Origin of the sequence: Janthinobacterium sp. LPB2021202312-11-4 (assembly GCF_037049705.1) — a bacterium.
Classification (GTDB): domain Bacteria; phylum Pseudomonadota; class Gammaproteobacteria; order Pseudomonadales; family Pseudomonadaceae; genus Aquipseudomonas.
The window spans coordinates 112,929-226,803 of sequence record NZ_JBAGKV010000004.1 but is presented as its reverse complement, the minus strand read 5'-3'; the positions used below and the strand labels follow the sequence as shown (position 1 = coordinate 226,803).

Annotated in this window: 108 protein-coding genes, 4 tRNA genes and 1 riboswitch (2 of these 113 only partly in view); of the genes, 47 read left to right on the top strand and 65 right to left on the bottom strand. The window is 59.6% G+C overall.

Translation table 11 applies throughout. From position 1 onward, the window contains the following. Nucleotides 1-153, bottom strand: partial view of a hydroxyisourate hydrolase gene (gene uraH, locus V5E99_RS06550; protein WP_010456673.1) — the start only. It extends 201 nt beyond the left edge of the window; the window shows 153 of its 354 coding nt (coding positions 1-153); the start codon lies at nt 151-153; its stop codon lies beyond the left edge, outside the window. A 420-nt stretch (nt 154-573) separates the two neighbouring features. Between uraH and puuE the strand changes: the two genes are divergently transcribed. The 7 genes from puuE (at nt 574) to V5E99_RS06515 (ending at nt 8,025) form a co-directional block, all read left to right on the top strand. Then, nucleotides 574-1,500 (top strand): allantoinase PuuE, encoded by a 927-nt coding sequence (gene puuE, locus V5E99_RS06545; protein ID WP_499801699.1) that lies wholly within the window; start codon nt 574-576, stop codon nt 1,498-1,500. Then, nucleotides 1,497-2,012, top strand: coding sequence for a 2-oxo-4-hydroxy-4-carboxy-5-ureidoimidazoline decarboxylase (gene uraD, locus V5E99_RS06540; RefSeq protein ID WP_499801698.1), 516 nt, complete (start codon nt 1,497-1,499; stop codon nt 2,010-2,012). Before puuE ends, uraD begins: the two co-directional genes overlap by 4 nt. An 88-nt stretch (nt 2,013-2,100) precedes the next feature. Continuing rightward, nucleotides 2,101-3,096 carry an allantoicase gene (alc, locus tag V5E99_RS06535; RefSeq protein ID WP_499801697.1) on the top strand — a complete coding sequence of 332 codons (996 nt, stop codon included), beginning with the start codon at nt 2,101-2,103 and terminating at the stop codon, nt 3,094-3,096. Between the two features lie 160 nt (nt 3,097-3,256). Beyond that, complete coding sequence (locus V5E99_RS06530) at nt 3,257-3,760, top strand: ureidoglycolate lyase (protein WP_010456681.1); 504 nt, start codon at nt 3,257-3,259, stop codon at nt 3,758-3,760. Nucleotides 3,761-3,810: 50 nt separating this feature from the next. After that, nucleotides 3,811-5,112 (top strand): urate hydroxylase PuuD, encoded by a 1,302-nt coding sequence (locus tag V5E99_RS06525; RefSeq protein ID WP_499801696.1) that lies wholly within the window; start codon nt 3,811-3,813, stop codon nt 5,110-5,112. A 194-nt stretch (nt 5,113-5,306) separates the two neighbouring features. Continuing rightward, entirely contained in the window at nt 5,307-6,659 is a 1,353-nt protein-coding gene (locus V5E99_RS06520) for a nucleobase:cation symporter-2 family protein (protein WP_499801695.1), read from the top strand. Between the two features lie 580 nt (nt 6,660-7,239). After that, nucleotides 7,240-8,025, top strand: coding sequence for an outer membrane protein OmpK (locus V5E99_RS06515; protein ID WP_499801694.1), 786 nt, complete (start codon nt 7,240-7,242; stop codon nt 8,023-8,025). A gap of 166 nt (nt 8,026-8,191) precedes the next feature. Here V5E99_RS06515 and V5E99_RS06510 read toward each other — a convergent pair whose 3' ends face one another. Both V5E99_RS06510 and V5E99_RS06505 read right to left on the bottom strand, forming a co-directional pair. Continuing rightward, a complete protein-coding gene (locus V5E99_RS06510; protein WP_499801693.1) occupies nt 8,192-9,346 on the bottom strand; it encodes a patatin-like phospholipase family protein in 1,155 nt (384 codons plus the stop codon). 35 nt (nt 9,347-9,381) lie between these two features. After that, a complete protein-coding gene (locus tag V5E99_RS06505; RefSeq protein ID WP_499801692.1) occupies nt 9,382-10,314 on the bottom strand; it encodes a lipid A biosynthesis lauroyl acyltransferase in 933 nt (310 codons plus the stop codon). Nucleotides 10,315-10,423: 109 nt separating this feature from the next. On the opposite strand from V5E99_RS06505, the gene minC reads away from it, so the two are divergent. The 7 genes from minC to V5E99_RS06470 all read left to right on the top strand — a co-directional run bounded on the left by minC (nt 10,424) and on the right by V5E99_RS06470 (nt 17,356). After that, nucleotides 10,424-11,170, top strand: a complete 747-nt coding sequence (gene minC, locus V5E99_RS06500) for a septum site-determining protein MinC (RefSeq protein WP_499801691.1) — start codon at nt 10,424-10,426, stop codon at nt 11,168-11,170. Between the two features lie 201 nt (nt 11,171-11,371). After that, nucleotides 11,372-12,184 (top strand): septum site-determining protein MinD, encoded by an 813-nt coding sequence (gene minD / locus V5E99_RS06495; RefSeq protein ID WP_461992405.1) that lies wholly within the window; start codon nt 11,372-11,374, stop codon nt 12,182-12,184. Then, nucleotides 12,184-12,438, top strand: coding sequence for a cell division topological specificity factor MinE (gene minE, locus V5E99_RS06490; RefSeq protein WP_007944431.1), 255 nt, complete (start codon nt 12,184-12,186; stop codon nt 12,436-12,438). The genes minD and minE overlap by 1 nt, the downstream gene beginning before the upstream one ends. Before the next feature lie 181 nt (nt 12,439-12,619). After that, entirely contained in the window at nt 12,620-13,255 is a 636-nt protein-coding gene (locus V5E99_RS06485) for an RluA family pseudouridine synthase (protein ID WP_499801690.1), read from the top strand. A 215-nt stretch (nt 13,256-13,470) separates the two neighbouring features. Beyond that, nucleotides 13,471-14,760, top strand: a complete 1,290-nt coding sequence (locus V5E99_RS06480) for a M18 family aminopeptidase (RefSeq protein WP_499801689.1) — start codon at nt 13,471-13,473, stop codon at nt 14,758-14,760. A 175-nt stretch (nt 14,761-14,935) separates the two neighbouring features. After that, nucleotides 14,936-15,112: a hypothetical protein gene (locus tag V5E99_RS06475; protein ID WP_499801688.1), complete on the top strand. Its 177-nt coding sequence runs from the start codon at nt 14,936-14,938 to the stop codon at nt 15,110-15,112. A 126-nt stretch (nt 15,113-15,238) separates the two neighbouring features. Beyond that, on the top strand, nt 15,239-17,356 hold the full coding sequence (locus V5E99_RS06470; protein ID WP_499801687.1) for a mechanosensitive ion channel family protein: 2,118 nt from the start codon (nt 15,239-15,241) through the stop codon (nt 17,354-17,356). Nucleotides 17,357-17,466: 110 nt separating this feature from the next. Here V5E99_RS06470 and V5E99_RS06465 read toward each other — a convergent pair whose 3' ends face one another. After that, nucleotides 17,467-18,180 (bottom strand): UTRA domain-containing protein, encoded by a 714-nt coding sequence (locus tag V5E99_RS06465; RefSeq protein WP_499801686.1) that lies wholly within the window; start codon nt 18,178-18,180, stop codon nt 17,467-17,469. A 361-nt stretch (nt 18,181-18,541) separates the two neighbouring features. On the opposite strand from V5E99_RS06465, the gene V5E99_RS06460 reads away from it, so the two are divergent. From V5E99_RS06460 to V5E99_RS06435, 6 genes are all read left to right on the top strand, one after another. Then, nucleotides 18,542-19,609 (top strand): ABC transporter substrate-binding protein, encoded by a 1,068-nt coding sequence (locus V5E99_RS06460; protein ID WP_499801685.1) that lies wholly within the window; start codon nt 18,542-18,544, stop codon nt 19,607-19,609. Nucleotides 19,610-19,735: 126 nt separating this feature from the next. Beyond that, nucleotides 19,736-20,542 (top strand): alkaline phosphatase family protein, encoded by an 807-nt coding sequence (locus V5E99_RS06455; protein ID WP_499801684.1) that lies wholly within the window; start codon nt 19,736-19,738, stop codon nt 20,540-20,542. A gap of 5 nt (nt 20,543-20,547) precedes the next feature. Continuing rightward, on the top strand, nt 20,548-21,384 hold the full coding sequence (locus tag V5E99_RS06450) for an ABC transporter permease (RefSeq protein WP_499801683.1): 837 nt from the start codon (nt 20,548-20,550) through the stop codon (nt 21,382-21,384). Next, the gene (locus tag V5E99_RS06445; protein ID WP_499801682.1) at nt 21,371-22,171 is read left to right on the top strand and encodes an ABC transporter permease; all 801 of its coding nucleotides are present in this window, start codon (nt 21,371-21,373) and stop codon (nt 22,169-22,171) included. The genes V5E99_RS06450 and V5E99_RS06445 overlap by 14 nt, the downstream gene beginning before the upstream one ends. After that, on the top strand, nt 22,168-23,157 hold the full coding sequence (locus tag V5E99_RS06440) for an ABC transporter ATP-binding protein (RefSeq protein ID WP_499801681.1): 990 nt from the start codon (nt 22,168-22,170) through the stop codon (nt 23,155-23,157). Before V5E99_RS06445 ends, V5E99_RS06440 begins: the two co-directional genes overlap by 4 nt. A 34-nt stretch (nt 23,158-23,191) precedes the next feature. Then, a complete protein-coding gene (locus V5E99_RS06435) occupies nt 23,192-23,845 on the top strand; it encodes an HAD family hydrolase (RefSeq protein WP_499801680.1) in 654 nt (217 codons plus the stop codon). Between the two features lie 212 nt (nt 23,846-24,057). Here V5E99_RS06435 and V5E99_RS06430 read toward each other — a convergent pair whose 3' ends face one another. Continuing rightward, nucleotides 24,058-25,020 carry an NAD(P)H-quinone oxidoreductase gene (locus V5E99_RS06430; protein WP_499801679.1) on the bottom strand — a complete coding sequence of 321 codons (963 nt, stop codon included), beginning with the start codon at nt 25,018-25,020 and terminating at the stop codon, nt 24,058-24,060. Nucleotides 25,021-25,160: 140 nt separating this feature from the next. Between V5E99_RS06430 and V5E99_RS06425 the strand changes: the two genes are divergently transcribed. Next, nucleotides 25,161-27,242, top strand: coding sequence for a carboxy terminal-processing peptidase (locus tag V5E99_RS06425; RefSeq protein ID WP_499801678.1), 2,082 nt, complete (start codon nt 25,161-25,163; stop codon nt 27,240-27,242). Nucleotides 27,243-27,377: 135 nt separating this feature from the next. Then, the gene (locus tag V5E99_RS06420) at nt 27,378-29,168 is read left to right on the top strand and encodes a bifunctional diguanylate cyclase/phosphodiesterase (RefSeq protein ID WP_499801677.1); all 1,791 of its coding nucleotides are present in this window, start codon (nt 27,378-27,380) and stop codon (nt 29,166-29,168) included. Nucleotides 29,169-29,304: 136 nt separating this feature from the next. Here the strand turns inward: V5E99_RS06420 and V5E99_RS06415 are convergent, their stop codons facing one another. From V5E99_RS06415 to bamJ, 8 genes are all read right to left on the bottom strand, one after another. Continuing rightward, entirely contained in the window at nt 29,305-29,631 is a 327-nt protein-coding gene (locus V5E99_RS06415) for a hypothetical protein (protein WP_499801676.1), read from the bottom strand. A 1,041-nt stretch (nt 29,632-30,672) separates the two neighbouring features. Next, on the bottom strand, nt 30,673-31,707 hold the full coding sequence (locus V5E99_RS06410) for an alpha/beta hydrolase family protein (RefSeq protein WP_499801675.1): 1,035 nt from the start codon (nt 31,705-31,707) through the stop codon (nt 30,673-30,675). Nucleotides 31,708-31,784: 77 nt separating this feature from the next. Beyond that, nucleotides 31,785-33,329, bottom strand: a complete 1,545-nt coding sequence (locus V5E99_RS06405) for a methyltransferase regulatory domain-containing protein (RefSeq protein WP_499801674.1) — start codon at nt 33,327-33,329, stop codon at nt 31,785-31,787. A 140-nt stretch (nt 33,330-33,469) separates the two neighbouring features. Further along, the gene (locus tag V5E99_RS06400) at nt 33,470-33,877 is read right to left on the bottom strand and encodes an SEL1-like repeat protein (RefSeq protein WP_499801673.1); all 408 of its coding nucleotides are present in this window, start codon (nt 33,875-33,877) and stop codon (nt 33,470-33,472) included. Then, nucleotides 33,878-34,249 (bottom strand): hypothetical protein, encoded by a 372-nt coding sequence (locus V5E99_RS06395; protein ID WP_003223109.1) that lies wholly within the window; start codon nt 34,247-34,249, stop codon nt 33,878-33,880. Next, nucleotides 34,246-34,587 carry a helix-turn-helix domain-containing protein gene (locus tag V5E99_RS06390; protein ID WP_499801672.1) on the bottom strand — a complete coding sequence of 114 codons (342 nt, stop codon included), beginning with the start codon at nt 34,585-34,587 and terminating at the stop codon, nt 34,246-34,248. The genes V5E99_RS06395 and V5E99_RS06390 overlap by 4 nt, the downstream gene beginning before the upstream one ends. A gap of 114 nt (nt 34,588-34,701) precedes the next feature. After that, nucleotides 34,702-35,157 carry a YkvA family protein gene (locus tag V5E99_RS06385; RefSeq protein WP_499801671.1) on the bottom strand — a complete coding sequence of 152 codons (456 nt, stop codon included), beginning with the start codon at nt 35,155-35,157 and terminating at the stop codon, nt 34,702-34,704. A gap of 295 nt (nt 35,158-35,452) precedes the next feature. Continuing rightward, the gene (bamJ, locus tag V5E99_RS06380) at nt 35,453-36,166 is read right to left on the bottom strand and encodes a BamJ family beta-barrel-assembly machinery protein (protein ID WP_499801670.1); all 714 of its coding nucleotides are present in this window, start codon (nt 36,164-36,166) and stop codon (nt 35,453-35,455) included. A gap of 271 nt (nt 36,167-36,437) precedes the next feature. On the opposite strand from bamJ, the gene V5E99_RS06375 reads away from it, so the two are divergent. Together V5E99_RS06375 and V5E99_RS06370 are read left to right on the top strand one after the other, a co-directional pair. Next, nucleotides 36,438-38,246, top strand: a complete 1,809-nt coding sequence (locus tag V5E99_RS06375) for a di-heme-cytochrome C peroxidase (protein WP_499801669.1) — start codon at nt 36,438-36,440, stop codon at nt 38,244-38,246. A gap of 28 nt (nt 38,247-38,274) precedes the next feature. Next, a complete protein-coding gene (locus V5E99_RS06370; protein WP_499801668.1) occupies nt 38,275-39,411 on the top strand; it encodes a catalase family protein in 1,137 nt (378 codons plus the stop codon). A 198-nt stretch (nt 39,412-39,609) separates the two neighbouring features. Here V5E99_RS06370 and V5E99_RS06365 read toward each other — a convergent pair. The 4 genes from V5E99_RS06365 to V5E99_RS06350 form a co-directional block, all read right to left on the bottom strand. Further along, a tRNA-Asp gene (locus V5E99_RS06365) sits at nt 39,610-39,686 on the bottom strand. 18 nt (nt 39,687-39,704) lie between these two features. After that, nucleotides 39,705-39,780, bottom strand: a tRNA-Val gene (locus V5E99_RS06360). Nucleotides 39,781-39,968: 188 nt separating this feature from the next. Next, nucleotides 39,969-40,045, bottom strand: a tRNA-Asp gene (locus V5E99_RS06355). Nucleotides 40,046-40,064: 19 nt separating this feature from the next. Then, nucleotides 40,065-40,140, bottom strand: a tRNA-Val gene (locus V5E99_RS06350). A 159-nt stretch (nt 40,141-40,299) separates the two neighbouring features. Between V5E99_RS06350 and rdgC the strand changes: the two genes are divergently transcribed. The 3 genes from rdgC to sugE all read left to right on the top strand — a co-directional run bounded on the left by rdgC (nt 40,300) and on the right by sugE (nt 42,771). Continuing rightward, complete coding sequence (gene rdgC / locus V5E99_RS06345; protein WP_499801667.1) at nt 40,300-41,220, top strand: recombination-associated protein RdgC; 921 nt, start codon at nt 40,300-40,302, stop codon at nt 41,218-41,220. Between the two features lie 151 nt (nt 41,221-41,371). Continuing rightward, a complete protein-coding gene (locus V5E99_RS06340) occupies nt 41,372-42,337 on the top strand; it encodes a bile acid:sodium symporter family protein (RefSeq protein WP_499801666.1) in 966 nt (321 codons plus the stop codon). Between the two features lie 119 nt (nt 42,338-42,456). Then, entirely contained in the window at nt 42,457-42,771 is a 315-nt protein-coding gene (gene sugE / locus V5E99_RS06335) for a quaternary ammonium compound efflux SMR transporter SugE (RefSeq protein ID WP_027922462.1), read from the top strand. Between the two features lie 126 nt (nt 42,772-42,897). Here sugE and V5E99_RS06330 read toward each other — a convergent pair whose 3' ends face one another. From V5E99_RS06330 to V5E99_RS06315, 4 genes are all read right to left on the bottom strand, one after another. Next, nucleotides 42,898-44,772 carry an MFS transporter gene (locus V5E99_RS06330; protein WP_499801665.1) on the bottom strand — a complete coding sequence of 625 codons (1,875 nt, stop codon included), beginning with the start codon at nt 44,770-44,772 and terminating at the stop codon, nt 42,898-42,900. Between the two features lie 98 nt (nt 44,773-44,870). Continuing rightward, nucleotides 44,871-46,022 (bottom strand): TDT family transporter, encoded by a 1,152-nt coding sequence (locus V5E99_RS06325; RefSeq protein WP_499801664.1) that lies wholly within the window; start codon nt 46,020-46,022, stop codon nt 44,871-44,873. Nucleotides 46,023-46,127: 105 nt separating this feature from the next. Then, entirely contained in the window at nt 46,128-46,439 is a 312-nt protein-coding gene (locus tag V5E99_RS06320; RefSeq protein WP_499801663.1) for a cupin domain-containing protein, read from the bottom strand. Between the two features lie 49 nt (nt 46,440-46,488). After that, complete coding sequence (locus V5E99_RS06315; protein WP_499801662.1) at nt 46,489-47,682, bottom strand: MFS transporter; 1,194 nt, start codon at nt 47,680-47,682, stop codon at nt 46,489-46,491. Nucleotides 47,683-47,773: 91 nt separating this feature from the next. Here V5E99_RS06315 and V5E99_RS06310 point away from each other — a divergent pair, with 91 nt between their 5' ends. Together V5E99_RS06310 and V5E99_RS06305 are read left to right on the top strand one after the other, a co-directional pair. Then, nucleotides 47,774-48,313 carry a TetR/AcrR family transcriptional regulator gene (locus tag V5E99_RS06310; protein ID WP_499801661.1) on the top strand — a complete coding sequence of 180 codons (540 nt, stop codon included), beginning with the start codon at nt 47,774-47,776 and terminating at the stop codon, nt 48,311-48,313. 229 nt (nt 48,314-48,542) lie between these two features. Beyond that, nucleotides 48,543-52,016, top strand: coding sequence for a hybrid sensor histidine kinase/response regulator (locus V5E99_RS06305; RefSeq protein WP_499801660.1), 3,474 nt, complete (start codon nt 48,543-48,545; stop codon nt 52,014-52,016). Between the two features lie 97 nt (nt 52,017-52,113). Here V5E99_RS06305 and V5E99_RS06300 read toward each other — a convergent pair whose 3' ends face one another. Together V5E99_RS06300 and V5E99_RS06295 are read right to left on the bottom strand one after the other, a co-directional pair. After that, on the bottom strand, nt 52,114-53,592 hold the full coding sequence (locus V5E99_RS06300) for a DNA recombination protein RmuC (protein WP_499801659.1): 1,479 nt from the start codon (nt 53,590-53,592) through the stop codon (nt 52,114-52,116). A gap of 61 nt (nt 53,593-53,653) precedes the next feature. Next, nucleotides 53,654-53,905, bottom strand: coding sequence for a hypothetical protein (locus V5E99_RS06295; RefSeq protein ID WP_499801658.1), 252 nt, complete (start codon nt 53,903-53,905; stop codon nt 53,654-53,656). A 1,066-nt stretch (nt 53,906-54,971) separates the two neighbouring features. On the opposite strand from V5E99_RS06295, the gene V5E99_RS06290 reads away from it, so the two are divergent. The 3 genes from V5E99_RS06290 (at nt 54,972) to V5E99_RS06280 (ending at nt 57,373) form a co-directional block, all read left to right on the top strand. Continuing rightward, complete coding sequence (locus V5E99_RS06290; RefSeq protein WP_162436092.1) at nt 54,972-55,196, top strand: hypothetical protein; 225 nt, start codon at nt 54,972-54,974, stop codon at nt 55,194-55,196. Nucleotides 55,197-55,472: 276 nt separating this feature from the next. Further along, nucleotides 55,473-55,955: a hypothetical protein gene (locus V5E99_RS06285; RefSeq protein WP_499801657.1), complete on the top strand. Its 483-nt coding sequence runs from the start codon at nt 55,473-55,475 to the stop codon at nt 55,953-55,955. A gap of 146 nt (nt 55,956-56,101) precedes the next feature. After that, nucleotides 56,102-57,373 (top strand): OmpP1/FadL family transporter, encoded by a 1,272-nt coding sequence (locus V5E99_RS06280; RefSeq protein ID WP_499801656.1) that lies wholly within the window; start codon nt 56,102-56,104, stop codon nt 57,371-57,373. A gap of 89 nt (nt 57,374-57,462) precedes the next feature. Here the strand turns inward: V5E99_RS06280 and V5E99_RS06275 are convergent, their stop codons facing one another. The 14 genes from V5E99_RS06275 to cobO form a co-directional block, all read right to left on the bottom strand. Then, on the bottom strand, nt 57,463-58,014 hold the full coding sequence (locus V5E99_RS06275; RefSeq protein ID WP_499801655.1) for a glutathione peroxidase: 552 nt from the start codon (nt 58,012-58,014) through the stop codon (nt 57,463-57,465). A 56-nt stretch (nt 58,015-58,070) separates the two neighbouring features. After that, nucleotides 58,071-58,193, bottom strand: coding sequence for a hypothetical protein (locus V5E99_RS06270; protein WP_499801654.1), 123 nt, complete (start codon nt 58,191-58,193; stop codon nt 58,071-58,073). After that, nucleotides 58,190-59,398: an MFS transporter gene (locus tag V5E99_RS06265; RefSeq protein ID WP_499801653.1), complete on the bottom strand. Its 1,209-nt coding sequence runs from the start codon at nt 59,396-59,398 to the stop codon at nt 58,190-58,192. The genes V5E99_RS06270 and V5E99_RS06265 overlap by 4 nt, the downstream gene beginning before the upstream one ends. Nucleotides 59,399-59,450: 52 nt before the next feature. Beyond that, complete coding sequence (locus V5E99_RS06260; RefSeq protein WP_499801652.1) at nt 59,451-59,855, bottom strand: MarR family winged helix-turn-helix transcriptional regulator; 405 nt, start codon at nt 59,853-59,855, stop codon at nt 59,451-59,453. 170 nt (nt 59,856-60,025) lie between these two features. Then, nucleotides 60,026-60,760, bottom strand: a complete 735-nt coding sequence (locus V5E99_RS06255) for an adenosylcobinamide-GDP ribazoletransferase (RefSeq protein ID WP_499801651.1) — start codon at nt 60,758-60,760, stop codon at nt 60,026-60,028. 2 nt (nt 60,761-60,762) lie between these two features. Continuing rightward, nucleotides 60,763-61,338 (bottom strand): alpha-ribazole phosphatase family protein, encoded by a 576-nt coding sequence (cobC, locus tag V5E99_RS06250; RefSeq protein WP_499801650.1) that lies wholly within the window; start codon nt 61,336-61,338, stop codon nt 60,763-60,765. Continuing rightward, nucleotides 61,335-62,390 carry a nicotinate-nucleotide--dimethylbenzimidazole phosphoribosyltransferase gene (cobT, locus tag V5E99_RS06245; RefSeq protein ID WP_499801649.1) on the bottom strand — a complete coding sequence of 352 codons (1,056 nt, stop codon included), beginning with the start codon at nt 62,388-62,390 and terminating at the stop codon, nt 61,335-61,337. Before cobT ends, cobC begins: the two co-directional genes overlap by 4 nt. After that, nucleotides 62,387-62,908 (bottom strand): bifunctional adenosylcobinamide kinase/adenosylcobinamide-phosphate guanylyltransferase, encoded by a 522-nt coding sequence (cobU, locus tag V5E99_RS06240; protein WP_499801648.1) that lies wholly within the window; start codon nt 62,906-62,908, stop codon nt 62,387-62,389. Before cobU ends, cobT begins: the two co-directional genes overlap by 4 nt. A 132-nt stretch (nt 62,909-63,040) precedes the next feature. After that, entirely contained in the window at nt 63,041-64,492 is a 1,452-nt protein-coding gene (locus V5E99_RS06235; protein WP_499801647.1) for a cobyric acid synthase, read from the bottom strand. After that, nucleotides 64,489-65,481: a threonine-phosphate decarboxylase CobD gene (gene cobD / locus V5E99_RS06230; protein WP_499801646.1), complete on the bottom strand. Its 993-nt coding sequence runs from the start codon at nt 65,479-65,481 to the stop codon at nt 64,489-64,491. Before cobD ends, V5E99_RS06235 begins: the two co-directional genes overlap by 4 nt. Continuing rightward, nucleotides 65,474-66,382, bottom strand: coding sequence for an adenosylcobinamide-phosphate synthase CbiB (cbiB, locus tag V5E99_RS06225; RefSeq protein WP_499801645.1), 909 nt, complete (start codon nt 66,380-66,382; stop codon nt 65,474-65,476). The genes cobD and cbiB overlap by 8 nt, the downstream gene beginning before the upstream one ends. Continuing rightward, on the bottom strand, nt 66,379-67,029 hold the full coding sequence (gene bluB, locus V5E99_RS06220; protein ID WP_499801644.1) for a 5,6-dimethylbenzimidazole synthase: 651 nt from the start codon (nt 67,027-67,029) through the stop codon (nt 66,379-66,381). The genes cbiB and bluB overlap by 4 nt, the downstream gene beginning before the upstream one ends. Beyond that, a complete protein-coding gene (locus V5E99_RS06215; protein WP_499801643.1) occupies nt 67,026-68,408 on the bottom strand; it encodes a cobyrinic acid a,c-diamide synthase CobB in 1,383 nt (460 codons plus the stop codon). Before V5E99_RS06215 ends, bluB begins: the two co-directional genes overlap by 4 nt. After that, nucleotides 68,405-69,016, bottom strand: coding sequence for a cob(I)yrinic acid a,c-diamide adenosyltransferase (cobO, locus tag V5E99_RS06210; RefSeq protein WP_499801642.1), 612 nt, complete (start codon nt 69,014-69,016; stop codon nt 68,405-68,407). Before cobO ends, V5E99_RS06215 begins: the two co-directional genes overlap by 4 nt. A gap of 80 nt (nt 69,017-69,096) precedes the next feature. Continuing rightward, a riboswitch (cobalamin riboswitch) is annotated at nt 69,097-69,327 on the bottom strand. 152 nt (nt 69,328-69,479) lie between these two features. Between cobO and V5E99_RS06205 the strand changes: the two genes are divergently transcribed. Together V5E99_RS06205 and V5E99_RS06200 are read left to right on the top strand one after the other, a co-directional pair. After that, on the top strand, nt 69,480-70,064 hold the full coding sequence (locus tag V5E99_RS06205; protein ID WP_499801641.1) for a hypothetical protein: 585 nt from the start codon (nt 69,480-69,482) through the stop codon (nt 70,062-70,064). A 68-nt stretch (nt 70,065-70,132) separates the two neighbouring features. Further along, nucleotides 70,133-71,446 (top strand): PQQ-dependent sugar dehydrogenase, encoded by a 1,314-nt coding sequence (locus tag V5E99_RS06200; protein WP_499801640.1) that lies wholly within the window; start codon nt 70,133-70,135, stop codon nt 71,444-71,446. A 54-nt stretch (nt 71,447-71,500) separates the two neighbouring features. Here V5E99_RS06200 and V5E99_RS06195 read toward each other — a convergent pair whose 3' ends face one another. After that, the gene (locus tag V5E99_RS06195; protein ID WP_499801639.1) at nt 71,501-71,959 is read right to left on the bottom strand and encodes a metallophosphoesterase family protein; all 459 of its coding nucleotides are present in this window, start codon (nt 71,957-71,959) and stop codon (nt 71,501-71,503) included. Between the two features lie 162 nt (nt 71,960-72,121). On the opposite strand from V5E99_RS06195, the gene V5E99_RS06190 reads away from it, so the two are divergent. From V5E99_RS06190 to V5E99_RS06170, 5 genes are all read left to right on the top strand, one after another. Further along, a complete protein-coding gene (locus V5E99_RS06190; protein ID WP_499801638.1) occupies nt 72,122-72,568 on the top strand; it encodes a thiol-disulfide oxidoreductase DCC family protein in 447 nt (148 codons plus the stop codon). A gap of 170 nt (nt 72,569-72,738) precedes the next feature. Further along, a complete protein-coding gene (gene folE, locus V5E99_RS06185) occupies nt 72,739-73,299 on the top strand; it encodes a GTP cyclohydrolase I FolE (RefSeq protein WP_499801637.1) in 561 nt (186 codons plus the stop codon). 36 nt (nt 73,300-73,335) lie between these two features. Next, nucleotides 73,336-74,046, top strand: a complete 711-nt coding sequence (locus tag V5E99_RS06180; RefSeq protein WP_499801636.1) for an SDR family NAD(P)-dependent oxidoreductase — start codon at nt 73,336-73,338, stop codon at nt 74,044-74,046. A gap of 43 nt (nt 74,047-74,089) precedes the next feature. After that, nucleotides 74,090-75,628: a cryptochrome/photolyase family protein gene (locus V5E99_RS06175; protein ID WP_499801635.1), complete on the top strand. Its 1,539-nt coding sequence runs from the start codon at nt 74,090-74,092 to the stop codon at nt 75,626-75,628. Continuing rightward, the gene (locus V5E99_RS06170; protein ID WP_499801634.1) at nt 75,625-75,765 is read left to right on the top strand and encodes a DUF2256 domain-containing protein; all 141 of its coding nucleotides are present in this window, start codon (nt 75,625-75,627) and stop codon (nt 75,763-75,765) included. The genes V5E99_RS06175 and V5E99_RS06170 overlap by 4 nt, the downstream gene beginning before the upstream one ends. Nucleotides 75,766-75,772: 7 nt before the next feature. Here the strand turns inward: V5E99_RS06170 and V5E99_RS06165 are convergent, their stop codons facing one another. The 6 genes from V5E99_RS06165 to V5E99_RS06140 form a co-directional block, all read right to left on the bottom strand. After that, nucleotides 75,773-76,420 (bottom strand): O-methyltransferase, encoded by a 648-nt coding sequence (locus tag V5E99_RS06165; RefSeq protein ID WP_499801633.1) that lies wholly within the window; start codon nt 76,418-76,420, stop codon nt 75,773-75,775. 21 nt (nt 76,421-76,441) lie between these two features. Beyond that, nucleotides 76,442-76,981: a C40 family peptidase gene (locus tag V5E99_RS06160; protein WP_499801632.1), complete on the bottom strand. Its 540-nt coding sequence runs from the start codon at nt 76,979-76,981 to the stop codon at nt 76,442-76,444. Between the two features lie 167 nt (nt 76,982-77,148). Next, the gene (locus V5E99_RS06155; RefSeq protein ID WP_499801631.1) at nt 77,149-77,622 is read right to left on the bottom strand and encodes a C40 family peptidase; all 474 of its coding nucleotides are present in this window, start codon (nt 77,620-77,622) and stop codon (nt 77,149-77,151) included. A 364-nt stretch (nt 77,623-77,986) separates the two neighbouring features. After that, nucleotides 77,987-78,691, bottom strand: a complete 705-nt coding sequence (gene hda, locus V5E99_RS06150; RefSeq protein ID WP_054049492.1) for a DnaA regulatory inactivator Hda — start codon at nt 78,689-78,691, stop codon at nt 77,987-77,989. A gap of 230 nt (nt 78,692-78,921) precedes the next feature. Then, complete coding sequence (locus V5E99_RS06145; protein WP_499801630.1) at nt 78,922-79,995, bottom strand: AI-2E family transporter; 1,074 nt, start codon at nt 79,993-79,995, stop codon at nt 78,922-78,924. A 38-nt stretch (nt 79,996-80,033) separates the two neighbouring features. Continuing rightward, nucleotides 80,034-81,095, bottom strand: coding sequence for a DUF8605 domain-containing protein (locus V5E99_RS06140; protein ID WP_499801629.1), 1,062 nt, complete (start codon nt 81,093-81,095; stop codon nt 80,034-80,036). A gap of 383 nt (nt 81,096-81,478) precedes the next feature. Between V5E99_RS06140 and purM the strand changes: the two genes are divergently transcribed. Genes purM through V5E99_RS06125 form a run of 3 tightly spaced genes read left to right on the top strand, consistent with a single transcriptional unit; the run spans nt 81,479 to nt 83,909 of the window. Continuing rightward, nucleotides 81,479-82,537 (top strand): phosphoribosylformylglycinamidine cyclo-ligase, encoded by a 1,059-nt coding sequence (gene purM, locus V5E99_RS06135; protein ID WP_133836547.1) that lies wholly within the window; start codon nt 81,479-81,481, stop codon nt 82,535-82,537. Further along, on the top strand, nt 82,537-83,187 hold the full coding sequence (gene purN, locus V5E99_RS06130) for a phosphoribosylglycinamide formyltransferase (protein ID WP_499801628.1): 651 nt from the start codon (nt 82,537-82,539) through the stop codon (nt 83,185-83,187). The genes purM and purN overlap by 1 nt, the downstream gene beginning before the upstream one ends. Before the next feature lie 8 nt (nt 83,188-83,195). Next, complete coding sequence (locus V5E99_RS06125; protein WP_499801627.1) at nt 83,196-83,909, top strand: DUF3108 domain-containing protein; 714 nt, start codon at nt 83,196-83,198, stop codon at nt 83,907-83,909. A gap of 141 nt (nt 83,910-84,050) precedes the next feature. Here the strand turns inward: V5E99_RS06125 and V5E99_RS06120 are convergent, their stop codons facing one another. Further along, on the bottom strand, nt 84,051-85,676 hold the full coding sequence (locus V5E99_RS06120) for a methyl-accepting chemotaxis protein (protein ID WP_499801626.1): 1,626 nt from the start codon (nt 85,674-85,676) through the stop codon (nt 84,051-84,053). A 304-nt stretch (nt 85,677-85,980) separates the two neighbouring features. On the opposite strand from V5E99_RS06120, the gene V5E99_RS06115 reads away from it, so the two are divergent. Then, a complete protein-coding gene (locus V5E99_RS06115) occupies nt 85,981-86,397 on the top strand; it encodes an OsmC family protein (RefSeq protein WP_499801625.1) in 417 nt (138 codons plus the stop codon). Nucleotides 86,398-86,458: 61 nt separating this feature from the next. Then, on the top strand, nt 86,459-87,319 hold the full coding sequence (locus V5E99_RS06110; RefSeq protein ID WP_499801624.1) for a pirin family protein: 861 nt from the start codon (nt 86,459-86,461) through the stop codon (nt 87,317-87,319). Nucleotides 87,320-87,428: 109 nt separating this feature from the next. Here V5E99_RS06110 and V5E99_RS06105 read toward each other — a convergent pair whose 3' ends face one another. From V5E99_RS06105 to V5E99_RS06090, 4 genes are all read right to left on the bottom strand, one after another. Further along, a complete protein-coding gene (locus tag V5E99_RS06105) occupies nt 87,429-88,157 on the bottom strand; it encodes a dienelactone hydrolase family protein (RefSeq protein ID WP_499801623.1) in 729 nt (242 codons plus the stop codon). Nucleotides 88,158-88,218: 61 nt separating this feature from the next. Continuing rightward, the gene (htpG, locus tag V5E99_RS06100; RefSeq protein WP_499801622.1) at nt 88,219-90,123 is read right to left on the bottom strand and encodes a molecular chaperone HtpG; all 1,905 of its coding nucleotides are present in this window, start codon (nt 90,121-90,123) and stop codon (nt 88,219-88,221) included. 81 nt (nt 90,124-90,204) lie between these two features. Then, entirely contained in the window at nt 90,205-90,657 is a 453-nt protein-coding gene (locus V5E99_RS06095) for a PaaI family thioesterase (RefSeq protein WP_499801621.1), read from the bottom strand. Continuing rightward, nucleotides 90,654-91,130 carry a PaaI family thioesterase gene (locus V5E99_RS06090; protein ID WP_499801620.1) on the bottom strand — a complete coding sequence of 159 codons (477 nt, stop codon included), beginning with the start codon at nt 91,128-91,130 and terminating at the stop codon, nt 90,654-90,656. The genes V5E99_RS06095 and V5E99_RS06090 overlap by 4 nt, the downstream gene beginning before the upstream one ends. Before the next feature lie 158 nt (nt 91,131-91,288). Here V5E99_RS06090 and V5E99_RS06085 point away from each other — a divergent pair, with 158 nt between their 5' ends. Then, complete coding sequence (locus V5E99_RS06085) at nt 91,289-91,546, top strand: hypothetical protein (RefSeq protein ID WP_499801619.1); 258 nt, start codon at nt 91,289-91,291, stop codon at nt 91,544-91,546. Nucleotides 91,547-91,614: 68 nt separating this feature from the next. On the opposite strand, the gene V5E99_RS06080 is transcribed toward V5E99_RS06085, so the two are convergent. The 12 genes from V5E99_RS06080 to sdhC all read right to left on the bottom strand — a co-directional run bounded on the left by V5E99_RS06080 (nt 91,615) and on the right by sdhC (nt 106,350). Next, nucleotides 91,615-92,016 carry an MAPEG family protein gene (locus V5E99_RS06080; RefSeq protein ID WP_499801618.1) on the bottom strand — a complete coding sequence of 134 codons (402 nt, stop codon included), beginning with the start codon at nt 92,014-92,016 and terminating at the stop codon, nt 91,615-91,617. Then, nucleotides 92,016-92,753 carry a DUF599 domain-containing protein gene (locus V5E99_RS06075; RefSeq protein WP_499801617.1) on the bottom strand — a complete coding sequence of 246 codons (738 nt, stop codon included), beginning with the start codon at nt 92,751-92,753 and terminating at the stop codon, nt 92,016-92,018. Before V5E99_RS06075 ends, V5E99_RS06080 begins: the two co-directional genes overlap by 1 nt. Nucleotides 92,754-93,000: 247 nt before the next feature. Then, on the bottom strand, nt 93,001-94,314 hold the full coding sequence (gene brnQ, locus V5E99_RS06070; protein ID WP_499801616.1) for a branched-chain amino acid transport system II carrier protein: 1,314 nt from the start codon (nt 94,312-94,314) through the stop codon (nt 93,001-93,003). 651 nt (nt 94,315-94,965) lie between these two features. After that, on the bottom strand, nt 94,966-95,847 hold the full coding sequence (gene sucD / locus V5E99_RS06065; protein ID WP_008148605.1) for a succinate--CoA ligase subunit alpha: 882 nt from the start codon (nt 95,845-95,847) through the stop codon (nt 94,966-94,968). After that, the gene (sucC, locus tag V5E99_RS06060) at nt 95,847-97,013 is read right to left on the bottom strand and encodes an ADP-forming succinate--CoA ligase subunit beta (protein WP_008148602.1); all 1,167 of its coding nucleotides are present in this window, start codon (nt 97,011-97,013) and stop codon (nt 95,847-95,849) included. The genes sucD and sucC overlap by 1 nt, the downstream gene beginning before the upstream one ends. Before the next feature lie 200 nt (nt 97,014-97,213). Then, entirely contained in the window at nt 97,214-98,650 is a 1,437-nt protein-coding gene (lpdA, locus tag V5E99_RS06055; RefSeq protein WP_499801615.1) for a dihydrolipoyl dehydrogenase, read from the bottom strand. Nucleotides 98,651-98,748: 98 nt separating this feature from the next. Beyond that, nucleotides 98,749-99,972, bottom strand: coding sequence for a 2-oxoglutarate dehydrogenase complex dihydrolipoyllysine-residue succinyltransferase (gene odhB, locus V5E99_RS06050; RefSeq protein ID WP_499801784.1), 1,224 nt, complete (start codon nt 99,970-99,972; stop codon nt 98,749-98,751). A gap of 39 nt (nt 99,973-100,011) precedes the next feature. After that, nucleotides 100,012-102,843: a 2-oxoglutarate dehydrogenase E1 component gene (locus tag V5E99_RS06045; RefSeq protein WP_499801614.1), complete on the bottom strand. Its 2,832-nt coding sequence runs from the start codon at nt 102,841-102,843 to the stop codon at nt 100,012-100,014. A gap of 275 nt (nt 102,844-103,118) precedes the next feature. Next, a complete protein-coding gene (locus V5E99_RS06040; RefSeq protein ID WP_499801613.1) occupies nt 103,119-103,823 on the bottom strand; it encodes a succinate dehydrogenase iron-sulfur subunit in 705 nt (234 codons plus the stop codon). An 11-nt stretch (nt 103,824-103,834) separates the two neighbouring features. After that, the gene (gene sdhA, locus V5E99_RS06035) at nt 103,835-105,610 is read right to left on the bottom strand and encodes a succinate dehydrogenase flavoprotein subunit (RefSeq protein WP_499801612.1); all 1,776 of its coding nucleotides are present in this window, start codon (nt 105,608-105,610) and stop codon (nt 103,835-103,837) included. 3 nt (nt 105,611-105,613) lie between these two features. Then, nucleotides 105,614-105,982: a succinate dehydrogenase, hydrophobic membrane anchor protein gene (sdhD, locus tag V5E99_RS06030; RefSeq protein ID WP_027922414.1), complete on the bottom strand. Its 369-nt coding sequence runs from the start codon at nt 105,980-105,982 to the stop codon at nt 105,614-105,616. Continuing rightward, complete coding sequence (gene sdhC / locus V5E99_RS06025) at nt 105,976-106,350, bottom strand: succinate dehydrogenase, cytochrome b556 subunit (RefSeq protein WP_499801611.1); 375 nt, start codon at nt 106,348-106,350, stop codon at nt 105,976-105,978. The genes sdhD and sdhC overlap by 7 nt, the downstream gene beginning before the upstream one ends. A gap of 363 nt (nt 106,351-106,713) precedes the next feature. Between sdhC and gltA the strand changes: the two genes are divergently transcribed. Further along, nucleotides 106,714-108,003, top strand: a complete 1,290-nt coding sequence (gene gltA, locus V5E99_RS06020) for a citrate synthase (protein WP_499801610.1) — start codon at nt 106,714-106,716, stop codon at nt 108,001-108,003. 427 nt (nt 108,004-108,430) lie between these two features. Here gltA and V5E99_RS06015 read toward each other — a convergent pair whose 3' ends face one another. The 3 genes from V5E99_RS06015 to V5E99_RS06005 form a co-directional block, all read right to left on the bottom strand. Then, nucleotides 108,431-110,089 carry a cation acetate symporter gene (locus V5E99_RS06015; protein ID WP_499801609.1) on the bottom strand — a complete coding sequence of 553 codons (1,659 nt, stop codon included), beginning with the start codon at nt 110,087-110,089 and terminating at the stop codon, nt 108,431-108,433. Continuing rightward, nucleotides 110,086-110,397: a DUF485 domain-containing protein gene (locus V5E99_RS06010; RefSeq protein WP_008148580.1), complete on the bottom strand. Its 312-nt coding sequence runs from the start codon at nt 110,395-110,397 to the stop codon at nt 110,086-110,088. Before V5E99_RS06010 ends, V5E99_RS06015 begins: the two co-directional genes overlap by 4 nt. A 283-nt stretch (nt 110,398-110,680) precedes the next feature. Next, nucleotides 110,681-111,532, bottom strand: coding sequence for a glycine betaine ABC transporter substrate-binding protein (locus V5E99_RS06005; protein WP_499801608.1), 852 nt, complete (start codon nt 111,530-111,532; stop codon nt 110,681-110,683). Nucleotides 111,533-111,889: 357 nt separating this feature from the next. Here V5E99_RS06005 and V5E99_RS06000 point away from each other — a divergent pair, with 357 nt between their 5' ends. Next, complete coding sequence (locus V5E99_RS06000; protein ID WP_499801607.1) at nt 111,890-113,416, top strand: glycoside hydrolase family 17 protein; 1,527 nt, start codon at nt 111,890-111,892, stop codon at nt 113,414-113,416. A gap of 120 nt (nt 113,417-113,536) precedes the next feature. Here V5E99_RS06000 and V5E99_RS05995 read toward each other — a convergent pair whose 3' ends face one another. Beyond that, a protein-coding gene (locus tag V5E99_RS05995; RefSeq protein WP_499801606.1) for a hypothetical protein crosses the window boundary here: on the bottom strand, nt 113,537-113,875 show its 3' portion. The gene runs 30 nt beyond the window's last position; 339 of the gene's 369 nt are visible here — the last part of the coding sequence; its start codon lies off the right edge, out of view — the gene reads right to left on this strand; it ends in the stop codon at nt 113,537-113,539.

The window sequence follows — 113,875 nt, the reverse complement described above, 5'->3', positions numbered from 1 at the left end:
CAGCAACGGTGCATCGACACGGCCGTCGCTGTTGGTGATCGCGCTGGCGACCAGTTCCAGCTGCGAGCCTTCAACGCGGTACAACTCGACCTTGATCGAGCTGCCCGGGCAACCGTGTGCAGCGTCCAAAACGTGTGTAGTCAAACGTCCCATTGATTCTGCGCGCCTGGCCGCAAAGAGCAGACAGGCCTCGCGCCTCCCGAAGTCAGTTGAAAAGGAGACCGCACCGATTCGGAGCACGAAACGCTGCGGCGAGCGACTGATTAAGACACTTTTCAAAAAAATTGTACACAATAAAAACGACATTTTTACAGCAACCACCGTCACCCGGTACTTCAACGCCGATTTACAGCCGAACCATGCAGTCAGCGGACCTCCTATCTATTAGCTGACCAGTCAGGCAGGTTTCTTGCAGTAGCATCAATTCATGACAGTCAGTGAAAAATGCAAAAAATCAGGCTTACAAATTGAATATAAAGTTGTATACAATCAGCCCATCGCTGTGACGCCAGACTGTCATCCATCAACAGGCCGCCACACAACTTGCTACCACGAACAAGAAGGAAGACTGCAGTGAGCGCTGACTACCCACGCGACCTGGTCGGTTACGGCAGTAACCCTCCGCACCCACACTGGCCGGGCAATGCCCGCATCGCCCTGTCCTTCGTCCTCAATTACGAGGAAGGTGGCGAGCGCAATATCCTGCACGGCGATAAAGAGTCCGAAGCCTTCCTCTCCGAAATGGTTTCGGCGCAGCCGCTGCAAGGCGCGCGCAACATGAGCATGGAATCCCTTTACGAGTATGGCAGCCGCGCCGGCGTGTGGCGGGTGCTGAAGCTGTTCAAGGAATTCGACATCCCGCTGACGATCTTCGCCGTGGCCATGGCCGCCCAGCGTCACCCGGACGTGATCCGCGCCATGGTCGAGGCCGGCCACGAGATTTGCAGCCACGGCTATCGCTGGATCGACTACCAGTACATGGACGAAGCCCAGGAACGCGAGCACATGCTCGAAGCGATCCGTATCCTCACCGAACTCACCGGCGAACGCCCACTGGGCTGGTACACCGGCCGCACCGGCCCGAACACCCGTCGGCTGGTGATGGAAGAAGGCGGTTTCCTCTATGACTGCGACACCTACGACGACGACCTGCCTTACTGGGAACCGAACAACCCGACCGGCAAGCCGCACCTGGTGATCCCGTACACCCTGGACACCAACGACATGCGCTTCACCCAGGTCCAGGGTTTCAACAAGGGCGACGATTTCTTCGAATACCTCAAAGACGCGTTCGACGTGCTGTACGCCGAAGGCGCCGAAGCGCCGAAGATGTTGTCGATCGGCCTGCACTGCCGCCTGATCGGCCGTCCGGCGCGTCTGGCCTCGCTCAAACGCTTTATCGAATACGCTAAAAGTCATGAACAGGTGTGGTTCAGCCGACGCGTCGACATCGCTCGCCACTGGCACCAAACCCACCCGTACCAAGGGGCTGCCAAATGAGCACCTTCCAAACCCTGAAACCGTCGAACCTGAGCCGCGATGCCTTCGTCGCCGCGTTCGCCGACATCTACGAACATTCGCCATGGGTGGCCGAAAAGGCTTTCGACCTGGGCCAGGATGCTTCGATCGACCAGATCGAAACCCTGCACCAGCGCATGAGCGACATCCTGTTGAGCGCCGATCATGCAAGCCAACTGGCCCTGATCAACGCTCACCCGGACCTGGCCGGCAAAGCCGCCGTCCAGGGCCAGTTGACCGAAGCCAGCACGAATGAACAGGCTGGCGCCGGTATTCACCAATGCACGGCCGAAGAGTTTCAACGCTTCACCGAGCTGAACGACGCCTACAAAGCCAAGTTCAAGTTTCCCTTCATCATGGCGGTAAAAGGCAGCAACCGGCATCAGATCCTCGCGGCGTTCGAAACGCGCATTCACAACTCGGCAGACACCGAATTCAAATGCGCGCTGGCAGAGATCAACAAGATCGCCCTGTTCCGTTTACTGACCCTATAGCGAGCCTGGCCCGAGTGCTTTAAAACGCGAAGAGTACCCAGGGCCCTGCAAGCATCCCAAGCCAACTTATTAAAGGCAGACAAGAAGAATGAAAGCTTACGCCGTACCTTTCGAGAAGTTCGTCAACCTGGCCGACGCCCGCCTGGGCACCAAAATCATCTCGGTCACCGATGACTGGTTCGCTGATGCCAACCGCCTGTTCCAGCCGACCCCGGCTGTGTGGAAAGAAGGCGTGTTCGATGACAACGGCAAGTGGATGGACGGCTGGGAATCGCGCCGCAAGCGCTTCGAAGGCTATGACAGCGCAGTGATCCGCCTGGGTGTAGCGGGCTCGATCAAAGGCGTGGACATCGACACTTCATTCTTCACCGGCAACTTCCCGCCGTCGGCCTCCCTGGAAGCGTGCTTCCTGGCTGAAGGCGAGCCGACCGAAAACACCCAGTGGACCGAAGTGCTGTCGGCCGTCGAGTTGCAAGGCAACAGCCACCACTACCACGAAATCAATAACGACCAGGCTTTCAGCCACCTACGCTTCAACATCTACCCGGATGGCGGCGTCGCCCGTCTGCGTGTGTACGGCGTGCCGCACCGCGACTGGTCGGCTGTTGGCGACAACGAGCAGATCGACCTGGCTGCCGCCCTGAACGGTGGCCGCGCCCTCGCCTGCTCCGACGAACACTTCGGTCGCATGAGCAACATCCTCAACCCGGGCCGAGGCATCAACATGGGCGACGGTTGGGAAACCGCCCGTCGTCGCACGCCGGGCAATGACTGGGTGATCGTGGCGCTGGGGCATGCCGGCGAAGTCGAGAAAGTCATCGTCGACACCCTGCACTTCAAGGGCAACTACCCGGACACCTGCTCCATTCAAGGCGCTTTCGTGAAGGGCGGCACTGACAGCCAGATCGAAACCCAATCGCTGTTCTGGCGCGAACTGCTGCCAGCGCAAAAACTGGAAATGCACGCCGAACACACTTTCGCCGAGCAGATCAAGGCCCTGGGCCCGATCACCCACATCCGTCTGAACGTGTTCCCGGATGGTGGTGTGAGTCGCCTGCGCGTATTGGGCAAAGTGGCGAAATAACCACGTAAACCCCGTAGGAGCTGGCGAAGCCTGCGATCTTTTGATCTTGGGTTTTTAAAAGGCAAGATCAGAAGATCGCAGCCTGCGGCAGCTCCTACAGAGGCCGTGCAAGACACGCAAATGATGTGAACCGAAAACGAATTTAGAAAAGAAGACCCGCATGCGCACACTGACGATTGAACCGCTGACCAAAGAAGCCTTCGCCCCTTTCGGTGACGTGATCGAAACCGACGGCAGCGATCACTTCATGATCAACAACGGTTCGACCATGCGCTTTCACAAACTGGCGACGGTGCAAACCGCCACGCCAGAGGACAACGCGATCATCAGCATCTTCCGCGCCGATGCGCAGGACATGCCGCTGACCGTCAGCATGCTGGAGCGTCACCCGCTGGGCAGCCAGGCGTTCATTCCGCTGCTCGGCAACCCCTTTCTGATCGTGGTCGCGCCACTTGGCGATGAACCTGTATCAGGCTTGGTCCGCGCCTTCGTCACCAACGGCAGGCAGGGCATTAATTACCATCGCGGCGTTTGGCACCATCCGGTGCTGACGATCGAAAAGCGGGATGACTTCCTGGTGGTTGATCGCAGTGGCACAGGCAATAACTGCGATGAGCATTTTTTCAAAGAGGATGAGCGGTTGATCCTTGCCCCCCACCAATAAGAGAAGGTCCGAACACGCGACAACAGCGTGACGGGCGAGAGGTAAAGACTGTGGAAGCACATCTGTTGGAATGGCTGAACCTGAGCGTGCGCTGGGTTCACATGATTACTGGCGTGGCCTGGATCGGTGCGTCGTTCTATTTCGTCTGGCTGGAAAACAACCTCAATCGGGTCAACCCGAAAAGTGGGCTGGCGGGCGATCTGTGGGCGATCCACGGCGGCGGTATCTATCACCTGGAAAAATACAAACTGGCTCCACCGACCATGCCGGACAACCTGCACTGGTTCAAATGGGAAGCCTATTTCACCTGGATGTCGGGGATCGCGCTGCTGTGCGTGGTGTTCTATTCCAACCCGACGCTGTACCTGCTGGCACCGGGCAGCATATTGAGCGGTCCTGAAGGCGTAGCCATCGGTATCGGCTCGCTGTTCATCGGCTGGTTCGTCTACTCCTTCCTCTGCGACTCAGCCCTGGGCAAACGCCCTGCCCTGCTTGGCGGCATCCTGTTCGTACTGATCATTGCGGCGGCCTACGGCTTCAGCAAAGTGTTCAGCGGTCGTGGTGCGTACCTGCACGTTGGCGCGATCATCGGCACCATCATGGTCGGTAACGTGTTCCGCATCATCATGCCGGCGCAACGTGCACTGGTGGCGGCGATTGCCGAGAACCGCACGCCCGACCCGGCGCTGCCGGCCAAAGGTTTGCTGCGTTCGCGGCACAACAACTACTTCACCTTGCCGGTGCTGTTCATCATGATCAGCAACCACTTCCCGAGCACCTACGGCAGCCAGTACAACTGGCTGATCCTGGCCGGGATCGCGGTGCTGGCGGTGCTGGTGCGTCACTACTTCAACACCCGTCACAACAGCCACAAGTTTGCCTGGACCCTGCCAGTGGCAGCCGTCGGCATGATCTGCCTGGCTTACGTGACCGGCCCGGCGCCGATGTCCACTGCTCCAGAAGTGGCCAAGGCACCTGCCGCCATCGAGTACCAGCCGCTGCCGGAAACCGCCCTCGGCGGTGGCGCCAAACCTGCCGAAGCCAAGCCTGCCGCACCTGCCGCTGCACCGGCCCAAGCGTCGAATCAGGGCCCGGCGTTCGACAAGGTGCACAGCGTGATTCAGGAACGCTGCGCCGTGTGCCATTCGGCCAAACCCACCAGCCCGCTGTTCAGCGCAGCCCCGGCCGGCGTGATGTTCGACACTCCGCAACAAATCCAGCAATTGGCCCCGCGGATTCAGGCGCAAGCCGTCGCCAGCCAGATCATGCCACTGGGCAACATCACACAGATGACCCAGCAGGAACGTGACCTGATTGGTGCCTGGATCAATCAGGGTGCTCAAGTCAATTAAGTAACAAAAGCTTCGCGGGCAAGCCTTGCTCCTACAGGTAACACACAAAACCCTGTGGGAGCGGGCTTGCTCGCGAATGCGTCAGGTCAGTCAATGCTGATGTCGAATTGAATGGCCTCTTCGCGAGCAAGCCCGCTCCCACAGGTTTGCCTGTTGCACAAAATCACAAGAATAAAAAAGATCCGAGGTGTTGCATGTCCGAGCTATCCGAAGCGCGCATCCCCGACGCACCCGCGATTCAGCGTTTGCCCCTTTTGCAACTGATCCTGGTCGGTCTGCAACACGTTCTGCTGATGTACGGTGGCGCCATCGCGGTACCGCTGATCATCGGACAAGCCGCCGGCCTGAGTCGTGAAGAAATCGCCTTTTTGATCAACGCCGACCTGCTGGTCGCCGGCATCGCCACCATCGTTCAGTCCATGGGGATCGGCCCCATGGGCATCCGCATGCCCGTGATGATGGGCGCCAGTTTCGCCGCCGTCGGCAGCATGGTTGCCATGGCCGGCATGCCCGGGATCGGTTTGCAGGGGATTTTCGGCGCAACCATCGCCGCCGGATTCTTCGGCATGCTGATCGCGCCGTTCATGTCCAAAGTCGTGCGCTTCTTCCCGCCGCTGGTGACCGGCACGGTCATCACCTCGATCGGTTTGTCGCTGTTCCCCGTGGCCGTGAACTGGGCCGGCGGCGGGGCGGGCGCCACGCAATTCGGTTCGCCGATTTACCTGGCCATCGCCGCGTTGGTACTGGCGACCATTCTGCTGATCCACCGCTTTATGCGCGGGTTCTGGGTCAACATTTCCGTACTGATCGGCATGTGCCTGGGTTACGCGCTGTGCGGCGTGATCGGCATGGTCGACCTCAGCGGCATGGCCCAGGCGCCGTGGGTGCAAATCGTCACGCCGCTGCATTTCGGCATGCCGAAGTTTGAACTCGCGCCGATCCTGTCGATGTGCCTGGTGGTGGTGATCATCTTCGTCGAGTCCACCGGGATGTTCCTCGCCCTGGGCAAGATCACCGGCCAGGACGTCTGCCCACGAATGCTGCGTCGCGGTTTGCTCTGCGATGCTGGCGCCTCGTTTGTTGCCGGCTTCTTCAACACCTTCACCCACTCCTCCTTCGCCCAGAACATCGGCCTGGTGCAGATGACCGGCGTGCGTTGCCGTTCGGTAACCATCGTCGCCGGTGGCTTGCTGGTGGTGCTGAGCCTGCTGCCGAAAGCGGCGTTCCTGGTGGCGTCGATTCCGCCGGCAGTCCTGGGCGGCGCGGCGATTGCGATGTTCGGCATGGTCGCGGCCACCGGGATCAAGATCCTGCAAGAAGCCGACATCGGTGACCGGCGCAACCAGTTGCTGGTGGCGGTAAGCATCGGCATGGGCCTGATCCCGGTGGTGCGTCCGGAGTTCTTCGCGCACCTGCCACTGTGGATGAGCCCGATTACCCACAGCGGTATCGCCATGGCCACGCTGAGCGCGCTGTCGCTGAACCTGCTGTTCAACATCCTCGGCGGTCGAGATCGCGCCGCCATCAACGACTGCCACGCCCACTAGCCCAAAAAACATGCCCCCCCCTGTGGGAGCGGGCTTGCTCGCGAAAGCGGTGTATCAGAAACACCAATGTCGACTGATACGACGCCTTCGCGAGCAAGCCCGCTCCCACAAGGGTCAGCACTGCCTGCGCCTCAACAATAAAAACAAGAGGAAGCACCCGATGGTTTTTACCCCCTCAAGCCCATCGTTGCACGACGACAGGCCACCCGCCGTCAACCGTGCCCCAAACCTGTCGTCGGTGCGCCGTTGCGGGGCACTTGAGACCTGGCCAAGGAGTCAGTATTCTCCGCGGCCGTCCGAATCCGGTCTAAAAAAAAGCCCGGATTTAATTCCTGACCAGAAAGCCAGCTTACCCCGGCGCTGGACGGTATCAAGGCATCCAAAAATCTCTCGTAATCGACTGTTTTCGAACAGCCGAGCGGGAGTTTTTTTGCTTTTTGAATGCCTTGGCTCAGCTCTTGCTAACAGCACTAAAGCTGACCGATTGGATGAGTTTTTACCGCTGCAAGAAAAGGCGCCACACCAGAGCGCCGACCTTAGAAAAACAACGTGGAACCACCTACTTTTTGGGAGCAACCGAATGAAACGTACGTGCACCAGCCTGATGCTCGCGGGATCTTTGCTGGCCGGGGGCCAGGCAATGGCCGGCGACCTGCTGCAATGGCAGAACAACAGCCTGACCTACCTGTATGGCAAGGACTTCAAAGTCAACCCGCACATTCAGCAGACGGTCACCTTCGAGCACGCCGATGCCTGGAAATATGGGGATAACTTCCTGTTCATCGACAAGATTTTTTACAACGGCGGCAAAGACTTCAACAACGGCCCGAACACCTATTACGGTGAGTTCAGCCCGCGTATTTCGCTGGGTAAAGTCCTCGACCAGAAAATAGAGTTCGGCCCGATCAAAGACGTCTTGCTGGCGATGACTTACGAATTCGGTGAAGGTGATTCCGAGTCCTACCTGATCGGCCCGGGCTTCGACCTGGCGATTCCGGGGTTCGACTACTTCCAGTTGAACTTCTACCAGCGCCATCCTGATGGCGATCGTCCGGGCAACAATGTCTGGCAGATCACCCCGGTCTGGTCCTACACCGTTCCGGTGGGCGACTCGAACATCCTGATCGATGGCTACATGGACTGGGTGGTCGACAACGACAAAAACGCCCGTGGCGAATACCACGCCAACCTGCACTTCAACCCACAGGTCAAATACGACCTGGGCAAGGCGTTGAATTTCGGTGAGAAGCAGTTGTACGTCGGTGTCGAGTACGACTACTGGAAAGACAAGTACGGGATTGATGACACCCGTGCGTTTACCACCAATCAGAACACCACGAGCTTTCTGGTGAAGTTCCACTTCTGATGCGCTGAAGACAAGAGATCGCAAACGCCATCTGCCACGTGCGCATCCGGGGTGGGTGGTGTGTGCGGTTTTTTTCAGGATCAAGGTCAAAAGATCGCAGCCTTCGGCAGCTCCTACAGAGGAATACGGTCCCTGTAGGAGCTGCCGAAGGCTGCGATCTTTTGCTTTAAACCAACCCCAAAAACCGGCACAACTCCTCGCGCTTGGCCAACGCATCCCGCCGCCCCAGATCAATCAATTCGCTGCAATACCCCGCCTCGAACAACAGATAACTCAACACCCCCGCCCCACTGGTCTTGGTCGCCCCCGGCCCGCGCAAGAACAAGCGCAACGCGGCCGGCAACTCCTGGCGATGCCGCGCGGCAATCTCGTCGATGGGCTGGCTCGGGGAAATCACCAGCACCTCCACCGGCGCCACGCCCAGCGTGCGGATCGGTGCGCCATCGGGCATCAGGTGACTGAACTGGTTCAGACGCTCCAACAACTCGATGTCGCTTTCCAGGCTGTCAATAAACGTGCTGTTGAGCATGTGCCCGCCGATCTGCGCCAACGTGGGCTGCTGACCGGTGTAGGCGCGTTCCAGCGGCTGCTCCGGGTCGATCCCGCGCGGGTTGCCGCTGACGCCCACCACCAGCACTCGGGTGGCGCCCAGGTGCAGGGCCGGGCTGATCGGTGCCGATTGACGCACCGCGCCATCGCCGAAGAATTCCTCGCCGATTTTCACCGGAGCAAACAACAGTGGAATCGCCGAACTGGCCAGCAAATGATCGACGGTCAATTGCGTTGGCACGCCGATCCGCCGATGGCGCAGCCACGCATTGATAGTGCCGCCGCCCTCATAGAACGTGACGGCCTGACCAGATTCATAACCGAACGCCGTCACCGCAACCGCCTGCAATTGCTTTTGCGCAATGGCCTCGGCGATGCCGTTCATTTGCAGTTTGTCGTTGAGCAAGCCGCGCAGGGGCGAACTGTTGAGCAGCGCCACCGGCACTTGGGCGCCGATGCCGAGCAAGCTGTGACTGACAAACCGGCTGGCCTGATGGATCACCCCCGGCCAGTCGCTGCGCAACACCAGATGACTGCGAAAGCCCTGCCAGAATGCGGTCAGACGCTCGATGGCGCTGCGAAAATCCATCGCCCCGCTGGCCAGGCTGACCGCGTTGATCGCCCCGGCCGACGTGCCGACGATCACCGGAAACGGATTGTCCGCGCCGGGCGGCAGCAACTCGGCAATCGCTGCCAGAACCCCTACCTGATAGGCCGCTCGAGCCCCGCCGCCGGAAAGAATCAACCCTGTAACCGGTTCAGCTGGGCTCATCGCAACACTCCATGGTGCCTAAAGGGAACGGTGGTTCAACCGCGTTTTGCGTACAGTTTCGGCTCGCCCGGTGGGCGGCTCTTGAAGCGGCGATGGGCCCAGAGGTATTGCTCGGGGCAATCGCGCAGGGCGCCTTCGACCCATTGGTTGATGCGGATGCAGTCCGCCTCTTCGGTTTCGCCGGGGAAACCTTCCAGCGGCGCATGGATCACCAATCGATAACCGCTGCCGTCCGCCAGACGCTCTTGAGTGAACGGCACCACCAACGCCTTGCCCAACCGGGCAAATTTGCTGGTCGCGGTCACGGTTGCAGCCTGAATCCCGAACAGAGGTACGAAGATACTTTGCTTGGCGCCGTAGTCCTGATCCGGTGCGTACCAGATCGCCCGGCCGGCCCGCAGCAACTTGAGCATGCCGCGCACGTCGTCGCGCTCCACCGCCAGCGAGTCGAGGTTATGCCGCTCGCGACCGCGACGCTGGATGAAGTCGAACAACGGGTTTTTGTGTTCGCGGTACATGCCGTCAATCGTGTGCTGCTGCCCGAGCAGCGCCGCGCCGATTTCCAGGGTGGTGAAATGCAGGGCCATCAGAATCACGCCCTTGCCGTCGCGCTGGGCTTTTTTCAAATGCTCCAGACCTTCGACGTGAGCCAGTTTGGCCAGGCGCTTGCGCGACCACCACCAGCTCATGGCCATTTCGAAGAAGGCGATGCCGGTGGAGGCGAAGTTTTCCTTGAGCAGGCGTTTGCGTTCGGCGGCGGTCTTTTCAGGAAAACACAGCTCAAGATTGCGCTTGGCGATGCGCCGTCGGTCGCCGGCCACTCGATACATCAGCGAGCCCAGGAGGCGACCGATAAACAGCAGCGCCGGATACGGCAACTGGACAATCAGCCACAACAGCCCCAGCCCGCACCACAACGGCCAGAAACGTGGAGAAAGAAATGCTGTACGAAAACGCGGGCGATCCATTAAAGGTTCCGGAAAGACGATGGCCGCGCATTCTACATCGTTCGACCCGGCTTGCGGCTCGCGGGCGTTCTCGTTATAAGTCTCGGCACTTTTAGTGACAAGCCGTTGTATGCCGACCATGAGCCAAACCGAACCGCTAGACCAAGATCCCGTGTTCCAGTTGAAGGGCAGCATGCTTGCCATTACGGTGCTGGAACTGGCCCGCAACGACCTCGAGAACCTTGATCGGCAACTGGCCGCCAAGGTCGCCCAGGCACCGAATTTCTTCAGCAATGCGCCGCTGGTGCTGGCCCTGGACAAGCTCCCGGCCAGTGAAGGCGCCGTGGATTTGCCGGGCCTGATGCGGGTGTGCCGCCAGCACGGCCTGCGCACCCTGGCGATCCGCGCCAGCCGCATCGAAGACATCGCCGCCGCCATCGCCGTCGATCTGCCCGTGCTGCCGCCGTCCGGCGCCCGTGAGCGCCCACTGGACCCGAACGAAGGCGTGGTGGTGAAAAAACCGGAGAAACCGCCGGAGCCGACCATCAAACCGACGAAAATCATCACGTCGCCAGTCCGGGGTGGCCAGCAGATTTATGCCCAGGGTGGCGATCTGGTGGTGATTTCCTCGGTCAGCCCGGGGGCGGAACTTCTCGCCGATGGGAACATCCATGTATACGGCCCGATGCGTGGTCGTGCACTGGCCGGGGTCAAAGGTGACTGGAAAGCGCGGATTTTCTGCCAGCAGATGAGCGCTGAATTGCTGTCTATTGCCGGTCACTACAAGGTTTCCGAAGATCTGCGTCGCGATCCGTTGTGGGGCTCGGGCGTACAAGTCAGCCTGTCGGGCGACGTGTTGAACATCATTCGGCTTTAACGGATACTGCCGCATTTTCCAAGCATCTCTAAAACGTAGCGAAAACGGCTCAAACGAAGTAGGAAAAAGGCCAAAAGCAGTGTTTACCACAGGTACGCGCCGCCCAGGACCGGATTCCAGCCAAGGCTGTCCGACTGCAGTAGTTTTTCAAGAGATGTTTTTCAGGGGCTAAAAGTCCTTTTTCCTTAGGGGTGAAACACCTTGGCCAAGATTCTCGTGGTTACATCCGGCAAGGGTGGTGTGGGTAAGACCACCACCAGCGCCGCTATCGGTACCGGCCTCGCTCTGCGCGGTCACAAAACAGTTATCGTCGACTTCGACGTCGGCTTGCGTAACCTCGACCTGATCATGGGTTGCGAGCGCCGCGTGGTGTATGACTTCGTCAACGTGGTCAACGGCGAAGCCAACCTGCAACAAGCCCTGATCAAAGACAAACGCCTGGAAAACCTCTACGTACTGGCCGCCAGTCAGACCCGCGACAAAGACGCGCTGACCGTCGAAGGCGTGGAAAAAGTCCTGATGGCGTTGAAAGAAGACTTCGAATTCGTGGTCTGCGACTCCCCGGCCGGCATCGAGAAAGGTGCTCACCTGGCCATGTACTTCGCCGATGAAGCGATTGTCGTGACCAACCCGGAAGTGTCCTCGGTACGTGACTCGGACCGCATGCTGGGCCTGCTGGCCAGCAAGTCGCGCCGCGCCGAAAACGGCGAAGAGCCGATCAAGGAACACCTGCTGCTGACCCGCTACAACCCGCAACGCGTCAGCGACGGCGAAATGCTCGGCGTCGAAGACGTCAAAGAGATTCTGGCCGTGACCCTGCTGGGCGTCATTCCGGAATCCCAGGCGGTACTCAAGGCTTCCAACTCCGGTGTACCAGTGATTCTCGACGACCAGAGCGACGCCGGTCAGGCGTACAGCGATGCCGTCGATCGTCTGCTGGGTAAAACCGTAGAGCATCGGTTCCTCGATGTGCAGAAGAAAGGATTCTTTGCGAGTTTGTTTGGAGGTCGGTAATGAACATTTTTGACTTCTTTCGCGCCAACAAGAAGCCAAGTACCGCGTCGGTAGCGAAAGAGCGTCTACAGATCATCGTGGCGCACGAACGCGGCCAACGCAGTACCCCGGACTACTTGCCAGCCTTGCAGAAGGAACTGGTGGAAGTGATCCGCAAGTACGTCAATATCGGGTCCGATGACGTGCACGTCGCCCTGGAAAACCAGGGTAGCTGCTCGATTCTGGAACTCAATATCACCCTGCCAGATCGCTAGTCGATCCGGCGGGAGCCACGGCGGCTCAGATCCCTCGGGACCGGTGCAGGAGCTGCCGAAGGCTGCGATCTTTTGATCTTGTTTTCAAAAGCAAAATCAAAAGATCGCAGCCTTCGGCAGCTCCTACATTGGACATTGGGGGTTCTGAGTCGCCGTTGGCGCTTGTTACGAGGCTGTTTTAATGCCGCTGTCCAACGTTCACATCATCCATCAAGACGACGCCGTTCTGGTGGTGAACAAACCGACCCTGTTGCTCTCCGTCCCTGGCAGGGCCGATGACAACAAGGACTGCCTGATTACCCGCCTGCAAGAAAACGGCTACCCGGAAGCGCGAATCGTCCATCGGCTGGACTGGGAAACCTCGGGCATCATCCTGCTGGCCCGCGACCCGGACACCCATCGCGAACTGTCCCGGCAATTTCACGACCGCGAAACCGAAAAGGCCTACACCGCCCTGGCCTGGGGCCAACCGGAACTGGACAGCGGCAGCATCGACTTGCCCCTGCGCTACGACCCGCCGACCAAGCCTCGGCATGTGGTGGACCACGAATTCGGCAAGAACGCCCTGACCTTCTGGCGCGTGCTGGAACGTTGCGGCGACTGGTGCCGCGTCGAGCTGACGCCGATCACCGGTCGCTCCCATCAGTTGCGCGTGCACATGTTGTCCATCGGCCATCCGCTGCTGGGTGACGGGCTCTACGCCCACGAACAGGCCCTGGCTGCCTGGCCGCGCCTGTGTCTGCACGCCAGCATGCTCAGCTTCACCCACCCGCAAAGCGGCGAGCGCCTGCGCTTTGAGTGCCCGGCGCCGTTCTAACGGCCACTGCGGTAAAAACTGTGGGAGCGGGCTTGCTCGCGAAGAGGCCGTGTCAGTCGACATCCATGTTGCCTGATGCACCGCCTTCGCGAGCAAGCCCGCTCCCACAGGGGATTCCCTCCTGGCACACATTCGTGCGGTAACCCGACATCAGCCCACCGCCAATTCTGCGTCCAATACGTTAAACTCCCGCCCATTGCTGTCTGGAGTTTCTTATGCGCGAAGAGTTGAACCAAGGCCTGATCGACTTCCTCAAGGCCTCCCCTACCCCGTTTCATGCCACTGCCAGCCTCGTTCAGCGCCTGGAAGCGGCGGGTTTTTCGCGTCTTGACGAGCGCGAGACCTGGACCGTCGAAACCAATGGTCGCTACTACGTCACCCGTAACGACTCCTCGATTGTCGCCTTCAAAATGGGCCGCCATTCGCCGCTGCACGGCGGCATTCGCCTGGTCGGCGCCCACACCGACAGCCCGTGCCTGCGCGTCAAGCCGCAGCCGGAACTGCAACGCCAGGGTTTCTGGCAACTGGGTGTCGAAGTGTATGGCGGCGCGCTGCTGGCACCGTGGTTCGACCGCGACTTGTCCCTCGCCGGCCGCGTGACCTTCCGCCGTGACGGCAAGGTCGAGAGCCAGTTGATCGACTTCAAGGCCCCCATCGCCACCATCCCCAACCTGGCCATTCACCTCAACCGTGAAGCCAACATGGGTTGGGCGATCAACGCTCAGACCGAATTGCCGCCGATCCTCGCGCAGTTTGCCGGTGACGAGCGCGTGGACTTCCGCGCCGTGCTCACCGACCAACTCGCCCGCGAACACGGCCTCAACGCCGACGTGGTGCTCGACTACGAGCTGAGTTTCTACGACACCCAAAGCGCCGCAGTTATCGGCTTGCACGGCGACTTCATTGCCGGCGCTCGCCTGGATAACCTGCTGTCGTGCTACGCCGGCCTGCAAGCCTTGCTGACCGCCGAAACCGACGAAACCTGCGTGCTGGTAGCCAACGATCACGAGGAAGTCGGTTCCTGCTCGGCCTGCGGCGCTGATGGCCCGATGCTGGAGCAAACCTTGCGGCGCCTGCTGCCCGAAGGTGATGAATTCATACGCACCATTCAGAAATCCCTGCTGGTCTCGGCGGATAACGCCCACGGTGTGCACCCGAACTACGCGGAAAAGCACGACGCCAACCACGGCCCGAAACTCAACGCCGGCCCGGTAATCAAGGTCAACAGCAACCAGCGCTACGCCACCAACAGCGAAACCGCCGGGTTCTTCCGTCATCTGTGCATGGCCGAAGAAGTCCCGGTGCAGAGCTTCGTGGTGCGCAGCGACATGGGCTGTGGCTCGACCATCGGCCCGATCACCGCCAGCCACCTGGGCGTGCGCACCGTGGACATCGGCCTGCCGACGTTTGCCATGCACTCGATCCGCGAACTGTGCGGCAGCCACGACCTGGCTCACCTGGTCAAAGTGCTGAGCGCGTTCTACGCCTGCCGCGAACTGCCGTAACCTTGTAGGAGCTGGTAGGAGCTGGTAGGAGCTGTCGAGTGAAACGAGGCTGCGATCTTTTAATGCTGTTTATAAAACACAAGATCAAAAGATCAAAAGATCGCAGCCTTCGGCAGCTCCTACGGTTTGAAATCGACCTAAACTTTAAACATCACCTACGACAAGGCAGTCACCCATGATCTCGATGTCTTCGTTCCACGCCATGCTGATCCCGATTCTCGCCGGGATGATCCTGCTGGCCATCGGCTTCAATTTCCGAGATAAAAATGCCGGCGTCTTCGCCATGTGGGTCGGTATGCTGTTGATCCTTGCCACAGTGGTTTACAAAATCCTGGCCAAGCTCAACGAATAAATCCGTGCGCCTGGCTCGCATTGATTTTGACGGGCTCGTACACTCGGTCGATCCGCTCATCCCGAGGTTGACCGCCTAGTGTTCGCTCGTCTTTTCGCCCTGCCGTGTTTCCTCCTGATCTGCCTCATGACGCTGCTGCCGATGGCGCCTGCCCAGGCGGTCAGCTTGCCGGGGCTGCTCAACAACTCGGCGAAAACCCAGCCCGAAGCGCAGGAGCCCTTGGGGCAATCTCTGGATGAAGTCATCAAGTCCCTGGAAAACGACCAGCAACGCAGCAAACTGCTGGCGGACCTGAAGAAGCTGCGCGACGTCACCAAAAAAGCCCAACCCCCTTCCGAAGTCGGTGTACTCGGCCTGATCGGCGGCACCCTGGCCAGTTTCGAAAAGCAGTTTTCCGGCGCTGACAGCCCTATCACCCTCTGGTCAGAAGAGTTCGATCTGGCCAAGGAAGAACTGTCCGCCCTGATGCTGCCGGCCAATGAATGGCTGCCGATCATCTTTGCCTTCTCGATGATCCTGATGGTCTGGAGCCTGCTGGCCGCCGCGCTGATCTGGCTCGGCCATCGGGTGCGCCTGCGTTTCGGCCTGACCGAAGAACTGCCGCAACACCCCAAGGCCCTCGACATGTTGCGCTTTGCCCTGCGCAAACTCGGGCCGTGGCTGATTGCCCTGGTGATGACCGTTTACATGACCTACGCGCTGCCTTCGTCACTGGGCAAAAGCCTGGCGATGGTGCTGGCCTATGCGCTGGTGGTCGGCACCTGTTTCTCGGCGATTTGCGTGATTGCGTTTTCGGTGCTCGACGGCCCGCACCGCCATCGCGCGTTGTACATCCTGCGCCATCAGGCCTTCCGGCCGTTGTGGCTGATCGGCAGTTTCGCCGCGTTCGGCGAGGCCCTGAACGATCCGCGCCTGGTCGCCAGCCTCGGCAGCCATCTCGCGCACACCGCTGCCACCGTGGCGAACGTGCTAGCCGCGTTGTCCACCGGGTTGTTCATCCTGCGTTTCCGCCGGCCGATCGCCCACTTGATCCGCAACCAGCCATTGTCCCGACGCCTGACCCGCCGCGCCCTGAGCGACACCATCGATATCCTCGGCACCTTCTGGTACGTCCCGGCGCTGGTGCTGGTGTGCATTTCCCTGTTCGCCACGTTCATTTCGGCGGGCGATACCAGCACGGCGTTGCGCCAGTCGCTAATCTGCACCGTGCTGCTGGTGTTGTGCATGGTCATCAACGGTTTGGTGCGCCGGCACTCACTCAAACCGCAACGCGGGATCAAACGCCACGCGCTGTATTCCGAACGCCTGAAAAGCTTCTGCTACACCCTCGCCCACCTGGTGGTGTGGCTGGTGTTCATCGAACTGGGCCTGCGGGTCTGGGGCATGTCACTGATTGCCTTCACCGAAGGCGAAGGCCATGAGGTCAGCGTCAAGTTATTCAGCCTGATCGGCACACTGATTTTCGCCTGGCTGATCTGGATTCTCAGCGACACCGCCGTGCACCACGCCCTCACCCGCTCGCGCAAAGGCCTGGCCAATGCCCGTGCGCAAACGATGATGCCGCTGATCCGCAACGTGCTGTTCGTGGCGATCTTCATCATTGCGCTGATCGTTGCGCTGGCGAACATGGGCATGAACGTCACGCCCCTGCTGGCCGGTGCCGGTGTGATCGGCCTGGCCATCGGTTTCGGTGCGCAGTCGCTGGTCGCGGATTTGATCACCGGGCTGTTCATCATCATCGAAGACTCCCTGGCCATCGACGACTACGTGGACGTCGGCGGCCACCTCGGCACCGTCGAAGGCCTGACCATCCGCACCGTGCGTCTGCGGGACATCGACGGCATCGTTCACACCATCCCGTTCAGCGAAATCAAAAGCATCAAGAACTACTCCCGGGAATTCGGCTACGCGATCTTCCGGGTGGCGGTGCCCTACAACATGGAAATCGATGACGCGATCAAACTGATGCGCGAAGTCGGCCAGAAGATGCGCACCGACCCGCTGCAACGCCGCAACATTTGGTCGCCGCTGGAGATTCAGGGAGTGGAAAGTTTCGAGTCCGGCAGCGCGATTCTGCGCGCCAGATTCAAGACCGCGCCGATCAAGCAGTGGGAGGTTTCCCGGGCATTCAACTTGTCGCTCAAGCGCCATCTGGATGAGGCCGGGCTGGATCTGGCGACACCGCGCATGAGCATTCAAGTCGTCACCGCCGGCGGCGGCCCACAAAAGGACCAGCCTCTGTAGGAGCTGCCGCAGGCTGCGATCTTTTGATCTTGATCTTTCCGGGGGCGCAGAAAAGCAAGATCAAAAGATCGCAGCCTGCGGCAGCTCCTACGGGGTAATCGGGCTGCTTGCTAGACCACATCCACCCCGACATGAATCGCATCATGCCGCCAAAACTCCAGATCACAGTCGATCAACCGTTCATGCTGATCGTAATTGACCCGGGCAATCCGTAACCCCGGACTGCCCACCGACACCCGCAAGGCCGCCGCCGCATCCACCGACAACGACGTCGGCACAATCTCGAAGCGTACCCGCCCGTAATGCAAATCGTAGTGCCGGGCATACAGCTCGGTGATCGACTGATTCAGATCGAAGTCCAGAATCCCCGGAAAATACTGCGGATTCAGATAATGCTCCACGTACAACACCAGCCGCCCATCGATGCGCCGGGCCCGGCAAATCTGAATCACGCTCGACAGCGCCGGCAGTTGCAACCAGTCACACACCGCCGCCGACGCCGGCTGCAAGCGCGCCGAAATCACTTCGGTGGAGGGCACTCGCCCTTGGGCGCTGACCATCGCGTGAAAGTGGCTGCGCTGCATCAGGTTGTAGGCCAGTCGCGGTGGCGAGACAAACCAGCCACGGCGCTCCTCGCGATAAATCTGGCCTTGCGCTTCCAACTGTAACAACGCTTCACGCACGGTAATCCGCGTGGTCCCGAACAACTCACTGAGCTTGCGCTCGGCCGGCAACTTGCTGCCCGCCGCCAACAAGCCGTGGTCGAGCTGTTCTTGCAGGACCTGGCCAATGGCTGTCACCGCTTTTGTAGCCTCATCGCGCATTAACGTTACCTATCTGGACTAGACCAGCACTGTTTCGGGGCAGAACCGCACGGCAAAACCGGCTCATTAACGTTCTGCAAGCCTAGGCAGTGCAGATGACTGTGAGATGACAATATTGCCCAACGGTCGTCAAAATTCTCCCTGCAAACCCTGCAATACATCGGCCAAGTCCCTTGTGTAGCGGGCCTTTGCCCATGGTCTACGCTTACCGGGCAGCCACCAATACCGGACAAATAAAAGTCCTGCCAGGCGACGAGCGACATGAAAGTGTCATGCAGTCCCCTTAAATTGGCTCAGGTATTGCTGACCTAGACCAACACAACCGCAATCGCAGCGTTGAAAACGCCCAAAGGAGCTTCGGATGAAACAGCTTTTCCTGGCATCACTGTTAGGCTCGACCATTGCCATGTGCACCGCCGCCATGGCTGCTGATACGGATTTGAAAACCCTCGAAGCCGCTGCGAAAGCGGAAGGCGCCGTCAACAGCGTCGGCATGCCCGATGACTGGGCCAACTGGAAGGGCACCTGGGACGACCTGGCCAAGACTTACGGCCTGAAACACATTGACACCGACATGAGCTCGGCCCAGGAAATCGCCAAGTTCGCCGCTGAAAAAGACAACGCCAGTGCCGACATCGGCGACGTTGGCGCAGCCTTCGGCCCGATCGCGGTCAAGCAAGGCGTGGTGCAACCGTACAAGCCAAGCACCTGGGCGCAAGTCCCGGACTGGGCCAAGGATAAGGACGGTAACTGGGCCCTGGCCTACACCGGCACCATCGCGTTCATCGTCAACAAAAAGCTGCTGCACGGCTCCGAAGCCCCGACCAAATGGGCTGACCTGAAGAACGGCAAGTACAAAGTCTCCATCGGTGACGTAAGTACCGCCGCTCAAGCTGCCAACGGTGTACTGGCCGCTGCCCTGGCCAATGGTGGTGACGAGAAAAACATTCAACCCGCCCTGCTGCTGTTCGCAGACATCGCCAAACAAGGTCGTCTGTCGATGGCCAACCCGACAATCGCCACCATGGAAAAGGGTGAAATCGAAGTCGGCGTGGTCTGGGACTTCAACGGCCTGAGCTACAAAGCGAAGATGGCCAACCCGGATGACTACGTTGTGCTGATCCCGTCCGATGGTTCGGTGATTTCCGGTTACACCACCATCATCAACAAATACGCGAAGAACCCGAACGCCGCCAAACTGACCCGCGAATACATCTTCAGCGACGCCGGCCAGATCAACCTGGCGCGCGGCAACGCCCGTCCGATCCGCGCCGAACACCTGCAACTGCCAGCTGAAGTCCAGGCCAAGCTGCTGCCGAACGAGCAGTACAAAAAGGTCACCCCGATCAAAGACGCAGATGCGTGGGAGAAGACGTCCAAGGCCCTGCCGCAGAAGTGGAACGAAGAAGTTATCGTCGAAATGAAGTAATGCTTCATCTGTAGGAGCTGCCGCAGGCTGCGATCTTTTGACTTTGATTTTTAAAATCAAGATCAAAAGATCGCAGCCTGCGGCAGCTCCTACACCGTTCAGTTTTGATTCGGAGTCATCGCCCCTATGAAGCACAACGTCATCCTTGTCGTGCTCGACGGTCTCAATTACGAGGTCGCGCGCCACGCCATGGGGCACCTGCAGGCTTACGTCGGCGCAGGACGCGCAGCGCTCTACAAACTGGAGTGCGAACTGCCGGCCCTGTCCCGTCCGTTGTATGAATGCATCCTGACCGGCGTCACGCCGATCGACAGCGGCATCGTCCACAACAACGTCTCGCGCCTGTCCAACCAGCGCAGCATTTATCACTACGCCCGCGACGCCGGCCTTGTCACTGCGGCAGCGGCCTATCACTGGGTCAGCGAGCTGTACAACCGTTCGCCGTTCGTGGCCGCACGGGACCGTCACACCGACAACCCGCAATTGCCGATCCAGCACGGGCATTTCTACTGGAGCGATCACTACCCCGACTCGCACCTGTTCGCCGACGCCGAGAACCTGCGCCTGCGCCATGCACCGAACTTTCTGTTGATCCACCCCATGAATATCGACGACGCCGGGCACAAGCACGGCCTCGACACCCCGCAATACCGCAACAGCGCCCGTTCGGCCGACATCATCCTGGCCGATTACCTGCAAGGCTGGCTCGACGCCGGTTACCAGGTGCTGGTGACCGCCGACCACGGCATGAACAACGACCGCTCCCACAACGGCCTGTTACCGGAAGAACGCGAAGTACCGCTGTTCGTCCTCGGCGACGCCTTCAGTTTCAATGCCGGCGCCGTGCCGAAACAGACTGAAATCTGCGGCACCGTGTGCGAACTGCTGGGCGTGGCCCACGACAAACCTGTGTGCCGGGAGCTGCTCAAGTGAATCTCATGACTCGCAGTAAATGGCTGGCGGCCTTATGCCTGGTGCCCTTCGCGCTGTTCTTTATCGTGTTCGAGATCGCCCCGCTGGTCTGGGTGATGATCAACAGCCTGCAATCGGAAGAGTTCGGTTGGGGCATCGAAAACTTCACCAAGATTTTCAGTTCGAAGTTCTACTTGCAGGCGATCCAGTACAGCCTTGAGATCAGTTTCTGGTCCAGCGTGTTCGGGATCATCATCGCGGTGCTCGGCGCCTATTCCCTGCGCCGGGTCGACTCGAAACTGCGCAACTTCGTCAACGCCTTCGCCAACATGACTAGCAACTTTGCCGGCGTGCCCCTGGCCTTCGCGTTCATCATTCTGCTGGGCTTCAACGGCAGTTTCACGATCATGTTGAAGCAGGCCGGGATCATTCAGGACTTCAACCTGTACTCGAAAACCGGGCTGATCATTCTCTACACCTACTTCCAGATTCCCCTCGGTGTGCTGCTGCTCTACCCGGCGTTCGATGCCCTGCGCGAAGACTGGCGCGAGTCCGCCGAACTGCTCGGCGCCAATGGCTGGCAATACTGGCGCCACATCGGTCTGCCGGTGCTGACCCCGGCGCTGCTCGGCACTTTCGTGATCCTGCTGGCCAACGCCCTCGGCGCCTACGCCACGGTCTACGCCCTGACCACCGGCAACTTCAACGTGCTGCCGATCCGCATCGCGGCGATGGTCTCCGGCGATATTTCCCTCGACCCGAACCTCGCCAGTGCGCTGGCCGTGGTGCTGGTGGCGTTGATGACCCTGGTGACCATCGTGCATCAGTTGCTGTTGAAGAGGAGCTACCATGTCTCGCGCTGAATTAGGGCCTATTGGTGTCTATCACCGGGTCGTGGTCTATCTGCTGTTTGCGATTCTGCTGCTGCCCCTGGCCGGCACGCTGATCTACTCGATTGCCAGCAGTTGGTCAGCGACCATTTTGCCCAGCGGTTTCACCTTCAAATGGTATGTGCAGCTATGGAGTGACCCGCGCTTTCTGCACGCCTTCGGGCAGTCGTTGCTGGTCTGTGTCGGTGCGCTGATTCTGTCAGTGGTGCTGATCCTGCCGCTGCTGTTCGTGGTGCATTACCACTTCCCGAAACTCGATGCGCTGATGAACATCCTGATCCTGCTGCCCTTTGCGGTGCCGCCAGTGGTGTCGTCGGTAGGGCTGCTGCAACTCTACGGTTCCGGGCCGTTTGCGATGGTCGGGACGCCGTGGATTCTGATCGGTTGCTACTTCACCGTGGCGCTGCCGTTCATGTACCGGGCGATCACCAACAACCTGCAAGCAATCAACCTGCGCGACCTGATGGACGCCGCTCAACTGCTCGGCGCCAGCACCTTTCAAGCGGCGTTCCTGGTGGTGCTGCCGAACTTGCGCAAGGGTTTGATGGTGGCGTTGCTGCTGTCGTTCTCGTTCCTGTTCGGCGAGTTCGTGTTCGCCAACATCCTGGTCGGCACGCGCTACGAAACCTTGCAGGTCTACCTCAACAACATGCGTAACAGCAGCGGCCACTTCACCAGTGCGCTGGTGATTTCCTACTTCTTCTTTGTGCTGGTTCTGACCTGGGCGGCCAATATCTTGAACAAGGACAAAAGCGAATGAGCTATGTCAGCGTCCAACATCTGCAGAAAAACTACGCGGGCACCACGGTGTTCAGCGACATCAACTGCGAAATCCAGAAGGGCGAATTCGTCACCCTCCTCGGCCCCTCCGGTTGCGGCAAGTCCACGTTGCTGCGCTGCATCGCCGGGCTGACCTCAGTGGATGGCGGCAAGATCCTGCTCGATGGCGTCGATATCGTGCCGTTGAGCCCGCAGAAGCGCGGCATCGGCATGGTGTTCCAGAGCTACGCACTGTTCCCGAACATGACCGTGGAGCAGAACGTTGCCTTCGGTTTGCGCATGCAAAAGGTCAACGCCGACGACAGCCACAAGCGTGTCGCCGAAGTGTTGAAACTGGTGGAGTTGAATGACTTCGCCGGCCGTTATCCCCATCAAATGTCCGGCGGCCAGTGCCAGCGTGTGGCCCTGGCCCGCTCGCTGGTCACCCGGCCTCGGTTGTTGCTGCTGGATGAGCCGTTGTCGGCCCTCGATGCGCGAATTCGCAAGCACCTGCGCGAACAGATCCGTGCGATCCAGCGCGAACTCGGCCTGACCACGATCTTCGTCACACACGATCAGGAAGAAGCCCTGACCATGTCTGACCGAATCTTCCTGATGAATCAGGGAAAAATCGTCCAAAGCGGCGACGCCGAAACCCTCTACACCGCACCGGTGGATGTGTTCGCCGCCGGCTTCATCGGCAACTACAACCTGCTGGACGCCGACGCCGCCTCAAAACTGCTGCAACGACCGATCACCCACCGCATCGCCATTCGCCCGGAAGCCATCGAGCTGAGCCTCAACGGCGAACTCGATGCGCAGATCCGCAGCCACAGCCTGTTGGGCAACGTGATTCGCTACCGGATCGAAGCCCGGGGTGTGGAGTTGGTGGTGGACGTGCTAAACCGCTCGGCGGCCGATCTGCATCCCGATGGTCAGCGCCTGGCGCTTTCCATCGATCCGACGGCCCTGTGTGAGGTAGCCTGATGCCTTTGCTGATGTTGAAGAGAGAACTGCACTGATGGCCCTGGCAATTTTTGATCTGGACGAAACCCTGATCCACGGCGACTGCGCCACCCTCTGGAGCGAACAGATGGGCCGGTTGGGCTGGGTTGATCCCGAGTCGTTCATGCGGCAGAACAACGAACTGATGGACGCCTACAGCCACGGCAAACTGCGGATGGAGGACTACATGACCTTCAGCCTGGAGCCGATGATCGGGCGCACGCCGGAAGAGGTCGATCACCTGGTTGGCCCGTGGGTGGAAGACTTCATTGAGCCGATCATTTTCAGCGACGCCACCAAAACCATCGCCGCCCACCGCAAGGCCGGCGACCGGATTCTGGTGATTTCGGCGTCGGGCACGCACTTGGTGCGGCCGATCGCCGATCGCCTGGGGATCGACGAGATTCTCGGCATCGAGCTGGAAGTGGCCCATGGCGTGTACAGCGGCAACACCGTCGGCACATTGACCTACCGCGAAGGCAAGATCATCCGCTTGCTGGAGTGGCTGGATGCCGAAGAGGAAAACCTCGAGGGCGCGAGTTTTTACTCGGACTCACGCAATGACTTGCCGTTGTTGCTGAAAGTGGATTTCCCGCATGTGGTGAATCCGGACCCGGTGTTGCTGGAACATGCCGAAAAGGCCGGCTGGCCAATCCACCTCTGGAAGTAAAAGCAAAAGATCGCAGCCTTCGGCAGCGCCTACATTGGGATGGTGTACACCCTGTAGGAGCTGCCGAAGGCTGCGATCTTTTCACCATCTCACACCACACGTGGAATACCGCGCCTGTAGGAGCGAGGCTTGCCCGCGAATGAAGCGACGCGGTGCATCTGTCAGACCGCGTTATCGTTCTTCGCGGGCAAGCCTCGCTCCTACAGGGTTTATCAAACCAGGCTGTCGTCGATCACCAACACCAACTTGCCCGACACCTTGTTGCTCGCCAACTCCGCAAACGCCGCTTCCGCATCCTTGATCGGGAACGCCTTGGCCAACTGCGGACTCAACCGCCCTTCCGCAAACAACGGCCACACGTGCTGGCTCAGGTCGCTAAACAAATCCGCCTTGAACTGATCATCACGACTGCGCAACGTCGAGCCCAGCAGTTGCACCCGTTTGCCCAACACCTGGGCCAGATCCAGTTTCGCCTCGCGGCCACCCATCAGGCCGATCAGCACCCAGCGACCATCGAGGGCCGTCAGTTTGAGGTTCAGCGCCGCGTAATTGCCGCCCACCGGGTCGAGGATCACATCGAACGGCCCCAGATCGCTCAAGCTCTCCAGATCCCCGGTGCGCACCACGCCACCCTGGGCACCCAGCGCTTCGCAGTAGGCCAAACGCTCCGCAGAACCGACGCTGACCCAGCACGGGTTGCCAAACGCCTTGCACAACTGAATGGCGGCTGAACCGATTCCACTGGCCCCGGCGTGCAGCAGAACTTTCTCACCGGGTTTGAGCCCGGCCAGATGAAATAAATTTAACCAAACAGTCGCGTACACCTCCGGCAACGCCGCCGCCTCGGCCAACGACAAACCTTCGGGAACCGGCAGCACGTGCCGTCCGTCGACAACCACCTCTTCGGCCATCCCGCCCCCGGCCAGCAAGGCGCAGACCCGGTCTCCCACCTGCCAGGACGAGCCCGCGCCGACCTCGCTGATCACCCCGGAACACTCAAGACCGAGCACCTGGCTGGCGCCGGGCGGTGGTGGATAAAGGCCAGCTTTTTGTAATAAATCGGCGCGATTGAGACCCGCTGCCGCCACCCGGATGCGAACTTGTCCTACATCACACGCAGGACTCGGCTCTTCAACCCACTCCACTTGACCGTCAACGCCTTGCAATGCTTTCACAGTGCCTCCATAGTGAGTCTGGACTGAGCCCGTAGCTGTAGCGCCGGGCTTTCTTGCATTATGTGACCGGCCCTTTGTGGAACCGGCGACTTCAAAGACGGCCTAATATGCGTGATCAATTGTCCCCGCGTCGAATCAGCATGAAGCATCTGTTCCCAAGCACCGCCCTAGCCCTATTTATCGGTATCGGCCTGTTGCCGCTGTCGAGCAATTCGTTTGCCGCCAATAGCTGGGACAACCTTCAGCCAGATCGTGACGAAGTAATCGCCAGCCTGAACGTCGTCGAACTGCTCAAGCGCCATCACTACAGCAAGCCGCCGCTCGACGACGCGCGCTCGGTGATCATCTACGACAGCTACCTCAAGCTGCTGGACCCGTCGCGCAGCTACTTCATGGCCAGCGACATCGCCGAATTCGACAAGTGGAAGACGCAGTTTGACGACTTCCTCAAAAGCGGCGACCTCAACGCCGGGTTCACCATCTACAAGCGCTACCTGGACCGCGTCAAAGCGCGTCTGGACTTCGCCCTTGCCGAGCTGAACAAAGGCGTCGACAAGATCGACTTCACCACCAAGGAAACCTTGCTGATCGATCGCAAGGATGCTCCGTGGCTCAAGTCCACCGCCGAACTCGACGACCTGTGGCGCAAACGCGTCAAGGACGAAGTCCTGCGGATGAAGATCGCCGGCAAGGATTCCAAGCAAATCCAGGAAACCCTGACCAAGCGCTACAAGAACCAATTGTCGCGCCTGGATCAGACCCGTCCGGAAGACATCTTCCAGGCGTACATCAACACCTTCGCCATGTCCTACGACCCGCACACCAACTATCTGTCGCCGGATAACGCGGAGAACTTCGACATCAACATGAGCCTGTCCCTCGAGGGCATCGGCGCCGTGTTGCAGAGCGATAACGACCAAGTGAAAGTCGTGCGTCTGGTGCCGGCAGGCCCGGCCGACAAGACCAAGCAGGTGGCACCGGCCGACAAGATCATCGGCGTGGCCCAGGCCAACAAAGAGATGGTCGACGTGGTCGGCTGGCGTCTGGACGAAGTGGTCAAGCTGATCCGTGGGCCGAAAGGCACCGTGGTGCGCCTGGAAGTGATTCCGGCCAGCAATGCGCCGAACGACCAGACCAGCAAAATCGTGTCGATCACCCGCGAAGCCGTGAAGCTTGAAGACCAGGCTGTGAAGAAGTCGGTCCTCAACCTGAAACAGGACGGCAAGGACTACAAACTCGGCGTCATCGAGATCCCGGCCTTCTACCTCGACTTCAAGGCGTTCCGTGCGGGCGATCCGGACTACAAGAGCACCACTCGCGACGTCAAGAAACTGCTGACCGAGTTGCAGAAAGACAAAGTCGACGGCGTCGTCATCGACCTGCGCAACAACGGCGGCGGCTCGTTGCAGGAAGCCACCGAGCTGACCAGCCTGTTCATCGACAAAGGCCCGACCGTACTCGTGCGTAACGCCGATGGCCGTGTCGACGTGCTGGAAGATGAAAACCCGGGCGCGTTCTACAAAGGCCCGATGGCGTTGCTGGTCAACCGCTTGTCCGCCTCGGCATCGGAGATCTTCGCCGGCGCCATGCAGGACTACCACCGCGCACTGATCATCGGCGGCCAGACCTTCGGTAAAGGCACCGTGCAGACCATTCAGCCGCTGAACCATGGCGAACTGAAACTGACCCTGGCCAAGTTCTACCGGGTATCCGGCCAGAGCACCCAGCATCAGGGCGTACTGCCGGATGTGGATTTCCCGTCGATCATCGACACCAAGGAAATCGGCGAAAGCGCGCTGCCGGAAGCCATGCCGTGGGACACCATCAAGGCTGCGATCAAGCCTGCGAGCGACCCGTTCAAGCCGTACATCGCCGAGCTCAAATCCGAGCACGACGCACGTTCGGCCAAGGACGCAGAGTTTGTGTTCATCCGTGACAAGCTGGCCCTGGCCCAGAAGCTGATGGAAGAAAAAACCGTCAGCCTCAACGAAGCCGATCGTCGCAAGCAACATGCCGACATCGAAGCCAAGCAGTTGGTGATGGAAAACCTGCGCCGCAAGGCCAAAGGCGAAGAACCGCTCAAAGAGCTGAAGAAAGAAGACGAAGACGCCATCGCGGCCGAGCCGGACAAAATCAAGCCGGAAGACGATGCCTACCTGAGCGAAAGCGGCCGGGTACTGCTGGATTACTTGAAACTGAGCAATCAGGTGGCCAAGCATTAAGATGATGGCAATTTAATGCTGACGCTCCCCGGAGCGTCATCAAACAGTCATCATTCTGTCGTGAAATACAGGACTGGGAGCGCCTCTTGAATCAAGAGTCCGCTCCCAGTCCTTTTTTTATCGCCAGAGATCGCCATGACCACTACCGAACAGCTGAGTGCCTTGAGTTCAATACTGGCTCAAAGCGGTTTGCACAGTCTGTTCCAGCCGATCATCTCCCTCTCCGAACGACGAATCGTTGGCTACGAAGCCCTGAGTCGCGGCCCCTCCAACAGTCCGCTGCACTCCCCCATCGCCCTGTTCGCCGTGGCCCGCCAGGCCGGACGCCTCAGCGAGCTGGAAATCGCTTGCCGTCAGAGCGCCTGTCGCCGGTTCAATGAACAGCAACTGCCGGGCAAGTTGTTCCTTAACGTGTCACCGGAATCCCTGCTCGAAACCTCGCACCAACCGGGCCGCACCTTGCAACTGCTACAGGACTTCGGCATACCACCGAGCCAGGTAGTGATCGAGCTCACCGAGCAAACCCCGACCGATGATTTCCAGTTGCTGCAAAACGCCCTGCATCACTATCGGGCGATGGGGTTTTCCATTGCGCTGGATGACCTGGGTGCCGGTTATTCGAGTTTGCGATTGTGGTCGGAGCTGCGCCCGGACTACGTGAAGATTGATCGGCACTTTATCGACGGCATCCATCAGGACGCGCTCAAGCGCGAATTCGTCGGCTCGATCCTGCAAATCGCCAAGGCCTCCCGCGCTCAAGTGATCGCCGAAGGCATCGAACTGCCGGAAGAACTGGCGGTGCTGACCGAAATGGGCGTCGATCTGGTGCAGGGCTATCTGCTCTGCCGTCCCCAGGAACATCCGCCCCGGGACGCACGCGCGCTGATGCCCAAACAGGAAAGCACCTCGGTCGCACTGAACGACGAAGGCAGCGACCTCAGCGCCCTGCTCAACGAACAACCGGCCGTGGACCGCGACACCCCGACCGCTGCCGTACTGGAAGCCTTCCGCCGCCAAGCCAACCTCAACTCCCTGGCGGTGCTCGACGAACAAGGCCAGCCCTGCGGCATCGTCCACCGCCACTCGCTCTCCGACGCCCTGCTCAAGCCCTTCGCCACCGACCTCTTCGCCCGCAAACCGATCAGCCGCTTGATGAACGACGACTTCCTCGCCGTCGAAATGAGCCAGTCGCTGCAACAAGTCAGCCGCCTCATCACCAGCCGCGCCCGGCAACGCATCGAAGAAGACTTCATCATCACCCTCAACGGCAGCTACCTCGGACTCGGCCGGGTGATCGACGTGCTCAAACTGATCACCGAACTGAAAATCCAACAAGCCCGCTACGCCAACCCACTCACCCTGCTGCCCGGCAACGTCCCGATCCAGCAATGCCTGACCCGCCTGCTGCAACAAGCCCGGGAATCGGTGATCTGCTACGTCGACATCGACAGCTTCAAACCCTTCAACGACATCTACGGCTACGGTCGCGGAGATGAAGTCCTACTGTGTTTGGCGCAGTGTCTGAATGATCGCGTCGACCCGTCCCGCGACTTCGTAGGACATATCGGCGGTGATGACTTCTTGATGGTGCTCGGCCCGGAAGACTGGCGCAAACGCCTCAACCAGTTGCTGGACGACTTCCAAAGCCAATGCCGACGCTTCTATCGCGCCGAACACCTGGAAGCCGGCTGCTTCATCGCCCCGAATCGCCAAGGCGTACGGCAAGAATTCCCATTGCTGTCACTGTCCATCGGAGTCGTGCACCTGCACCCCAAAGCCTGCGCCGGACTCGACGCGAGCCAATTGGCAGAAATGGCCTCACAAGCCAAGCACCACGCGAAGAACATCCCTGGGTATAGCGTGCATGTGATTGATAGCCTGGCGGTGCCTGGGCGAGAAGATGAACTGCTGATAGGACACCGGTGATTGACCTGACGCATTCGCGGGCAAGCCTCGCTCCTACGGGCTTCGCGTCATGCGTGATTATTGCGCCCCACACAAAACCCTGTAGGCGCGAGGCTTGCCCGCGAAGACGCCAGATCAGACATCCGAGATCTGAAAACTATTCCGCCGCAGGCATCGCCCGCAACCGCCGCCCCAACACATCCAACACATCACACCCGTCCCGCAAAGGAATGGCACACAGCAACGCAAAGTCGCTGAGAATGAAGGACTCACAATCAATCGAACCGCGCATGGACATGTTTTCCAGTACCTGGGTTACGGCACGGATTCGGTAATTGGCGGCGTCATACAAAACGTCTAGCGGGGCGTGGGTATCAACGAACAAGGTCGGCATGTCGTCGCAATTGCTGGTGAGGGCCATGAAGCGGCTTTTGGGGTGGGGGGTTGGTTTTTCGTAGGGTGGGTCGGGGTGTAGTGTTGGCATTTTTATAACTCCAGGAAGAATAGGAGCTGCCAGATGCCTTCCTACAGGCATGGGTGGCAGCCATACGCGGGGTAGGAATATCGAGCCCCAGAGACACTCGACCACACCGAAGCGTGCCCGCGCACAGCCGCCGCGACGGATTTTACGGATGCAAATCAGCAGCCGCAAATCAGAAGTAGACACTGATGCCGTCTTTGGGAGATTGACACCCACAGGCAAAAAAATGCCTCAGTTTGTGAAGCTAGGACGTATTGTGCTGCATCAAACGGCATCGTTCTTAACGTACGTTCAAGGGCGACCATAGCTCTGAGTGAACTGCAATACCCTGGCTATCGAGAGGCAATTACACTGGAGGCCGCCAAACGGAAGCGGAGTCAAGAATCAATGGCAAATCCAACAGAATTACCTTTCCACACTGCACGCCAGTTGCTGGACTACTGGTCTCCTCTAAACCCTATTTTGGATGTTGGAAGACTCATATTTAGAGGTCAGCCAAGTGATGAATACAAGCTAACACCATCAGTGTGCAGGCGTGGAGTAGGTTCATTCGCTTATGGCTCGCCAATCCACCAGAAATGGCTGCCAGCGCAGCACTGTCTCATTTAGGCCACACACTCGCATCTCATGGCCACTGGCGACACGGTCTACTCGCAGCCCTTTTCACTATCCTTCCCGCCCGTGTACTAAATGCAGTGCAACTCAGCGGAGCGTTGGAGATGGGGAGAGTTGAAATGACCAAGGGCGAATAGGCCCTGGGCGTCGAGTGTCTCCTTTGCTTGTTTCTCGCCAATGCACCCCAGACCCCAACAGCAGCTTTAGGTCGGTAGCTGCTCTTCGCTAAGGGCATCTATGGGGCGGACGCAGACAGCTGCGACAGACCGCTTCTGGCCGGTTACTGCCTTTCGCAAATGGCTGCATCAACTCAAGACGATCGCCTCCAAAACAAAGGAGCTAGCAAGTTTGGGGTATAGCAGCGGCGCCCGCAGCTACCTGATGATCACCTACAATCCATAGATGCCAGTAGTCAATAAAACCGTCCATTCAGCCGCGAGATAATTTCGCCAAAAACGCTTCGATCAACGACGCGACCTCCTGCTGAATCACCACCCGCGTCCTCCCACCCTCCCCATCCCCACAAATAATCCCATCCCCCGGCACCGCTTCTTCAAGCATCGCCACCGCCCCCGGCTTACACACCGCCATAAAGCTAAAGTGGCTGGCATCACTTATCTCAACGTATTGCTTCGACGCTTGAGGCAACCGCTTAGCCAAATAAGCAGACTCCAACTCAGCAGGAAGCTCTTCAGACGGCACACCCGCTGCAATCACCAACGTCGGCACCGGCAACTTCGCGAGGCTTTCATCGGTCATCCCACGCGACAGCCCTAGGTCCAATGAAACAACTGCAGTAACGCGTTTATCGCGCAAGTCGGCAGCCAACCGAGTCTTCGATGCCGACGTGCTTGCGGGGTTCATCGTTTGGTAGGCGGTGCAACTGGACAACGTCGAGTGGACCTTGCAGTCCTTGGCAAACCGCTCAGGATCAAACCGCGCCCCGGCAATTTCCAGCACGGTCCAGCCGCCAAGTGAATGCCCCACAGCCGCAATTCGATCCTTCGCAACCACGCCAAACTGTTCCGGCTGAGCCGTAACCGCATCGATGGCCCGACTCAGGTCAGCAGGTCGCTGCCATAACTGCGCGGCGGCTTGGGGGCTGCGGTCACGGCTAGTGGTGCCGGGGTGGTTGACTGCCGCGACGATGTAACCCTTGTGGGCGAGTGCGCTGGCTAGCCATGTCTGGTTGATCCAACTACCGCCGAAGCCGTGGGAGAGCACCACCAATGGATGTTCGCCGGCCGTCGGTGGTGCGTTGGGCACGGCGAGGGCGCCGATGAACACTGGGTTGTCGCCGAACAGTTGCGGGGTGGCGGTGCTTGCGGTGGGGTACCAGACGACCATCTCCAGTGGCCGCTCGTTTTGCGGGTCGGGCAGTGTGGAGGACTGGAAGCCGACGGAGTCAGCGAGTGCGCTGGTGGTCAGGCCTATCAATAACAGGGCGCAGAGAGCTGTTTTCACTGTATTTATCTTCCTTGATGGGATTCAACTCATTAACACCTGACATCCGCTGCCAGGTGCATCAATGACGCTTTGGGTTAAACGATGCTCAACGCCTTGAGAACCACCAACGACTGCTCGGCAAATGCTTGCGCCTGTTCGGTCAGTTCCGCGATGTTTTCTTGCGCGGTGGTCAGCGCCTTGCCGTCCTTGACGATACCCTCACCTTGTTCGCTGATGACACTCCAGGCCAGTTGCGCCCATTCCGCCGGGTGTTTTTTGCCTTGTTTGATCGATATCAGGAACAGTTGCTGGAAGCGGCCGATCGGTACGCCGCCGCCCGTGACCGGGCTGGCCAGGACCTGGATTTTGTTGCTGAGCAACGAGCGTTTGCAGAGCTGCAGGTTGAGGGTAGTGCAGCGTGCCTGTACCAGTTTCTCGGCCGCTTCGCTCTGGCACGGGGCCGCTGCGCTCATCCCGACCAATACGGTGACGGCCTGGGCCAGGTCGTCATAAGGCATCGAGGGCACGGCCGCTGACAATTGGCGCAACGTTTTGGGTGCATAGGCGTTGGCTGCCAGCGCTTCGAGTACCGGGCCGTATATTTCCGCTTGCAGCGACGCTTCGCCTGCCGGCCCCTTGACGGTGGCGGAGACGCTTTCTGCCGGCTGCAGCAGGACAAAACGGGTATTGAGCAGACCTTGGCGGTGTTCGGAAGCGGACAGTCGGTTGGCACCGCGCACGTACACATCCCGGCGGAAGTTCTGGTTAACGAAGTAGTCTCGCGCTTGTTCGCGCATGATCGGGTGATCGATGCCCTCCAGAAAGTCCATGCCTTCTGCGCTCAAGTTCAGCGGGTCGACCGTATCCAGTGGCACGGCCGTCGCGGCGAAGTCGAGTTTGGCCGGCGCCAGGGCGTCGACCACGTCGGTGAAGTACATGCAGTTCCAGTCGCGGTTGAAGTATTCATGGGCGACGTACTGCCGATCCTGGCCTTTGATGCTCTGCAGCTTGGTGTTCAGGTTCGGGGCCGCGGCGGCGTAGTTAGGGTTGGCCGCCAGCAGCGCTTCGGAGAATTGCAATGCGGCGTCTATGCGCTGGTCCGGGCGTTCGGAGCGGTTTGTCGCAAAGCGGTCGTGCAGGCTGAACAAATGACGCAAGGGTGCCGAAGGTGACCAGCCGGGGAAGCAGTTGTAGCTGATGTACAGCAGACCACCAGGCTTGAGGTGACGTCGGGCGAATTCGACGATCAGTTTTTGGTTGTCGCGGCTGACCCAGGTCCAGATGCCATGCAGGCTGATGCTGTCGAATTGTGGCAAATCATGACGGGCCAGCAGTTGCTCGAAGCTGTCGTCATACAGTTGCGCGTCGCTGTTCCAGGTGGACGCCAGCGCATTGGCATGGGCGGCCTGGCCCGGATGGAAGTCAGTGCCCATCCAGGACCCAGGGTTGGCAGCGGCATGGATGTTGATCGAGACGCCTTGGCCAAAGCCCAATTCGCAGTGATAGCCGTCGGTTGTCTCCAGACTGGCAAAACCGCGCAGCAACAAGCAATAACGCAGGAAGACTGGATTGATTTCCCGGCTATAGCTGTAGGTGTAGCCTTCGTCGGTGAAATATCCTTCGTTCCAGGCGTCGCTCATGCTCGTATCCTTTTACTTCGAGAGGGAACAGTGGCTTTTATAAGGGGTAGGCATTGCGTGCCACAAGGGAAATGACGCGGACACGTATTTTTCGCGGGCGATCGTCAGGCGCCACGTCGGGTTATTGAACAATCAGCGGATCACTGCGATGGACTATCGCTCACCAATCCTTTCAACTTTATTTCCGCCAACGGATGCCCGGCCTGCGCCGCGATCCGCCAAAACCGCGCTGCTTCCACCGGGTCCGGTGCTTTGCTCGGCGTGCCGGCCAAACTGATCACCCCAACCTGATACGCCGCTTTGCCATCCCCCGCCAACGCCGCCAGGCGCAGCAAGCGCACGCCTTCTTCACGCGCACCGAGGCCGACGCCGCGAAAGGTCAGGATGTGGCCATAGAAGCTTTGGGCGCCGACATCGCCGAGGTTGGCCATACGGGCAAACTGGCCTTCCAGCCAGCTCCAGACTCGGGGCTGGCGCACAAACCAGGACCAGTGAAACAGCCTGCGGGCCAACCAGTAGGTTGCCCGCGCCTTGAGTCGTAAAAACACTCAGGCCTCCGCAGATTCGGGGTACTCGTATTCGAAGACCCGCACCACTTCCGAGGCGTGCCATGAAGCGGCGGCGACGCCGTCGGAGGGCCCGGAGAATCGCCCCAGGCGCTCGACGCATTCGAAGAAACCGGTGCGCGGCAGGCGGCTGGCGCCCTGGCTGATCACCAGTGAGCTGCGCAGGGGCTGTTCGGCTTTGGCGTCGAGTGCGGCGAGGTGTTCAAGGGCGGCGGTGAGGGTTTGCATGGCCGGGGTCGGCAATTGCAATCGCTCGAGCAGTGCCCGGTAAGTCAGTAGATGGCGCTGACGGCGCGCCTGGTCCAGTTCACCCAACAACCCATCCCAATGTTGACGACTGATGCGTACGCTCACGATTCATCCCTCCACCCTGGCACCGTCAATTCCCAGGCCAGGCTGCGGCGAATCGCAGCGTCGGGTTGACGCTCGCCACTTTCGATCAAGGCCAGATAAGACGGGCTGATGCCTACCGTGCGGGCGAGCGCCTCAATGGCGATGCCCTTCCCTTCGCGCAAACTGCGGAGTTGATCCAGACCCGGAAGAATCTGGTCTGGTGTTGCTGCGGGTGGCGCTTTGGCGACCCGCGGCGGTTGTTGCTCGATGCCTGCTGCTTTCAGTAGAGCCTGATACTGAGCCCACGGCAGAACCGCATATTCGGGCTCGCCTTCGCGTGTGATTATCTGAATATCCATGACTTCCCCGTAGGACAACGACACTTAGCGAGTCGGCGCTTTTCCCTTGAAGTGTAATCCTAACAGCGGCCAAGGTCGCGGGGGCATCAATCTCTGGGTGAAAACTGAAACATCTCAGTCATCTTTGGGGCCTTGAAGCTGGAGTTGTTCGGGGGTATCGGGCAGTCGCTCGACCACGGCCAGCTTCTGCGGCAACTGGCGGTTGCGCCAGGCGCGGAAGGCATTGAGTTCGTCGTCGAGGGTTTTCATCACCCAGGCGAGCACCGCGATGTCGTCGAGCATGCCGAACACGGGGATAAAATCCGGGATGGCATCGAGGGGGCTGAGGAAGTACATCAGGCCGGCGATGACGATCAGAATCGATTTGCGGTTGATGGCGCGGTACTCGCCGCGCCAGTAGGCCAGGCACAGCGCCTGCAAAAGACGCAGATCATCCTTGAGTTTGCCCAGGCGCCCGCCTTCGCTGGCGCTTTTGCTGGCCACGGCGAACAGCAGGGTCGGCAAACGACCTTTCGCCAGCAGGCGACCAGCCAAGGGCAGGAAGCGAGCGAAATTCCAGGGTGCTTTCATCTTTTCCTCCCGCTGAAATGTTATCCACACAAATTGTGGATAACCTTGTGAACAGAGCTGCATTTCACGGCTGGAAGCCCCGTTTTATAAGGGCTCAACTCAGATCGGGCGTTTTTTACTCACATAAAAAAACCCAAGATTTCATTGACTTGGCCGCGAGGTGCGTCTAGCGCGGGCCTGTTCACAGGCTATGACTCCACCCTACAGCATCCGTTCGCTTTCTTTGTACTTTGCCAAACGCCAGATACAACAACGCCCCACATAATGCGGGGCGTTGTTTTCAAGCAGACGACAGTTACTTGGCGGCGTCTTCTTTTGCTGGATCTTTGATCGCCAGCAGTTCCAGGTCGAATACCAGCACCGAGTTGGCCGGGATTGCCGGGCTTGGGCTTTGCGCGCCGTAAGCCAGGTCGCTAGGAATGTACAGCTTGTACTTCTCGCCGACGTGCATCAGTTGCAGGCCTTCGACCCAACCCGGGATCACACCGCTGACCGGCAGATCGATCGGGCTACCGCGATCAACCGAGCTGTCAAAGGTCGTGCCGTTGGTCAGCTTGCCGGTGTAGTGAACAGTCACTACGTCGGTCGGCTTAGGCTGAGGACCATCCGCTTTTTTCACGATTTCATATTGCAGACCGGAAGCAGTGGTCACTACGCCGGCTTTCTTGGCGTTTTCTTCGAGGAATTTCTTGCCAGCGGCTGCCGACTCTTCGCTCATTTTCGCCATGCGTTCTTCAGCACGTTTTTGCAGTGCTGCGAAGGCTTCGACCAGTTCGTCGTCCTTCAGCTTCTGTTCTTTCTTGCCGACGGCATCTTCGATGCCCTGGGCTACGGCCTTGGAATCCAGATCATCCATGCCTTCCTGAGCCAGGCTCTTGCCCATGTTCAGGCCAATCCCGTAGGAAGCTTTTTGCGCCGGGGTTTTCAGCTCTACGCTGGTCTGCGAGTCACAACCCGCAAGTACCAGGCTAACCAGGGCCACCGCCGCCGCCAACCGATGCTGTTTCATGCTATTTCCTTGTTCATGCGCCTAAAGGGCAATCGAATAAAGCCGCGAGCTTATCAGGCGGCCACGACCAATGGCTACCGGCATGAGAGCAGGAAACTGCTGATAAGTTCAGGTCTTTTAAAGCATTTCGGGAATGGGCTCGATGAAGTTTCTGTCATCTTCATCCCACAGGAGCCGACGCCGTATCCCACATCATCTGGCGTAATGGCCTCTTGCCGCCACCACAGGAGCTAAGGCATAAAGGAGACACAACTCGACAAGGACGTTTATCTTGCGCCTCTTACTCCGCCTGATGGCTGTGATCGCCGTACTGCTGGGCCTTGGCCTGGCCGTGGTTCTGTACTACGTCGCCAACCCAAAACTGCCGGCCTATACCCCTGCGCAACAGGTGCATTATCTGGAACAGTGGAGCGCCGCCGATCGCCAGACGTACTACTTCACCCCTCAAGGCACCCAGGTCAAAGGCCTGCGCTACGAATGGTTCGGCGCGCTGGAGCTGCCCTTTTCGCAACAGCGCTTCGCCGCCCCCGAGTACCTGGCGCGCTTCGGCTTTCTGATCGATCCCGCGCAGAAAGCCACGCCGAACAATCCCGGCAACTTGCCTGTTGGTTTCGCCCGGCACCAGAATCCCGGCAGCCAGGAGCAGTTTCTCGACATCACTTGCGCCGCCTGCCACACCGGCGAACTGCGCTTCAACGGCCAGGCCGTGCGGATCGACGGCGGCTCGGCGCAGCATGTTCTACCGTCCAGCGTGCCGACCTTGCGCGGTGGCAGTTTCGGTCAGGCACTGGTGGCCAGCCTCGCCTCGACCTACTACAACCCGTGGAAATTCGAACGTTTCGCACGCAACGTGCTGGGAGCGGATTACGACGCTCGTCATCAAGCCCTGCGCGAAGACTTCAAAAGTTCGCTCGACACCTTCCTGAAAGTCGCCTGGAACGACACCCATCGCGGGCTCTACCCGACCGAAGAAGGCCCGGGCCGTACCGACGCGTTCGGGCGTATCGCCAATGCGAGCTTCGGCGATGCGATTTCACCGGATAACTACCGCGTGGCCAATGCCCCGGTGGACTACCCGCAACTCTGGGACATCTGGACCTTCGACTGGGTGCAGTGGAACGGTTCGGCGCAGCAACCGATGGCACGCAATATCGGCGAGGCGCTGGGTGTCGGCGCCACGCTGAGCTTCTTCGACGCCAACGGCCAGCCGCTCAAAGGCGATGCGCGCTACCCCTCCAGCGTCCGCGTTCGCGATTTGCACCTGATCGAAGAAACCCTGCAACGGCTCAAGCCTCCCGCGTGGCCGGAAGAACTGCTTGGCAGCGTCGACAAACCCTTGGCCGCCAAGGGTCGCGCCCTGTTCGCCGAGAACTGCGCCAGTTGCCATGTACCTCGGGTGAATCAGGTCGATGGGCGCGCCGTGCAACAGCTCAAGTTGCTGCCCGTTGCCGCCATCGGTACCGATCCCACCGCTGCCAACAACATTGCCGACCACCGTTTCGACCTGACAGCCCTGCAATGGGACCCGGCGGAACTGGCGGAACTCGACGTTCAACTGCATCCCAAACCGACCGAACCGCTGGACCTGAGCAAGCTGTCGGTGGCCAAGGGTCTCGCTTATGTCACCGCGTTCGTTGAGAACCATGCATACCCCGAGGCCAACGTGACCCCGGCAGAAAAACCGGACATGGACGGTTTCGGCCTGCCCATCGGCGTCCAGGAGTTGCGCGCCTACAAGGCCAGGCCTCTGGCTGGCGTGTGGGCCACGGCGCCATTCCTGCATAACGGTTCGGTGCCGAGCATTTATCAACTGCTTTCACCCCAGGACGAACGCGCCAGCACCTTCTATAAAGGCACGTTCGAGTACGACCCCAAACACCTGGGCTATCGCACCGAAGCCTTTACCAACGGCTTCGTGTTCGACACCCGCATCACCGGCAATCACAACAGCGGTCACGAATTCCGCGCCGGTGAGCGCGGTAATGGCGTGATCGGTCGCTTGCTGCAACCCGAGGAACGCTGGGCGCTGCTGGAATACCTGAAAGTGCTGGGCGGTCCGCTGGAAGCGCAATTGCCATGACCTCGGCCTCCATCAAAAGGACTTACCCATGCTGATCACACTCTGGCTGCGCCTCGGCGCTTTTCTCGCCAAGACCCTGCTGTGGTTGCTGGGCCTGGGATTGCTCGGCTGGGCCCTGGCCACCGCGTGGTTCGCCTGGCAGCAGCGCGGCCCGGTCTCCGCTGAGGAGCTGATCCCGGCGGGTGAGTCGGCGATGACTCAGGACATCATTCAGACCGCCGTGCGCATCGTCGACCAGCACCGCGAACCCACCCGTTACCTGCGTGATGCCCACGCCAAGGCCCATGGCTGTGTGAAGGCGGAGGTTCAGGTATTAGCGGGTCTGGCAGCGGATTTGCGCCAAGGCGTGTTCAGTGAACCGGGCAAAACCTGGCAAGCGACGATGCGATTGTCGAACGGCAATGCCTACCCGCAATTCGACAGCATCCGCGATGCCCGGGGCATGGCGATCAAGTTGCTCGATGTGCCCGGCAAACAATTGCTGGCGGACCAGGCAGGGCGCCATGAGCAGGACTTCGTGATGTTCAGCCATCCGAACTTCTTCGTCAGCGATGTCGCCGAGTACCGTCAGAATGTGGCGGCCCAGGCCGATGGCAAAAAAATCATGGCGTTCTTTCCGGGCTGGGACCCACGCACCTGGCAGGTCCGTCATTTGTTTATTGCGCTAGCAACGCTCTCCCCTGCTCCCGACAGCCCGACCCAGACCACTTACTTTTCGGTCTCGCCCTACAAATTCGGCGCAGCCAATGCCAAATTCCGCGTCATGCCGGACCCGGGCAGTTGCCCGGCCTACACCCTGCCCAAGCAAAACCAGGACTTGCCAAACTTCTTGCGCACCGCGCTGAACCAGCAATTGTCGACTGACCGGGTGCCGGCGTGTTTCGTTTTGCAGATCCAGCGCCAGAATGTGAACACGTACATGCCGATTGAAGACACGAGCATTGAGTGGCGTGAAAGTGATGCGCCATTTGAGACAGTGGCGAAGATCAACCTGCCGGCGCAGGACTTCGATACACCGGCGTTGAATCTGCAATGCGACAACCAGTCGTTCAACCCTTGGTTTGGCCTGGAAGCGCATCGCCCGATTGGTGGGATCAATCGTCTGCGCAAAGCGGTGTACGAAGCGGTCAGCGACTACCGGCACAGCCGTAACGCGGAGCAGTAGACGACCACTAACCTGGTGGGAGCGGGCTTGCTCGCGAATGGCGCAGTGCCAGTCGCCTAAGATGTTGGCTGACACACCGTATTCGCGAGCAAGCCCACCCCCACAAGAGCAAACGCCAAACGCCAGACGACAAAAAGCCCGCATTAAGCGGGCTTTCTGTGTGGTGACCTGGCGTTCAGCGTTCCAGGTGACCGAATATGGCGCAGCGGACGGGACTCGAACCCGCGACCCCCGGCGTGACAGGCCGGTATTCTAACCGACTGAACTACCGCTGCGCGTAGCATTGAAAGTAATGGTGGGTGATGACGGGATCGAACCGCCGACATTCTGCTTGTAAGGCAGACGCTCTCCCAGCTGAGCTAATCACCCAGTACCTTCGTTACGGGGCGCATTATGCCACAAGTTTTCGTAAGGTGTTGATTTAATTGAATATTTTTTCAAATAAATCTGAAAACCGATGAAACAACACATCCCGCAGGAACAACAGACAGAAAAAAACCCGCGTGAGCGGGCTTTTCCGTGGCGACCTGGCGTTCAGCATTCCAGGTTACCGAATATGGCGCAGCGGACGGGACTCGAACCCGCGACCCCCGGCGTGACAGGCCGGTATTCTAACCGACTGAACTACCGCTGCGCGTAACACTAAGAACGAATGGTGGGTGATGACGGGATCGAACCGCCGACATTCTGCTTGTAAGGCAGACGCTCTCCCAGCTGAGCTAATCACCCTTCGCTTCGGTGTGGCGCGCATTCTACGGAGCGACCCTATCTCTGGCAAGCACTTTTTTAAATAATTTTCCGAGGCCTTCCAAAGGCTTAGAGAAGGGTTGGCCTATGACGCCGCGAAGAGAATAATGCCCCCCTTTGTATAAAGGAGAGACTCGCCTCATGTGGTTCAAAAACCTGCTTATCTATCGCCTGACCCAAGATCTGCCTTTTGATGCCGAGGCGTTGGAAACTGCACTGGCCACCAAACTGGCGCGTCCATGTGCAAGCCAGGAGTTGACCACCTACGGTTTCGTCGCGCCGTTCGGCAAAGGCGAAGATGCGCCACTGGCCCACGTCAGCGGCGACTTCCTGCTGATCGCCGCCCGTAAAGAAGAACGCATTCTGCCGGGCAGCGTCGTACGTGACGCGGTCAAGGAAAAGGTCGAAGAGATCGAAGCCACGCAAATGCGCAAGGTCTATAAGAAGGAACGCGACCAGATCAAGGATGAAATCATCCTGGCTTTCCTGCCCCGCGCCTTTATCCGTCGTTCGTCGACCTTCGCCGCCATCGCGCCGAAACAGGGCCTGATCCTGGTGAACTCGGCCAGCCCGAAACGCGCCGAAGACCTGCTGTCGACCCTGCGTGAAGTGATCGGCTCGCTGCCAGTGCGTCCGCTGACCGTGAAAATGGCCCCGACCGCCACCATGACCGAATGGGTCAAGACCCAGAAAGCGGCGGACGATTTCTTTGTGCTGGACGAGTGCGAACTGCGCGACACCCACGAAGACGGCGGCATCGTGCGCTGCAAGCGTCAGGACCTGACCAGCGACGAAATCCAGCTGCACCTGAGCACCGGCAAAGTGGTCACTCAGCTGTCGCTGGCCTGGCAGGACAAGTTGTCGTTCATGCTCGACGACAAAATGACCGTCAAGCGCCTGAAGTTCGAAGACCTGCTGCAAGATCAGGCGGAACAGGACGGCGGTGACGAAGCCCTGGGCCAACTGGACGCCAGCTTCACCCTGATGATGCTGACCTTCGGCGACTTCCTGCCGGCGCTGGTTGAAGCGTTGGGTGGTGAAGAGACCCCACAAGGCATCTAAAGCCTTGTGATTACCCATGTGGGAGCGGGCTTGCTCGCGAAGGCGGTGTGCCAGTCAATATAGATGTCGACTGACACTCCCTCTTCGCGAGCAAGCCCGCTCCCACATGGGCCCTGTGTGATTTTTCAGAGCGAATAATAAGGATCAGGCCATGCGCGCACTCGCCGCTTTAAGTCGTTTTGTCGGCAACACCTTCGCTTACTGGGTGCTGATTTTTGCTGTCGTGGCGTTTCTGCAACCGGCGTGGTTCATCGGCCTGAAAGGCGCCATCGTCCCGCTGCTGGGGCTGGTGATGTTCGGCATGGGCCTGACCCTCAAACTCGAAGACTTCGCCGAAGTCGCTCGCCACCCGTGGCGCGTGGCGTTGGGCGTGGTTGCGCATTTCGTGATCATGCCCGGCATGGCGTGGTTGCTCTGCCAGGCGTTTCACCTGCCGCCGGAAATCGCCGTCGGCGTGATTCTGGTTGGCTGCTGCCCGAGTGGCACTTCCTCCAACGTCATGACCTGGCTGGCTCGCGGCGACCTGGCGCTGTCGGTGGCCATCGCCGCCGTCACCACCCTCCTCGCCCCGCTTCTGACCCCGGCGCTGATCTGGTTGCTGGCCTCGGCCTGGTTGCCGGTGTCGTTCATGGAGTTGTTCTGGTCGATCCTGCAAGTGGTGCTGTTGCCGATCGTGCTCGGCGTGGTCGCCCAACGGCTGCTCGGTAATAAAGTGCGCCACGCGGTAGAAGTGTTGCCGCTGGTGTCGGTGGTCAGCATCGTGATCATCGTCGCCGCCGTGGTTGCGGCCAGTCAGGCGAAGATCGCCGAGTCCGGCTTGCTGATCATGGCCGTGGTGATGTTGCACAACAGCTTCGGCTATTTACTGGGCTACTTCACCGGGCGTCTGTTCAAACTGCCGCTGGCTCAACGCAAGTCGTTGGCACTGGAAGTCGGCATGCAGAATTCCGGTTTGGGCGCCGCGCTGGCCAGTGCGCACTTCTCGCCACTGGCGGCGGTGCCGAGCGCGTTGTTCAGTGTGTGGCACAACATTTCCGGGGCGCTGCTCTCGACGTATTTCCGTCGCATGAGCGAAAAAGAAGATCGCGAAACCGCCGCGCGGGAAGCGACTGAATAAGCGCAAAACTTGATCCCCGGGTTAATGCTGGGCACTCTATGGCGCAACGCGGGGACGACCTCGCGGCTCGATCGAGTCATTAATCTGGGGACGACCCCGTCAATCGATGGAGGTCTCTCATGTCCTGGATCATTCTATTTTTCGCCGGCCTGTTCGAAGTCGGCTGGGCCGTTGGCCTGAAATACACCGACGGCTTCAGCCGTCCGCTCCCCACCGCACTCACCGTCGCCGCCATGGCTATCAGCCTTGGATTGCTGGGCCTTGCCATGAAGGAATTGCCGCTGGGCACGGCTTATGCGATCTGGACCGGTGTGGGCGCGGTGGGTACGGTGATTGCCGGGATCATTCTGTTTGGTGAGTCCATGGCGTTGTTCAGGCTGGCCAGTGTGGCGCTGATTATTGCCGGGCTCGTTGGGCTTAAGGTCAGCGCGTAACCTTTAGATCGCCTTCGCGGGCAAGCCTCGCTCCTACAGGGATTTGTGGTGCGCTCACCCTGAGTGGCACAACACAAAACCTGTAGGAGCGAGGCTTGCCCGCGAAGAGGCCCTCAACCTCACCGACTATCTAATCGCCCCGCGCAGCTCCCCCACCATCGCCTGCAACTTCGCCGGCTCCGCAGACTCAACCGCCACCGCCGGCCCCGCCACCAACGTCACCCGCGACCACAACCGGCGAAACAAGCCTTTGCCCGGATCGCGGCTGAAGAAACTCCCCCACAACCCTTGCAACGCCAACGGGATCACGGGCACCGGCGTCTCTTCGAGAATCCGCGTCAGGCCGCCCTTGAACTCATTGATCTCACCGTCAGCAGTCAGCTTCCCTTCAGGGAAGATGCACACCAGTTCGCCATCCTTCAGATACTGGGCAATCCGCTTGAAGGCCTTTTCGTAAATTTGAATGTCTTCCTGACGCCCCGCTATCGGAATCGTCCCGGCGGTGCGGAAGATAAAGTTCAGCACCGGCAGGTTGTAGATTTTGTAGTACATGACAAAGCGAATCGGCCTACGCACCGCGCCGCCAATCAGCAAGGCATCGACAAACGACACATGGTTGCACACCAGCAGCGCCGCGCCTTCGTCGGGAATCAGGTCGAGGTTGCGATGCTCGACGCGGTACATGGAATGGCTGAGCAGCCAGATCATGAACCGCATGCTGAACTCGGGAACGATGCTGAAGATGTAGGCGTTGACGCCGATGTTCAGCAGCGACACCACCAGGAACAACTGCGGGATCGACAGCTTGACCACACTCAACAGCACGATCGAGACAATCGCCGAGACCACCATAAACAGCGCGTTGAGAATGTTGTTGGCGGCAATCACTCGCGCCCGTTCGTTCTCGGCGGTGCGCGACTGGATCAGCGCGTACAGCGGCACGATGTAGAAACCGCCGAAAATTCCGAGGCCGAGGATGTCGATCAACACCAGCCAGGCGTGGCCAAAGCCCAAGACTTCGATCCAGCCATAGCCGTTCTCACTGTCCGGAATACCGCCGGAATGCCACCACAACAGCAAGCCAAACACCGTCAGGCCAAACGAGCCGAACGGCACCAGACCGATCTCGACTTTACGTCCGGAGAGCTTCTCGCACAGCATCGAACCCAATGCGATACCCACCGAAAACACGGTGAGGATCAGCGTCACCACAGTCTCGTCGCCCTGCATCCATTCCTTGGCGTAGGCCGGAATCTGCGTCAGGTAAATCGCCCCGACAAACCAGAACCACGAGTTGCCGACAATCGAGCGCGACACCGCCGGGGTTTGCCCGAGGCCCAGCTTCAACGTGGCCCAGGACTGAGTGAAGATATTCCAGTTCAGGCGCATCCCGGGGGACGCGGCGGCAGCGCGCGGAATGCTGCGGCTGGCCAGGTAACCCAGCACCGCGATGCCGACAATCGCCGTGGAAACCAGCGGCGCGTAATGCCCCGACGACATCATGATCCCGGCGCCAATGGTCCCGGCCAGGATCGCCAAAAAGGTGCCCATTTCCACCAGGCCGTTGCCACCGACCAACTCGTCTTCACGCAAGGCCTGGGGCAGGATCGAATACTTCACCGGCCCGAACAGCGCCGAGTGGGTGCCCATGGCGAACAGCGCCACCAGCATCAGCGACAAGTGATCGAACATAAACCCGACCGCGCCGACCGCCATGATGGCGATTTCCCCAAGCTTGATCAGACGAATCAGCGCGTCCTTGGCGAATTTTTCCCCGAACTGCCCGGCCAGGGCCGAGAACAGGAAAAACGGCAGAATGAACAACAGCGCGCACAAATTGACCCAGATCGAACGGTCACCGTCGATGGTCAGCTTGTACAGAATGGCGAGAATCAGCGACTGCTTGAAGATGTTGTCGTTGAACGCCCCAAGGGATTGGGTCACGAAAAACGGCAGGAAACGCCGGGTGCGCAGCAAGGTGAACTGTGAGGGGTGACTCATCTTCCGTGTTTCCCTGATGTTAGGTAGAGAGTGGCGTGGCGACTGTTATTGGAATGCCGAACGCCGATCCAGGCCACACATTACCTAAACTTTGCAGGTTATTTCTTTAATCCTGCAATGCACGGCGAGACAAACAACTCGCCACGCCAGGCGCCCTGCACCGTCCGCGTGCCGACGATCAGCCACATCACGGCCAGCATCGTCACCAAGACACAGCCAAACACACTGAAAAATGTCAGGTTCAAGGTGCTCGCAAGCTTCAGCGTGGCCAGGGAATAAACGCCCAGCGGGAAGGTAAATCCCCACCAGCCCAGGTTGAACGGGATGCCGGCGCGCAGGTAACGCACGGTGATCAGCACGGCGATCAGCATCCACCACAAGCCAAACCCCCACAGCGTGATCCCGGCCACCAGCCCCAGGCCGGCGGCGATGTCACCGATGCCCGGCAAACCGTTGGCGGCGAAGATCGCCGGAGCATCGGCGCCCAGCAGCAACATGCCCAGGGCCCCGGTGCCGATCGGCCCGAGCGCCAGCCAACTCGACGCGGCCATGTTTTCGTGGGGCAGTTTATGCAGCGCCATGCGCAGCAACAGGATGGTCAGAATGCTGAACGCCACCGGCAGGGAAAACGCCCACAGCACGTAGCTGGTCACCAGCACCACCAGTTGCGAATGGGCCTCGGCCAGGTGCGGCGCCAACAGGCCACCGCTGGCAGCGGCCACTTCTGCCGCCACGACGGGCAACAACCAAACGGCGGTCATCTGGTCGATGCTGTGTTCCTGACGGGTAAACATCATGTACGGGATCAACACCCCGCAGGCCAGCGACATCGCCACGTCCAGCCACCACAGCACTTCGGCGATGTGAATGACCCCGTCGCCCCAGCGCGGCAAACCGAACAGCAAGAAGCCGTTGATGATGGTCGCCAGGCCCATGGGGATCGTGCCGAAAAACATCGATACCGTAGAGTGACCGAAGATCCGCCGCGCCTCATCGAAGAACAGCACCCAGCGAGCGGCGTACATCCCGGTAAATAAAACAAACAGAAAAATGTTGAACAGCCACAAGCCCTCAGCCACCGCATACAAACCGGGAATCGCGACCGGCAACTGCGCCAGCGCCAGGGCGAGCACGCCGGTGCCCATGGTCGCGGCGAACCAGTTCGGCGTGAACTGGCGAATCGCTTCCAGCGCACGGGGTAGATGAGTGAAAGGTTTGAAGCCAGGCTTGGCAGTGTTGGAACAGATCATGGCGAACTCCTGTCCTCGAGTGAGGTTGAGCTCATGGTAGATCTGAATCGAATATCTATATAACCGGTAATATCTCTAACTGTTATCTGTTTTGCAGATATAACTTCAGACGCTGCCTTCAGACTCGATCACCAAAATCCGTGCCGCGCCCTGCGGATGCGCCACATGCTCGGTGCCCACCGAGGCGTAAAAGATATCGCCGACCTCCAGCAAAACCTGTTGCTCGACGCCTTCTTCGCGGTAATGCATCTGCACTTGGCCATCGAGCACGACGAACACTTCCTGACCATCATTGACGTGCCATTTGTAGGGCTGGTCAGTCCAGTGCAAACGGGTCGTGATGCCGTTCATGTTGGCGATATCCAGCGCGCCCCAGGCTCGCTCGGCGGTGAAGGATTTGCTGCGGATGACTTTCATCGTGCGTTCCGTCGAAATGAAGGGTGAATGGCGGGGCCAAGGCTAGCGGTCAACGAACATCGGCGCCACAGACTTTCACTGCGCGCTGGCGCATCAACCCGAGTAACGCGCCCACTGCCAGCAAGATCAGCACCAGACCATAACCATCGGTGGTGGCGATCAACCCGAACGTGCGGGTCAAGCTCCCGGCCAGCAACGATGGCAAGCAGAACGCCAGGTAACTCAGCACATAAAACGCCGACATCAACCCGGCCCGCTCATGGGGCAAGGCCAAGGGCACCACCGTACGCACCGCGCCGAGGAAACCGGCGCCAAAACCACATCCGGCGATGAGGGTGCCGATAAAGAACAATGGAAGACTGGCGACATGCACAGCGACCAGAATCAGCGCAACGCCGGCAGGCAGCAGGCTGGCGCCCAAGCGCAACACTTTATCCGCCGGCCGAGTGCGCAAGGTGTAGATCATTAAAGCGCCGGTCACCGTCAACGCCGCAACCGTCGCGCCGCCGATCAGATTTGACGTCGATCCCGTAGCCGTGCGCACCAGCGACGGTGCCAGCGAAGCAAAGAAACCACCCAGCGCCCACACCGCCGTGTTAATCGGCAGCACCGACCATAACGCTCGCCGCGCCTGGACCGGCACATGCAGGGTCGGGCGCAGCGAGGCCAGCGCACCCGGTTGCCGGCTGACGCTTTCCGGCAGACGCCAGACGTACAACGCTTGCAACACAAACAGCGCGAACAGCACCCAAAAAGTCAGTTGCAAGGGCAGCGGCGCGAATTCGGCCAACAAGCCGCAACCCATCGCCCCCACAGCCATGCCCAGCAACGGCGCGACACTGTTGACCAACGGCCCTTGCTGGCGATCCGTATCCAGTAGCGCGGCACTTAATACGGCGGTGGCCATGCCCGTCGCAAAGCCCTGAAGCACTCGTGCACTGATCAGCCAGGCGACGCTGTCGGCATTGATAAACAGCAACATCGCCAGCATGTTGAGCAACACCGCGGTGAAAATCACCGGTTTGCGCCCCAGGTGATCCGAGAGCGAACCGACGGTCAGCAGTGCCGCCAGCAAACTCAGGGCGTACACCCCGAAAATCAGGGTCAGGGTCGCGGCCGAGAACTGCAACTGCTCCTGATACAGGTGATACAACGGCGTCGGCGCCGTGGAAGCGGCGAGAAAACTGAGTAAAGTGATCGCCAGAAACCACAGGCTGGAACGGTTTGAGGTTGGATGAGACATGTGCACACTCCGCAAAAGCTAATTATTTGCTTTTGCGGAGTGTGCTACTCGCTAACGCTTAAAGCAAATTCTTTGTGTTAAGGTCCGCCGCATGGCTATTAAAGAAGGTTTACGCCCGGGTGGCCGCAGTGCCCGGGTGCAAGAGTCGATTCATTCGGCAGTCCGCGATCTCCTCGAAGAGCAGGACCGCGCCACCGTGACCGTCCCGCAAATTGCCGCGCGCGCCGGGGTGACACCGTCGACGATCTATCGGCGCTGGGGCGATCTGTCGGTGTTGTTGGCGGATGTCGCCCTCGCCCGCCTGCGTCCTGACAGCGAGCCGGCCAACACCGGCAGCCTGCGCGGCGATGTTCGGGCCTGGGCCGAGCAGTATCTGGACGAGATGAGTTCCGAGCCGGGCCGCCACATTTTGCGCGATGTGCAATGCAGCGCCACGCCGGGCTATTGCGTGACCATCATTGGCGCGCAGTTGCAGACGATTCTGGATCGTTACCCCGATCAGCCTGGGCCAAGCGTTGATCGGCTGATCAACCTGGTGGTGGCGCCGACGGTGTTTCGCATCCTGTTCTCGGCGGCGGCGCTTGAGGTTGAGGAACTGCATCGGTTGATCGAGATTGCGCTGGATCAGTGAGGCCGCCCTTCGCGAGCAAGCCCACCCCCACATTTGAACCGAGTTCACTGATCCATTGTGGGAGCGGGCTTGCTCGCGAAGAGGCCAGTGAAGACACCACACCGACAACTGACCCATCGCTGCGACACCCCGCCACGCCACGACCTTGGTCGACACTGACGAACCCCCGCCATCGTGCGAGACTGTCTCACCGGGCGTGAACCCCGGATGTCTTTTGTCTGGAGTTTCCATGTCGCTGTCCAGCGGGCTGATCGCCGCCGTTGCCCTGGCCTATATGGCCATCATGTTCGCCATCGCCTTCTACGGCGACCGTCGCAGCGCGCCGTTGCCGCCGCGTGTGCGTGCCTGGGTCTACAGCCTGTCGCTGGCGGTTTATTGCACCAGTTGGACCTTCTTTGGCGCCGTGGGCCAGGCCGCCGAACAGCTCTGGTCGTTCCTGCCGATCTACCTTGGGCCGATCCTGCTGCTGGTGTGCGCGCCGTGGGTCCTGCAAAAAATGGTGATGATCAGCAAGCAGGAAAACATCACCTCCATCGCCGACTTTATCGCCGCGCGCTATGGCAAATCCCAGTCGCTGGCCGTGGTGGTGGCGTTGATCTGCCTTGTCGGGGTGCTGCCGTACATTGCCTTGCAGCTCAAGGGCATCGTGCTCGGCGTCAACCTGTTGATCGGTGCCGGCGCCGACGCCATGGGCACCCGCGCCCAGGACACGGCGCTAATCGTTTCGCTGGTACTGGCGCTGTTCACCATCGTCTTCGGTACGCGCAACCTCGACGCCACCGAGCACCACCGGGGCATGGTGCTGGCGATTGCGTTCGAATCGCTGGTCAAGCTGTTCGCCTTCCTCGCGGTTGGCGCGTTCGTTACCTACGGTTTGTATGACGGTTTCGACGACCTGTTCGACCAGGCCATGCTCGCGCCGCGCCTGGAAGAATATTGGAAAGAAACCATCAATTGGCCGTCGATGGTGGTGCAGACCGGCGTCGCGATGATGGCGATCATCTGCCTGCCCCGACAGTTCCACGTCACCGTGGTGGAAAACATCGAGCCCCAGGATTTGCGCCTGGCCAAGTGGGTGTTCCCGGCGTACCTCGCTCTGGCGGCGCTGTTTGTAGTCCCGATCGCCCTGGCCGGTCAGATGTTGCTACCAAGTTCGGTATTGCCGGACTCTTTCGTCATCAGTCTGCCGCTGGCCCAGGCCCACCCGGCGCTGGCGTTGCTGGCGTTTATCGGCGGCGCTTCAGCGGCCACCGGCATGGTGATCGTGGCCAGCGTGGCACTGTCGACCATGGTCTCCAACGACATGCTGCTGCCGTGGTTGCTGCGCCGCAACAACGCCGAGCGGCCGTTCGAAGTGTTCCGCCAGTGGATGCTCTCGGTGCGCCGGGTCAGCATCGTGGTGATTTTGCTACTGGCCTACGTCAGTTATCGCTTGCTCGGCTCCACCGCCAGCCTGGCAACCATCGGCCAGATTGCCTTTGCCGCCGTAACTCAACTGGCCCCGGCGATGCTCGGCGCGTTGTACTGGAAACAGGCGAACCGTCGTGGCGTATTCGCCGGCCTCGCCGCCGGGACCTTCCTCTGGTTTTACACGCTAATTCTGCCGATTGCCGCCCATAGCCTCGGCTGGTCACTGACCAGTTTCCCCGGCCTGGCGTGGCTGCACAGCAACCCGCTGAACCTGCCGATCAGCCCGCTGACCCAAGGCGTGGTGCTGTCCCTGGCGGGTAACTTCACGCTGTTCGCCTGGGTCTCGGTGCTGTCGCGCACCCGGGTGTCCGAACACTGGCAGGCTGGCCGATTCATTGGTCAGGAAATCAGCGCCCGGCCCAGCGCTCGCTCGATGCTCTCGGTGCAAATCGACGATTTGCTGCAACTGGCCGCCCGTTTTGTCGGTGAAGAACGCGCCCGGCAAAGCTTCATCCGTTTTGCTTATCGCCAGGGCAAAGGCTTCAACCCGAACCAGAACGCCGACGGAGAATGGATCGCCCACACCGAACGTTTGCTGGCCGGTGTCCTCGGCGCCTCTTCGACCCGCGCCGTGGTAAAAGCCGCCATTGAAGGTCGGGAAATGCAGTTGGAGGATGTCGTCCGTATCGCCGACGAAGCCTCGGAAGTGTTGCAGTTCAACCGCGCCCTGTTGCAAGGGGCGATCGAAAACATCACCCAGGGCATCAGCGTGGTTGACCAGTCGTTGAAACTGGTGGCCTGGAACCGGCGTTATCTGGAGTTGTTCAACTACCCGGACGGCTTGATCAGCGTCGGCCGGCCGATTGCCGACATCATTCGCTACAACGCCGAACGCGGGTTGTGCGGCCCCGGTGAAGCGGAAGTGCACGTCGCCAGACGTTTGCACTGGATGCGTCAGGGCCGTGCCCACACCTCTGAGCGACTTTTCCCCAATGGCCGTGTGATTGAGCTGATCGGCAACCCGATGCCCGGCGGCGGTTTCGTCATGAGCTTCACCGACATCACCGCGTTCCGCGAGGCCGAACAGGCGTTGACCGAGGCCAACGAAGGCCTGGAGCAACGGGTGACCGCGCGCACTCACGAACTCTCGCAACTCAACGTCGCCCTCACCGAAGCCAAAGGCACCGCCGAGTCGGCCAACCAGTCGAAAACCCGGTTCCTGGCGGCGGTCAGCCATGACTTGATGCAACCGCTGAACGCCGCACGCCTGTTCTCCGCCGCGCTGACGCATCAGGACGACGGCTTGTCCAGCGAGGCGCAAAAACTAATCCATCACCTGGACAGTTCCTTGCGCTCGGCCGAGGACTTGATCAGCGATTTACTCGACATTTCCCGCCTGGAAAACGGCAAGATCAACCCCGATCCCAAGCCGTTCGTGCTCAACGAGCTGTTCGATATCCTCGGCGCCGAGTTCAAGGCACTGGCCCAGGAACAAGGGCTGAAATTCCGCCTGCGCGGCAGCACGTTGCGGGTCGACAGCGACATCAAGCTGTTGCGGCGAATCTTGCAAAACTTCCTGACCAACGCCTTTCGTTATGCCAAAGGCCCGGTGTTGCTGGGGGTTCGGCGGCGCAAGGGCGAACTGTGCCTGGAAGTCTGGGACCGTGGCCCGGGGATTCCGGAAGATAAACAGCAAGTGATTTTCGAAGAATTCAAACGCCTCGACAGCCACCAGACCCGCGCCGAGAAAGGCCTGGGCCTGGGCCTGGCGATTGCCGACGGGTTATGCCGCGTGCTGGGGCACACCTTGCGGGTGCGTTCGTGGCCGGGTCATGGCAGCGTGTTCAGCGTCAGCGTACCGCTGGCCAGGGCGCAGACGGCAGCGGCGCCGCACAACATCACCGAACTCAACGGCAAGTTGCCGACCGGCGCGCAGGTGCTGTGTGTCGACAATGAAGACAGCATTTTGATTGGCATGAACAGCCTGCTGACGCGCTGGGGCTGCCAGGTCTGGACCGCACGCAACCGTGAAGAGTGCACCGCGCTGCTCAGCGATGGGGTGCGTCCGCAATTGGCGCTGGTGGACTATCACCTGGACGACGGTGAAACCGGCACCGAGTTGATGGCGTGGTTGCGCACTCGTTTGGGCGAACCGGTGCCGGGGGTGGTGATCAGCGCCGATGGGCGTCCGGAGACGGTGGCTCAGGTGCATGCGGCGGGGCTGGATTATTTGGCCAAACCGGTGAAACCGGCGGCGTTGCGGGCGTTGTTGAGTCGGCATTTGCCTTTGTAAAGTCAGAGTCAACGCCAAAAGATCGCAGCCTTCGGCAGCTCCTACAGGTGTACGCAAAAACCTGTAGGAGCTGCCGAAGGCTGCGATCTTTTGATCTTTATTCAGGCAACTCCGCCAACCCATCCACATCGGTCATCGCCCGCTCCAGCAAATCCGCCGGCAAACTCTTGCTGGCCCGGGCGCCGAGCAACTTCAGTTGCTCGCTGCGACTGACCAGATTGCCGCGCCCTTCTGTGAGTTTGTTACGCGCCGAGCTGTAGGCTTTATCCAGTTGCTGCAAGCGATTGCCGACTTCATCCAGGTCCTGGATAAACAGCACAAACTTGTCGTACAGCCACCCTGCCCGCTCGGCAATTTCCCGGGCGTTCTGGCTCTGGCGTTCTTGCTTCCACAAGCTGTCGATGACCCGTAGCGTGGCCAGCAATGTGGTCGGGCTGACGATCACGATGTTGCGATCGAAGGCTTCCTGAAACAGCGTCGGCTCAGCCTGTAGCGCGGCGGAAAACGCCGCTTCGATCGGCACGAACAGCAAGACGAAATCCAGGCTGTGCAAGCCGTCGAGCCGTTTGTAGTCCTTGCCGGACAAGCCTTTGACGTGATTGCGCAAGGACAGCACGTGCTGTTTGATTGCGATCTGGCCGATGGCATCGTCCTCGGCCGACACGTATTGCTGATACGCCGTGAGGCTGACTTTGGAGTCGACCACCACTTGCTTGTCGCCGGGCAAATAAATGATCACGTCCGGCTGGAAACGCTCGCCGTCCGGGCCTTTGAGATTGACCTGGGTCTGGTACTCGCGGCCCTTCTCCAGGCCGGCGTGCTCAAGCACTCGTTCGAGAATCAGCTCGCCCCAGTTGCCTTGGGTTTTCTGGCCTTTCAAGGCGCGGGTCAGGTTGGTGGCTTCGTCGCTCAGGCGCAAGTTCAGCTGTTGCAGGCGCTCCAGCTCCTTGGCCAGGGAGAAACGTTCACGGGCCTCGGCCTGGTAACTTTCTTCGACGCGTTTTTCGAAGGACTGGATGCGTTCTTTCAACGGATCGAGCAACTGCCCCAAACGCTGCTGACTGGTTTCGGCGAAACGCTGCTCGCGCTCATCGAAGATCTTGCCCGCCAGTTCGGCGAACTGCGCCCGCAGCTCATCCCGGGAGCCCTGGAGGTCGTCGAGGCGTTGCTGATGGCTTTCCTGTTGCTCGCGCAGCTCGGCGTTCAGGGATGCGGCTTGGGCGTCCAGGCGACGCAACTCGGCTTCTTTGCCGGCGCGTTCGATGTTCCAGGCGTGGGACGCGTCGCGAGCATCGTCGCGCTCGATTTGCAGCAGCTCGACTTCACGGCGCACGGCGGCCAGCTCGGCTTGTTTGGCGGAGTTGGCCTGGCTCAGGTCACCGATTTCGTCACGGCAGGCATCGAGTTGGGCATTCAAGCCGTCCTGGGCCAATTGGGCCATGGCCAGCCGCTCTTCCAGCAACGCGGCCCCGGCCTGCGCTGCGCTCGCCCGGCACTGGATTTGCCAGGCCAGTGCCAACAATGGCAATGCCGCGCCCGCCAGACCAAGCAATATGCTGGTCAAGTCCATAGCCATAGCCACTCCTGCCAATGAGATAAAGCCTGAAGGTTAACCAAGGCGTCAGGTCTTGGACAGCTCAGTCTTCGATCAGCCCCAGTTCCCGCTGAGCCCGCCGGTCACCGGCCCGGGCGGCCTGACGCAGCAGGTCCTGGCCGATACGCCGGTCCCGGGCATTTCCACACTCGCGGCACATCAACTGACCCAACCGACTTTGAGCCGCCACCACGCCTTCACGGGCCGGCTGCTTGAGCAGACGTCCGGCAAAGTGTTTGACGTTCTGGTTATCCCCCAGGCGCGGGCTGTCGAGTAACCATTCGGCCACACGCATGGAGAAGCGCTTGGGAGGGGTAACAGTGGGAGGTGTATCGGTAACAGAGGTTGATACTGAGCGAAACTTCATAAAGCACTGTGGGACAGATCGGAAGGCGCGCCACTCTACTCTTTTTTTCGTACAGGTAAAGTCGAAAAAAACCCGGCACGCCCGTCCTAGAGCAAGCGCTTGGGACAATCCACAGAAGCTGTGGATAACTCAGTGGACAACCGCCCTTGAACTCTCGCAAAGCCCTATGGAATGGGGCTCGCAGTCAAACTGACGATTTTTTCACCAGTAAAAAAAAGCGATGTTTTTCATTGACTTAAATTTTCATTACAGGCACCCACTGTGTTGGAAGCCAAGGTGACAGTGGCGTGACAACCTGCGCAACTAATGTGCACAAGTACCTTCAGGGCGGTTATATCGATGCGCTTTTTCGGCGCGCTTTTGCTCAACGCCTGGGGATAAGCCAAGGTGAAGCCGCCATTCAGATGGATTCCTGCACCCTTCAAGCGCAACGACCAACGGTCAAATTCAGCGCCACTACAGGGCGAGCCGCCTGTTTAGGGCCTATAATCACGGCCCCCGCGACGACCTGATTCGCCCCGCCACAGATTTATTTTGCTAACACACTTCCTTTCTCAAATTCAATCCGTTAGTATCCGCAGCGTTAGTACCAAGCTGAAAGTCAATTCTGGTCGAACAAATCTCCACGGTCAGCCTTCCCTTGAGAAGCCTCCACCGACAAAGCGGGATCGACCACCTCGATGGTTTCCAGGTAAACCTTGCGTCAACACAGCCTTTGATCGAAAGCGAAGGGTGTTGCGAAGACCACTTACTCTGACCGAACCAGCCTGCAAATTGATCAGGATCTTCACCCCGGGCCCAGAACCTTTGCCCTTGATGTGCTGCCTGCCCTCCTAAGTACCTACCTGCCAGCCCAAGCGCGCCAATTATCAGCGCTTCAAACTGGCTGCTTTGTTCCAGTCGGGTTCTTCGTTCGGCCAATGGTGGTCGTCGTCACTGGAACGTTTTAATTTTGCACGGCTCTTATCCGTGTCGCTTGTAGGAACACCCAATAATGACTACTCAAATCCACACTCAGGATGCCATTCGCACCCTAACCAACGCTTTTGCCCCAATGAACTGCCTGATCATGGCCGCTCGCAAAGGCTGCTTCAGCTTCACTCTGGTCAACGAACACGGTATCGCTCGTCACAGCGAACGCCTGTACCCCGATCAATACTCCAGCGCCGAGCCGCTGCAGGCCGTGATCGATCGTACTCGCCAGGCACTGGTTGCCTGAGACGCCAGAAAGACTGAAAACCTCAAAAGCCCTGCTCAAAAAGCAGGGCTTTTTATTGCCTGATATTTCTCTTTTCGCAGTACAGGCCTAAGTACTAACCGATATAACGGTTATAACTGCCTGCTGGAAATATTTTAAAAACAGTCCTTTACAGCGCGAATATGACACTACACTTCAACTCAAGCGGCTTGATCCGCTTCCGGCGAGCCTGAGTCGATTCACTGCTGCCAAGCCCACCTTCAGGTATCGCCGCCCATTTCATGTTTCGAGGGCTTTATGGGTATCGCTGCCAGCGAACTGTGCCGTTATGTGATCCGCCCGACCTTGATTTACCTCGGGCGCCATAGCGCAACTGCCGAATCCCTGTTGCTGGGCATTGCCGCCAGCCAGTCAGCCCTTGGCTCCGCCCTGCATGACCGCCGCGGACACGGCCTGTACCGAATCGCCGAACCCCGCCACCGGGCGCTCTGGGATGACTACCTGGCCCTCGACCCCGAGCGCGCCAGCCTGGTTCGCGGCCTTGCCAGCCAGCATGCCTTTTTGAGCAGCCCGCACCTGGAATTGACCGTTAACCTGCGTTACGCCACTGCCATTGCCTGGCTGTTGGTCGAAGAGCAAAACACTCCCCTGCCCGATCCCGATGATGTGCTGGGGATGGCGCGAATCTGGCGCCAGACTTTCCAGCCCCAGGGACGCCTGCGTGACTTTACCTGCGCCTGGCAAACCTGTGTTTCACCCCTGAATCAAGTCGCTTGCTGACCGCCCTGCTTCAGAAGATCGGGCAACCGGTCGCGAATCTGGTCGGATTGTCCTACAAAACCGCTCTAACTCAACCCATACAGGCTATAGCGCTGCGGCGAAAATGTTGGTAATTTTCGCCCCGGTGATCACCAGGAGTTCTAATAATGAAAAAAGTCATGCTCAAAACCACCCTTAGCCTCGCCGTTACCTTGGCATCCACCCAGCTCTTCGCAAGTGGCTTCGCCATCAACGAACAAAGCATTAGCGGGATGGGTACAGGTTTTGCTGGGCGATCTTCCGCTGCCGATGACGCAAGTACAATTTATGGCAACCCTGCCGGCATGGCGCGCATCAAGCGCGAACAAGTCACCGGTGGCGCTGCAATGCTCGACGCACACACCGACATCAGCAAGGCCAGCTCCCGTCCGAACTCGGGTAGCAATGACGGCGACATGGTGCCGTTCATCGCCGTGCCGATGGGCTACTACGTCAAGCCAATCGATGATCAATGGGCCGTTGGTGTAGGTGTATACGCGCCGTTCGGTCTGGTGACCGACTACGAACACGGTTTTGCCGGCCGTTACTTCGGCAGCACCAGCGACGTGAAAGTCGTCACCCTGCAACCAACCGTGAGCTACGCCTTCAACGACAAGGTGTCGATCGGCTTCGGACCGACCATCAACCGTATCGACGGCAAGCTGGAGTCGAACATTTCGGCTATCTCGGCTCTTCCTGACGGCGAAGTGAAGATCAAGGGCGACGACACTGCACTGGGCTACAACATCGGTATCCTGGCTCAGTTGACCGAGAGCACCCGTGTCGGCCTGACCTATCACTCGAAAGTGAAGTACAAGCTTGAAGGCAACACCAAGATCAACTACGGCGTACTGGGCTTGCTTGGCCAGAGCACAAGCCAGAAGTACGACGCCTCGCTGGACCTGACCACGCCGGAATCGGTGGACTTCTCGGTCACTCACCAGCTTGACGACAAGTGGACTCTTTACGCAGGCAGCACCTGGACTCGCTGGAGCCGCCTGAAAGAAATCACTGTCGAAAACAAAGGTGTTCCGACCAGCCTGGCTGGCCAGTTCGGCTCCATCACCGAAGAACAGAACTGGCACGACACCTGGGCTCACGCCATCGGCGCGTCTTACCAGTTGAACAAAGAATGGGTGCTGCGTACCGGTCTGACCTTCGACCAGGCGCCGACCAACAACGTCGACCGCTCCCCACGCATCCCGACTGGCGATCGCAAGATTTTCAGCCTGGGCGCCGGCTGGAGCCCGACCGACGACCTGACCATCGACGTGGCGTATTCGTACCTGCGCGAAGAGTCGGTCAATATCAACAACACCAACGACCGTGGCCAGGCCTACAGCGCCAAGTATCAAAACTGGGCGAACGGTTTCGGTGTTGGTGCGACCTACCGCTTCTGATGATTCACGGCGAGGCTGAACCGCTCGCCGCCTGAATCGAAAAAGCCCCGCTCTCTTGTACAGAGGCGGGGCTTTTTAATGGCCGTCGATCAGGGTTTGGAGGCGATGGCTTTCTCTACGGCCTCAATAAATTCCGGGTTATCGGGTTTGGTCAGGCTGGAGAAATTGGCAATGACCTTGCCCTGGCGATCGACCACGTATTTGTAGAAATTCCACTTCGGCGCGCTGCTCTGCTTGGCGAGAACTTTGAATAGATGGGTCGCATCGTCACCGCGTACGGGCTGCGGCTCGGTCATGGTGAAGGTCACGCCATAGTTGACGTAGCAAACCTTGGCAGTCTCAGCGCCGTCCTTGGACTCCTGTTTGAAGTCATTGGACGGAACGCCGAGCACCTCCAGCCCTTGGTCCTTGTAGCGCTGATACAGCGCCTCAAGGCCTTTGAACTGCGGGGCGAAACCACAGAAGCTGGCGGTATTGACCACCACCAGCGGCTTGCCGGCATAGCGCTGGCACAGATCGATGGATTCCTTGGCTCGCAACTTGGGCAGCGAGCCCTGCAAGAGCTCCGGGCAGTCAGCCGCTTGCGCCAATCCGGTGAACGCCATCAGCAACGCGGGAACTGCAAGCCAGCGCTTGAGCATGTCGGTACATCCTTGAGAATTCGTCAGAAAACGAACTTACTCGCCCTCACGCCCTGCTAGCAAGCACCCATGCCCAACTGCATCAGCGCCAACCCGCCCTGATGCCAACCCCACCAGGACAAGGCCAGCAGCAACGCGCAAACGCCGATAATGGCCAGTCGCGGCCAAAGGCTGTTCACAGGGCACTCAACTGGGTTTGCAGCCGCGCCACCGGGCGCTCGCGCACCGGCCAGTTCAGGGCCGCCGCCAACAGACTCAAGAGAATCGCCACCTGCCAGATCAAGTCGTAGCTCCCGGTCCGGTCATACACCACCCCGCCCAACCAGCCGCCGAGGAACGAGCCGAGCTGGTGGAACAGGAACACAATCCCACCGAGCATGGACAGGTTTCGCACACCGAACAAGGTCGCCACGGTGCCATTGGTCAATGGCACCGTGGACAACCACAGGAAACCCATCGCCATGCCAAACAGATACGCCGTGGTCGTCGTCACCGGCGCCCAGAGGAATAGCCCGATCACCACCGCTCGCAACAGGTACAAACCGGTGAGCAAGCGCGGCTTGGACATCCGCCCGCCAAGCCAACCGGCGGTGTAGGTGCCGAAGATATTGAACAGCCCGATCAACGCCAGCACCGTGGTGCCCACGGTCGCCGGCAAGTGCTGATCCACCAGATAGGCCGGCAAGTGCACGCCAATGAACACCACTTGAAAACCACAGACAAAAAAGCCGAACGCCAGCAGCCAGAAGCCGGAATGGGAACAGGCTTCGCGCAAGGCTTCGGACAACGTTTGCTCATGGCCGAGCGTCGGCAGCGGCGTGTCCTTGAGCATGCTCACCAGCGGCACGATCAGTGCCACCAGCAGGCCCAACACCAACAGCGCGGCGGACCAGCCGAGCCAGCCGATCAGCCCCAGTGTGCCGGGCAGCATGGCGAACTGGCCGAACGAACCGGCAGCACTGGCAATGCCCATGCCCATGCTGCGTTTCTCTGGCGGCACGGCGCGGCCGACCACGCCGAGAATCACCGAGAACGAGGTGCCCGACAGGCCGATACCGATCAACAGGCCGGCGCTCAGGGACAAGGTCACTGCCGAGTCGGAAAGCCCCATGCAGATCAGGCCTGCGGCGTACAACAGACCGCCGACCAACACTACTTTTGCGGCACCGAAGCGGTCAGCCAGGGCGCCGGTGAAGGGCTGCGCCAGACCCCAGATCAGGTTTTGCAAAGCGATGGCGAACGCAAACACTTCGCGCCCCCAGCCGAACTGAGCGCTCATGGGTGACAGGAACAATCCGAAGCCGTGCCGAACCCCCAGCGACAACGCCAGGATCAGCGCACTCCCCACCAATACCCAACCGCACGTACGCCACATCGATGTCATTCTTATTCTCCGGTAGCGGGTATATACCCGCTTAAGATCGAACAAACCGGCGTCAAGCCAGTTCGTCCAGCAATTTCAGCAAGGTCTCACGTTTTTCGGCGCCCAAGCGGTCGACCAACCGTTGCTGCGCCGCTTCCCAGGCCGGCAGGGCTGCAGCCAGGCGCTCAGCCCCCGCCTCGGTGAGCCTGACGATGCGATTGCGCATATCCTCGCCTTCAACCAGCGCCACCAGCCCTTCGCCTTCCAGCACCCGCAGATTGCGCCCGAGGGTGCTGCGGTCCAGGCCCATGGCTTCGGCCAGGGTGGAAATACTCGGTTGATCCAGACGCTGCAGATTGCACAGCAAAGAATACTGGGCAACGTTGATCCCGAAGCCGTCGAGAGCGCCGTCGTAATGCCTGCTGACGCCACGGGCGGCGCGACGCAGGTTGATACATAAACATTGGGAGTCGAGCATGGTGCGTGTATATACCCGCGGTTAAATGAAAGCAAATTTTTGATACACAACCCTGCCACCGTATCGCACGTTCTGCTCAATCCCTTGTAGGAGCGAGGCTTGCCCGCGAAGGATTCACCTCGGTATTGCAGGCTCACCGCGTTATCGTTCTTCGCGGGCAAGCCTCGCTCCTACGGGATTAGTGCAAAGCCTACTAGCACGACCATTTCCAGCAATTCCAGCAACGCCCCCGCCGTATCGCCAGTCGTCCCGCCCAACCGTCGCAGCATCACCTGCCGCAACCAGACAAACACCGCCGCCGCCAGCACAACAGCGAAAACACCGCTCAGTCCAGCGATCAGGCCACACACCAGCGCACTGCCCGCCAACACCCGCCACCCCGCCTGACGCGGCAAATGATCCGCCAACGCCTGCCCCAACCCGCCGGCGCGCACATACGGCGTGGTCAAAAACAAACCCAGCAGCGCAGCACGACCCATCAACGGAACAATGAGCAAAACAACGCCCTGCCCCTGCTCGATCAACGCCAGCAACGCAGCGAATTTGAGCAGCAACACCAACACCAGCGTCACCACCGCAATCGGCCCGCTGCGAGGGTCTTTCATGATGGTCAGCGTGCGTTCACGGTCGCCAAACCCACCGAGCCACGCATCGGCGCTATCGGCCAGGCCATCCAGGTGCAGCGCGCCGCTGAGCAAGACCCAAACGGTCAGCAGCAGCGCCGCATGCAGCAACAACGGCGTGCCCGACAACAACCCGTTCAGCCCCCACAACAAACCACCGAACAGCAGCCCCACCAGCGGATAAAACAGCAGCGAGCGCCCCAACTCCTGAGGCGCCGGCATGCCCGGCAGACGAATCGGCAGGCTGCTCAAAAATTGCAGGGCGATCCAGAAGGGCAGCATGTTCAGCGCACTTCCTTTAGTACCGCGCCGGCCCCGACCGACAGCGAATGCAACGAAGCGTGGGCGACTTCAACGTTAAGCAACTGCTCACGGGGCAAACCGCGTGCCTGGGCCAGCAGCAGTTTCATTACCCCGCCATGGGTGATCAGCAGCACGCGCTCGCCCGCGTAGGTCGCGTGTAATCGCTGGACTGCCGCCAATATCCGCACCGAAAAATCGGCTACGGGCTCACCCTCGGGCGGCGTGAAGGAATACGGATCGGTCCAAAACAATCCCAACGCCTCGGCGCTGGTTTTCATCAGCTCGGCGGTGTTCTGCCCTTCCCACGCGCCGAAATGCAGTTCTTGCAGGTCTTTTTCCAGTTGAACCGGCAAGTCCAGTTGCCCGCCCAATTCATCGGCAAACCGTGCGCAACGTTGCAACGGCGAACTGACCAATCGATCCCAAGGCCCCTGCTCGATCACCGCCGCGCGCATCTGCGCCCAGCCCTTGTCGGTCAGTGCGTCGTCGAGGCTGCCGCGCAAACCGCCGCCGAGTTCGGTCTCGCCGTGGCGCAATAAATCCAGGCGCAACGTCATGCAGGACGATCCGCCACAGCCGCTTCGGCAAACGTCGCCATCTGCCCGTGAAGGTCGCACGCCAAACGCAACAATGGCACCGCCAACGCCGCACCACTGCCCTCGCCCAGACGCAGACCGAGATCGAGCAACGGCTCGGCGTTCAGCGTCTCAAGCACATGACGATGACCCGGCTCGGCACCGCGATGGCCGAACAGCAGCCATGGGCGGCATTCGGGATTCAGACGCACCGCCACCAACGCGGCGACGCTGCAAATAAAGCCATCCACCAGCACCGCAACGCCCTCCTGGGCACAGGCCAGATAGGCACCGACCAACGCCGCAATCTCAAAACCGCCGAGGTTGAACAGGGTTTGCAGCACATCGCCCCGCTGCGCGTCGTGCAACGCCAGCGCACGCTCAATCACTTGTGCCTTATGGCTGACACCCGCCGCGTTCAAACCGGTGCCCGGACCGGTCAAATGCACCACCGGGCAATCCAGCAAGGCACAGGCCAACGCACTGGCCGCCGTGGTGTTGCCGATGCCCATTTCGCCACCGATAAACAACTGCGCCCCGGTCGCGATGGCGCGCAACACGCTGTCGCGGCCGGCCTGCAACGCCAGTTCACCTTGAGCGGCGGTCATCGCCGGGCCGTTGACGAAATTGGCCGTGCCCGGGCCGACGTTCAGGTGCCGCACGCCCGGCAAGTTCAACGAGGGCGTGACGGTGCCGAGGTCGACCACTTCCAGTCGGGCACCCAGTTGCCGCGCCAACACACTGATCGCCGCGCCGCCGGTGACGAAGTTGTGCAGCATCTGCCCAGTGACTTCCTGCGGGAACGCCGACACCCCTTCCGCGACCACACCATGGTCACCGGCAAAAATCGCGATCCACAGCTGATCGAGGCTCGGCTTGACCTGCCCCTGCAACCCGGCCAGTTGCACGGCCACCGACTCCAACCGACCAAGGGAGCCGGCCGGTTTGGTCAGTTGTTGTTGCCGGGCCTCAGCCTGTTCGACGACGGCCGCATCGATCGGTTTGCACGGGTTCAGCCACCAGGATTGAGTCATAACGCAGTACCTTTCAGAGTCAGGGGCAGGCCGGCGACGGTCAGGACGACTCGCTGACAGCGCTCAGCCAGGGCTTGATGCAGCCAACCGGCTTCATCGACATAGCGGCGAGTCAATTCGCCCAGCGGCACGACACCCATTCCGGTCTCGTTGCTGACAAAAATAATTTCACCCGGCAGCGCGGCCAGGCCATCGAGCAAGGCATCTCGCTCGGCAGCGAGGCGCTCGGGGTTATCGAGCATCAGCAGATTGGTCAGCCACAGGGTCAGGCAATCCACCAACAGGCAGCGCTCGGCGCTGGCGTTTTCGCGCAGCACGCGGGCCAGTTCCAACGGCTCTTCGATCAGCGCCCATTCGGCAGGACGACGAGCACGGTGATGGGCGACGCGTTCATTCATCTCGCCATCCAGGGGTTGGCTGGTGGCGATGTAGGTCACTTGGCGCTGGCTGTCGGTGGCGAGTTTTTCAGCCAGGCGACTTTTGCCGGAGCGGGCGCCGCCGAGGATCAGTTGGAGCATGGTTCATTCCTTAACATCATCGGTGTGGTGACGGGCCTCTTCGCGGGCAAGCCTCGCTCCTACAAAGTCCGCGCCCAATATTTGCGGACACCGCTCCACCCGTAGGAGCGAGGCTTGCCCGCGAAGGCGTCCTCAAAACCCACAAAGCTCTCGGAGTAGCCGAGTATCCAGATGCTTCTCCACCAGATCGGCCAACCGCTCGATATCGCGCTCGCGCAAGGCGTGGTAATCCACGTCCTGCACATTCTGCAAACCCGCCCAGCGCAACAACGCACTGCTCGCCGCCGGTGACTCGAACAGCCCATGCAGGTAGGTGCCGAAAATCTGCCCGTCGAGGCTTTGTGCGCCGTCGCAACGGCCATCGTCCAATTGCACGGCGGCGTTTTCCAACGCCGGCCCGGTGGTCACGCCGGCATGAATTTCATAGCCACTGACCTCGGCATTCTCCAGCGCCAGGCGTCCGCGCACATTGCGCAACTGCTTCTCTGCTTCAAGCAAAGTGTCGAACGCCAGCAACCCCAGACCGGCACTGGAACCCGGCGCGCCTTCGAGGCCCAAGGGGTCGTGGACGTGCTCGCCGAGCATTTGCAGGCCACCGCAGATGCCCAGCACTTTGCCGCCGTAGCGCAGGTGTCGGGCAATCGCCGTGTCCCAGCCATTGGCGCGCAGGTACGCGAGGTCGCTGCGCACGCTTTTCGAGCCGGGAAGAATGATCAGGTCCGCCGAGGGAATCGTCTGGCCGGGGCCGATGAATTGCAGGTCCACTTGCGGATGCAGGCGCAGCGGATCGAAATCGGTGTGGTTGCTGATGCGCGGCAGTACCGGCACCACCACTTTCAACACTTGCTCAGCCTTGTCGGTCTGGCGCTGATCGATGCCGTCTTCGGCTTCCAGGTGCAGGTCCATCACATACGGCAAAACGCCGATCACCGGTTTGCCGGTGCGCTCTTCGAGCCAGTCGAGGCCCGGTTGCAGCAAGGCAATGTCGCCGCGAAAACGGTTGATGATGAAGCCTTTCACCCGCGCCTGTTCGCTCGGCGACAAGAGCTCCAGCGTCCCGACCAGATGAGCGAAAACCCCGCCGCGATTGATGTCGGCAATCAGCACCACCGGGCAGTCCACGGCTTCGGCAAACCCCATGTTGGCAATGTCGCCGGCACGCAGGTTGATCTCCGCCGGCGAACCGGCGCCTTCGACCATCACCACCGGATACGCCGCGCTCAGCCGTTCGTGGGAGGCCAGCACCGCTTGCATCGCGATGGCTTTGTAGTCGTGATAAGCGACCGCGTTCATGGTGGTGACGGCGCGACCGTGAATGATCACCTGGGCGCCGGTGTCGCTGTTGGGTTTGAGCAACACCGGGTTCATGTCGGTGTGCGGCTCAAGATTGGCCGCTTGGGCCTGCACCGCTTGGGCGCGGCCGATCTCGCCACCATCGGCGGTCACGGCGCTGTTCAATGCCATGTTCTGCGGCTTGAACGGCACAACCCGCACACCGTGGCGCGTGACCCAGCGACACAACGCCGTCACCAGGGTGCTTTTACCGGCGTCGGACGTGGTGCCCTGCACCATCAACGTTGTCATGGGATGTCCTTGGCGAAGGCTTGCAGGGCGTGTTCGAGACGGGTGAACTGCGCGTCATCGGCCGGCAAGCCGAAACGCAGGCTGCTGTTGTGTACAAACAACCGCAGCAAGATGCCGCGCCGGGCCATGAACTCATGCAGCGCCTCGGCGCGCTCGGTGATCAGCCACTGAAACAAGGCGCAACCGCCCTGAGGCTTGAGGCCGTATTGTTCCAGCAACGCGGCCAAACGCTGACTGCCCTCATCACTGCGCAGCCGTTGCCGCGCATGGCCTTCGGTATCTTGCAGGCAGGCCTGGCCCAGTACCCGGGTCGGCCCGCTGACCGCCCAGGGCCCGACTTGCTCGGCGAGTAATTTGAGCAACTTGCGCTCGGCCAGCACAAAGCCCAGCCGCACCCCGGCCAAACCGAAAAACTTGCCGAAGGAACGCAACACGATCAATCCGACCTGATTGGCAAACGCGGCCACGCTTAGCTGCGGTGTGTTGTCCATGAAGGCTTCATCCACCACCAGCCAGCCGCCACGCTGGGCCAGCCGTGAATGCCAGTCGAGCAAGCGACTCGGGCTCAGGCTCAGGCCCGTGGGGTTGTTCGGGTTGACCACCACCAGCACGTCGAGGCTGTCGAGAAAGAAGTCGACTTCCTGCTCCAGCACTTCGCGCACGATGTAGCCGTTGCGCCGCCACGCTTCGGCGTGTTCGGCATAACACGGCGACAGCACGCCGACCTTGCCGGCCCGGCGCAGACGCGGCAGCAACTGGATCGCCATTTGCGAACCGGCCACCGGCAGCACATGGGCCGCGTCGTAATAATCACAAGCGGCCTGCTCCAGACCGTCATTGGTTTCCGGCAAACGCGCCCAGGCGCGCAATGGAATCTCGGGAATCGGAAACGGCCAGGGCGCCAGGCCACTGGAGAGGTCCAGCCAATCGGCTTCGGCGATGCCGTATTCGAGCGCTGCCTTGCGCAAACGACCACCGTGCTCAAGCATAGAATTCAGCCCCAATGCAAAGGATCAGCAGCCATAACCATACGCCGCGCTGGACCAATTGCCAGCCACGGTCGATGGCGTCGGCATCCGCTGGCGGGCCTTCGCCCAGTGGCGGACGCTGATGCAATTCGCCGTGATAAATCGCCGCCCCGCCCAACTCGACGCCCAGCGCACCGGCACCGGAGGCCATCACCGGTCCGGCATTCGGGCTGTCCCAGGTCGGGCCCTGGGTGCGCCAGCATTTGAGCGCGAGTCGGGTTTTGCCCAGCAGTGCGTAGGTCAACGCCACCAGGCGTGCGGGAATGTAGTTGAGGACGTCGTCGATTTTTGCCGCCGCCCAGCCGAAGCGTTCGAAGCGTTCGTTGCGATAACCCCACATGGCGTCGAGGGTGTTGCTCAGTCGATAGAGCACCACGCCCGGCGCACCGGCCACGGCAAACCAGAACAGCGCGGCGAATACCGCGTCGCTGCCGTTTTCCAGCACGGATTCGGTGGCGGCGCGGGCAACTTCGGTCTTGTCCAGCTCGCTAGTCTGGCGACTGACCAGATAACCCACGCGCTTGCGCGCTTCGTCCAGATCATCGCTGCGCAGGGCCTTGGCCACGGGCTCGACATGCTCGCCGAGGCTGCGCATGCCGAGGGCGCAATACAGCGCGAGGATTTCCACCAGCCAACCAACGTAAGGCGCCCAGGACAGCGCGGTGGCCAGCAAGGTCAGCGGCAGCACCGCGATCACCCACGCGGTAACGCCGTGACTGCGCCAACCGCGACCGCCGGAGTTGAAACGCTGTTCAATGCGGTCGGCAAACCGGCCGAACGCCACCAGCGGATGCCAGCGTTTGGGTTCACCCAGCAGCGCATCCAGCGCCACTGCGGCGACACTCAACAACGCCACACTCATTGACTCACTCCCCAATAATTTTCATACAACAGTTCACTGAGCGGACGCGCCTGCGCCCAACCTTCCAGGACCAGCATCGGTGCCGGATAGAACGCCTTGACCGGCCCCAGGCACAGCACGGCCAACGGCTTGGCGCCGGCCGGCAAACCCAACAAATCGGCCAACGCTTGCGGCTCGAACAGCGACACCCAGCCCATCCCCAGCCCTTCGGCGCGGGAGGCCAGCCACAGGTTCTGGATCGCGCAGGACAGCGAGGCCATGTCCATTTCCGGCAAGGTACGGCGACCGAAGATGTGGCGCTCGCGATCATCCATCAACGCGGCCACCAGCACTTCGGCGCACTCGTTGATGCCTTCGACCTTGAGTTTCATGAACTCGTCGGTGCGCTCGCCGAGGGCTTCGGCGGTGCGGATGCGTTCTTCTTCCACCAGCAACTGGATCTTGCCGCGCAGGTCGCGATCGCTGATGCGGATGAAGCGCCAGGGCTGCATCAGGCCGACACTCGGTGCCTGGTGCGCGGCTTCGAGCAAACGCCGCAATAGCTCGGGCTCGACGGTGCCGCCGCTGAAGTGGCGCATGTCGCGGCGTTCGCCGATGGCTCGGTAGACCGCTTCGCGTTCGGCCTGACTGAATGCGTTGTCGCTCATGGCCTCTTCGCGAGCAAGCCCGCTCCCACAGGGGTTAGGTCATCCAGTGTGGAAGCAGGCTTGCTCGCGAATGCGGCCTCAAGATCCGGCGCAAACAGCGCAGCAATCGCCGCTGGATTGGACGGGAAATAAAAGTGCACATAAGAAGCCGTCATCCGCCCCTGACGATAAACCGCCTCCGCGCCGCGCCCGCCGTTGGGGCTCAGGCCGCGAGCGATGGGCTCAAGCTCGGTGCTGGTCAGCGAGTGATGATAGGTGTGGCCACGCAGCAGGCCTTCGGGCAGCTCGACTGCTTGCAACGCCAACGCGGCCAGACGCTTTTGCATCACCGCATCACCCGCCAGCAACCCGACCAGTTCAGCGCGGGTGCCTTCGACATCGGTCAACGAATCGAGCAGATACAACATGCCGCCACACTCAGCCAGCAACGGTTTACCCGCCGCGTGATGCGCGCGGATCGCGGTCAGCATCGAGGTGTTTTGCGCCAGTGCCACGTGATGCAGCTCGGGGTAACCACCGGGCAGGTAGAGGCTGTCCGCTTCGGGCAATCGGGCATCACGGATCGGCGAGAAGAATGACAACTCGGCGCCCATCGCCCGCAACAAATCCAGGCTCGCGCCGTAGGTGAAGGCGAACGCTTCGTCACGGGCCACGGCGATGCGCACGCCTTTAAGTAATGGCTCGGCTTCAAGCACATCCGGGGCGGCGAATTCGACGGCCGGTGGCAGCGCTACCTCGCAACTGCTGGCCAGCGCATTGGCGGCCGCGTCAAGGCGATGATCGAGGTCGTTCAACTCGCTGGCCTGGACCAACCCGAGGTGACGACTGGGCAATTCGATCCCGGTTTCCCGGGACAATGCGCCGTACCAACGCAAGCCTTCGGTCAGGCTGCCTTCAAGCAACTGCGCGTGACGCAAGGTGCCGACGCGGTTGGCCAGGACGCCGGCAAACGGCAGGTCTGGCTGATACTTCGCCAGCCCCAACGCCAGCGCGCCAAAGGTCTGGGCCATGGCGGTACCGTCGATGACGCCAAGCACCGGCACACCGAAGTGCCGCGCCAGGTCGGCGCTGGACGGCGTGCCGTCGAACAGGCCCATGACGCCTTCGATCAGGATCAGGTCGGCTTCGCCAGCCGCTTCCCACAACAATCGACGACTTTCCTGCTCGCCGACCATCCACATGTCCAATTGATAGACCGGCGCACCGCTGGCGCGCTCGAGAATCATCGGGTCGAGGAAGTCCGGGCCGCATTTGAACACGCGCACCTTGCGCCCCTGATTGCGATGCAAACGGGCCAGCGCGGCGGTGACGGTGGTCTTGCCCTGACCGGAGGCCGGCGCGGCAATCAGTACCGCCGGGCAATGACGTGGTTGACTCACAATTCGACGCCTTTTTGCGCTTTGATCCCGGCCTGGAACGCGTGCTTGATCACGTTCATTTCGGTAACGGTGTCGGCCAGCTCGATCATTTCCGGTTTGGCGCCGCGACCGGTGACGACCACGTGCTGCATCGGCGGGCGGGCCTGCAAGTCGCTGAGCACTTGATCGAGGTCGAGGTAGCCGTGCTTGAGGGCGATGTTCAATTCATCCAGCACCACCAGGCCAATCGACGGATCGCGCAGCAATTCGCGGGACACGGTCCACGCGGCTTCGGCGGCGGCGATGTCACGCTGGCGGTCCTGGGTTTCCCAGGTGAAGCCCTCGCCCATCACATGAAAGCGCACCTGCTCCGGAAAGCGGCGGAAGAACAACTCTTCGCCGGTGCTGTTGCGGCCCTTGATGAACTGCACCACACCGCACTGCATGCCGTGGCCCATGGACCGGGCGAGCATGCCGAAGGCCGAGCTGCTTTTGCCTTTGCCGTTGCCGGTCAGCACCAGCAGCAGGCCGCATTCGTTCGGCGAGTTGGCGATGCGTTCGTCGATCACGGCTTTTTTGCGCAGCATGCGCGCCAGGTGGCGTTCGTCACGATCGGGGGTGTCAGTCATGGGGAGCTCTCCGTTGAGGCTGGATAACGGCGGGCAGGCACAAGAATAGATGGCAAGAAGCCTGGCATCGCCCACCGTGATGCCGCTGGATGGATCAGGCCGGTCTCCGGGCTCATGAGCGGCGTTACGCCGGGCTGCGCGCCTTCCCATGCCAATCGACACAGTGGCTCAAGACGCAGCTTTGACTCATTTACCGTTGCGGGGGCAGCGCCGGGATCGTGGTTGTTCATTGATGCAGAACGTCACTCACCGGTTTCCCTGTTTCACTCTGTCGACCGCAGTCACAGAGCACCTGAAACAAGCCGCGAAGGTTAGAGGGTTGGGGGTGGAGCGTCAATTAAAGCAGGGGCGCCATCCGGCGAAAAACTGCCGTCGATCAATTAACTGACGCCAATCTTGTGCCACACTCCCAGCAGTGATATCAAAGAGCCACATCCCACAACACAATAACAAGGGTGAGCCCATGCAAGGCATGATCATCAGCAATCCGAAGCTGGAATTCCTGCGCCCGCTGCTGGAACGCTGGTTTGACTGTATCGACCGTTATAACGCGGTGCGCGGCGACAACGACACCCCCTACTGGCACGACGAAAAAGCCAATCTCGGGCTGCTCTCGGCGGCGGCGTGGATGGCGGAAATGGTCACGCTGCAACAGACACCGACCCGTAAACAAGCCGAAGAAGGCGAACGTAATGCCCGCGCCGACCTGCTGATTGCCAGCGGCGAGGCCCGCGCTTTCGTTCAGGCCACCCAGCGCTGGCCACGGGTCAATAGCCTGAACCTGACACAAGCCCTGGCGGATATCACCAGCGACGCGAAGCGAATCAGCCACACCAGCGACCTGAAACTCGGCTGTCTGTTCGTCGCCCCGCAAAAAACCCAGCACAGCGCCACCCCGGAAGAACTCCAGGACATGGTCGACGACCTGCAGAAGGAACACACCTGCGCCGTGGCCTGGTATTTCCCCTACGCCTACCGCAAGTTGCGTAACGAAGCGGGCAACTACCATCCCGGTATCGCCGTGCTGTTCAAAGAGGCGCGCGGCTGACCGGTTGAACCATCGCGGGCCTGCGCTTCTCTATTGAATAAGTCAGTGCATTCATAGGGAAGATCAGCATGCGCAATCCCCAGCTCGTTTTCGTCATCGCCCTCGCCGGCGGGCTCGCCGCCTGCGGTGAGACCTCCAGCCTGCAAGTCTCTGACGGCACCGGCCCGTCACCCAAACTCCCCGAACCGAACAAAACCCTGATCCCGACGGTGAACATCGCCCCGGCGATCGGCTGGCCGGCCGGCGCCAAACCGACAGCGGCGGCAGGCACGCAAGTCGCGGCCTTCGCCGAAGGTCTCGACCACCCACGCTGGCTCTACGTGCTGCCCAACGGCGACGTGCTGGTGGCCGAAACCAACGCGCCGCCCAAGCCCGATGACAGCAAAGGCATTCGCGGCTGGGTGATGAAGAAAGTCATGGGCCGCGCTGGTGCCGGCGTGCCGAGCCCGAACCGCATCACGCTGCTGCGGGACAAGGACCACGACGGCGTGGCCGAAACCCGCACGACGTTTATTGAAAACCTCAACTCACCGTTCGGCATGACCCTGGTCGGCAACGACCTGTACGTCGCCGACACGGATCGCTTGCTGCGTTTTCACTATGAAACCGGCGATACCGTGATCAAATCCGAGCCGATGAAAGTCATCGATTTGCCCGGCGGCACGCTGAATCACCACTGGACCAAAAACGTCATCGCCAGCAAGGACGGCAGCAAGCTCTACGTGACGGTGGGCTCCAACAGCAACGTCGGCGAAAACGGCCTGGCTGCCGAGGAAGGTCGCGCGGCGATCTGGGAAGTGGACCGCGCCACCGGCAATCACCGGATCTTCGCCTCTGGCCTGCGCAACCCCAACGGCATGGGCTGGGAACCGAACAGCGGTGCGCTCTGGACCTCGGTCAACGAGCGGGATGAGATCGGCAGCGACCTGGTGCCGGACTACATCACCTCGGTCAAGGACGGCGCGTTTTACGGCTGGCCGTTCAGTTATTACGGACAGCACATCGATGTGCGCGTCGAACCGCAGAACCCGGACCTGGTGGCCAAAGCCATCGCCCCGGATTACGCCGTCGGTCCGCACACCGCGTCGTTGGGCTTCACGTTTGCCGAGGGCAGCAAACTCCCGGCGCCGTTCACCAACGGCGCATTCATCGGCCAGCACGGCTCGTGGAACCGCAAACCGCATAGCGGCTATAAAGTGATTTTCGTGCCGTTCGCGGCGGGCAAGCCGACCGGCAAACCCGTGGATGTGCTGACCGGTTTCCTCGACAAGGATGAAAACGCCTTGGGCCGGCCGGTAGGCGTGGTGATCGACCAGCAAGGGGATTTGCTGGTAGCCGATGATGTGGGGAACAAGGTGTGGCGGGTTTCGGCGGTTAAATAAAGCAACGAATAGCCCGCGATGCCCGGCACTGAGCGATGGGCATCGCGGGTCCGGTCAACCCAGCAAATGCACCAGAAGAGGCTCAATCGAGGTTTCGCTCACCTCAAGCAATACCAGTGTCACCGGCAGCTTGAAGCGGCGCGGCCCCGCACTTCCGGGATTGAGATAGAGCCGCTCGCCGCGCCATTCGATACGCGGTTTGTGCGAATGGCCGGTGATCACCAGTTTCAGGCCCGTATCGAGCACCGCCGGGACGTCAGCCAAGTCATGTACCAACAATGCCTGCCACCCGCCGAGGTTGAAACGCAGCAGGTCGGGAAGCGTCTCTGCCCACGGTGCGTCCTGATCATTGTTCCCACGCACGACGTGCAGGGGAGCAATCGCCGAGAGCTGATGCAGAATGTCGGGTTTACCGATGTCACCCGCATGGATGATCTGCTCACAACCGTCCAGGGCCGCCAGCGCCTCGGCACGGAGCAAACCGTGGGTGTCTGAAATCACGCCAACTTTCATACAAATCTCCAGGGCAAATGCGTGCGACGGTGAGCGCGCGCGCGTGGCGTTCTTCATCAGTACTCGCGAACACCAATAGCACTTCAGGCAAAAGAATTGCGGTCATTGTCAGACGGCTTTTTTCAGCCTATCTTATACAAAACCTATACAAGATACTCATCAATGTACAATAAAGAGCCTTGGCCACTGACGCTGTACTTTGACGGTGAATGCCCACTCTGCGCACGAGAAATCAAGATCCTGCGCCGACACGCCATCGACAGTCGACTGCTGTTTGTTGACCTTGGCAACGATGCGTTTGATGCCCAGGCACTCGGTTTCACGCTTGAGCAAATGCAGTCGTCGTTGCATGCGCGTTTCGCCGATGGCCGCTGGGTGAGCGGCCTGGACGCCACCCTGTGGAGTTGGCGCGCCGCTGGCCTGGGGTTTTGGGCCACGCCACTGACATGGCGCGCCCTGCGACCGCTGCTCGCCGTCGGTTATCGCCTGTTCTGCCACTTACGCCCCCATTTGGCGTGGCTGCCTCACCCTGATGGCAGCCGTCGCTGTCGGGATAAACGCTGTGCGGTGCCCGCAACAAAATCTGTACAAGGCGAGCAACCACGCTGAAAACAAAGCGGGCCTGGAAAGCGTCACGGGTTCACAGGCCCGACGAAGAACCTGCGTCCAACTGACCCGGCGAAACCCGCGTTATCTGCGACACAGCGTGCGCAGCACAAATACCCCTACCGCCAAGGATTGCCGTCACCTGAAGCGCAGCATGGCTGCGAGGTATCCAAATGAACCCGTCATTAGCCGAGCATTACCGTGAAATTCTCGTCGGCGTCGGCGAGAACCCTGAGCGTGAAGGACTGCGGGATACGCCCAAGCGCGCCGCCAAAGCGATGCAGTACCTGTGCAACGGCTACACGATGAGTCTGGAGGACGTGACCAACGGCGCCCTGTTCGAATCGCAAAACGATGAAATGGTCATCGTGCGCGACATCGAGCTGTATTCATTGTGTGAGCATCACCTGCTGCCCTTCATCGGCAAGGCACATGTCGCGTACATCCCCACAGGCAGGGTGCTGGGCCTGTCGAAGGTCGCCCGGGTCGTCGACATGTTCGCGCGCCGCTTACAGATCCAGGAAAGCCTGACCAAACAAATTGCCGACGCTATCCATCACATCACTGATGCCGCCGGCGTGGCCGTGGTTATTGAGGCGAAACACATGTGCATGATGATGCGGGGCGTGGAGAAGCAAAACTCGGTGATGACGACCTCAGTGATGCTCGGCGCCTTTCGCGAGTCATCCGCCACGCGCCTGGAGTTCCTGCAACTGATTGGGCGACGCAGTTAACGCCTGGAAATCGCGCATGCCTGCAGGAGACGCTGAATGAACAGTCCCTTTGAAATGAACTCCCTTGGCGACGGCTACCGCGCCGTGGTGATTGGCGCCAGTGGAGCGCTTGGCTCGGCGTTTTGTGAATTGCTCAAGGAAGATCCTCGATGCTCGGTTGTTCGTGAGCTGGGGCGCACGAGTGTTCCAGGATTGGACCTGGAAACGCCCGACAGTATCGCGAAGGCGGCCGCCGAATTAGCTGAAGAAGCCCCGTACCAGTTGATCTTGCATGCCGCCGGGCTGCTGCATCGCGACGGAATCAAACCTGAAAAGAGTTACTCCGCGATTGAGACGGATGCGTTTCAGGCTGTGTTTCAGGTCAACGCACTAGGGCCGGCGCTTGTTTTGCGTCACTTTTTGCCACTGCTTGACCCTCGTGGCGCGATGGCAGTGCTCAGCGCCAAGGTCGGCAGTATCGGCGACAACCGCTTGGGCGGCTGGTATGCCTATCGCGCCTCCAAGGCCGCGTTGAACATGTTGATCAAAACGGCGGCGATCGAACTGGCGCGAACCCGCCCGCAAACCCGCTTGCTGAGTCTGCATCCAGGCACCGTCATTTCGGGCCTTTCACAGCCCTTCCGTAGCGCCTCTGCAGCCAGGCCGGCAAACAGGGCGGCCCATGAGTTGTTATCACTGATCGACCGTCTGACGCCTGCCGACAGCGGCAATTTCTTTGCTTATAACGGTGAGCGCCTACCTTGGTAGGCAAGGAGTAAACCTTGATTCACATTCCGCCGGGGACAGGCAAATGAGCAAGACTCGCCGACTGTGTCTGGTTCTGGGCGACCAACTGTCCTTCGACCTGCCCTCATTGCAGGGCCTGGACCCCGAGCGCGATACGGTTCTGCTGGCGGAGGTGATGGAAGAAGCCAGCCATGTGCCCCATCACCCGCAAAAAATCGCCCTGATCTTCAGTGCAATGCGTCATTTTGCCGAGGCATTGAAGCAGCGTGGCGTCCGCGTGCAGTACGTCACCCTCGATGATCCGCACAATAGCGGATCGGTGCCGGGTGAATTGCGGCGCTGGCAATCGCTGCTGCAACCGGATGAGTTGCACCTGACAGAGTGCGGTGACTGGCGCCTGGAGCAGTCACTCAAGGACTGCAGCTTAGCGATCCAGTGGCATGGCGATAGCCGCTTTCTCTGCACCCGTGCCGAATTTTCGTCCTGGGCCGAAGGCAAAAAGCAACTGCGCATGGAGTTCTTCTACCGTGAGATGCGGCGCAAAAGCGGCCTGCTGCTCAATGGTGACGGCAGCCCGGTGGGCGGCGCCTGGAACTTTGATGCCGACAACCGCAAGGCCCTGCCCAAAGGCGTGAGGGCGCCTTCGCCGGTGCGCTTTTCGGCCGATGCAATCACTCAGGAAGTGCTTGAGCTGGTCGCAAAAAACTTCGCCAGCCACTATGGCGCCCTCGACAGCTTCGACTACCCGGTTACCCACGCCGAGGCCCAAGCCTTGTGGGATTACTTTCTCGATTGGGGCCTGGCCGCATTCGGCGACTACCAGGATGCGATGGCCAGCGATGAACCCTTTTTGTTTCATGCGCGGATCAGCGCCGCACTGAATATTGGCCTGCTGGACTTACGGCAGTTGTGCAGCGACGTCGAGGCCGCGTATTGGGCGCACAGAATTCCGCTGAATGCCGCAGAAGGCTTTATCCGCCAACTCATCGGCTGGCGTGAATACGTACGGGGCGTGTACTGGCTGAAGATGCCCGACTACGCCGGCGGCAATCTGTTTGGCAATACCCGGCCGCTTCCCGAGTTCTACTGGACGGGCGACACCAGGATGAACTGCATGGGCCAGGCCATCGGCCAAAGTCTGAAACATGCCTATGCCCACCATATCCAGCGGCTGATGGTGACCGGCAACTTTGCACTGCTGGCCGGCATCGCGCCGAGCCAGATTTGCGACTGGTACCTGGCGATCTACATGGACGCCTTCGACTGGGTTGAACTGCCCAATACCTTGGGCATGGTCATGCACGCCGATGGCGGCTACCTGGGTTCCAAACCTTACTGCGCCAGTGGCCAATATATAAAGCGCATGTCGGATTACTGCCGTAACTGCGCGTACAAAGTTACTGAAAGCACGACCGACGACGCCTGCCCTTTCAATGCGCTGTACTGGCATTTCCTGATGCGTCACGGCGACCTTCTGCGCAGCAATCAGCGCCTGGGCATGGTCTACAAAAACCTCGATCGCATGACTGAACCCAAGCAACAAGCGCTCTGGGAACGGGGCCAGCAACTGCTCGCCAAACTGGATGCCGGGGAGTCGTTTTGAACAAGCGTGAACTGCCGGTCAAAACCTGTGCGGTCTGCGGATTGCCCTTCGCCTGGCGCAAGAAATGGGCGCGCTGCTGGGGCGAGGTGCGTTACTGCTCGGAGCGTTGTCGGCGCAACAAATCAGCTGAACGCTGAGCCTCGCTTACCTTTTGCGGCAAAGGGTCAGGCCATCACCTAGGGGCAACAACGACAAATCCACCCGCGAGTCATCCTTCAAGGCACGATTGAGGGCCTGAATGGCTCGGGTGTCAGTGCTTTCGGGATTGCTTTCCAGCACCCGTCCGCTCCACAGCGTGTTATCGAACACCGCCAGACCACCGACCCGCAGCAAGCGCAGGGCATGTTCGAGATAACTCGGGTAGTTGGCTTTGTCGGCATCGATGAAGATCAGATCAAACGGCCCTGACAGTTGAGCGAGGGTGTCCAGCGCGGGCGCCAGACGCAGGTCGATGCGCTCGGCCAGGCCCGCCTCCTGCCAGTAACGTCGGGCAGTGGCGTTGTAATCGCCTGGGATGTCGCAACAGATCAGCGAGCCGTCGTCCGGCAAAGCGGCCGCCATGCACAAGGCGCTGTAACCGGTGAAGGTGCCGATTTCCAGCAAACGCCGGGCGCCGGTGAGTTTGACCAGTAACGCGAGGAATTGCCCCTGCTCCGGCGCCACTTGCCAGCGCGCCATGGGCAGCGCCTGGGTTTCGTCACGCAAGCGCTTGAGCAGCGGCGTTTCCCGGAGGGAAACGTCGAGCAGGTAGTGGTAAAGCGAATCGTCGAGATTGAGCGTGCGAGCGGTCATGACAACCTCTTGCTGCAAAAACTACTGATTACGCGCCAGGTGCTCAGGTTGCAAGACACGCTTGGCGCTCAGATAAGCTTTCTGCCAGTAGGCTTTGGACAAACTGTCGAGCTTCACCGTGCCGCCGGTCGCCGGGGCATGAACGAAGCGACCTTCGCCGACGTAGATCCCGGCGTGACTGACCTGGGAGCCGCCGTTGGTGGCAAAGAAAATCAGGTCACCGGTTTGCAGGCCTTCCTTGCCGACATTGGCCGCTTGCATGCTGATCATTTCGCGCGTGGTACGCGGCAGGGAAATCCCGGCGACATCACGGTAAACGTAACCGATCAGGCCGCTGCAATCGAATCCGGAGTCCGGCGTGTTGCCACCCCAGCGGTAAGGCGTGCCCACCAGGCCGAGGGCGCGAAACAACACGTCTTCCGCTTCCGGGGAGAATGCCTGGGAGGAGCCGAAAACAATCGGGGCGCGAACCACCACCGGCGCGGGCGGCGGGGTACGGCTGGCGCAGGCGCTGAGCAGCGCTGCGAAGAACATCAGTGTGAGGCGGGCCGACATCGTCATAAGCAGAACATCCTGATCTGGCTGCGGCTTTTTTTCTGCCGGGAAGACAGAAAAGAAAACCGCCTGCGCAGGACGCAGGCGGTTTGCCATCAATAATAGATCAGGATTCTAGCGCCTATACGGCAAACTTCAAGTAAGACTTTAAGTTCGCCTTACAGAAAGTGTGCTTACTTGCGAGCGGTGACCACGGTCGGGGCCATGGCGAGTGCGCGCTTGGCTTCGATGAAGGTCTTGCTCCAGTAGCTATCGCCCAGGTTATCGACCCGCACGCCACCGCTTTTGCGGCTGCTGGAGTGGATGAACTGGTCATCACCGAGGTAGATACCGGCGTGACTGACGCGACCGCGACGACCGTTCGTGGCGAAGAACAGCAAATCGCCAGGCTTGAGGTTGTTGCGCGACACCAGTGGGGCATCCACGTTGATCATTTCGCGAGTGGAGCGTGGCAGGTTCATGCCGGCCTCTTCACGAAACAGGTAGCCGATGAAACCGCTGCAGTCGAAACCGGCTTCAGAGGTACCGCCGAAACGGTAACGGGTACCGATCAGGGACATGCCGCGTTCGAGGATGCTGTCAGCCAGAACCGGAAGCTGGTACGACTTGCCATCGGCGAAGTCAGCCAGTTCTTTTTCGGTGGCCATCTCTTCCTGATAAAGAACGGAAGATTGGGCGGTAACAGAGTTTTTAACCTGGTGTTGTTGCTCTTGCTGGGACACTGGAGAGTGAGCAGCGCAACCAAACAACAGGGTGACGAGTGCGAGAGGCACGAGGGGTGCGAAGCGATTTAGCATGGGCACGACCGTGGCTGATAGTTGTAAAGAAGCCGAGACTATGCCCGCTATCGACCTCATTTGCAAATTCAATCGATCTTTATGTGACTTCTCGGTTTCTCGTTTACATCTAAGCGCTTAAGCCCATTTTGAAAGTTAGCGCAGCCTGCCACCCCGCAGGAAAGCGGATTTTCTGACGCCTGAAATATGCCAAAACCCGCTACAGGCCGCGGTTTTACCAGCCCAGGGTTTCTTTCAAAAAGGGAATCGTCAGCTTGCGCTGAGCTTGAAGAGAGGCCTGATCGAGGCGCTCAAGCAGCTCGAAAAGCGCGCTCATGCTGCGGGTACCACGGGTCAAAATAAAATGCCCGACTTCGTCGGTCAGGTGCAAACCGCGACGGGACGCACGCAATTGCAAGGCGCGTAATTTGTCTTCATCGGAGAGCGGACGCATCTGGAAGATCAGCGCCAGGGTGAGCCGCGATTTGAGATCCGCCAATTTCACCGGCAGTTCACGCGGCGAGGTCGACGCGGCGATCAGCAGACGCCGGCCACTGTCCCGCAGCCGATTGAACAGATGGAACAGCGCCTCTTCCCAATCCGCACGCCCGGCGACAGCTTGCAGATCATCCAGGCAGACCAGTTCGTATTGTTCAAGGTTGTCGAGGATTTCGATGCCGCGATCCAGCAACTCGGCCAGCGGCAGGTAAACCGCCGGCTCGCCCATTTGCTCGAAGCGCAGGCAGGCGGCCTGCAACAAGTGCGTGCGCCCTACTCCGTCCTTGCCCCAGAGGTAAATCAGGCTCTCGGTCCAGCCGGCGTCGGCTTCGCATAGACGCTCGACATAGCCGAGTGCTGCGGCATTGGCGCCTGGGTAGTAATTGATAAAGGTAGCGTCATCACGCAGACGCACACCTAGGGGCAGCTGAATCGGTTTCATGCTGACTGAACAGTTCCAAAGGAACCGTTAGTGGCCTCTGTGTAAAGTTTGCGAAGTTTATACCCGTGAGGCAGCCCGCACAATGCGGCAGACCACAAGCAAAATCAAAGGTTTGCGTTAACGCACTGGTTTTATGACAGTTTCTTTGGCGGTGCATGTGACAGCCAAGGGAGGGAAGCGGGCCAGCCTGGCGATAAACCAGGCCGCCCGCGACGCGTGATCAAACCAGCTTAAAGCTCGGGTTCATCGACGCCGCTGTACACATCCGAATCTTTATACAAATCATGCAGATGGCGCACCAGCACCATAATCACCGCCGCCACCGGCAACGCCAGCAGCACCCCGGTAAAACCGAACAGTTCGCCACCGGCCAGAATCGCGAAAATCACCGCCACCGGATGCAGGCCGATCCGGTCGCCGACCAGCAACGGCGTCAGCACCATGCCTTCCAGCGCCTGCCCAACCATGAAGACCGCAACGATGCCAAGCATCGGATACAGGTCGCCGTGGAACTGGAACAGCCCGGCAATCAACGCCGCGCCAATCCCGATGACAAACCCCATGTACGGCACGATGGCCGCCAGACCGGCAATCAGACCGATCAACAGGCCCAGCTCCAGCCCAACCAGCATCAGGCCTGCGGCATAGATCACGCCCAACGCCAGCATCACCAGCAACTGCCCGCGCACAAATGCACCGAGCACTTCATGGCACTCACCGGCCAGGGTCACCACGCGCTCTTCGCGGTCGCGGGGCAACAGGCTGCGGATCTTCGCCATCATCAGATCCCAATCGCGCAGCAGGTAGAAGCTCACCACCGGGATCAGCACCAGATTGGCCAGCCAGCCGATCAACGCCAGCCCGGACGCCGTCGCGTGGCTCAGCACCACCCCGACAATGTCGGTGGTCTGGTCCATGTGCTCGGTGATCGCTGCTTTGACTTTGTCGAACTTCCAGAAGTTATCCGACAGGCCAAATTTCGACTGTGCCCAAGGCAGCGCCGTGTGCTGCAACCAGTCGAGCATCTGCGGCGCCAGTTCATACAAGCGGAACAACTGCTTGGCGAGCATCGGTACCAGCACCAGCAGCAAGGTGGTGAAGATCAAGGTAAACAGTGCAAACACCGCCACCACGCCCCAAGTCCGCGACAGGCCGGCCTTCTCCAGCCGATCCACGAGAGGATCGAACAGATAGGCCAACAGCAACGCCACCAGAAACGGCGTCAGGATCGGATGCAACAGCCAGACGAACACGCAGAGCAGGACCACCCCACCCAACCAGAACCAACGCCGCGTATCGGCCATATACAACTCCCTATGTGTCTATATAAAGAAAGAAAACATTACCAACGGAATCGCAGCTGCGGCACCGGTGCCGGGGCTGGCACTGCAACCGGCGCCGAACCGTCGGCCACTGGTGCAACCGGTGCGACTGGAGCCGGCGCTTCACCGGCCGCAATCTCCTGCAACTTCGCCAAGGACAACTGCGCCTTCAATTGCTCGGCACTGCCATTGACCCGATAAACAATGTGATCGCCATCGACGCTGACCAGCCGGCCACCAAAAGGCTCCAGCAAATGCCCCAGCGCGGCATAACGTTCAAGGTTCATGCCCTGCACTTCGAGCAACTGCTCGCCGGACGTCCCGGCCTTGACGACAAACCGTGGGGCTAGGCGCTCAGCCACCGCCAGCATGACCGCATCGGCCACGGCAGCCTGATCTGCGCCCTGCACACTGCCTGCTTCCTTCTGGTCGCCCAGCCACAAATGCCATTTAGCCTGCCACTGACCGCCCTCTTCGCGGGCATGCACTGCCAGCAAGGCGTCGGCGTTGTAACGTTCCGATGCGCCGCGCAATGGCGCCGCATCTGACCCTTCAAGATTGGGCGCCGTGGCCACCAGTTGCTCACTCAAATCCGCCAACGGCAGGCGCAGGGGCAAACCACGGTGTTGCGCCGCACGACGCAGCGGCGCGGCGCTGGCCTGACCATCGCCCACCAGGCTTGAGCCCTCGGCGGAATCGCTCAACCACCAGCCCAGAATCGATGGTCGATTCGCGCCCCACAACGACAACCCGGCGCGGCGCAATGCCTGCTCGGTGGTGGCCGGGTCGAAATCGACTTTAAGCACTTCCGGCGGCCCCGCATCAAAGCCGTACTGACTGATGATTTGCTGCGGGTCCTTGCGGATCGCCGCCAAGCCCGGATTCTGCACAGCCTTGGGATCGCCGGTCAGGCGCAATACCAGCGTATCCAGCGCGGCCTGGGTCGCTTGATCGCGGACCTCGGCGCTCTGGCCGGTGACAGGCTGACGGACTTGATAAAGGCCTTTCACGGGTTCGGCATGACTCGCCAGGCTGACCAGGGACAAACAACCCACAAACAGAGATTTAGAAAAAAAACGCATGGAAGATTCCTGACGACAAGAGCGGCTGGAACTGGCCGCATGAAAGCATCGAGCAAGGCTGTGACCATCACCCTGCGCAAAACATTCACCCGGCCTCGATAAGTTTTTAGGACTGTCATAACGATAGACGGTTAATGGCGATACCTTATACAGCTATGAGAGGCGTCACGAACGAGCGCAATAATGGTTTTTTTCGGCTGATATGCCTCCTGCCGTCGGCGCGAGGATGGCCGCTGCCCCTCAAGCCTGATAAAATCGCGCGCCTTCGCAGACCGGCAACAGCCGGGCACCCTGAAATGTTCGCAAGGCTCTGGCCTTCGTCTGTTCCGGCGGTCCCACTGGACTCGGTCGTTACCCCTGAATCCCCCCTAAAGGCCTGGATCATGAGCAAGCAACCCTCCCTGAGCTACAAGGACGCCGGTGTAGACATCGACGCCGGTGAAGCATTGGTCGAACGCATCAAGAGCGTCGCCAAGCGCACTGCGCGCCCGGAAGTCATGGGCGGCCTGGGCGGTTTCGGCGCCCTCTGCGAAATCCCGGCCGGCTACAAGCAGCCTGTGCTGGTTTCCGGTACTGACGGTGTCGGCACCAAGCTGCGCCTGGCGCTGAACCTGAACAAGCACGACAGCATCGGCATCGATCTGGTCGCCATGTGCGTCAACGATCTGGTGGTGTGCGGCGCCGAACCACTGTTCTTCCTCGACTACTACGCCACCGGCAAACTCAACGTCGAAACCGCGACCCAGGTCGTGACCGGCATCGGCGCAGGCTGCGAACTGTCCGGCTGCTCCCTGGTCGGCGGCGAAACCGCTGAAATGCCTGGCATGTACGAAGGCGAAGACTACGACCTGGCCGGCTTCTGCGTCGGCGTCGTGGAAAAATCCGAAATCATCGACGGTTCCAAAGTCGCTGCCGGCGACGCCCTGCTGGCCCTGCCATCGTCCGGCCCGCACTCCAACGGCTACTCGCTGATCCGCAAGATCATCGAAGTGTCCGGTGCCGACATCGAAAACATCCAGCTCGACGGCAAACCGCTGACCGACCTGCTGATGGCCCCGACCCGTATCTACGTGAAGCCGCTGCTCAAGCTGATCAAGGACACCGGCGCGGTCAAAGCCATGGCCCACATCACCGGTGGCGGCCTGCTCGACAACATCCCGCGCGTGCTGCCTAAAGGCGCTCAAGCGGTGGTTGACGTGGCTAGCTGGACTCGCCCGGCGGTGTTCGACTGGCTGCAAGAGAAAGGCAACGTCGACGAAAACGAAATGCACCGCGTGCTGAACTGCGGCGTCGGCATGGTGATCTGCGTGGCTCAAGAGCACGTTGAAACCGCGCTGAATGTATTGCGTGAAGCGGGCGAGCAGCCTTGGGTCATCGGTCAGATCTCCACCGCTGCCGAAGGCGCGGCTCAGGTCGAACTGAAGAACCTTAAGGCGCACTAATGTCCGCCACCTGTGATGTCGTGGTGCTGCTTTCCGGCACCGGCAGTAACTTGCAGGCCTTGATCGACAGCACGCGGACCGGCGACAGCCCGGTCCGCATCGCTGCGGTGATTTCCAATCGCGCCGACGCCTTTGGCCTGCAACGCGCCAGGGATGCGGGTATCGACACCCGCGCCCTGGATCACAAGGCATTCGACGGCCGCGAGGCCTTCGATGCCGCACTGATCGAACTGATCGACGCCTTCAATCCCAAACTCGTGGTACTCGCCGGTTTCATGCGCATTCTCAGCGCTGACTTCGTGCGTCACTACCAGGGTCGCCTGCTCAATATCCATCCCTCGCTGCTGCCCAAATACAAAGGGTTACACACTCATCAGCGCGCTTTGGAGGCCGGCGACACCGAGCACGGCTGCTCCGTGCACTTCGTCACCGAGGAACTCGATGGCGGACCTCTGGTCGTACAGGCAGTAATACCGGTAGAGTTGCACGATTCGCCGCAGAGTCTGGCGCAGCGGGTCCATGCTCAGGAACACCTGATCTACCCGATGGCCGTACGCTGGTTTGCCGAAGGTCGTTTATCACTCGGCGAACACGGTGCTTTACTGGATGGAAAGTTACTCGCGGCCAGCGGCCACTTGATTCGAACCTAGGAGATTTTATGCGTCGCGCCCTGCTCTTCGCTTGCGCTCTGTTCGCCCTGCCTCTGGCACAGGCGGCAGACCTTCAACCTTTCTCCGCCAGCTACACCGCCGACTGGAAGCAGCTTCCCATGAGCGGCACCGCGGAACGCAGCCTGACCAAGGAAGCGAACGGCGTCTGGAAACTGCGCTTCAAGGCATCGATGATGATCGCCAGCCTGAGTGAAGAAAGCACCCTGACCCTGGACAAGGACACGTTGCTGCCTCAGTCCTACCACTTCGAACGGGGTGGCTTGGGCAAAGCCAAGAAGGCTGACCTGGATTTCGACTGGACCACCAAAATGGTCACCGGCACCGATCGTGGTGACGCGGTCAAGATCCCGCTCAATCGCGGCATGGTCGACAAATCCACGTATCAGTTGGCCTTGCAACACGACGTGGCCGCTGGCAAGAAAAGCATGAGCTACCAGGTCGTCGATGACGGCGAAGTCGATACCTATGACTTCCGTGTCCTGGGCGCAGAAAAAGTCGACACCAAGGCTGGCCAGATCGATGCGATCAAGGTCGAGCGCGTGCGCGACCCGACACAAAGCAAACGCACCACGGTCATGTGGTTCGCCAAGGATTGGGATTACCTGCTGGTCCGCCTGCAACAAGTTGAAACCGACGGCAAGGAGTACAACATCATGCTCCTCGACGGCACGGTCAACGGCAAGGCTGTCAAAGGCAGCTGATCCGGCTCGACATAAGAAGCCCCGCATTAGCGGGGCTTTTTTTTGAGTCAAAAGATCGCAGCCTGCGGCAGCTCCTACATGGATAGCGTAAAACCTGTAGGAGCTGCTGCAGGCTGCGATCTTTTGATCCTGATCTGCAGATCAGACCGAAAACCGCGCCACCAGGGTATTCAGGTCCACCGCCAGCCGCGACAACTCCTGGCTCGCCGCACTGGTCTGGTTCGCCCCGGCCGAGGTCTGCAACGCCAGGTCCCGGATGTTCATCAAATTGCGATCCACCTCCCGCGCCACCGCCGCCTGTTCCTCCGAGGCGCTGGCGATCACGATGTTGCGCTCATTGATCAAGGTGAACGCCGAGGCAATCTCTTCCAATGCAACACCCGCTGCCTTCGCCACCTCCAGGGTTGAACGGGCCCGGCTATTGCTCTGCTGCATTGAACTGACCGCCGAATCGGTGCCTTGCTGGATGCCGCTGATCATCAGCTCGATTTCCCGGGTCGATTGCTGCGTGCGATGGGCCAGCGCGCGCACCTCATCCGCCACCACGGCAAAACCGCGCCCGGCATTACCGGCGCGCGCCGCTTCGATTGCCGCGTTCAAGGCCAACAAATTGGTCTGCTCGGCAATCGAGCGGATCACGTCCAGCACCTTGCTGATGCCATAGACCTTCTGCGCCAAATCTTCGACCTGGGAAGCATTGGCGGTGACATCGTCCGCCAGGGACTCGATGGACAGCACAGTCTGGTGCACCTGCTCGCGCCCGTGCTGGGCAATCCGGTCAGACTCCCGGGACGCTTCGGAGGTCGCCACCGCGTTGCTCGCCACTTCCTCCACCGCCGCCGTCATTTGATTGACCGCCGTGGCCGCTTGCTCGATTTCCAGGCTCTGCTGGTGCAGGCCACGGGTCGCCTCTTCAGTGACGCAACTGAGTTCTTCCGAGGCCGACGCCAATTGGCTGGACGAATCGGAGATGCGCCGGATGGTTTCCCGCAGGCTTTGCTGCATGCTCTTGAGCGCGTGCAGCAAACGCGCCGGCTCGTCCTTGCCGGTGATGTGAATGTCGCCGGTCAGATCGCCGCCGGCCACCACCTCCGCCACCCGCAGCGACTGAGACAACGGCAAGACAATGCTGCGGGTCAGCAGCAAAGCCAGGCCGATGGTCATCAGCCCGGCCACCCCGATCATCACACCGACCCAGACCCGCGAACGGCTGAACACCTGGCGCGCCGCCTCCGTCGCCAGGTTGGCGTTTTGCTTGTTCAAATCCACCAGGGTTTTGAGCGTGACAGCGATTTCGTCGGCCAACGGGCTCATCTCACGATTGAGGATGGCTGCCGCGTCTTCGACTTGTCCCTGGGCCGACAGGGTCATCACTTGCCCCTGAAACTGCAGGTACTTCTGTTCTGAAGCTTTAAACCGATCGAACAGCGAGCGCTCCTGCGGCAACACGATCAACGCGTCATAGCGTTGTTGCGCGTCACCCAGCGAGCCTTTCAGCTCATTGAGCTTGCTGACGTTTTGAGCCAGTGCCTGAGGATCGCGGTTAATCAGCAGGCGCATGGTCAAGGCGCGCAGGCGCAGCATGTCCTGGCTCATCTCCCCCACCGCCATCACGCTGGGCAGCCAGTTGTTGTCGACTTGATCGGACTCGGTGCGCATGTTCGACATCTGTTGCAGGGCGAACGCCCCCAAGCCAAACACCATTAACGCCAGCAAGCCAAAACCCAGGCCCGCCCGCGGCGCAATATTGAGACTTCGAATGCTCATCGCTTTGGTTCCTTCCAAAATGCACTGCATATCCCTGCAGCGGGTTGCTTTAGACGGTATCGGCCTTCGGAAAATTTGCGTAAGACCAAAACGTGATATCAAAACGCCTTGCTACTTCGATCCTCGGGCGGGAACGATTCAGCCGGGTAAAGCACAAGCACAATCAAAAGATCGCAGCCTTCGGCAGCTCCTACGCGCCTGTGGGCGCTGCGATTTTTTTGGGAACGCGACACAGCACACATGCTCTATACCTTCAGGGTCTATTTTGATCGAATGACTTTTCCTACTGCCGATGAGGTTTCCCATGACTGTTACCGTCAATACCGTTTCCAGTGAAGGTTTTCGTCACAGTGTCCAGATCGATGACCATGAATTCTTCGCCGATGTGCCGGTTGCCGCCGGCGGTGAAGGCTCGGCGCCAGAGCCCCATGATTACTTCGACGCCGCCCTCGGGGCCTGCAAAGCCCTGACATTGAAGATGTATGCCAAGAAGAAAAACATCCCGCTGACCGGCGTGGGGGTCGAGGTCAAACGCGACAACAGCGAAGAGCAGAAAGGCAAATACGCCTTGCATGTCACGCTCACGCTCAAAGGCGTGCTCAGCGACGCCCAACGCGAAGAGTTGCTGCGCGTGGCTGACCGTTGCCCGATCCACAAACTGATGACCACCACCGACGTCAGCATCGAAACCCATGCCCCACAAGGCTTTGATAGCCAGTAAGCACCACGATGTCAGCGGCGGGTTATGCTCTGCGCATCACCCGCCCAGCCTGGAATGCACCATGAACACGCCCCTCGTGATCCGCCCCCGCGCAGAAGATGTCGAAGGCCAGCCGATTCTTCGTCCGCTGCCGTCATCCCAATGCCGCAGCGTCGGGCCATTCGTGTTTTTCGACCACATGCTCGAAACCCGTTATCCGGCGGGCAAAGGCATGAACATCCGACAACATCCGCACATCGGTCTGTCGACCCTGACCTACCTGTTCCAGGGGCAGATCCAGCACAAGGACAGCCTCGGCTCCGATCAGGTAGTCGATACCGGCGATGTCAGCTGGATGACGGCGGGCAGCGCGATCGCCCACGTTGAACGCACCCCGCAAGCGCTGAAAGACAGCGGCTTCACGATGCATGGCTTGCAGGTCTGGCTGGCCTCGCCCAAGGCGCATGAGCAGGGTCCGGGGCATTACAGTCATCACCCGGCAGCCACGTTGCCGGTCAGCGATAACCTTGGGGTAAAGATCCGGATGATTGCCGGGTCAGGCTTTTGCCTGGAATCGCCGGCGCCAGTGCTTTCTCCTACGCTGTATGCCGAACTGAACCTGCAAACCGCGACGACCTTGCTGATTCCCACCGAGCATGAAGAGCGGGCACTGTATGTGCTCGATGGCGAGGCGCAACTGGATGGCGAGCCGGTGCAGCCGCATTCGCTGGTGGTGTTGCCGGCCGGGGAGGAAATGACGTTGTTTGCCGAGAGCGACTGTCACGCCGTGTTGTTCGGCGGCGCGCCACTGGATGGGCCACGGCGGATCAACTGGAATTTTGTCGCGAGCGATCCGGCGGCCATCGATGAAGCCCGCCGGCGCTGGGCGGCCGGGGATTGGCCGACGGTGCCGGGGGAAAGTGAGCGGATTGAGTTGCCTTGAGACTAAAAATCAAAAGATCGCAGCCTTCGGCAGCTCCTACGCGGGTGTGCGCATCACGCATAACCTGTAGGAGCTGCCGAAGGCTGCGATCTTTTGATCTTAAGAACAATCAGCCGCCAAACACCTCATCCAGCAAGTGATGCATCGACACAAACGCCCGCCCTGCGGTCTTCGCGTCATACATCATCTTGCCCGGCACATTCGCATGCGGATCGGTAAACGAATGCACCGCCCCGCCGTAGCTCAGCAATTGCCAATCCACACCCGCCGCATTCATTTCAGCTTCAAACGCCGGTAACTGCTCTTTCGGCACCAGAGGATCGGACGCACCGTGCAGCACCAGTACCGAGCCCTTGATGTTTTTCGCGTCATTGACGTTCGGCGTATCCAGCGAGCCATGAAACGACACCGCCGCTTTCACTGGCGCACCGCTGCGGGCCAGTTCCAGCGCACAGCAACCGCCGAAGCAGAAACCGAAGGTCGCCAGTTTCGAGGTATCGACTGCCGCCTCGCCCTGAGCCTGAAGTTGCTCGAACGCCACCGCCATACGCTGACGCAGCAAGGCGCGATCAGCCTTCAACGGCATCATCGCCGCGCCCGCCTCGTCGCCGTTCTGCGGACGAACCGACTGCCCGTAAAGGTCAGCGATCAGCACCACATAACCCTTGGCCGCCACCGACTTGGCGATCTCTTCGGCACCGGCGCTGATGCCCATCCAGTTCGGCGCCATCAACAGCCCCGGCCGCGGCCCTTTGTGATCGGCATCGAACGCCAGACGGCTTTCATAAGACTGGCCATCAAGCTGATAGACCACGGAACGCACAGTGACTTGGCTCATCTCAAACTCCTAAGACGCAAGAATGAAAAAACCCGCCGAAGCGGGTTTTTGTACAACGTAGTTAAACCGACAGTTCAACCAACAGCTTGTTGAGGCGGCGCACGTAGGCTGCCGGGTCTTTCAAGCTGTCGCCGGCCGCCAGGGCCGCCTGATCGAACAGGATGTGCGACAGATCGCCAAAGCGCTCGTCACTTTGCTCGGCGTCGAGTTTCTCGATCAGCGGGTGAGCCGGGTTGAATTCGAAGATCGGCTTCGAATCCGGAACCTTCTGCCCGCTGGCTTCGAGGATCTGACGCATTTGCAGGCCCAGGTCTTGCTCGCCGATGGCCAGAATCGCCGGGGAGTCGGTCAGACGGTGGGAAACCCGGACTTCAGCAACAGAGTCGCCCAGTGCGGTTTTCAGACGCTCAACCAGGCCTTCGTTGGACTTGGCGACTTCTTCCGCAGCTTTCTTGTCCTCTTCCGAGTCCAGATTGCCCAGGTCCAGGTCACCGCGTGCCACGTCGACAAAGCTCTTGCCGTCGAACTCGCTGAGGTAGCTCATCAGCCACTCGTCGATGCGGTCGGTCAGCAGCAGCACTTCGATGCCTTTCTTGCGGAAGACTTCCAGGTGCGGGCTGTTTTTGACTTGCGCGTAGGTTTCGCCGGTCAGGTAGTAGATCTTGTCCTGACCTTCCTTGGCGCGAGCCAGGTAGTCCGCCAGACCGACCACTTGCTCGCCTTCTTCGCCCTGAGTGGAGGCGAAACGCAGCAGGCCAGCGATTTTTTCCTTGTTGGCGAAATCTTCAGCCGGGCCTTCTTTCAGGACCTGGCCGAAGTTTTTCCAGAAGCCTTTGTATTGCTCAGGCTCGTTCTTCGCCAGTTTTTCCAGCATGTCCAGAACGCGCTTGGTCAGCGCCGACTTCATGGAATCGATGATCGGGTCTTTCTGCAGGATTTCCCGCGACACGTTCAGCGACAGGTCGTTGGAATCGACCACGCCTTTGATGAAGCGCAGGTACAACGGCAGGAACGACTCGGCCTGATCCATCACGAACACACGTTGCACGTACAGCTTCAGGCCTTTCGGCGCTTCACGCTGGTACAGGTCGAACGGTGCGCGGGTCGGCACGTACAACAGCGAGGTGTATTCCAGCTTGCCTTCGACCTTGTTATGGGTCCAGCTCAGCGGATTCTCGAAGTCGTGGGCGATGTGTTTGTAGAACTCCTGGTATTCCTCGTCCTTCACGTCGTTGCGAGGCCGAGTCCACAGGGCGCTGGCGCGGTTGACGGTTTCCCATTCAACGGCTGGCTGCTCTTCGCCTTCAGCGGCTGCCACTTCTTTCGGCAACTCGATCGGCAGGGCGATGTGGTCGGAGTACTTCTTAATGATGTTGCGCAGATGCCAGCCATCGGCGAATTCGTCTTCAGCAGCCTTGAGGTGCAGGACGATACGGGTGCCGCGATCGGCTTTCTCGACGGTGGCAACTTCGAATTCGCCTTCGCCCTTGGACGACCAGTGCACGCCTTCGCTGGCAGGCGCGCCGGCACGACGGCTGAACACGTCGACTTTATCGGCCACGATGAACGCCGAGTAGAAGCCCACACCGAACTGGCCGATGAGGTGGGAATCTTTTTTCTGGTCGCCAGAAAGGTTTTTCATGAAATCGGCAGTGCCCGACTTGGCGATGGTCCCCAGGTGGGTGATCACATCGTCACGGCTCATGCCGATACCGTTGTCTTCGAGGGTGACGGTTTTAGCGTCCTTGTCGAAGCTCACGCGGATTTTCAGTTCGGCGCCACCTTCCAGCAATTCAGGCTTGGACAGGGCTTCGAAACGTAATTTGTCGACAGCGTCAGAGGCGTTCGAGATCAATTCGCGAAGGAAGATTTCCTTGTTGGAATACAGCGAATGGATCATGAGGTGCAGCAGTTGCTTCACCTCGGTCTGGAAGCCCAGGGTTTCCTTTTGAGTTTCCACACTCATGGTCATCAAACTCCAATCAGATGGCAGTGGCCGCGACCTTCAGGGTCGGCGGCGGGTTGTCATCAAAGTTGGGGGCTGAGTTCAGGATTTCAAGGGCTCCTCGATTTTGAAATGCCCACGAGCGGTGGCAATTGGCTCGGCCTCGGTGGTTTGCCAGGCCGTAATCGCCACGTTGGCCACCCGACGCCCCTGGCGGCAAACCTGGCAGCGCGCCCAGGTATCGCGAAATTGCCCGGCGCGCAGGTAATCGAGGGAGAAGTCGATGATCTTCGGCACCCCGGGCGAGCCGGTGAAAATCAACAGGTGCAACGCCGCTGAAAGCTCCATGAACCCAGCGATCACACCACCATGAATGGCTGGCAATAAAGGGTTGCCGATGTTGTCCTTGTTGGCCGGCAGGCGAAACAGCAGCTCATCCCCGACTCGCGAACATTCGATGCCAATCAACTTGGCGTAGGGGATCAAGTGCAGCAGCGAGGCGTAGTCCCCGTGCGCATGGGCCTGTTGCAGTTGTTCCTTGAACGCGTCAGTCATTTCGCACCTCCGGCGAGGTTGCCACCAAAGCCTTTGGTGCCTTTGATGCCCTTGCCCATGCGCATGAAGGTGCCCACCACATGGGCGATGGGCTGCTCGGGGTCGTCCTGATAGGCAAAGCCCCGGGCGAAGATCACATCGGTGGTCACCCGGTAGCATTGCGCGAAACCGTAGACATCTTTATGGGGCTCAGCGGCGTGCATATAGTCGATGCGCAAATCGAGGGTCGGGCAGACTTCGAACTCCGGCAATACACACAGGGTGGACATACCGCACGCGGTGTCCATCAGCGACGTCAGGGCGCCACCGTGGATGACGCCGGTTTGCGGGTTGCCGACGATTTGCGGGCTATAAGGCAGGACGACCGTTAGTCCGTCCGTACTCGCACTGTGAACTCGCAAGCCCAGCACCTGACAATGTCGCAGTGCCGAGAGAAATCGTGTCGCGCGCTCAAAAACGGGGTTTTCGGCCATTGGATAAGAACTCTTCTTAGTTTCAGGTCAAAGCATTTGGTTATCAGTCAAAAGTTCCATCGAGCTTAAAACTTATATATCTGTATGAAATGAGGAACTTATCGCGTGGGGCGGTGCTCGAAAGGCCAGTAGATATTTTCCATAAGGAGAAACACCCCATGCGTAAGACTTTAGCTATTGCCTTGATGTTGACCGCTTCCCTCGGTCTCGCTGCCTGCGATAAAAAATCCGAGGACAAAGCTCAAGATGCTAACCAACATGCTGAGCAAGCCCAGCAAAAAATGAACGAAGCTCAGGATAAAGTGAACGACGCGGCGAAAGAAAACGCCGAAGCCGCCAAAGATCAGGCTGAATCGAACAAAGCGGCTGCACAGGAAGCCGCTCCGGCCGCCCCTGCCGAAGCACCTAAAAACTAAAACAGTTTTTAGCGTGATAAAAGAAAACCCGCCATGTGCGGGTTTTCTTTTGCCTGTTAGTTGGCGGATTAGAGCAACACGGTTCTAAAAGTCGGACTAATCATCAGCAATAACGAACACACGAGTCCAACGATCCACACCAAACTGCGCTGCCAGGCAAGATCGCCCCAATAGCACAGTAAGTAGATAATGCGCGCGACCACGAAGATGATCGCCAGCGAATCAATCAACCACCCCGCCGTTTGTGTGGTGTGCGCCATCAACACCCCCACCGCAAATAAGATAAAGGCTTCGATACTGTTCTGGTGAGCCGCCAGTGCACGGGCACCGAAACCGGTCAGTTGTGCCTGTTGCTGACGCGGCAAATGATTGTTGTAACCGCCCTGCTCTTTCATGGCCTTGGCCACCGGCATACGCGCTACATAGATCAGCAATGCGCTGATAAACACACACCAGAACGGAATACTCATCAAGCGGCCTCTTTGTTGGCTTCGGGCATTGGCGCCTCAGTAGGGGTATAGACCATCACGTCGAGAACGTCGGAATGAAACTCCCGGCGATACAACACCAGCACTACGCCGGTACTCATCAACATGAACAACCATGGGCTGACGAACCAGGCCAGCATGGTCATGCCGAAATAGTACGAGCGCAGGCCGAAGTTGAACTGGTTGGCCGCCATGGAAATCACCCGCGCCGCGCGCGCCGCGAAGGCTTTGCGCTCCTGCTCGGACACATGCCGCTCACCGATCATCGGTGCCGAGCCGACCAGAACCGCCGCGAAGTTGTACTGGCGCATGCACCAACTGAAGGTGAAGAACGCGTAGACAAACACCATCGCCAGGCACAGCAACTTGATCTCCGACATGCCCTGGGAGGCCTGCTGCACCATGGGAATGTCCGCCAACAACGACACAGCCCTTTCCGAAGCGCCCAGCACCGTGAGAATGCCCGCCAGGATAATCAGCGTGCTGGAGGCGAAGAACGACGCGTTGCGCTCCAGATTACCGATCACGCTGGCATCGGCGATGCGGTTGTCACGCAGCAGCATGCGACGCATCCAGTCTTCGCGGTACAGGTGCAACACGCTGGCCAGGCACGCGGTGTCACGGCCCTTCCACGTCGCATAACGGGTGTAGCCGCCCCAGCAGATAACAAACCAGAGCGCGGCGAGAAGGTGGATCAGGTTGGCGTGAATGAACGACATGCAATTCCCTGTGAGATGTTTGGCGATACCTTGTAGGAGCGAGGCTTGCCCGCGAAGGCGGTGTGTCAGTCGATGAAGATATCGAATGTCATATCGCCTTCGCGGGCAAGCCCCGCTCCTACAGGTAGTGGTTCGACGTTGGTTCGTGGGAAAAGACACGGCCCGGCGCTCATAAAAAATGCCCCGTATCGATGGATACGGGGCATTTGTGTTTCTACTTATGTGCCCGCTTGTGGCGGGCCATAAATCAGGCCAAAGCTTCTTCGCGCTTGCCCAGCAGACGGTCGCACACAGCGGCCACCACCAGGGTCATGACCGACGGCACCAGCCATGCCAGGCCTTGCTCGCTCAGCGGCAAGTGCGACAGTTGAGTCGGCATCCAGTCCGCCAGACCGGCGCCTTTAAGTGCGTCGATCAGACCGAAGATGAACGACACCAGCATCACCGGGCCAACGATGCGGCCCTGCTCACGCCAGAAGTCCTTGCAGAAGCTCAGGGCAACCAGGGCGATGCACGGCGGGTAGATCGCGGTCAGCACAGGGATCGAGAACGCAATCAGCTTGGTCAGGCCCAGGTTGGACACAAACAGCGAGAACACCGCCAGGATGATGACCAGTGTCTTGTAGGACAGTGGCAACACGCGGCTGAAGTACTCGGCGCAGGCACAGGTCAGGCCGACCGCCGTCACCAGGCACGCCAGGGAGATCAGCACGGCGAGAAAACCACTGCCCAGCGAACCGAAGGTGTGCTGCACGTAAGCATGCAACACCGCCGCGCCGTTCGCGGCACCGGCGGCCACTTCATGGCTGCCCGAACCGAGGCGGAACAGGCTGATGTAAACCAGCGCCAGACCCACACCGGCAATCAGCCCGGCAATGATCGCGTAACGGGTGATCAACGCGGGCGACTCAACGCCACGGGAGCGGATCGCGTTAACGATGACAATGCCGAACACCAGCGCGCCCAGGGTATCCATGGTCAGGTAACCATTGATGAAGCCTTGGGAAAACGGCGCCGCGACGTATTCAGGGGTGGCCACGCCGATATCACCGGCCGGCAATGCGAACGCGGCGATACCGAGCACGGCCAGAGCGATGATTTTCAGAGGTGCGAGGAAACGTCCTACGGTATCCAGCAACCGCCCAGGGTAGAGCGAGATGAAGAACACCAGCAGGAAATACACCGAGCTATAGAGGAACAGCGCCAGCGGGCTCTCGCCGGTCAGCGGCGCTAGACCCACTTCGAACGACACGGTGGCGGTGCGCGGCGTGGCGAACAGCGGGCCGACAGCGAGATAGCACGCGGCTGCGAGCACGCCGCCAGCGACTTTACCGATCGGGCTGCTCAACGCATCCATCGCGCCACCGACTTTGGCCAGCGCTATCACGGTAATGACCGGCAGACCGACTGCGGTGACCAGGAAGCCCAACGCCGCCATCCAGACATGAGGCCCGGACTGCAAACCGACGATAGGCGGGAAGATGATGTTGCCAGCCCCGACAAACAGGGCAAACGTCATAAAACCAAGTGCCAGGATGTCCTGGCCTTTCAACACTTTCATTAAGGAAATACCACACTACTGAATCGGAATTTAGAGAGGGATTTCCCTTATGGGTGAGGGAAATGCTGTCGATCCGTATAGGACTGACCCGTTTAGCGCATAGCGGCCTTGTGGGCGGCGGACGCAAAAATGGCTGCTAGCCTAACGAATTTGCACGACAAACGCACTGTTAGGGGGCGAACTATCCGATACGCGACATTTCTATGTCGCGTTTACGTATTAAAAAGAGCAAAAGATCGCAGCCTTCGGCAGCTCCTACAGAGGACCATCGTAGGAGCTGCCGAAGGCTGCGATCTTTTGACCTTCAGAAACAACAAAGGCCACCCGAAGGTGGCCTTTGTCTGGCGAAGCGTCAGCTAAACGCGAGGCTTACTTGATCGCCCAACCGGTCAGCTCCTACAGAGGGCCATCGTAGGAGCTGCCGAAGGCTGCGATCTTTTGACCTTCAGAAACAACAAAGGCCACCCGAAGGTGGCCTTTGTCTGGTAAAGCGTCAGCTAAGCGCGAGGCTTACTTGATCGCCCAACCGGTCAGCTCCTACAGAGGGCCATCGTAGGAGCTGCCGAAGGCTGCGATCTTTTGACCTTCAGAAACAACAAAGGCCACCCGAAGGTGGCCTTTGTCTGGTGAAGCGTCAGCTAAGCGCGAGGCTTACTTGATCGCCCAACCGGTCAGCTCGGACAAAGCCTTGCCGATGTCTGCCAGCGAACGCACGGTTTTAACGCCTGCGTCTTCCAGGGCAGCAAACTTCTCGTCTGCAGTGCCCTTGCCGCCAGAGATGATTGCGCCAGCATGGCCCATGCGCTTGCCCGCAGGGGCAGTCACACCAGCGATGTAGGAAACAACCGGCTTGGTCACGTGTGCCTTGATGTAGGCAGCCGCTTCTTCTTCAGCCGAACCGCCGATCTCACCGATCATGACGATCGCTTCGGTCTTCGGGTCTTCCTGGAACAGTTTCAGGATGTCGATGAAGTTCGAGCCTGGGATCGGGTCACCGCCGATGCCGACGCAAGTCGACTGACCGAAACCGGCGTCAGTAGTCTGCTTCACAGCTTCGTAGGTCAGGGTGCCGGAACGGGAAACGATACCGACCTTGCCTGGCAAGTGAATGTGACCTGGCATGATGCCGATCTTGCATTCGCCTGGAGTGATCACGCCTGGGCAGTTAGGACCGATCAGGACTACGCCCAGTTCGTCGCACTTGACCTTGGCATCCAGCATATCCAGGGTAGGAATGCCTTCAGTGATGCAAACGATCAGCTTGATGCCGCCGAAGGCTGCTTCCAGGATGGAGTCCTTGCAGAAAGGAGCTGGAACGTAGATCACGCTGGCGGTGGCGCCAGTGGCAGCTACAGCGTCTTTCACGGTGTTGAACACTGGCAGACCCAGGTGCTCGGTGCCGCCTTTACCAGGAGTAACGCCACCGACCATCTTGGTGCCGTATTCGATGGCTTGCTGGGTGTGGAAACTACCTTGCGAACCGGTAATACCCTGGCAGATAACTTTGGTGTCTTTATTGATCAGGACGCTCATTACTTGCCCTCCGCAGCTTTGACAACTTGTTGAGCAGCGTCGGTCAGGCTGGTAGCAGCGATGATGTTCAAACCGCTTTCTGCCAGTACTTTAGCGCCCAGCTCAGCGTTGTTGCCTTCAAGGCGAACAACAACCGGGATTTTCACGCCGACTTCTTTCACTGCACCGATGATGCCTTCGGCAATCATGTCGCAACGAACGATGCCGCCGAAGATGTTGACCAGTACTGCAGCCACGTTAGTGTCGGACAGGATGATCTTGAACGCTTCGGTAACGCGTTCTTTGGTAGCACCGCCGCCCACGTCGAGGAAGTTGGCTGGTTTGCCGCCATGCAGGTTGACGATGTCCATGGTACCCATGGCCAGGCCAGCACCGTTGACCATGCAACCGATGTTGCCTTCCAGTGCTACGTAGTTCAGTTCGAACTTGGCAGCGTGCGCTTCGCGCGGATCGTCTTGCGACGGATCGTGGAAAGTCTTCAGCTTAGGCTGACGATACATGGCGTTGGCGTCGATGTTGATCTTGGCGTCGAGGCAATGCAGATCGCCGTCAGCCTTGATCACCAGCGGGTTCACTTCCAGCAGAGCCAGGTCGTGATCCTTGAACAGCTTGGCCAGACCGACGAAGATCTTGGCGAACTGAGCAACTTGCTTGCCTTCCAGACCCAACTGGAATGCCAGCTCGCGACCCTGGAATGGCTGAGCGCCAACCAGTGGATCGATCGTGGCTTTCAGGATTTTTTCTGGAGTGTCGTGAGCGATTTTCTCGATGTCCACGCCACCTTCGGTGGAAGCCATGAACACGATGCGACGGCTCGAACGGTCAACGACAGCGCCCAGGTACAGCTCTTTAGCGATATCAGTGCACGATTCAACCAGGATCTTGGTGACTGGCTGACCATTGGCATCAGTCTGGTAAGTCACCAGACGCTTGCCCAACCATTGTTGAGCGAATGCTTTGGCGTCTTCTTTGCTGCGAACCAGCTTAACGCCGCCCGCTTTACCGCGACCACCTGCGTGAACCTGGGCTTTGACAACCCATTCGGTCCCGCCGATTTTGTCGCACGCTTCTGCTGCTGCTTCCGGGGTGTCTACGGCGAAACCCTGGGATACTGGCAGGCCGTACTCAGCGAACAGCTGCTTACCCTGATACTCGTGAAGATTCATGCTTATTACCGTCTTCGTTAGGTACTGCGCATTCGGTGCTGCACTCGTTCAAGTGCCGCACCACCTGTGACTGCTGCTTGCGTAGGTGTTCCGGATAACCGGTGAGACTACGCAAGGCTGCGTCCGGCGGACATTCCGCGGTGAGTCTTGCACGCAAGGCTCACGACGGGCCTTCCGCCGTGGTTTCTTATTGTCTTGTGTTAACGCTTCTTGCGGTTGGCGATGTGAATGGCGCCGCCATTCACTGCCAGAGCAGCTTCGTGCAAGGCTTCGGACAGGGTCGGATGGGAGAAAACCATCATGCCCAGGTCTTCAGCGCTAGTGCCGAATTCCATACCGATTGCGCCCTGCTGAACCAGTTCTGCAGCGCTCGGGCCAATCACGTGGACGCCCAGTACGCGGTCAGTCTTGGCATCAGCAATGACTTTCACGAAACCACCGGTGTCGTTGGCTGCCATGGCACGGCCACTGGCTGCGAACGGGAAAGTGCCGACGTTAACTTCAACGCCTTCAGCTTTCAAGGCTTGCTCGGTTTTACCGACCCACGCGATTTCCGGGTGAGTATAAATAACAGACGGGATCAGGTCATAGTTGATCTGGGCTTTGTGGCCCTTGATGCGTTCTACAACCATGATGCCTTCTTCGGACGCCTTGTGCGCCAGCATCATGCCGCGAACCACGTCACCGATTGCGAAAACGCCCGGAACGCTGGTGGCGCACTGGTCGTCAACGAAAACGAAACCACGTTCGTCGATGGTCACACCGCTGTCAGCGGCCAGCAGCTCGGTGGTCACTGGACGGCGACCAACGGCAACAATCAACTTATCGAACGTGATGGTCTGTTCGCCATTGGCATCGGTGTAGTTCACAACGACTTCGTCGCCGTTCACTTTGGAACCGGTAACGCGAGCGCCCAGCTTGATGTCCAGACCTTGTTTGGTCAGGGTTTTGAAGGCTTCCTTGGAAACCGCGTCGTCAGCCGCTGGCAGGAACTTCTCCAGTGCTTCCAGAACCACGACTTCAGCGCCCAGACGGGACCATACCGAACCCAGTTCCAGACCGATCACGCCAGCGCCGATCACGCCCAGACGCTTAGGTACGGCCTGGAATTCCAGTGCGCCGGTCGAATCGACGATCACCTTCTGGTCAACCGGAGCCGGCGGAATGTCGATCGGACGCGAGCCCGAAGCCAGAATCACGTTCTCGGCTTCGATGATTTCAACGGTGCCGTCTGGCTTGGTCAGTTCAACTTTCTTGCCGGCCAGCAGTTTGCCGTGGCCTTGCAGGGAAGTAACGCCGTTAGCCTTGAACAGGGTTGCAACGCCAGAGGTCAGGCCTTTGACGATGTTGGCTTTACGGCCAACCATTGCAGCCACGTCCATGGTCACGCCAGCGTGATTGATACCGTGGATCGCGAAGCCTTCTTTGGCTTCCTTGTATTTCCAGGAGCTGTCCAGCAGCGCCTTGGATGGAATGCAGCCGACGTTCAGGCAAGTACCGCCCAGAGCCAGTTTGCCTTCCTTGTCGGTGTATTTCTCGATGCAGGCAGTGGTGAGACCCAGTTGCGCTGCTTTGATGGCAGCCACGTAGCCGCCAGGGCCCGCACCGATCACTACTACGTCAAATTTCTGCGACATTCAAAAAATCCTCTTTTGGCAACAAGCTTGAAGCCACAAGCCTCAAGCCAGGCTGCAATTGCTTGCAACGGGTGGCTTGAGACCTGTGGCTGCTTCTATCAGATATCCAGCAGCAAACGAGCCGGGTCTTCCAGCAGGTTCTTGATGGTAACCAGGAAGGTCACAGCTTCTTTGCCATCGATCAGACGGTGATCGTAGGACAGCGCCAGGTACATCATCGGACGGATTACAACCTGACCGTTGATCGCCATAGGACGCTGCAGAATGTTGTGCATGCCCAGGATGGCCGCTTGCGGCGGGTTGACGATCGGGGTCGACATCATCGAACCGAAGGTACCACCGTTGGTGATGGTGAACGTACCACCGGTCATTTCGTCCATCGACAGCTTGCCGTCGCGAGCTTTCTTGCCGAAAGCAGCGATGCCGCCTTCGATTTCAGCCAGGCTCATCAGTTCGGCGTTACGCAGAACCGGTACAACCAGGCCGCGGTCGCTGGAAACAGCAACACCGACGTCGGCGTAGCCGTGGTAAACGATGTCGGCACCGTCGATCGACGCGTTGACAGCCGGGAAGCGTTTCAGCGCTTCGGTAGCCGCTTTAACGAAGAACGACATGAAGCCCAGGCGCACGCCGTTGTGGGACTTCTCGAACAGGTCCTTGTACTTCGAACGCAGGGCCATGACTTCGGTCATGTCGACTTCGTTGAACGTGGTCAGCATCGCCATGTTCGACTGGGCTTCTACCAGACGCTTGGCAACGGTGGCCCGCACGCGGGTCATCGGTACGCGCTTCTCGATGCGGTCGCCAGCGGCGAACACAGGAGCAGCGGCAGCCGGAGCAGCAGCCTTGGCAGGTGCGGCAGCCGGAGCGGCTTTCTTGGCAGCAACAGCAGCGACCACGTCTTCCTTGGTCACACGACCACCTTTGCCAGTGCCGGCAACGGAAGCGATGTTGATGCCGTTTTCTTCAGCCAGCTTGCGAGCAGCCGGTGCAGCAACAGGATCGTCTTCGCCTTCGGCGGCCGGAGCAGCAGCTTGTGCAGCGGCCGGAGCAGCGGCAGCGGCTGGCGCGGCAGCAGCGCCGCCCGCTTCGATGGAGCCCAGGACTTCGTCGGACAGAACGGTGTCGCCTTCGTTCTTGACGATTGCGCCCAGCACGCCGTCGGCGGTGGCCAACACTTCCAGTACCACTTTGTCGGTTTCGATATCGACGATCAGGTCATCACGCTTGACGGCGTCGCCTGGTTTTTTGTGCCAGGTGGCAACGGTGCCATCGGCAACCGATTCCGGGAAAGTGGGGGCTTTGATTTCGATAGCCATTATCTGTGGGTCCTTAAATTCGGTTTCAGGTGCGCGAAGGCGTTAAACAGTAAAGGCGTCTTGCAACAGTTTTTCCTGCTGCTCAGCGTGCATCGATGCATAACCACAAGCCGGTGCAGCGGAAGCATCACGGCCGGCGTACTCGAGAACGAGGGCCTTGTTGTGATTGCCCACGATGCGACGCATGTGGTGTTGGCTGCAGTACCAGGCACCCTGGTTCATCGGCTCTTCCTGACACCAAACGATATGTTTGAGGTTGGTGTAAGGAGCCAGGACTTCGTTCAAGTCGTCCTCAGGGAATGGGTACAGCTGCTCGATACGCACGACGGCGATGTCATCACGACCTTCGGCACGGCGTTTTTCCAGCAGGTCGTAGTAGACCTTGCCGCTACACAGAACAATGCGCTCGACCTTTTTCGGATCTTGAGCATCGATTTCCGGGATCACGGTCTGGAACGAACCTTGGGCCAGATCTTCCAGGGTCGAAATAGCCAGTTTGTGACGCAGCAGCGACTTCGGTGTCAGCACGATCAACGGTTTGCGCAGCGGGCGAATCACCTGACGACGCAGCAAGTGGTAGATCTGAGCCGGCGTAGTCGGCACGGCTACCTGAATGTTGTGCTCGGCGCACAGTTGCAGGTAACGCTCCAGACGAGCCGAAGAGTGCTCCGGACCCTGACCTTCATAACCGTGCGGCAGCAGCATGGTCAGACCGCAGAGACGGCCCCACTTGTGCTCGCCACTGGTGATGAACTGGTCGATAACCACCTGGGCACCGTTGGCGAAGTCGCCGAACTGGGCTTCCCAGATCACCAGCGCCTCAGGCGTGGTGGTCGAGTAACCGTATTCGAACGCCAGTACGGCTTCTTCGGACAGGAACGAGTCGTACAGGTCGAAACGTGGCTGGCCGTTGTACAGGTGTTGCAGCGGGATGTAGGTGCCCGCGTCTTTCTGGTTGTGCAGAACAGCGTGACGGTGCGAGAACGTACCGCGACCGATGTCCTGACCCGTCATGCGAATCGGGTGACCTTCGAACGCCAGGGTCGCGTACGCCATGGTTTCAGCGTAACCCCAGTTGATCGGCAGGCCGCCGACTTGCATTTTCTGACGGTCTTCGTAGATTTTCGAGACCTGGCGCTGAACCACGAAGCCTTCCGGGATTTCCAGCAGCTTGGCGGACAGTTCCTGCAAGGTCTTGAGGTCGAACGTTGTGTCGTGACGCGCAGTCCAGGCGTGGCCCAGGTACGGACGCCAGTCCACGAACAACTCTTTGTTCGGCTCTTTGACCAGGCTTTTTACAACATGCAGACCGTTGTCCAGCGCGTTGCGATATTCGTCGACTTTCGCCTGAACACGCTCTACGTCCAGCACGCCGGCCTGAGTCAGGCGATCGGCGTACAGCTCACGGGTGGTGCGCTGCTTGGTGATCTGCTGATACATCAGAGGCTGGGTGCCGCTTGGCTCGTCGGCCTCGTTGTGGCCGCGACGACGGTAGCAGACCAGGTCGATCACCACGTCACGCTTGAACTGCATGCGGTAGTCGATGGCCAGCTGGGTCACGAACAATACGGCTTCCGGATCATCGCCATTCACATGGAGGATCGGCGCCTGGATCATTTTCGCAACGTCGGTCGCGTACTCGGTGGAACGCGAGTCCAGCGGGTTGCTGATGGTGAAACCGACCTGGTTGTTGATCACGATGTGCACGGTGCCGCCGGTTTTGAAACCGCGGGTCTGCGACATCTGGAAGGTTTCCATCACCACGCCCTGACCGGCGAATGCCGCGTCACCGTGGATGGAGATCGGCAGAACCTTCTCGCCGGTAGGGTCGTTACGACGATCCTGGCGGGCGCGAACCGAACCCTCGACCACTGGAGAAACGATTTCCAGGTGCGACGGGTTGAAGGCCATGGCCAAGTGAACTTCACCGCCGGCGGTCATGACGTTGGACGAGAAGCCCTGGTGATATTTAACGTCACCGGAACCCAGCTCGACCTTCTTCTTGCCTTCGAACTCGTCGAACAACTCGCGCGGGTTCTTGCCGAAGGTGTTGACCAGCACGTTGAGACGGCCACGGTGGGCCATGCCGATTACGATTTCCTTGGTGCCGTAGGAACCGGAACGCTGGATCAGCTCATCGAGCATCGGAATCAGACTCTCGCCGCCTTCCAGACCGAAACGCTTGGTACCCGGGTATTTGGTGCCCAGGTATTTTTCCAGACCTTCGCCGGCAGTGACGCGTTCGAGCAGGTGGCTCTTGATGTCGGCAGAGTACGTCGGACGGCCGCGCACGCTTTCCAGACGCTGCTGGAACCAGTGACGCTGCTCGGAATCGGTGATATGCGTAAATTCAGCGCCAATGGTGCGGCAATATGTCTGCTGCAACGCTTCGTGAATTTCGCGTAGGCTCGCCTCCTCTTTGCCGATGAACAGGTCGCCGGCACGGAAGGTCGTATCAAGATCGGCATTGGTCAAGCCGTAATGATTGATCGACAGGTCTGCAGGTGCAGGACGCTGCCACAGCCCCAGCGGGTCAAGCTGGGCTGCCTGGTGGCCACGCATACGGTAGGCCTGGATCAATCGCAGCACTTCAACTTGCTTCTTCTCGTGCTCACTGCTCACGCTGCCGGCGGAAACCGGTTGGGCGCGGCGCTGGTTCTTTGCCAGCAAGACGAAATGATCGCGAATTGTGGAGTGCGAAACATCGGTGGCAGTGTTGCCGTCAGCAGGCAACTTCTGAAAGTAGGTGCGCCACTCTTCTGGCACAGCGTTAGGGTCGTGCAGGTAGAGCTCGTAGAGCTCTTCCACATAGGCAGCGTTACTACCGGATAGGTAGGCGCTGTTCCACATGCGCTGCATCACGCTTTCTTGCATGCTTGGTCACCCTCGGTTAGGGGAACACCACCGGCGTCGACACCGAGCAAACTTGCAGAAGTCCGAATGCAGCGACCAAAACAAGCCACTTAGGATCACGCTGATAGTCCGGGTACCAGCCCGGATGCCCCTGCTTGTCTCATTTCTTCAAAATAAGAGCCGCAGCTTTATGAGCTGCTGCTCAGGTTAAAACTACGGCGCCGGTTGAAGCCTGCGCCGTAGCATCTTCGGTACAGCGGTCCTACTTTTACAACAGCCAGGTTACAGCCGCTGAATCACACGCCGCTTTGCAGCAACATGTTACGTATGTGACCGATGGCCTTAGTCGGGTTCAGGCCCTTCGGACAGACGTTGACGCAGTTCATGATCCCGCGGCAGCGGAATACGCTGAACGGATCATCCAGTGAAGACAGACGCTCGGCAGTCTTGGTGTCACGGCTGTCTGCCAGGAAGCGATAAGCTTGCAGCAGTGCAGCTGGACCCAGGAACTTGTCCGGGTTCCACCAGAAGGACGGGCAAGAGGTCGAGCAGCAAGCGCACAGGATGCACTCGTACAGACCGTCAAGCTTTTCACGCTCTTCTGGCGTCTGCAGACGTTCGATGGCCGGAGCCGGCGTGTCGTTCTGCAGGAATGGCTTAACCTTCTCGTATTGCTTGTAGAAGATGCTCATATCGACGACCAGGTCACGGATAACCGGCAAACCTGGCAGCGGACGAACGATCAGCTTGTTACCTTTTACGACAGCGGACAGCGGCGTAACGCACGCCAGGCCGTTTTTGCCGTTGATGTTCATGCCGTCGGAACCGCAAACACCTTCACGGCAAGAGCGACGATAGGAGAAACCTTCGTCCTGCTCTTTGATCAGGGCCAGCACGTCCAGCACCATCAGGTCGTTACCACCGGTATCGACCTGGAATTCCTGCATGAACGGCGCAGCGTCCTGATCAGGGTTGTAGCGATAAACACTGACATTCAACATGGCGGCCACCCTTAATAAGTCCGAATCTTAGGTTCAAAAGTCGGAACAGTCTTCGGCGAGAAGTTCACGGCACGCTTGGTTACGCGCTTGTCACCCGGGAAGTACAGGGTGTGGCACAGCCAGTTTTCGTCGTCGCGGTCTTCGTAGTCTTCACGGGCGTGAGCGCCGCGGGACTCTTTGCGGATCTCTGCGGCGATGGCGGTAGCTTCGGCCACTTCCAGCAGGTTCTGCAATTCCAGCGCTTCGATACGAGCGGTGTTGAACGCCTGGCTCTTGTCGTTGATCTTGACGTTGGCGATACGGCCACGCAGATCAGCAAGCTGGGCAATACCCTTCTGCATGTATTCGCCGGTACGGAACACACCGAAGTAGTTCTGCATGCAGCTTTGCAGTTCTTTACGCAGGGTAGCGACGTCTTCGCCTTCAGTCCGCGAGTTCAGGCCATTGAGACGTGCCAGGGCAGCGTCGATGTCGGACTGACGTGGGCGAGTGTAATCGACTCCTTCTTTCAGGGTCTGTTCCAGGAACAGGCCGGCAGCACGACCGAATACCACCAGGTCGAGCAGCGAGTTGCCGCCCAGACGGTTGGCACCGTGAACCGATACGCAAGCCACTTCGCCTACAGCGAACAGGCCAGGGATGATCTGGTCAACGCCTTCGGCGTCCTGGGTGATTGCCTGACCATGAATGTTGGTCGGCACGCCGCCCATCATATAGTGGCAGGTTGGAACGACCGGGATCGGCGACACGGCTGGATCGACGTGAGCGAAGGTCTTGGACAGTTCCATGATGCCTGGCAGACGACTGTGCAGAACTTCTTCACCGAGGTGATCGAGTTTCAGCATTACGTGGTCGCCATCCGGACCGCAACCGTTGCCGGCGATGATTTCTTTAACCATCGAGCGAGCAACCACGTCACGACCCGCAAGGTCTTTGGCGTTCGGAGCATAACGCTCCATGAAACGCTCGCCGTGCTTGTTGATCAGGTAACCGCCTTCACCGCGGCAACCTTCTGTAACCAGTACACCGGCGCCGGCGATGCCGGTCGGGTGGAACTGCCACATTTCAATATCTTGTACCGGCACGCCAGCACGCAGAGCCATGCCGACGCCGTCACCGGTGTTGATCAGGGCATTGGTGGTGGACGAGTAGATACGACCTGCACCGCCGGTCGCCAATACGGTGGCGTTAGCACGGACGTAGGAAGTTTCGCCGGTTTCGATGCAGATGACGATCATGCCGACAAAGGCACCATCTTCGTTCTTCACCAGGTCGACGCCATAGTATTCGTTGAGGAATACGGTGCCGGCCTTCAGGTTGGCCTGGTACAGGGTGTGCAGCAGTGCGTGACCGGTACGGTCGGCAGCAGCGCAAGTACGGGCAGCCTGGCCACCTTTACCGAAGTCTTTCGACTGACCGCCGAACGGACGCTGGTAGATGCGACCCTGTTCGGTACGGGAGAACGGCAAGCCCATGTGCTCAAGCTCGAAAACCGCTTCCGGGCCTACGGAACACATGTATTCGATAGCGTCCTGGTCACCGATATAGTCGGAACCCTTGACGGTATCGTACATGTGCCAGCGCCAGTCATCATTCGGATCTGCAGAAGCGATGGCGCAGGTGATGCCACCCTGGGCGGATACGGTGTGCGAGCGAGTCGGGAAAACCTTGGTTACCACGGCAGTCTTGTGACCACCTTGTGCCAGTTGCAGCGCAGCGCGCATGCCGGCACCGCCGCCGCCAATAATAATGGCGTCGAACGAAAGCGTATTAACTGTAGTAGACATGAATCAGATACCCCAAAGAATCTGCACACCCCAGACGAAGTAGGCGAACATCGCAACGCCGCATACTGCCTGGAAGAGGAAACGTATCGCAGTCGCGGACTTGCCGAACGCCATTGGCGTCAGGTAGTCGGTCGCGATGGTCCACATGCCGACCCAGGCGTGAGCGCCGAGGGCAACGAGGGCCAGGAGACTGAAGATACGCATCCAGTTGCTTGCGAACAGTTCATGCCATTGGGCGTAGCCGATGCCGGGATGGGCAACGACGTATCCGATCAGGAAAATGAAGTAAGCCGCGAGAACGACCGCAGAAACGCGTTGCGCCATCCAGTCATAGAGGCCCGAACGCGAGAGGTTCGTGACGTTAGTTACCATATCCAAACTCCTGCCAGAACGATTATCACCACGGAAACGGCGATAACGATTTTCGAGCCCAGCTTGCCGCCTTCCAGCGTCTCACCGATGCCCATGTCCATGATCAAGTGGCGCACACCGGCAACCAAGTGATACAGCAAGGCGGACAGGATGCCCCAAATCACTAGCTTCGCTAGCGGACTGGTCAGACACGCTTTCACCTGCCCGAAGCCTTCTTCTGAACTCAGCGATTTGTCCAATGCATAAAGCATGATGGCCAGGCTGACAAAGAGGATGACACCGGAGATTCGGTGAAGAATGGACGTGTAAGCAGTGACTGGGAGTTTGATGGTCCTTAGGTCTAGGTTTACAGGTCGTTGGCTATTCACGGCTTTTTTTCACACTGAAGAGCCCCTAACAATCAGGGCAAAGTTGTTGGGGAGTGCACTGGTCAGGTACCCACCACCCAGGGAGTGCGACCCCCAGCAAAGCAGGCCCAAAAGCCCCTGGCGGTCGGAGGCCGAGTATAGACAGTTAGGCTACTAATGACAACGCGTTCACCTCCCCCTAATAGCTCATTGCACAAGTTGGATAAAAGGCGTAAATGGCAGGTAATTTCGAGGAAAAAGTCCGGTTAAAGCCTTCTGGAGCAAGACTTTAGGCAAATTGACATTCGAATTTATCTCACTATAGTGGTGCGGGCCCTGCGTGGGGGGTCTGTCTGATGATTTCAAGCATAAATAGGAGGCCACATGGCTGACAAAAAAGCGCAGTTGATCATCGAGGGCGCAGCCCCCGTCGAGCTGCCCATTTTAACCGGCACCGTTGGTCCCGATGTAATCGATGTTCGGGGCCTGACGGCCACGGGCCGTTTCACCTTTGACCCTGGTTTCATGTCGACCGCCTCTTGCGAGTCGAAGATCACCTATATCGACGGCGACAACGGCATTCTGCTGCACCGCGGCTACCCGATCGAACAGCTGGCTGAAAAGTCGGACTACCTGGAAACCTGCTATCTGCTGCTCAACGGCGAATTGCCGACCGCAGAACAGAAGGCCCAGTTCGTCAGCACCGTGAAGAACCACACCATGGTTCACGAGCAGTTGAAGACCTTCTTCAACGGCTTCCGTCGCGACGCCCACCCAATGGCCGTCATGTGCGGTGTAGTCGGTGCCCTCTCGGCCTTCTACCACGACTCCCTCGACATTAATAACCCGCAGCATCGCGAAATCTCCGCGATCCGCCTGGTTGCCAAGATGCCGACCCTCGCAGCGATGGTTTACAAGTACTCCATGGGCCAACCCATGATGTACCCGCGCAACGACCTGACGTACGCGGAAAACTTCCTGCACATGATGTTCAACACCCCGTGCGAGATCAAACCGATCAGCCCGGTACTCGCCAAGGCCATGGACCGGATTTTCATCCTCCATGCCGACCACGAGCAAAACGCATCGACGTCTACCGTGCGTCTGGCAGGCTCCTCGGGTGCCAACCCGTTCGCCTGTATCGCCGCTGGTATCGCTGCACTGTGGGGCCCTGCCCACGGCGGCGCGAACGAAGCTGTTCTGACCATGCTGGATGAAATTGGCGATGTGTCGAACATCGACAAGTTCATCGCCAAGGCCAAGGACAAGAACGATCCGTTCAAACTGATGGGCTTCGGTCACCGGGTTTACAAAAACCGCGACCCACGCGCTACCGTCATGAAGAAGACCTGCGACGAAGTACTGAAAGAACTGGGCATCAAAAACGATCCGCAACTCGAACTGGCCATGCGCCTGGAAGAGATCGCCCTGACCGACCCGTACTTCATCGAACGCTCGCTGTACCCGAACGTCGACTTCTACTCGGGGATCATCCTCAAGGCGATCGGCATTCCAACCAGCATGTTCACCGTCATCTTCGCCCTGGCGCGGACTGTCGGCTGGATCTCCCACTGGAAAGAAATGCTCTCCAGCCCGTACAAGATTGGCCGTCCACGCCAGTTGTACACCGGCTACGAGTCGCGTGACATTACCAAGCTGGAAGACCGCAAATAAGACCTGTCTTGCGATAACGTCTTAAGTTGCACCGGAAACGGCCTCTATATAGAGGCCGTTTTTGTTTGTGCGGCATTTGATCGGGGCCTATCCGTTTCTTCGGTTACGGCAACTATCGGTTTCGCTTTTACAGTGAGTCACTAAGCGAGGCGGCCTACGCTCAAATGAATGCGCACACCTGTAGGAGCTGCCGAAGGCTGCGATCTTTTGATCTTGATCTTCAGCCGTCCTGAGGGAGCCAAAAGATCGCAGCCTTCGGCAGCTCCTACGGGGAGCCGGTGCGTCCGGGGGAGATTGGTTGTCAATAAGGCTGCCTTCGTGAGCAAGCCCGCTCCCGCAAAGTCCGATAACCGCCCAATAAAAATGCCCCGATCTTTCGACCGGGGCATCTGGTGTTAGCGAAGCTTATATAAAGTTCATTGAAGCGTTAGTGCGAAACCGCCCCGCTCGCCCCCAACCCAGTCTGCGAACGCACAAACTGAGGGAAGAACAGCGCCCGCTCATTATCCGCAGCGGCCGACTTGTCAGTGATCGAGAAGAACCAGATGCCGGCAAACGCAATCGCCATGGAGAACAGCGCCGGGTACTCGTACGGGAAGATCGCCTTCTCGTGATGCATGATCTGCACCCAGATGGTCGGACCCAGCACCATCAAGCCCACCGCACTGATCAGCCCCATCCAGCCACCGATCATCGCACCGCGAGTGGTCAGTTTCTTCCAGTACATGGAAAGCAACAGCACCGGGAAGTTACAGCTCGCTGCGATCGAGAACGCCAAGCCCACCATAAACGCGATGTTCTGGCTTTCGAACAGAATGCCCAGACCGATCGCCAGCACGCCCAGGAAGATCGTGGTGATTTTCGAGACGCGGATCTCATCCTTGTCGTTGGCCTTGCCCTTTTTGATCACGCTGGCGTAAAGGTCGTGAGACACCGCCGTTGCACCGGCCAAAGTCAAACCAGCCACAACCGCCAGAATGGTCGCGAACGCTACCGCCGAGATGAAGCCCAGGAAGATACTGCCGCCCACGGCGTTAGCCAGGTGCACCGCCGCCATGTTATTGCCGCCCAACAAGGCGCCAGCCGCATCTTTGAAAGCCGGGTTGGTGCTGACCAGCAGGATCGCGCCGAAGCCGATGATGAAGGTCAGGATGTAGAAGTAGCCGATGAAACCCGTCGCGTACAGCACGCTCTTACGAGCTTCCTTCGCGTCGCTCACGGTGAAGAAGCGCATCAGGATGTGCGGCAGGCCAGCGGTACCGAACATCAGTGCCAGGCCAAGGGAGAACGCCGAGACCGGATCTTTCACCAGACCGCCCGGGCTCATGATCGCTTCACCTTTAGGGTGAACCTTGATCGCCTCGGAAAACAGCATGTTGAAATCGAAGTTGACGTGCTTCATCACCATCAGCGCCATGAACGAGGCACCAGACAGCAACAGCACAGCCTTGATGATCTGCACCCAAGTGGTCGCCAACATGCCGCCGAACAACACGTACATGCACATCAGGATACCGACCAGGATCACCGCGACGTAGTAGTCGAGGCCGAACAGCAACTGGATCAGCTTGCCGGCGCCGACCATTTGCGCGATCAGGTAAAACGCCACCACCACCAGCGAACCGCAAGCGGACAGCGTGCGGATCTGGGTTTGCCCGAGGCGGTAGGACGCCACGTCGGCAAAGGTGTACTTGCCCAGGTTACGCAGGCGCTCGGCGATCAGGAACAGAATGATCGGCCAGCCCACCAGGAAGCCGATCGAGTAGATCAGGCCGTCGTAGCCGGAAGTGAACACCAGGGCGGAAATACCCAGGAAGGACGCCGCCGACATGTAATCACCGGCAATCGCCAGACCGTTTTGCAGACCGGTGATCTTGCCACCCGCCGCGTAGTAGTCGGCCGCCGAGTTATTGCGCTTGGAGGCCCAGTAGGTGATGCACAGGGTCAGGCCGACAAACGCGACAAACATCAGGATCGCGGAAACGTTGAGGGGTTGTTTGTGAACTTCGCCGGTCAGGGCTTCAGACGCCCAGGCGCCCGGTGCAAAGGCTGCGATGCTCAATAGAGCCATTAGACGCCGGATCATTGCTGAGCCTCCTTGAGAATCGCATTGTTCAGGTCGTCGAATTCGCCATTGGCGCGTCGTACGTAGATTGCAGTCAGGATAAAGGCCGAGAGAATCAGCCCGACACCAATCGGTATCCCCCAGGTAATCGAAGATTCAGGGCTGATTTTCGCCCCCAGAATATGCGGCCCGTAAGCAATCAAAAGGATGAATCCGGAGTAAAGCCCAAGCATGATCGCTGAAAGTATCCAGGCGAACTTTTCTCGCTTACTAACCAGCTCCTTGAAGCGCGGGCTGTTTTGAATCGAGAGGTAAATGCTGTCGTTCATTGTTTTTATCCTCGCAGCACAGATTATTGTTAGAACGTATCCACTTTATGCGGCTGCGGAACTGGTTCCAGACGACCTTAGTATTAGAACGACATGACGGTTTCACCAATTTTTAGAAAAAAATAATTAGCTTGCTTTGCACCTGCAGGAGCAAGGCTTGCCCGCGATGGCGTCCTTGTGATCGCCATCGCGGGCAAGCCTTGCTCCTGCAGGAATGCAAAAAGCCCCTTGGCATAAATGCCAAGGGGCTCTGGAAGGTACTGACTAGACGCTTGCGACTAAATCATTTGGTCCATTCGGCAACGCGTTCCGGGTGTTTGGCCACCCAATCCTTGGCCGCGGCTTCAGGCTTGGCGCCGTCCTGAATCGCCAGCATGACTTCGCCGATTTCGTCTTTCGAAGCCCACTGGAAGTTTTTCAGGAACTTGGCCACTTCCGGTGCTTTGGTTGCCAGATCTTTGCTGCCGATGCTGTTTACGGTTTCAGCCGCGCCGTACACGCCTTTCGGGTCGTCCAGGAAGCGCAGTTTCCACTTGGCGAACATCCAGTGCGGCACCCAACCGGTAACGGCGATGGATTCATTTTTCTTCTCGGCACGGGTCAGCTCGGCAATCATGCCGGCGCCGGAACTGGCCTTGAGGGTGTAGTTGGTCAGACCGTAATCTTTGATGGCCTGATCGGTCTTGAGCATCACGCCTGAACCGGCGTCGATACCCACGATGCGACCCTTGAAGCTGTCATCGGTTTTCAGATCGTCGATGGTCTTGGCTTTCACGTATTCCGGCACGATCAGGCCGATTTTCGCATCCTTGAAGTTCGGGCCGTAATCGACGACCTGATCCTTGTTCTTGGCCCAGTATTCACCGTGGGTCACAGGCAGCCAGGCGGACAGCATGGCGTCGAGTTTGCCGGTGGCCACGCCTTGCCACATGATCCCGGTCGCGACGGCTTGCAGCTTCACGTCATAACCGAGTTTTTGCTTGATCACTTCAGCGGCCACATGGGTGGTCGCGACGCTGTCGGACCAGCCGTCAACGTAACCGATGCTCAGGGTTTTGCTCTCGGCATTGGCGAATGTGGAGCCAATCGCAAGCACCAGAGCGGCACTGGCGCCTAAAAGTCGTCGCATCTTCATCGTTACTTCCCCGAAAGTGCTGCGCCCGACGGATGCCGAGCAGCGTCAACGTATTGTTATGGTGCACAGCGCCCCCATCACGCCTCACCGCAAACTCGTCAAAACATCAGCGGAGTACTGACGCCTTCGATAATCAACCTGACGACAACAGCGACCTGTGCTGCCAGCGACCTCAAGGCACCGAGAAACGACATCAGAACGCCATTAATCGCGGGGACGACAAACGCCTCCCCCGATCCGCCCGAACTTTGCATGTCAAAATCATGCAGGCCACCAAGCCCGGGGCAAATGCAGGTAACATGCGCGCCTTTGCTCCCAGACGGCCTGATCATGCCCGCGACATCACGCTTCCCTTTTTTGGCTTATCTTTTCGCCTGCCTGCTGGGGCTGTTTGCCCTCGGCGGCTTCTGGTACGGCCTCGGTAAACCGGTGATCCTGCCGGACGCGGCCAGCGCCACGCACAAGCTGCAATGCGCCTCCTATACCCCGTTTGATAAAGATCAATCGCCATTCGACCAGCCGTTCAAACTGCGCCCCGAGCGCATGGACGCCGACCTCGCGTTGTTGGCCAAAAGCTTCGAATGCATCCGCACCTACTCCATGACCGGCCTCGAAGCCCTGCCCGACCTGGCGCGCAAGCACGGCTTGAAGCTGATGATCGGCGCCTGGGTCAACAGCAACCCGGTGGACACGGCCAAGGAAGTCGACCTGTTGATCGCCTCGGCCAACGCCAACCCGGACGTGGTGACCTCGGTGATCGTCGGCAACGAAGCCCTGCTGCGCAAGGAAGTCACCGGCCCGCAACTGGCCGCCCTCATTAATAAAGTCAAAAGCCAGGTTAAACAGCCGGTCACCTACGCCGATGTCTGGGAGTTCTGGCTCAAGCACCCGGAAGTTGCCCCGGCGGTGGATTTCCTGACCATCCATTTGTTGCCGTACTGGGAAGATGATCCGTCGAACATCGACGCCGCGCTGCAACATGTGGCCGAGGTGCGTCAGGTGTTCGGCAACAAATTCGCGCCCAAGGACGTGCTGATCGGCGAAACCGGCTGGCCGAGCGAAGGCCGCCAGCGTGAAACCGCCCTGCCGAGCCGGGTCAACGAGGCCAAGTTCATTCGTGGTTTTGTCGCCATGGCCGAGCAGCAAGGCTGGCACTACAACTTGATCGAAGCCTTTGATCAGCCATGGAAACGCGCCAGTGAAGGGGCGGTCGGTGGTTATTGGGGCCTGTTTGATGCCGATCGCCAAGATAAAGGCGTGCTGGCCGGGCCGGTGACGAACGTGCCGTTCTGGGCGCAATGGCTGGCGGTGGGCGGCGTGATCTTCCTCGGCACGTTGCTGCTGGGCGGTCGCGTTCGCAGCACCCGCGCAGCGCTGGTGCTGCCACTGCTCGGTGCACTGGCGGCCTGCTCGATCGGCGCCTGGGGCGATCTGGCGCGGGTCACCACCCGGTTTGCCAGTGAATGGCTGTGGGTCGGTTTGCTGACCACGTTGAATCTGTTGGTGCTGGCCCACGCCGCGCTGACGCTGAGCGCCCGCAGCGGCTGGCGTGAACGCGCTTTCAACCTGCTGGAACGCCGGGCGGGCTGGTTACTGGCGGCGGCAGGCTTTGCGGCGGCAGTGATGATGCTGGAGCTGGTGTTCGACCCGCGCTATCGCAGCTTCCCCAGCGTCGCGTTTATCCTGCCGGCGCTGGTGTACCTGTGCCGTCCGGTGAGTGCGCCGCGTCGGGAGATCGCCTTGCTGACCTTCATCATCGGCGCCGGCATTGCGCCGCAGCTGTTCCGTGAAGGCTTGCAGAACCAGCAGGCCTGGGGTTGGGCGCTGGTGAGTGTGTTGATGGTTGCCGCGTTGTGGCGCAGTTTGCGGGTTCGCAAAGGGTAATCTTCTGCGGATTTGCTGGCCTCATCGCGGGCAAGCCTTGCTCCTACGGATTTGAGTCGGCCACATCATCTGTGAACGCCACAATACGGTAGGAGCAAGGCTTGCCCGCGATTCGATCTATCAGGCACCGCGGGTTTCCCGAACCAACCGCAACCCCGCAATCACCACCGCAAACACCGCCAGCGTCGTGTTGTACAACGCCAACGCCGGGAATCCCAGGACCAGCGCCAACACCGCCAGCCACCACCCTGCCCGGCCCGGTACGACGAAACCGATGACAGCGGCGGCCAATGCGCCCCAACCCAACACCTTGAAGTGAATCATCAAGCCAAGGTTCGAACGCACCTGGCATTCCCAGCGGCTCGCCTCGTCCACGCAGAGGCCGACCCATTGCGCATCCTCCATGAAGCCATAGCGCGCGCCATAACTGGCGGCCAGCCATAACGGCAGCAAAACAAG

Bases quoted from the DNA above. Each gene is read 5' to 3' on its own strand.
- uraD (WP_499801698.1), top strand. From the start codon at position 1,497: ATGAGCACCTTCCAAACCCTGAAACCGTCGAACCTGAGCCGCGATGCC.
- alc (WP_499801697.1), top strand. From the start codon at position 2,101: ATGAAAGCTTACGCCGTACCTTTCGAGAAGTTCGTCAACCTGGCCGAC.
- V5E99_RS06530 (WP_010456681.1), top strand. From the start codon at position 3,257: ATGCGCACACTGACGATTGAACCGCTGACCAAAGAAGCCTTCGCCCCT.
- V5E99_RS06520 (WP_499801695.1), top strand. From the start codon at position 5,307: ATGTCCGAGCTATCCGAAGCGCGCATCCCCGACGCACCCGCGATTCAG.
- V5E99_RS06515 (WP_499801694.1), top strand. From the start codon at position 7,240: ATGAAACGTACGTGCACCAGCCTGATGCTCGCGGGATCTTTGCTGGCC.
- V5E99_RS06510 (WP_499801693.1), bottom strand. From the start codon at position 9,346: ATGAGCCCAGCTGAACCGGTTACAGGGTTGATTCTTTCCGGCGGCGGG.
- V5E99_RS06505 (WP_499801692.1), bottom strand. From the start codon at position 10,314: ATGGATCGCCCGCGTTTTCGTACAGCATTTCTTTCTCCACGTTTCTGG.
- minC (WP_499801691.1), top strand. From the start codon at position 10,424: ATGCCGACCATGAGCCAAACCGAACCGCTAGACCAAGATCCCGTGTTC.
- minE (WP_007944431.1), top strand. From the start codon at position 12,184: ATGAACATTTTTGACTTCTTTCGCGCCAACAAGAAGCCAAGTACCGCG.
- V5E99_RS06485 (WP_499801690.1), top strand. From the start codon at position 12,620: ATGCCGCTGTCCAACGTTCACATCATCCATCAAGACGACGCCGTTCTG.
- V5E99_RS06480 (WP_499801689.1), top strand. From the start codon at position 13,471: ATGCGCGAAGAGTTGAACCAAGGCCTGATCGACTTCCTCAAGGCCTCC.
- V5E99_RS06475 (WP_499801688.1), top strand. From the start codon at position 14,936: ATGATCTCGATGTCTTCGTTCCACGCCATGCTGATCCCGATTCTCGCC.
- V5E99_RS06470 (WP_499801687.1), top strand. From the start codon at position 15,239: ATGACGCTGCTGCCGATGGCGCCTGCCCAGGCGGTCAGCTTGCCGGGG.
- V5E99_RS06465 (WP_499801686.1), bottom strand. From the start codon at position 18,180: ATGCGCGATGAGGCTACAAAAGCGGTGACAGCCATTGGCCAGGTCCTG.
- V5E99_RS06460 (WP_499801685.1), top strand. From the start codon at position 18,542: ATGAAACAGCTTTTCCTGGCATCACTGTTAGGCTCGACCATTGCCATG.
- V5E99_RS06455 (WP_499801684.1), top strand. From the start codon at position 19,736: ATGAAGCACAACGTCATCCTTGTCGTGCTCGACGGTCTCAATTACGAG.
- V5E99_RS06450 (WP_499801683.1), top strand. From the start codon at position 20,548: ATGACTCGCAGTAAATGGCTGGCGGCCTTATGCCTGGTGCCCTTCGCG.
- V5E99_RS06445 (WP_499801682.1), top strand. From the start codon at position 21,371: ATGTCTCGCGCTGAATTAGGGCCTATTGGTGTCTATCACCGGGTCGTG.
- V5E99_RS06440 (WP_499801681.1), top strand. From the start codon at position 22,168: ATGAGCTATGTCAGCGTCCAACATCTGCAGAAAAACTACGCGGGCACC.
- V5E99_RS06435 (WP_499801680.1), top strand. From the start codon at position 23,192: ATGGCCCTGGCAATTTTTGATCTGGACGAAACCCTGATCCACGGCGAC.
- V5E99_RS06425 (WP_499801678.1), top strand. From the start codon at position 25,161: ATGAAGCATCTGTTCCCAAGCACCGCCCTAGCCCTATTTATCGGTATC.
- V5E99_RS06420 (WP_499801677.1), top strand. From the start codon at position 27,378: ATGACCACTACCGAACAGCTGAGTGCCTTGAGTTCAATACTGGCTCAA.
- V5E99_RS06415 (WP_499801676.1), bottom strand. From the start codon at position 29,631: ATGCCAACACTACACCCCGACCCACCCTACGAAAAACCAACCCCCCAC.
- V5E99_RS06405 (WP_499801674.1), bottom strand. From the start codon at position 33,329: ATGAGCGACGCCTGGAACGAAGGATATTTCACCGACGAAGGCTACACC.
- V5E99_RS06390 (WP_499801672.1), bottom strand. From the start codon at position 34,587: ATGGATATTCAGATAATCACACGCGAAGGCGAGCCCGAATATGCGGTT.
- V5E99_RS06385 (WP_499801671.1), bottom strand. From the start codon at position 35,157: ATGAAAGCACCCTGGAATTTCGCTCGCTTCCTGCCCTTGGCTGGTCGC.
- bamJ (WP_499801670.1), bottom strand. From the start codon at position 36,166: ATGAAACAGCATCGGTTGGCGGCGGCGGTGGCCCTGGTTAGCCTGGTA.
- V5E99_RS06370 (WP_499801668.1), top strand. From the start codon at position 38,275: ATGCTGATCACACTCTGGCTGCGCCTCGGCGCTTTTCTCGCCAAGACC.
- rdgC (WP_499801667.1), top strand. From the start codon at position 40,300: ATGTGGTTCAAAAACCTGCTTATCTATCGCCTGACCCAAGATCTGCCT.
- V5E99_RS06340 (WP_499801666.1), top strand. From the start codon at position 41,372: ATGCGCGCACTCGCCGCTTTAAGTCGTTTTGTCGGCAACACCTTCGCT.
- sugE (WP_027922462.1), top strand. From the start codon at position 42,457: ATGTCCTGGATCATTCTATTTTTCGCCGGCCTGTTCGAAGTCGGCTGG.
- V5E99_RS06330 (WP_499801665.1), bottom strand. From the start codon at position 44,772: ATGAGTCACCCCTCACAGTTCACCTTGCTGCGCACCCGGCGTTTCCTG.
- V5E99_RS06325 (WP_499801664.1), bottom strand. From the start codon at position 46,022: ATGATCTGTTCCAACACTGCCAAGCCTGGCTTCAAACCTTTCACTCAT.
- V5E99_RS06320 (WP_499801663.1), bottom strand. From the start codon at position 46,439: ATGAAAGTCATCCGCAGCAAATCCTTCACCGCCGAGCGAGCCTGGGGC.
- V5E99_RS06315 (WP_499801662.1), bottom strand. From the start codon at position 47,682: ATGTCTCATCCAACCTCAAACCGTTCCAGCCTGTGGTTTCTGGCGATC.
- V5E99_RS06310 (WP_499801661.1), top strand. From the start codon at position 47,774: ATGGCTATTAAAGAAGGTTTACGCCCGGGTGGCCGCAGTGCCCGGGTG.
- V5E99_RS06305 (WP_499801660.1), top strand. From the start codon at position 48,543: ATGTCGCTGTCCAGCGGGCTGATCGCCGCCGTTGCCCTGGCCTATATG.
- V5E99_RS06300 (WP_499801659.1), bottom strand. From the start codon at position 53,592: ATGGCTATGGACTTGACCAGCATATTGCTTGGTCTGGCGGGCGCGGCA.
- V5E99_RS06295 (WP_499801658.1), bottom strand. From the start codon at position 53,905: ATGCGTGTGGCCGAATGGTTACTCGACAGCCCGCGCCTGGGGGATAAC.
- V5E99_RS06290 (WP_162436092.1), top strand. From the start codon at position 54,972: ATGACTACTCAAATCCACACTCAGGATGCCATTCGCACCCTAACCAAC.
- V5E99_RS06285 (WP_499801657.1), top strand. From the start codon at position 55,473: ATGGGTATCGCTGCCAGCGAACTGTGCCGTTATGTGATCCGCCCGACC.
- V5E99_RS06280 (WP_499801656.1), top strand. From the start codon at position 56,102: ATGAAAAAAGTCATGCTCAAAACCACCCTTAGCCTCGCCGTTACCTTG.
- V5E99_RS06275 (WP_499801655.1), bottom strand. From the start codon at position 58,014: ATGCTCAAGCGCTGGCTTGCAGTTCCCGCGTTGCTGATGGCGTTCACC.
- V5E99_RS06265 (WP_499801653.1), bottom strand. From the start codon at position 59,398: ATGACATCGATGTGGCGTACGTGCGGTTGGGTATTGGTGGGGAGTGCG.
- V5E99_RS06260 (WP_499801652.1), bottom strand. From the start codon at position 59,855: ATGCTCGACTCCCAATGTTTATGTATCAACCTGCGTCGCGCCGCCCGT.
- V5E99_RS06255 (WP_499801651.1), bottom strand. From the start codon at position 60,760: ATGCTGCCCTTCTGGATCGCCCTGCAATTTTTGAGCAGCCTGCCGATT.
- cobC (WP_499801650.1), bottom strand. From the start codon at position 61,338: ATGACGTTGCGCCTGGATTTATTGCGCCACGGCGAGACCGAACTCGGC.
- cobT (WP_499801649.1), bottom strand. From the start codon at position 62,390: ATGACTCAATCCTGGTGGCTGAACCCGTGCAAACCGATCGATGCGGCC.
- cobU (WP_499801648.1), bottom strand. From the start codon at position 62,908: ATGCTCCAACTGATCCTCGGCGGCGCCCGCTCCGGCAAAAGTCGCCTG.
- V5E99_RS06235 (WP_499801647.1), bottom strand. From the start codon at position 64,492: ATGACAACGTTGATGGTGCAGGGCACCACGTCCGACGCCGGTAAAAGC.
- cobD (WP_499801646.1), bottom strand. From the start codon at position 65,481: ATGCTTGAGCACGGTGGTCGTTTGCGCAAGGCAGCGCTCGAATACGGC.
- cbiB (WP_499801645.1), bottom strand. From the start codon at position 66,382: ATGAGTGTGGCGTTGTTGAGTGTCGCCGCAGTGGCGCTGGATGCGCTG.
- bluB (WP_499801644.1), bottom strand. From the start codon at position 67,029: ATGAGCGACAACGCATTCAGTCAGGCCGAACGCGAAGCGGTCTACCGA.
- cobO (WP_499801642.1), bottom strand. From the start codon at position 69,016: ATGACTGACACCCCCGATCGTGACGAACGCCACCTGGCGCGCATGCTG.
- V5E99_RS06205 (WP_499801641.1), top strand. From the start codon at position 69,480: ATGCAAGGCATGATCATCAGCAATCCGAAGCTGGAATTCCTGCGCCCG.
- V5E99_RS06200 (WP_499801640.1), top strand. From the start codon at position 70,133: ATGCGCAATCCCCAGCTCGTTTTCGTCATCGCCCTCGCCGGCGGGCTC.
- V5E99_RS06195 (WP_499801639.1), bottom strand. From the start codon at position 71,959: ATGAAAGTTGGCGTGATTTCAGACACCCACGGTTTGCTCCGTGCCGAG.
- V5E99_RS06190 (WP_499801638.1), top strand. From the start codon at position 72,122: ATGTACAATAAAGAGCCTTGGCCACTGACGCTGTACTTTGACGGTGAA.
- folE (WP_499801637.1), top strand. From the start codon at position 72,739: ATGAACCCGTCATTAGCCGAGCATTACCGTGAAATTCTCGTCGGCGTC.
- V5E99_RS06180 (WP_499801636.1), top strand. From the start codon at position 73,336: ATGAACAGTCCCTTTGAAATGAACTCCCTTGGCGACGGCTACCGCGCC.
- V5E99_RS06175 (WP_499801635.1), top strand. From the start codon at position 74,090: ATGAGCAAGACTCGCCGACTGTGTCTGGTTCTGGGCGACCAACTGTCC.
- V5E99_RS06165 (WP_499801633.1), bottom strand. From the start codon at position 76,420: ATGACCGCTCGCACGCTCAATCTCGACGATTCGCTTTACCACTACCTG.
- V5E99_RS06160 (WP_499801632.1), bottom strand. From the start codon at position 76,981: ATGACGATGTCGGCCCGCCTCACACTGATGTTCTTCGCAGCGCTGCTC.
- V5E99_RS06155 (WP_499801631.1), bottom strand. From the start codon at position 77,622: ATGGCCACCGAAAAAGAACTGGCTGACTTCGCCGATGGCAAGTCGTAC.
- hda (WP_054049492.1), bottom strand. From the start codon at position 78,691: ATGAAACCGATTCAGCTGCCCCTAGGTGTGCGTCTGCGTGATGACGCT.
- V5E99_RS06145 (WP_499801630.1), bottom strand. From the start codon at position 79,995: ATGGCCGATACGCGGCGTTGGTTCTGGTTGGGTGGGGTGGTCCTGCTC.
- V5E99_RS06140 (WP_499801629.1), bottom strand. From the start codon at position 81,095: ATGCGTTTTTTTTCTAAATCTCTGTTTGTGGGTTGTTTGTCCCTGGTC.
- purM (WP_133836547.1), top strand. From the start codon at position 81,479: ATGAGCAAGCAACCCTCCCTGAGCTACAAGGACGCCGGTGTAGACATC.
- purN (WP_499801628.1), top strand. From the start codon at position 82,537: ATGTCCGCCACCTGTGATGTCGTGGTGCTGCTTTCCGGCACCGGCAGT.
- V5E99_RS06125 (WP_499801627.1), top strand. From the start codon at position 83,196: ATGCGTCGCGCCCTGCTCTTCGCTTGCGCTCTGTTCGCCCTGCCTCTG.
- V5E99_RS06120 (WP_499801626.1), bottom strand. From the start codon at position 85,676: ATGAGCATTCGAAGTCTCAATATTGCGCCGCGGGCGGGCCTGGGTTTT.
- V5E99_RS06115 (WP_499801625.1), top strand. From the start codon at position 85,981: ATGACTGTTACCGTCAATACCGTTTCCAGTGAAGGTTTTCGTCACAGT.
- V5E99_RS06110 (WP_499801624.1), top strand. From the start codon at position 86,459: ATGAACACGCCCCTCGTGATCCGCCCCCGCGCAGAAGATGTCGAAGGC.
- V5E99_RS06105 (WP_499801623.1), bottom strand. From the start codon at position 88,157: ATGAGCCAAGTCACTGTGCGTTCCGTGGTCTATCAGCTTGATGGCCAG.
- htpG (WP_499801622.1), bottom strand. From the start codon at position 90,123: ATGAGTGTGGAAACTCAAAAGGAAACCCTGGGCTTCCAGACCGAGGTG.
- V5E99_RS06095 (WP_499801621.1), bottom strand. From the start codon at position 90,657: ATGACTGACGCGTTCAAGGAACAACTGCAACAGGCCCATGCGCACGGG.
- V5E99_RS06090 (WP_499801620.1), bottom strand. From the start codon at position 91,130: ATGGCCGAAAACCCCGTTTTTGAGCGCGCGACACGATTTCTCTCGGCA.
- V5E99_RS06085 (WP_499801619.1), top strand. From the start codon at position 91,289: ATGCGTAAGACTTTAGCTATTGCCTTGATGTTGACCGCTTCCCTCGGT.
- V5E99_RS06080 (WP_499801618.1), bottom strand. From the start codon at position 92,016: ATGAGTATTCCGTTCTGGTGTGTGTTTATCAGCGCATTGCTGATCTAT.
- V5E99_RS06075 (WP_499801617.1), bottom strand. From the start codon at position 92,753: ATGTCGTTCATTCACGCCAACCTGATCCACCTTCTCGCCGCGCTCTGG.
- brnQ (WP_499801616.1), bottom strand. From the start codon at position 94,314: ATGAAAGTGTTGAAAGGCCAGGACATCCTGGCACTTGGTTTTATGACG.
- sucD (WP_008148605.1), bottom strand. From the start codon at position 95,847: ATGAGCGTCCTGATCAATAAAGACACCAAAGTTATCTGCCAGGGTATT.
- sucC (WP_008148602.1), bottom strand. From the start codon at position 97,013: ATGAATCTTCACGAGTATCAGGGTAAGCAGCTGTTCGCTGAGTACGGC.
- lpdA (WP_499801615.1), bottom strand. From the start codon at position 98,650: ATGTCGCAGAAATTTGACGTAGTAGTGATCGGTGCGGGCCCTGGCGGC.
- V5E99_RS06045 (WP_499801614.1), bottom strand. From the start codon at position 102,843: ATGCAAGAAAGCGTGATGCAGCGCATGTGGAACAGCGCCTACCTATCC.
- V5E99_RS06040 (WP_499801613.1), bottom strand. From the start codon at position 103,823: ATGTTGAATGTCAGTGTTTATCGCTACAACCCTGATCAGGACGCTGCG.
- sdhA (WP_499801612.1), bottom strand. From the start codon at position 105,610: ATGTCTACTACAGTTAATACGCTTTCGTTCGACGCCATTATTATTGGC.
- sdhD (WP_027922414.1), bottom strand. From the start codon at position 105,982: ATGGTAACTAACGTCACGAACCTCTCGCGTTCGGGCCTCTATGACTGG.
- gltA (WP_499801610.1), top strand. From the start codon at position 106,714: ATGGCTGACAAAAAAGCGCAGTTGATCATCGAGGGCGCAGCCCCCGTC.
- V5E99_RS06015 (WP_499801609.1), bottom strand. From the start codon at position 110,089: ATGATCCGGCGTCTAATGGCTCTATTGAGCATCGCAGCCTTTGCACCG.
- V5E99_RS06010 (WP_008148580.1), bottom strand. From the start codon at position 110,397: ATGAACGACAGCATTTACCTCTCGATTCAAAACAGCCCGCGCTTCAAG.
- V5E99_RS06005 (WP_499801608.1), bottom strand. From the start codon at position 111,532: ATGAAGATGCGACGACTTTTAGGCGCCAGTGCCGCTCTGGTGCTTGCG.